The sequence below is a fragment of the Micromonospora sp. NPDC047740 genome (assembly GCF_043204735.1).
In the GTDB taxonomy this organism is placed as follows: domain Bacteria; phylum Actinomycetota; class Actinomycetes; order Mycobacteriales; family Micromonosporaceae; genus Micromonospora.
On sequence record NZ_JBIDCT010000025.1, the window covers coordinates 1 to 106,928 of the forward strand.

The 106,928-nt window shown below is 73.4% G+C and carries 102 protein-coding genes, 1 rRNA gene, 2 pseudogenes and 1 riboswitch; of the genes and pseudogenes, 35 read left to right on the forward strand and 70 right to left on the reverse strand.

Going from position 1 to position 106,928, the window contains the following annotated elements:
• A partial coding sequence (locus ACGF4F_RS32610) for a C39 family peptidase (RefSeq protein WP_393083630.1) occupies positions 1-214 on the forward strand: 214 nt, incomplete at its 5' end.
• A gap of 191 nt (positions 215-405) precedes the next feature.
• On the opposite strand, the gene dusB is transcribed toward ACGF4F_RS32610, so the two are convergent.
• The 4 genes from dusB to ACGF4F_RS32630 all read right to left on the reverse strand — a co-directional run bounded on the left by dusB (position 406) and on the right by ACGF4F_RS32630 (position 4,042).
• Positions 406-1,578, reverse strand: a complete 1,173-nt coding sequence (gene dusB, locus ACGF4F_RS32615) for a tRNA dihydrouridine synthase DusB (protein WP_393083633.1) — start codon at positions 1,576-1,578, stop codon at positions 406-408.
• Positions 1,579-1,629: 51 nt separating this feature from the next.
• A complete protein-coding gene (locus tag ACGF4F_RS32620) occupies positions 1,630-3,009 on the reverse strand; it encodes a glycine--tRNA ligase (RefSeq protein ID WP_357443855.1) in 1,380 nt (459 codons plus the stop codon).
• Between the two features lie 105 nt (positions 3,010-3,114).
• Positions 3,115-3,675, reverse strand: coding sequence for a hypothetical protein (locus ACGF4F_RS32625; protein ID WP_393083636.1), 561 nt, complete (start codon positions 3,673-3,675; stop codon positions 3,115-3,117).
• A gap of 25 nt (positions 3,676-3,700) precedes the next feature.
• Positions 3,701-4,042, reverse strand: a complete 342-nt coding sequence (locus tag ACGF4F_RS32630; RefSeq protein ID WP_393083639.1) for an antibiotic biosynthesis monooxygenase family protein — start codon at positions 4,040-4,042, stop codon at positions 3,701-3,703.
• A gap of 27 nt (positions 4,043-4,069) precedes the next feature.
• Between ACGF4F_RS32630 and ACGF4F_RS32635 the strand changes: the two genes are divergently transcribed.
• From ACGF4F_RS32635 to ACGF4F_RS32670, 8 genes are all read left to right on the forward strand, one after another.
• The gene (locus ACGF4F_RS32635; protein ID WP_393083642.1) at positions 4,070-4,318 is read left to right on the forward strand and encodes a DUF6703 family protein; all 249 of its coding nucleotides are present in this window, start codon (positions 4,070-4,072) and stop codon (positions 4,316-4,318) included.
• A gap of 54 nt (positions 4,319-4,372) precedes the next feature.
• Positions 4,373-5,311 carry a metal ABC transporter substrate-binding protein gene (locus ACGF4F_RS32640; protein WP_393083645.1) on the forward strand — a complete coding sequence of 313 codons (939 nt, stop codon included), beginning with the start codon at positions 4,373-4,375 and terminating at the stop codon, positions 5,309-5,311.
• A 66-nt stretch (positions 5,312-5,377) separates the two neighbouring features.
• Positions 5,378-6,133, forward strand: a complete 756-nt coding sequence (locus tag ACGF4F_RS32645) for a metal ABC transporter ATP-binding protein (protein WP_357443863.1) — start codon at positions 5,378-5,380, stop codon at positions 6,131-6,133.
• Between the two features lies 1 nt (position 6,134).
• Positions 6,135-7,007, forward strand: a complete 873-nt coding sequence (locus ACGF4F_RS32650; RefSeq protein WP_387272632.1) for a metal ABC transporter permease — start codon at positions 6,135-6,137, stop codon at positions 7,005-7,007.
• A gap of 43 nt (positions 7,008-7,050) precedes the next feature.
• Positions 7,051-7,353, forward strand: a complete 303-nt coding sequence (locus ACGF4F_RS32655) for a metalloregulator ArsR/SmtB family transcription factor (protein WP_073839383.1) — start codon at positions 7,051-7,053, stop codon at positions 7,351-7,353.
• Positions 7,354-7,396: 43 nt separating this feature from the next.
• Positions 7,397-7,789, forward strand: a complete 393-nt coding sequence (locus ACGF4F_RS32660) for a Fur family transcriptional regulator (protein WP_393083650.1) — start codon at positions 7,397-7,399, stop codon at positions 7,787-7,789.
• A 64-nt stretch (positions 7,790-7,853) separates the two neighbouring features.
• Positions 7,854-8,549 (forward strand): hypothetical protein, encoded by a 696-nt coding sequence (locus ACGF4F_RS32665; protein ID WP_393083653.1) that lies wholly within the window; start codon positions 7,854-7,856, stop codon positions 8,547-8,549.
• A 9-nt stretch (positions 8,550-8,558) separates the two neighbouring features.
• Complete coding sequence (locus tag ACGF4F_RS32670; protein ID WP_357443870.1) at positions 8,559-8,729, forward strand: hypothetical protein; 171 nt, start codon at positions 8,559-8,561, stop codon at positions 8,727-8,729.
• Between the two features lie 199 nt (positions 8,730-8,928).
• On the opposite strand, the gene ACGF4F_RS32675 is transcribed toward ACGF4F_RS32670, so the two are convergent.
• The 5 genes from ACGF4F_RS32675 to ACGF4F_RS32695 form a co-directional block, all read right to left on the reverse strand.
• Positions 8,929-10,917: an acyl-CoA dehydrogenase family protein gene (locus ACGF4F_RS32675; RefSeq protein WP_393083833.1), complete on the reverse strand. Its 1,989-nt coding sequence runs from the start codon at positions 10,915-10,917 to the stop codon at positions 8,929-8,931.
• A gap of 180 nt (positions 10,918-11,097) precedes the next feature.
• Complete coding sequence (locus tag ACGF4F_RS32680; RefSeq protein WP_357443872.1) at positions 11,098-11,601, reverse strand: DUF6328 family protein; 504 nt, start codon at positions 11,599-11,601, stop codon at positions 11,098-11,100.
• 121 nt (positions 11,602-11,722) lie between these two features.
• Positions 11,723-12,472 (reverse strand): SIS domain-containing protein, encoded by a 750-nt coding sequence (locus ACGF4F_RS32685; RefSeq protein ID WP_357443874.1) that lies wholly within the window; start codon positions 12,470-12,472, stop codon positions 11,723-11,725.
• Positions 12,469-13,281, reverse strand: a complete 813-nt coding sequence (locus ACGF4F_RS32690) for an aminoglycoside N(3)-acetyltransferase (protein WP_393083658.1) — start codon at positions 13,279-13,281, stop codon at positions 12,469-12,471. The genes ACGF4F_RS32685 and ACGF4F_RS32690 overlap by 4 nt, the downstream gene beginning before the upstream one ends.
• The gene (locus tag ACGF4F_RS32695; protein ID WP_357443878.1) at positions 13,278-14,102 is read right to left on the reverse strand and encodes an alpha/beta hydrolase; all 825 of its coding nucleotides are present in this window, start codon (positions 14,100-14,102) and stop codon (positions 13,278-13,280) included. Before ACGF4F_RS32695 ends, ACGF4F_RS32690 begins: the two co-directional genes overlap by 4 nt.
• An 88-nt stretch (positions 14,103-14,190) precedes the next feature.
• Positions 14,191-14,297: riboswitch (TPP riboswitch) on the forward strand.
• Positions 14,298-14,370: 73 nt separating this feature from the next.
• On the opposite strand from ACGF4F_RS32695, the gene ACGF4F_RS32700 reads away from it, so the two are divergent.
• The 3 genes from ACGF4F_RS32700 to ACGF4F_RS32710 all read left to right on the forward strand — a co-directional run bounded on the left by ACGF4F_RS32700 (position 14,371) and on the right by ACGF4F_RS32710 (position 17,335).
• Complete coding sequence (locus tag ACGF4F_RS32700; RefSeq protein WP_357443880.1) at positions 14,371-14,955, forward strand: ECF transporter S component; 585 nt, start codon at positions 14,371-14,373, stop codon at positions 14,953-14,955.
• Positions 14,956-15,083: 128 nt separating this feature from the next.
• Positions 15,084-16,538: an ABC transporter ATP-binding protein gene (locus ACGF4F_RS32705; protein WP_393083662.1), complete on the forward strand. Its 1,455-nt coding sequence runs from the start codon at positions 15,084-15,086 to the stop codon at positions 16,536-16,538.
• Entirely contained in the window at positions 16,535-17,335 is an 801-nt protein-coding gene (locus ACGF4F_RS32710) for an energy-coupling factor transporter transmembrane component T family protein (RefSeq protein ID WP_393083665.1), read from the forward strand. The genes ACGF4F_RS32705 and ACGF4F_RS32710 overlap by 4 nt, the downstream gene beginning before the upstream one ends.
• Positions 17,336-17,344: 9 nt before the next feature.
• Here the strand turns inward: ACGF4F_RS32710 and ACGF4F_RS32715 are convergent, their stop codons facing one another.
• Positions 17,345-17,995 (reverse strand): response regulator transcription factor, encoded by a 651-nt coding sequence (locus ACGF4F_RS32715; protein ID WP_357443886.1) that lies wholly within the window; start codon positions 17,993-17,995, stop codon positions 17,345-17,347.
• Positions 17,992-19,191: a sensor histidine kinase gene (locus tag ACGF4F_RS32720; protein WP_393083669.1), complete on the reverse strand. Its 1,200-nt coding sequence runs from the start codon at positions 19,189-19,191 to the stop codon at positions 17,992-17,994. The genes ACGF4F_RS32715 and ACGF4F_RS32720 overlap by 4 nt, the downstream gene beginning before the upstream one ends.
• 154 nt (positions 19,192-19,345) lie before the next feature.
• On the opposite strand from ACGF4F_RS32720, the gene ACGF4F_RS32725 reads away from it, so the two are divergent.
• Positions 19,346-20,041, forward strand: coding sequence for a hypothetical protein (locus ACGF4F_RS32725; protein WP_393083672.1), 696 nt, complete (start codon positions 19,346-19,348; stop codon positions 20,039-20,041).
• A 155-nt stretch (positions 20,042-20,196) separates the two neighbouring features.
• Here ACGF4F_RS32725 and ACGF4F_RS32730 read toward each other — a convergent pair whose 3' ends face one another.
• Positions 20,197-20,439: a hypothetical protein gene (locus ACGF4F_RS32730; protein WP_393083675.1), complete on the reverse strand. Its 243-nt coding sequence runs from the start codon at positions 20,437-20,439 to the stop codon at positions 20,197-20,199.
• A gap of 440 nt (positions 20,440-20,879) precedes the next feature.
• Here ACGF4F_RS32730 and gndA point away from each other — a divergent pair, with 440 nt between their 5' ends.
• Entirely contained in the window at positions 20,880-22,322 is a 1,443-nt protein-coding gene (gndA, locus tag ACGF4F_RS32735; RefSeq protein ID WP_393083678.1) for an NADP-dependent phosphogluconate dehydrogenase, read from the forward strand.
• Between the two features lie 81 nt (positions 22,323-22,403).
• On the opposite strand, the gene ACGF4F_RS32740 is transcribed toward gndA, so the two are convergent.
• From ACGF4F_RS32740 to recO, 4 genes are all read right to left on the reverse strand, one after another.
• On the reverse strand, positions 22,404-22,634 hold the full coding sequence (locus ACGF4F_RS32740) for a thioredoxin reductase (protein ID WP_073839394.1): 231 nt from the start codon (positions 22,632-22,634) through the stop codon (positions 22,404-22,406).
• Positions 22,635-22,943: 309 nt separating this feature from the next.
• Positions 22,944-23,129 (reverse strand): hypothetical protein, encoded by a 186-nt coding sequence (locus ACGF4F_RS32745; protein ID WP_393083683.1) that lies wholly within the window; start codon positions 23,127-23,129, stop codon positions 22,944-22,946.
• 68 nt (positions 23,130-23,197) lie between these two features.
• Entirely contained in the window at positions 23,198-23,998 is an 801-nt protein-coding gene (locus tag ACGF4F_RS32750) for an isoprenyl transferase (RefSeq protein WP_393083686.1), read from the reverse strand.
• Between the two features lie 8 nt (positions 23,999-24,006).
• Positions 24,007-24,882 (reverse strand): DNA repair protein RecO, encoded by an 876-nt coding sequence (gene recO / locus ACGF4F_RS32755; RefSeq protein ID WP_393083689.1) that lies wholly within the window; start codon positions 24,880-24,882, stop codon positions 24,007-24,009.
• 102 nt (positions 24,883-24,984) lie between these two features.
• Between recO and ACGF4F_RS32760 the strand changes: the two genes are divergently transcribed.
• Positions 24,985-25,758 (forward strand): DUF4097 family beta strand repeat-containing protein, encoded by a 774-nt coding sequence (locus ACGF4F_RS32760; RefSeq protein ID WP_357443904.1) that lies wholly within the window; start codon positions 24,985-24,987, stop codon positions 25,756-25,758.
• 112 nt (positions 25,759-25,870) lie between these two features.
• On the opposite strand, the gene ACGF4F_RS32765 is transcribed toward ACGF4F_RS32760, so the two are convergent.
• The 8 genes from ACGF4F_RS32765 to ACGF4F_RS32800 all read right to left on the reverse strand — a co-directional run bounded on the left by ACGF4F_RS32765 (position 25,871) and on the right by ACGF4F_RS32800 (position 33,428).
• On the reverse strand, positions 25,871-27,037 hold the full coding sequence (locus ACGF4F_RS32765) for an acyltransferase (RefSeq protein ID WP_393083693.1): 1,167 nt from the start codon (positions 27,035-27,037) through the stop codon (positions 25,871-25,873).
• A gap of 207 nt (positions 27,038-27,244) precedes the next feature.
• A complete protein-coding gene (gene era / locus ACGF4F_RS32770; protein WP_357444028.1) occupies positions 27,245-28,144 on the reverse strand; it encodes a GTPase Era in 900 nt (299 codons plus the stop codon).
• A gap of 91 nt (positions 28,145-28,235) precedes the next feature.
• Complete coding sequence (locus ACGF4F_RS32775; RefSeq protein WP_357443908.1) at positions 28,236-28,622, reverse strand: cytidine deaminase; 387 nt, start codon at positions 28,620-28,622, stop codon at positions 28,236-28,238.
• Positions 28,615-30,021, reverse strand: a complete 1,407-nt coding sequence (locus ACGF4F_RS32780) for a hemolysin family protein (RefSeq protein WP_357444030.1) — start codon at positions 30,019-30,021, stop codon at positions 28,615-28,617. Before ACGF4F_RS32780 ends, ACGF4F_RS32775 begins: the two co-directional genes overlap by 8 nt.
• On the reverse strand, positions 29,997-30,470 hold the full coding sequence (ybeY, locus tag ACGF4F_RS32785) for an rRNA maturation RNase YbeY (protein WP_357443910.1): 474 nt from the start codon (positions 30,468-30,470) through the stop codon (positions 29,997-29,999). Before ybeY ends, ACGF4F_RS32780 begins: the two co-directional genes overlap by 25 nt.
• Before the next feature lie 18 nt (positions 30,471-30,488).
• Entirely contained in the window at positions 30,489-31,547 is a 1,059-nt protein-coding gene (locus ACGF4F_RS32790; protein ID WP_357443913.1) for a PhoH family protein, read from the reverse strand.
• A gap of 138 nt (positions 31,548-31,685) precedes the next feature.
• Positions 31,686-33,056: a serine hydrolase domain-containing protein gene (locus tag ACGF4F_RS32795; RefSeq protein ID WP_393083698.1), complete on the reverse strand. Its 1,371-nt coding sequence runs from the start codon at positions 33,054-33,056 to the stop codon at positions 31,686-31,688.
• 21 nt (positions 33,057-33,077) lie between these two features.
• Entirely contained in the window at positions 33,078-33,428 is a 351-nt protein-coding gene (locus ACGF4F_RS32800; RefSeq protein WP_073839362.1) for a histidine triad nucleotide-binding protein, read from the reverse strand.
• A gap of 93 nt (positions 33,429-33,521) precedes the next feature.
• On the opposite strand from ACGF4F_RS32800, the gene ACGF4F_RS32805 reads away from it, so the two are divergent.
• Positions 33,522-34,283 carry an SDR family oxidoreductase gene (locus ACGF4F_RS32805; RefSeq protein ID WP_357443917.1) on the forward strand — a complete coding sequence of 254 codons (762 nt, stop codon included), beginning with the start codon at positions 33,522-33,524 and terminating at the stop codon, positions 34,281-34,283.
• 24 nt (positions 34,284-34,307) lie between these two features.
• Here ACGF4F_RS32805 and ACGF4F_RS32810 read toward each other — a convergent pair whose 3' ends face one another.
• The 3 genes from ACGF4F_RS32810 to hrcA form a co-directional block, all read right to left on the reverse strand.
• Positions 34,308-35,042, reverse strand: coding sequence for a 16S rRNA (uracil(1498)-N(3))-methyltransferase (locus ACGF4F_RS32810; protein ID WP_393083702.1), 735 nt, complete (start codon positions 35,040-35,042; stop codon positions 34,308-34,310).
• A gap of 1 nt (position 35,043) precedes the next feature.
• Positions 35,044-36,186, reverse strand: a complete 1,143-nt coding sequence (gene dnaJ, locus ACGF4F_RS32815) for a molecular chaperone DnaJ (protein ID WP_198940665.1) — start codon at positions 36,184-36,186, stop codon at positions 35,044-35,046.
• Positions 36,187-36,259: 73 nt separating this feature from the next.
• On the reverse strand, positions 36,260-37,282 hold the full coding sequence (hrcA, locus tag ACGF4F_RS32820; protein ID WP_393083705.1) for a heat-inducible transcriptional repressor HrcA: 1,023 nt from the start codon (positions 37,280-37,282) through the stop codon (positions 36,260-36,262).
• 259 nt (positions 37,283-37,541) lie between these two features.
• Between hrcA and ACGF4F_RS32825 the strand changes: the two genes are divergently transcribed.
• The gene (locus tag ACGF4F_RS32825; protein ID WP_393083708.1) at positions 37,542-38,198 is read left to right on the forward strand and encodes a DUF4870 domain-containing protein; all 657 of its coding nucleotides are present in this window, start codon (positions 37,542-37,544) and stop codon (positions 38,196-38,198) included.
• Between the two features lie 43 nt (positions 38,199-38,241).
• On the opposite strand, the gene hemW is transcribed toward ACGF4F_RS32825, so the two are convergent.
• Positions 38,242-39,465, reverse strand: a complete 1,224-nt coding sequence (hemW, locus tag ACGF4F_RS32830; protein ID WP_393083711.1) for a radical SAM family heme chaperone HemW — start codon at positions 39,463-39,465, stop codon at positions 38,242-38,244.
• Between the two features lie 19 nt (positions 39,466-39,484).
• Between hemW and ACGF4F_RS32835 the strand changes: the two genes are divergently transcribed.
• Entirely contained in the window at positions 39,485-40,270 is a 786-nt protein-coding gene (locus ACGF4F_RS32835) for an enoyl-CoA hydratase-related protein (RefSeq protein WP_393083714.1), read from the forward strand.
• 131 nt (positions 40,271-40,401) lie between these two features.
• Complete coding sequence (locus tag ACGF4F_RS32840; RefSeq protein WP_393083717.1) at positions 40,402-41,268, forward strand: hypothetical protein; 867 nt, start codon at positions 40,402-40,404, stop codon at positions 41,266-41,268.
• 99 nt (positions 41,269-41,367) lie between these two features.
• Here the strand turns inward: ACGF4F_RS32840 and ACGF4F_RS32845 are convergent, their stop codons facing one another.
• From ACGF4F_RS32845 to ACGF4F_RS32880, 8 genes are all read right to left on the reverse strand, one after another.
• Complete coding sequence (locus ACGF4F_RS32845; RefSeq protein WP_393083720.1) at positions 41,368-42,012, reverse strand: MOSC domain-containing protein; 645 nt, start codon at positions 42,010-42,012, stop codon at positions 41,368-41,370.
• A gap of 95 nt (positions 42,013-42,107) precedes the next feature.
• Positions 42,108-42,938, reverse strand: coding sequence for a carbohydrate ABC transporter permease (locus tag ACGF4F_RS32850; protein ID WP_393083723.1), 831 nt, complete (start codon positions 42,936-42,938; stop codon positions 42,108-42,110).
• Positions 42,938-43,921 (reverse strand): sugar ABC transporter permease, encoded by a 984-nt coding sequence (locus ACGF4F_RS32855; protein ID WP_357443931.1) that lies wholly within the window; start codon positions 43,919-43,921, stop codon positions 42,938-42,940. Before ACGF4F_RS32855 ends, ACGF4F_RS32850 begins: the two co-directional genes overlap by 1 nt.
• Positions 43,918-45,210, reverse strand: a complete 1,293-nt coding sequence (locus ACGF4F_RS32860; RefSeq protein ID WP_393083726.1) for a sugar ABC transporter substrate-binding protein — start codon at positions 45,208-45,210, stop codon at positions 43,918-43,920. Before ACGF4F_RS32860 ends, ACGF4F_RS32855 begins: the two co-directional genes overlap by 4 nt.
• A 228-nt stretch (positions 45,211-45,438) precedes the next feature.
• A complete protein-coding gene (locus ACGF4F_RS32865; protein ID WP_073839853.1) occupies positions 45,439-45,720 on the reverse strand; it encodes a GlsB/YeaQ/YmgE family stress response membrane protein in 282 nt (93 codons plus the stop codon).
• Positions 45,721-46,032: 312 nt separating this feature from the next.
• A complete protein-coding gene (lepA, locus tag ACGF4F_RS32870; protein WP_357443935.1) occupies positions 46,033-47,910 on the reverse strand; it encodes a translation elongation factor 4 in 1,878 nt (625 codons plus the stop codon).
• 93 nt (positions 47,911-48,003) lie between these two features.
• Positions 48,004-48,540, reverse strand: coding sequence for a DUF4240 domain-containing protein (locus ACGF4F_RS32875; protein WP_357443936.1), 537 nt, complete (start codon positions 48,538-48,540; stop codon positions 48,004-48,006).
• Positions 48,537-49,142 (reverse strand): DUF4240 domain-containing protein, encoded by a 606-nt coding sequence (locus ACGF4F_RS32880; RefSeq protein ID WP_393083837.1) that lies wholly within the window; start codon positions 49,140-49,142, stop codon positions 48,537-48,539. Before ACGF4F_RS32880 ends, ACGF4F_RS32875 begins: the two co-directional genes overlap by 4 nt.
• A 57-nt stretch (positions 49,143-49,199) precedes the next feature.
• Between ACGF4F_RS32880 and ACGF4F_RS32885 the strand changes: the two genes are divergently transcribed.
• Positions 49,200-50,177 carry a phosphotransferase gene (locus ACGF4F_RS32885; RefSeq protein WP_393083731.1) on the forward strand — a complete coding sequence of 326 codons (978 nt, stop codon included), beginning with the start codon at positions 49,200-49,202 and terminating at the stop codon, positions 50,175-50,177.
• 113 nt (positions 50,178-50,290) lie between these two features.
• A complete protein-coding gene (gene rpsT, locus ACGF4F_RS32890) occupies positions 50,291-50,557 on the forward strand; it encodes a 30S ribosomal protein S20 (RefSeq protein WP_357443940.1) in 267 nt (88 codons plus the stop codon).
• A gap of 94 nt (positions 50,558-50,651) precedes the next feature.
• Here the strand turns inward: rpsT and ACGF4F_RS32895 are convergent, their stop codons facing one another.
• From ACGF4F_RS32895 to nadD, 9 genes and pseudogenes are all read right to left on the reverse strand, one after another.
• A complete protein-coding gene (locus tag ACGF4F_RS32895; RefSeq protein WP_393083734.1) occupies positions 50,652-51,101 on the reverse strand; it encodes a hypothetical protein in 450 nt (149 codons plus the stop codon).
• On the reverse strand, positions 51,098-52,078 hold the full coding sequence (gene holA, locus ACGF4F_RS32900; RefSeq protein ID WP_357443944.1) for a DNA polymerase III subunit delta: 981 nt from the start codon (positions 52,076-52,078) through the stop codon (positions 51,098-51,100). Before holA ends, ACGF4F_RS32895 begins: the two co-directional genes overlap by 4 nt.
• A gap of 131 nt (positions 52,079-52,209) precedes the next feature.
• Positions 52,210-54,596, reverse strand: a pseudogene (locus ACGF4F_RS32905) (ComEC/Rec2 family competence protein).
• Positions 54,593-55,304 (reverse strand): annotated as a pseudogene (locus ACGF4F_RS32910) (helix-hairpin-helix domain-containing protein). Before ACGF4F_RS32910 ends, ACGF4F_RS32905 begins: the two co-directional pseudogenes overlap by 4 nt.
• 283 nt (positions 55,305-55,587) lie before the next feature.
• Complete coding sequence (locus ACGF4F_RS32915) at positions 55,588-56,355, reverse strand: SDR family NAD(P)-dependent oxidoreductase (protein ID WP_393083738.1); 768 nt, start codon at positions 56,353-56,355, stop codon at positions 55,588-55,590.
• A 148-nt stretch (positions 56,356-56,503) separates the two neighbouring features.
• Positions 56,504-57,355, reverse strand: a complete 852-nt coding sequence (locus tag ACGF4F_RS32920; RefSeq protein ID WP_393083741.1) for a DegV family protein — start codon at positions 57,353-57,355, stop codon at positions 56,504-56,506.
• 48 nt (positions 57,356-57,403) lie between these two features.
• Positions 57,404-58,033 (reverse strand): histidine phosphatase family protein, encoded by a 630-nt coding sequence (locus tag ACGF4F_RS32925; RefSeq protein ID WP_393083744.1) that lies wholly within the window; start codon positions 58,031-58,033, stop codon positions 57,404-57,406.
• Positions 58,030-58,434 (reverse strand): ribosome silencing factor, encoded by a 405-nt coding sequence (gene rsfS / locus ACGF4F_RS32930; RefSeq protein ID WP_073838283.1) that lies wholly within the window; start codon positions 58,432-58,434, stop codon positions 58,030-58,032. Before rsfS ends, ACGF4F_RS32925 begins: the two co-directional genes overlap by 4 nt.
• Before the next feature lie 110 nt (positions 58,435-58,544).
• Positions 58,545-59,141: a nicotinate-nucleotide adenylyltransferase gene (nadD, locus tag ACGF4F_RS32935; protein ID WP_357443957.1), complete on the reverse strand. Its 597-nt coding sequence runs from the start codon at positions 59,139-59,141 to the stop codon at positions 58,545-58,547.
• Between the two features lie 150 nt (positions 59,142-59,291).
• Here nadD and ACGF4F_RS32940 point away from each other — a divergent pair, with 150 nt between their 5' ends.
• Positions 59,292-59,939 (forward strand): PadR family transcriptional regulator, encoded by a 648-nt coding sequence (locus ACGF4F_RS32940; protein ID WP_393083748.1) that lies wholly within the window; start codon positions 59,292-59,294, stop codon positions 59,937-59,939.
• A gap of 157 nt (positions 59,940-60,096) precedes the next feature.
• Positions 60,097-61,296, forward strand: a complete 1,200-nt coding sequence (locus tag ACGF4F_RS32945) for an FAD-dependent monooxygenase (protein WP_393083751.1) — start codon at positions 60,097-60,099, stop codon at positions 61,294-61,296.
• Positions 61,297-61,346: 50 nt separating this feature from the next.
• Here the strand turns inward: ACGF4F_RS32945 and pepN are convergent, their stop codons facing one another.
• Positions 61,347-63,863, reverse strand: a complete 2,517-nt coding sequence (gene pepN, locus ACGF4F_RS32950) for an aminopeptidase N (RefSeq protein WP_393083754.1) — start codon at positions 63,861-63,863, stop codon at positions 61,347-61,349.
• A 66-nt stretch (positions 63,864-63,929) separates the two neighbouring features.
• Here pepN and ACGF4F_RS32955 point away from each other — a divergent pair, with 66 nt between their 5' ends.
• Complete coding sequence (locus ACGF4F_RS32955) at positions 63,930-64,148, forward strand: DUF397 domain-containing protein (RefSeq protein ID WP_073838287.1); 219 nt, start codon at positions 63,930-63,932, stop codon at positions 64,146-64,148.
• Positions 64,149-64,157: 9 nt separating this feature from the next.
• Here ACGF4F_RS32955 and ACGF4F_RS32960 read toward each other — a convergent pair whose 3' ends face one another.
• Complete coding sequence (locus tag ACGF4F_RS32960; RefSeq protein ID WP_393083757.1) at positions 64,158-64,553, reverse strand: hypothetical protein; 396 nt, start codon at positions 64,551-64,553, stop codon at positions 64,158-64,160.
• A 245-nt stretch (positions 64,554-64,798) separates the two neighbouring features.
• On the opposite strand from ACGF4F_RS32960, the gene ACGF4F_RS32965 reads away from it, so the two are divergent.
• Positions 64,799-66,046, forward strand: a complete 1,248-nt coding sequence (locus ACGF4F_RS32965) for a cytochrome P450 (RefSeq protein WP_393083760.1) — start codon at positions 64,799-64,801, stop codon at positions 66,044-66,046.
• On the opposite strand, the gene ACGF4F_RS32970 is transcribed toward ACGF4F_RS32965, so the two are convergent.
• The gene (locus ACGF4F_RS32970) at positions 66,018-68,531 is read right to left on the reverse strand and encodes an FtsX-like permease family protein (protein WP_393083763.1); all 2,514 of its coding nucleotides are present in this window, start codon (positions 68,529-68,531) and stop codon (positions 66,018-66,020) included. The two genes, ACGF4F_RS32965 and ACGF4F_RS32970, sit on opposite strands and share 29 nt — an antisense overlap.
• Positions 68,525-69,259 (reverse strand): ABC transporter ATP-binding protein, encoded by a 735-nt coding sequence (locus ACGF4F_RS32975; RefSeq protein ID WP_393083766.1) that lies wholly within the window; start codon positions 69,257-69,259, stop codon positions 68,525-68,527. The genes ACGF4F_RS32970 and ACGF4F_RS32975 overlap by 7 nt, the downstream gene beginning before the upstream one ends.
• 133 nt (positions 69,260-69,392) lie before the next feature.
• Between ACGF4F_RS32975 and ACGF4F_RS32980 the strand changes: the two genes are divergently transcribed.
• Positions 69,393-70,700: a sensor histidine kinase gene (locus ACGF4F_RS32980; protein ID WP_393083769.1), complete on the forward strand. Its 1,308-nt coding sequence runs from the start codon at positions 69,393-69,395 to the stop codon at positions 70,698-70,700.
• Positions 70,649-71,353, forward strand: coding sequence for a response regulator (locus tag ACGF4F_RS32985; RefSeq protein ID WP_393083772.1), 705 nt, complete (start codon positions 70,649-70,651; stop codon positions 71,351-71,353). The genes ACGF4F_RS32980 and ACGF4F_RS32985 overlap by 52 nt, the downstream gene beginning before the upstream one ends.
• Here the strand turns inward: ACGF4F_RS32985 and ACGF4F_RS32990 are convergent.
• The 4 genes from ACGF4F_RS32990 to ACGF4F_RS33005 all read right to left on the reverse strand — a co-directional run bounded on the left by ACGF4F_RS32990 (position 71,350) and on the right by ACGF4F_RS33005 (position 76,176).
• Positions 71,350-71,808: a hypothetical protein gene (locus ACGF4F_RS32990; protein WP_357443975.1), complete on the reverse strand. Its 459-nt coding sequence runs from the start codon at positions 71,806-71,808 to the stop codon at positions 71,350-71,352. The two genes, ACGF4F_RS32985 and ACGF4F_RS32990, sit on opposite strands and share 4 nt — an antisense overlap.
• Before the next feature lie 2 nt (positions 71,809-71,810).
• Positions 71,811-74,240 (reverse strand): molybdopterin oxidoreductase family protein, encoded by a 2,430-nt coding sequence (locus ACGF4F_RS32995; protein WP_393083775.1) that lies wholly within the window; start codon positions 74,238-74,240, stop codon positions 71,811-71,813.
• A 122-nt stretch (positions 74,241-74,362) separates the two neighbouring features.
• Entirely contained in the window at positions 74,363-75,541 is a 1,179-nt protein-coding gene (locus tag ACGF4F_RS33000) for a zinc-dependent alcohol dehydrogenase (RefSeq protein ID WP_393083777.1), read from the reverse strand.
• The gene (locus ACGF4F_RS33005; protein ID WP_357443981.1) at positions 75,538-76,176 is read right to left on the reverse strand and encodes a cyclase; all 639 of its coding nucleotides are present in this window, start codon (positions 76,174-76,176) and stop codon (positions 75,538-75,540) included. Before ACGF4F_RS33005 ends, ACGF4F_RS33000 begins: the two co-directional genes overlap by 4 nt.
• A 211-nt stretch (positions 76,177-76,387) precedes the next feature.
• On the opposite strand from ACGF4F_RS33005, the gene ACGF4F_RS33010 reads away from it, so the two are divergent.
• Positions 76,388-76,870 (forward strand): DUF4383 domain-containing protein, encoded by a 483-nt coding sequence (locus ACGF4F_RS33010; protein ID WP_357443983.1) that lies wholly within the window; start codon positions 76,388-76,390, stop codon positions 76,868-76,870.
• A 119-nt stretch (positions 76,871-76,989) separates the two neighbouring features.
• Positions 76,990-77,649 (forward strand): DUF6766 family protein, encoded by a 660-nt coding sequence (locus ACGF4F_RS33015; RefSeq protein WP_357443985.1) that lies wholly within the window; start codon positions 76,990-76,992, stop codon positions 77,647-77,649.
• A 50-nt stretch (positions 77,650-77,699) separates the two neighbouring features.
• Here ACGF4F_RS33015 and ACGF4F_RS33020 read toward each other — a convergent pair whose 3' ends face one another.
• The 10 genes from ACGF4F_RS33020 to ACGF4F_RS33065 all read right to left on the reverse strand — a co-directional run bounded on the left by ACGF4F_RS33020 (position 77,700) and on the right by ACGF4F_RS33065 (position 90,292).
• On the reverse strand, positions 77,700-78,149 hold the full coding sequence (locus tag ACGF4F_RS33020; protein WP_393083782.1) for a GNAT family N-acetyltransferase: 450 nt from the start codon (positions 78,147-78,149) through the stop codon (positions 77,700-77,702).
• Between the two features lie 70 nt (positions 78,150-78,219).
• A complete protein-coding gene (gene obgE, locus ACGF4F_RS33025; RefSeq protein WP_393083785.1) occupies positions 78,220-79,680 on the reverse strand; it encodes a GTPase ObgE in 1,461 nt (486 codons plus the stop codon).
• Positions 79,681-79,767: 87 nt separating this feature from the next.
• Positions 79,768-80,022 (reverse strand): 50S ribosomal protein L27, encoded by a 255-nt coding sequence (gene rpmA, locus ACGF4F_RS33030; protein ID WP_073838295.1) that lies wholly within the window; start codon positions 80,020-80,022, stop codon positions 79,768-79,770.
• Between the two features lie 11 nt (positions 80,023-80,033).
• Entirely contained in the window at positions 80,034-80,348 is a 315-nt protein-coding gene (gene rplU / locus ACGF4F_RS33035) for a 50S ribosomal protein L21 (protein ID WP_073838296.1), read from the reverse strand.
• 316 nt (positions 80,349-80,664) lie between these two features.
• Positions 80,665-83,691, reverse strand: coding sequence for an Rne/Rng family ribonuclease (locus ACGF4F_RS33040; protein WP_393083789.1), 3,027 nt, complete (start codon positions 83,689-83,691; stop codon positions 80,665-80,667).
• Between the two features lie 129 nt (positions 83,692-83,820).
• Positions 83,821-84,540 carry a TIGR03936 family radical SAM-associated protein gene (locus ACGF4F_RS33045; RefSeq protein WP_393083840.1) on the reverse strand — a complete coding sequence of 240 codons (720 nt, stop codon included), beginning with the start codon at positions 84,538-84,540 and terminating at the stop codon, positions 83,821-83,823.
• 260 nt (positions 84,541-84,800) lie between these two features.
• Entirely contained in the window at positions 84,801-86,210 is a 1,410-nt protein-coding gene (gene mycP / locus ACGF4F_RS33050) for a type VII secretion-associated serine protease mycosin (protein WP_393083792.1), read from the reverse strand.
• Positions 86,211-86,220: 10 nt separating this feature from the next.
• Entirely contained in the window at positions 86,221-87,654 is a 1,434-nt protein-coding gene (locus tag ACGF4F_RS33055; RefSeq protein WP_393083795.1) for a hypothetical protein, read from the reverse strand.
• Between the two features lie 11 nt (positions 87,655-87,665).
• Positions 87,666-88,109 carry a hypothetical protein gene (locus ACGF4F_RS33060; protein WP_357443998.1) on the reverse strand — a complete coding sequence of 148 codons (444 nt, stop codon included), beginning with the start codon at positions 88,107-88,109 and terminating at the stop codon, positions 87,666-87,668.
• 197 nt (positions 88,110-88,306) lie between these two features.
• Positions 88,307-90,292 (reverse strand): TIGR03960 family B12-binding radical SAM protein, encoded by a 1,986-nt coding sequence (locus tag ACGF4F_RS33065; RefSeq protein ID WP_357444000.1) that lies wholly within the window; start codon positions 90,290-90,292, stop codon positions 88,307-88,309.
• 206 nt (positions 90,293-90,498) lie between these two features.
• Here ACGF4F_RS33065 and ACGF4F_RS33070 point away from each other — a divergent pair, with 206 nt between their 5' ends.
• Both ACGF4F_RS33070 and ACGF4F_RS33075 read left to right on the forward strand, forming a co-directional pair.
• Complete coding sequence (locus tag ACGF4F_RS33070; protein ID WP_393083800.1) at positions 90,499-92,283, forward strand: hypothetical protein; 1,785 nt, start codon at positions 90,499-90,501, stop codon at positions 92,281-92,283.
• 83 nt (positions 92,284-92,366) lie between these two features.
• On the forward strand, positions 92,367-93,836 hold the full coding sequence (locus ACGF4F_RS33075) for a cryptochrome/photolyase family protein (protein WP_393083803.1): 1,470 nt from the start codon (positions 92,367-92,369) through the stop codon (positions 93,834-93,836).
• A gap of 4 nt (positions 93,837-93,840) precedes the next feature.
• On the opposite strand, the gene ACGF4F_RS33080 is transcribed toward ACGF4F_RS33075, so the two are convergent.
• Both ACGF4F_RS33080 and ileS read right to left on the reverse strand, forming a co-directional pair.
• Positions 93,841-94,539 (reverse strand): lysophospholipid acyltransferase family protein, encoded by a 699-nt coding sequence (locus tag ACGF4F_RS33080; RefSeq protein WP_357444006.1) that lies wholly within the window; start codon positions 94,537-94,539, stop codon positions 93,841-93,843.
• A 133-nt stretch (positions 94,540-94,672) separates the two neighbouring features.
• Positions 94,673-97,861 (reverse strand): isoleucine--tRNA ligase, encoded by a 3,189-nt coding sequence (gene ileS / locus ACGF4F_RS33085; RefSeq protein ID WP_393083806.1) that lies wholly within the window; start codon positions 97,859-97,861, stop codon positions 94,673-94,675.
• A 517-nt stretch (positions 97,862-98,378) separates the two neighbouring features.
• Here ileS and ACGF4F_RS33090 point away from each other — a divergent pair.
• Positions 98,379-98,819 (forward strand): carboxymuconolactone decarboxylase family protein, encoded by a 441-nt coding sequence (locus ACGF4F_RS33090; RefSeq protein ID WP_393083809.1) that lies wholly within the window; start codon positions 98,379-98,381, stop codon positions 98,817-98,819.
• Positions 98,816-99,703, forward strand: a complete 888-nt coding sequence (sigJ, locus tag ACGF4F_RS33095) for an RNA polymerase sigma factor SigJ (RefSeq protein WP_393083812.1) — start codon at positions 98,816-98,818, stop codon at positions 99,701-99,703. Before ACGF4F_RS33090 ends, sigJ begins: the two co-directional genes overlap by 4 nt.
• Before the next feature lie 53 nt (positions 99,704-99,756).
• Here sigJ and ndk read toward each other — a convergent pair whose 3' ends face one another.
• Positions 99,757-100,182, reverse strand: coding sequence for a nucleoside-diphosphate kinase (gene ndk, locus ACGF4F_RS33100; protein ID WP_393083815.1), 426 nt, complete (start codon positions 100,180-100,182; stop codon positions 99,757-99,759).
• Between the two features lie 142 nt (positions 100,183-100,324).
• Between ndk and ACGF4F_RS33105 the strand changes: the two genes are divergently transcribed.
• Positions 100,325-101,560: a VOC family protein gene (locus ACGF4F_RS33105; RefSeq protein ID WP_393083818.1), complete on the forward strand. Its 1,236-nt coding sequence runs from the start codon at positions 100,325-100,327 to the stop codon at positions 101,558-101,560.
• Positions 101,561-101,590: 30 nt separating this feature from the next.
• On the opposite strand, the gene ACGF4F_RS33110 is transcribed toward ACGF4F_RS33105, so the two are convergent.
• From ACGF4F_RS33110 to ACGF4F_RS33120, 3 genes are read right to left on the reverse strand one after another with little or no spacing between them, the layout of a single operon-like run.
• Positions 101,591-102,034, reverse strand: a complete 444-nt coding sequence (locus ACGF4F_RS33110; RefSeq protein ID WP_393083821.1) for a DUF4233 domain-containing protein — start codon at positions 102,032-102,034, stop codon at positions 101,591-101,593.
• The gene (locus tag ACGF4F_RS33115; protein ID WP_393083824.1) at positions 102,031-103,365 is read right to left on the reverse strand and encodes a bifunctional folylpolyglutamate synthase/dihydrofolate synthase; all 1,335 of its coding nucleotides are present in this window, start codon (positions 103,363-103,365) and stop codon (positions 102,031-102,033) included. The genes ACGF4F_RS33110 and ACGF4F_RS33115 overlap by 4 nt, the downstream gene beginning before the upstream one ends.
• On the reverse strand, positions 103,362-105,980 hold the full coding sequence (locus ACGF4F_RS33120) for a valine--tRNA ligase (protein WP_393083827.1): 2,619 nt from the start codon (positions 105,978-105,980) through the stop codon (positions 103,362-103,364). Before ACGF4F_RS33120 ends, ACGF4F_RS33115 begins: the two co-directional genes overlap by 4 nt.
• Positions 105,981-106,049: 69 nt before the next feature.
• Between ACGF4F_RS33120 and ACGF4F_RS33125 the strand changes: the two genes are divergently transcribed.
• On the forward strand, positions 106,050-106,727 hold the full coding sequence (locus ACGF4F_RS33125; protein ID WP_393083830.1) for a hypothetical protein: 678 nt from the start codon (positions 106,050-106,052) through the stop codon (positions 106,725-106,727).
• Between the two features lie 108 nt (positions 106,728-106,835).
• Here ACGF4F_RS33125 and rrf read toward each other — a convergent pair.
• Positions 106,836-106,928, reverse strand: a 5S ribosomal RNA gene (rrf, locus tag ACGF4F_RS33130); the annotation flags it as partial.

The window sequence follows — 106,928 nt, forward strand, 5'->3', positions numbered from 1 at the left end:
CGCCGTGGTCGCCAACATCGCCGGCACCACCACCGACACCGACGGCAACACCCACTCCTTCGAAGGCGGCCACTACATCAGCGTCGTCGGCTACCGCGACAACGGCAAGACCGTCACCATCGCCGACTCCGCCAACCCGAACACCGCCTCCTACCGGATCAGCGTCGACAACCTCGCCGACTGGATCGCCACCCGCGGCTACTCGGCCTCCTGACACACCAGGTGACAGCAGGAACCACGGAGGGCCGGCCCCCACACGGGGCCGGCCTTCGCCGTACCCGCAACCGACCACAGAACGGCCGGCCTCCATCCAGGGGCCGGCCGTTCTTCGTCGGCACACCGCTGCCGCGCTGGGATCTGAAGCTCGCCCGCGAGGGGCGCCAGGCCCCGGACGGACCGATTCGGTCAGCCGCCTGAGTCGTCCAGCTCGGCGCCGTCTGGCGGGGTGTCGTCGTCCCGGCTGGCCAGCCAACCGTCCGGCAGGAAGACCTTGCCCGGGGAGTTGGTCCGGCCACGCGGCTGACCGAGGGCCTCCACCGGGAACGGCACGGCCGGGTCGAGCTTGCCGAGCAGGTCGTCGAGCTGGGCCAGGCTGTCGATCATCGCGAGGGACCGGCGCAGCTCACTGCCGATCGGGAAGCCCTTGAGGTACCAGGCGACGTGCTTGCGGAAGTCGGTGCAGCCGTCCCGCTCACCCCGGGCGGGGTTGCGGGCGCCGGCCACGAACTGGTCGACCAGCAGCTCGGCGTGCCGTCGCATGGTCACCGCCACCTCGCCGAGGGTCGGCAGCCGCCGGTCGGACCGGCCGTTGAAGGCGGCCTCCAGGTCGGCGAAGAGCCACGGCCGGCCCAGGCAGCCGCGCCCGATCACCACGCCGTCCACCCCGGTGTGGGCGACCATCCGCAGCGCGTCGTCGGCCTCCCAGATGTCGCCGTTGCCGAGCACCGGCACGTCGAGCGCCTGTTTCAGGGTGGCGATGGCATCCCAGTCGGCGGTGCCCGAGTAGCGTTGCGCGGCCGTACGCCCGTGCAGGGCGACTGCGGCGACGCCGGCGTCCTGCGCGGCGAGCCCCGCCTCGACGTACGTCAGGTGGTCGTCGTCGATGCCCTTGCGCATCTTGACGGTGACCGGCACCCCGGCGGGTGCCGCGGCATCCACCGCGGCCTTGACCAGCCGGGCGAAGAGCCGGCGCCGCCACGGTAGGGCGGACCCGCCGCCCCGCCGGGTCACCTTGGGGACCGGGCAGCCGAAGTTGAGGTCGATGTGGTCGGCGAGGCCCTGCTCGACCACGATCCGCACGGCGGCGGCGGTGATCTCCGGGTCGGTGCCGTAGAGCTGGAGGCTGCGCGGCTGTTCCTCGGCGCCGAAGGCGATCATCCGCAGCGTCTTCGGGTTGCGCTCCACCAACGCCCGGGTGGTGATCATCTCGCAGACGTAGATGCCGCCGCCCTGCTCCCGGCACAGCCGGCGGAAGCCGACGTTGGTGATCCCGGCCATCGGCGCGAGCACCACCGGCGGCCACACCTGGTGCGGCCCGAGGGTCAACGGGCGCAGCGCGGGCAGGGTCGGGGCGGTCACCGGACAAGTGTACGGGGCCCCGACCGGCGCGGCCGGGGCCCCGTGACCAGCTCAGCAGCCGGGCAGGCGCTCGATCAGGTAGCGCTCGACCTGGTCCAGCGAGATGCGCTCCTGGGCCATGGTGTCCCGGTTCCGGACGGTCACCGCGTTGTCCTCAAGGGTGTCGAAGTCGACCGTGACGCAGAACGGCGTGCCGATCTCGTCCTGGCGGCGGTACCGGCGGCCGATCGCCTGCGAGTCGTCGAACTCGACCACCCAGCGCTTGCGCAGGTCCGCGGCGAGGCCCCGGGCCTTCGGCGAGAGCGCCTCGTTGCGGGACAGCGGGAGCACCGCCACCTTGACCGGGGACAGCCGCGGGTCGAAGCGCATCACGGTGCGCTTGTCCACGCCGCCCTTGGTGTTCGGGGCCTCGTCCTCGTCGTACGCCTCGAGCAGGAAGGCGAGCACGGCACGGGTCAGGCCGGCGGCCGGCTCGATCACGTACGGGATCCAGCGCTCACCCTTGCTCTGGTCGAAGTACGACAGGTCGACGCCGGAGTGCTTGCTGTGCGTCGACAGGTCGAAGTCGGTGCGGTTGGCGATGCCCTCCAACTCGGCGAACTCGCTGCCGCCGAACTGGAACCGGTACTCGATGTCGACGGTGCGCTTCGAGTAGTGGGAGAGCTTCTCCTTGGGGTGCTCGTAGAAGCGCAGGTTCTGCTCCGACAGGCCGAGGTCGAGGTACCAGTTCCAGCGCTCCTGGAGCCAGTACTCGTGCCACTGCTCGTCGGTGCCCGGCTCGACGAAGAACTCCATCTCCATCTGCTCGAACTCGCGGGTCCGGAAGATGAAGTTGCCGGGGGTGATCTCGTTGCGGAACGACTTGCCGGTCTGCGCGATGCCGAACGGCGGCTTCTTGCGGGCGACCGTTTCCACGTTCTTGTAGTTGACGAAGATGCCCTGGGCGGTCTCCGGGCGCAGGTAGTGCAGGCCCTCCTCGCTCTCCACCGGGCCCAGGTAGGTCTTCATCAGGCCGTTGAACATCTTCGGCTCGGTGAAGGTGCCCTTGTTGCCGCAGTTCGGGCAGTTGATCTCCGACAGCGACGTCGGCGGCCGGCCGTGCTTGGCCTCGAACGCCTCTTCCAGGTGGTCGGCGCGGAACCGCTTGTGGCAGGACTGGCACTCGGTCAGCGGGTCGACGAACTCGGCGATGTGGCCGGATGCCTCCCAGACCTGGCGGGCCAGGATGACCGCCGAGTCCAGGCCCACGACGTCGTCGCGCTGCTGGACCATGGTCCGCCACCACTGCCGGCGGACGTTCTCCTTGAGCTCCACGCCGAGCGGCCCGTAGTCCCACGCCGATCGGGTGCCTCCATAGATCTCACTGGAGGGGAAGACGAAGCCCCGGCGCTTGGCGAGGCTGACGACGGCGTCGATACGGTCGGCTGGCATGTTTCCTCCTACGCCGGCTGGCGGTCGGCGGGGGTGAGTGGATTGAACCGGACGGTCCCGGACAACGGTACGACCACCGGAGCCGCCGAGCCCAGCCGGGGCCGGTCAGCTCACCCCGCACACCTCCACGGCACCCGTCTGCTGGTCCGTCGCCAGCGTCACCGTCTGGGCCTCCCGCTTGCCGCCGGCCAGGGTCACATCCACCGGCACGGTCAGCGTCTGGGCGTCGACCTGGCCCACCCGGTAGCCGGAGATCTGCGGCTCGGTGGCCGCCCGCTGCTCGAACTCCGACCGGGACTCCCGCCGGTGGGCGTCGTCGCAGAGCTGGTCGTACGCCTTGGACCAGTCCTTCCGCACCAGCGCCCGGTAGTAGTTGTCGGTCACCGCGCGGCCCTGCTCCTGGACGGCCTGCAGGTTACTGACCGCGAGCCCGACGATGGCGGCGCCGCCCCCACCGCAGCAGAGCAGCACGGCGAGCGCGCCGACGCCGAGACCGAGCCAGAGCCGGGCCCGGCCCCCCTCGGTGGGCGGGGCGGCGAACGGCGGGGCGACCCCGGGGCCGGCCGGCGGCGCGGGGACGCCGGGCTCGGCTGGCGGGCCCGATACCGGCGGCGCGCCGGACGGCACGGGATGCGGGGGTGGGGCGGCCGGTCCGGGAGCGGTCATACGCCAGAGGGTAGTGCCCCCGGCCTCAGCGGTAAGGACCTGCGGCCCGATCACTGGCGACGACGACGATCTCGCCCGCGGGCGCGGCGCTGGCCAGCGTCTCGTACGCCGAGGGCTCGTCGACGGACTGGGCCAGCAGCGGCACGGCGGTGACCTTGACGTCGAAGCCGCCCAGCGCCCGCCGGTACGCCCCGACCGACTCCCACTCGGTGACCAGGCACCAGTACGTCGGGTCGTCCAGCGCCCGCAACAGTTCCCCCCGCAGGTAGCCGGGGCGGGCGGCGAGCGCGGCGAGCGCGGCGTGCGCCCGCTCGGTGAACTCGGCCGCGACATCGGCGTCGACCACGAACCGGTTGGTGACCAGCACCCGGGTCCTCCTCGTAGAGTCTGTGCCATGCAGCGTACGCAGCGTCCCCTTCCCGCCCGGCTCAACCCGACCGCCGTGTTCCTGGCCACGCTGGTCCTGGTGCTGGTCGCCCTGTTCACGCCCGGCGCGGTCGGCGGCGTCCTGCTGCTCGCCCTGGCCGCGGGGCTGGTCTGGCTGATGAGCGTCACCTGGCCGGTGCAGAACCCGGGCACCCGGGTGCTGCGGCTCCTGATGCTGACGCTGCTGCTCGCGGTCGCCCTGGCCAAGCTGCTCTGACATGCAATCATGCGTTTTTGACAATCAATTTCGTTATCGCGGACAGTTGGTCACATGACCGTCCGCTCCGCCCCACGCGCCCTCGCCGCAGCCACCGCAGCCCTGCTCACCCTTGGCGTCGCCGCCTGCTCGGAGGGCGGTGGCGGTGGGAGCGACCCGGAGCGGGTCGACGTGGTGGCCGCCTTCTACCCCCTCCAGTTCCTCGCCGAGCAGATCGGCGGGGACGCGGTCAAGGTCACCAACCTGACCAAGCCCGGCGCCGAGCCGCACGACCTGGAGCTCAACCCCCGCCAGGTCGGCCAGGTCAGCGACGCGGAGCTGGTCGTCTTCCTCGCCGGGTTCCAGCCGGCCGTCGACGAGGCGGTCCAGCAGAACGGCGGTGACCGGGCGTTCGACGTGGCCACCGTGCAGCCGCTGCGCGACGCGGCCGACGGCGGTCACCAGCACGAGGGCGAGTCCGGTCACGCCGAGGAGAGCGGCGGCAAGGACCCGCACGTGTGGCTCGACCCGACCCGGCTGGCCACCATCGGCGACCGGCTGGCCGAGCGGCTCGGCAAGGCCGACCCGGGTCGGGCCGCCGAGTTCACCGCCCGGGCGAAGACCCTGCGCGCCACGCTGGAGAAGCTCGACGCCGACTACGCCGCGGGCCTGCGGACCTGCCCGCGCCGGGAGATCGTGACCAGCCACACCGCGTTCGGCTACCTGACCGCCCGCTACGACCTGGAGCAGGTCGGCATCACCGGCCTCACCCCGGACGCCGAGCCCGCCCCGCAGCGGCTCGCCGAGGTGGCGCGGGAGGCCCGGGAGCACGGGGCCACCACCATCTTCTTCGAGACGCTGGTCAGCCCGAAGGTGGCCGAGACGGTCGCCCGCGAGGTCGGCGCGAAGACCGCCGTGCTCGACCCGATCGAGGGCCCGCCGGCCGAGGGCGACTACCTCTCCGCCATGCGGGCCAACCTCCAGACCCTGCGCACCGCCTTGGACTGTTCATGAGCGAGCGAATCATCAGCACAGCGCCGGTAAGCCTCATGACGGCGCCGAGCGAAGCGAGGTGACGGCATGAGCGTCGTCCAGGTCGAGCATGCCGCTGTCGGCTACGACGGCCGCCCCGTGCTGCGGGACGTCTCGCTGGCCCTGGCCGCCGGTGAGGTGGTCGCCGTGCTCGGCGCCAACGGCTCCGGCAAGTCGACCCTGATCCGCGCCGTGCTCGGCCTCGTCCCGCTGAGCGCCGGGTCGGTCACCCTCTTCGGCACTCCGCAGCGCCGCTTCCGGCAGTGGCACCGCATCGGGTACGTCCCGCAGCGGCTCGGCGCGGGCAGCGGCGTACCGGCCACGGTGGCCGAGGTGGTCGCGTCGGGCCGACTCGCCCGCCGGGGCCTGCTGCGCCCACCGGGACGGGCCGACCGGGAGGCGGTCGCCGCGGCGCTGCGCGCGGTCGGGCTCGCCGACCGGGCGGGTGACCCGGTCGCCACCCTCTCCGGCGGCCAGCAGCAGCGCACCCTGATCGCCCGAGCGCTCGCCGGCCGGCCGGAGCTGCTGGTGCTCGACGAGCCGACCGCCGGGGTGGACGCGACCAGCCAGGAGGCGTTCGCCGGGGCGCTGCGCGGTTTCGTCGACGGCGGCGGCACGGTGCTCCTGGTCGCCCACGAGCTGGGGCCGCTGCGCCCGCTGATCAGCCGGGCGGTCGTGGTCCACGAGGGCGGGATCGCCCACGACGGCGCGGTGCCGGAACCGGCCGGCCACCACGCGGACCCCGACCACGAGCACGTGCACCCGCACTGCGACGAGGAGCCCGCCGGGCTGTGGAGCATGTGACATGGACCTCTTCCAGTACGACTTCATGCTGCGCGCCCTGGTCGGCGCGCTGGTCATCGGGCTGGCCGCCCCGGCGCTCGGGATCTACCTGGTGCAGCGGCGGCTGGCGCTGATCGGCGACGGCATCGGCCACGTCGCGCTCACCGGCGTGGGTGCCGGGCTGCTGCTCAACCGCTCCCCCGTGCTGGTGGCGGTGATCACGGCGACGTTGGGCGCGATCGCCATCGAGCTGGTCCGCGCACGCGGCCGTACCTCCGGGGACCTGGCCCTGGCACTGCTCTTCTACGGCGGCATCGCCGGCGGCGTGCTGCTGGTCGGGCTCTCCGACGCCAGCAGCGCGTCGCTGAACTCGTACCTCTTCGGGTCGCTGACCACGACGTCGCCGGGCGACCTGATCACCATCCTGGTGCTCGGCGTGGCGATCCTGGTGGCCATGCTGGCGCTGCGCCCGGTGCTCTTCGCGGTCTGCCACGACGAGGAGTACGCCCGGGTCTCCGGCCTACCGGTCCGGGCGCTCAACCTGCTGCTCGCGGTGACCACCGCGGTGACCGTGACCATCGCCATGCGGGCCGTCGGGGTGCTGCTGATCAGCGCCCTGATGGTGGTGCCGGTGGCCACCGCCCAGCAGGTGACGCGGGGGTTCCGGAGCACCATGACGGCGGCGATGGCGCTGGGGCTCTTCGCGGCCGGGGCCGGGGTCTGGGTGGCCGCCACCGCCGACACCGCGCCCGGCGCCTCGGTGGTGCTGCTGGCCATCGGCTCGTTCCTGGTGGTCGCGCTCGTCGCGGCCGGCTGGCGAGCGCTGCGCCGGCGGGCCCGGCCGGCCGGCGCGCCGGCCGTCGAGCCGCACGAGCACGAGGTGGTGCTGCGGTGAGCCCCTCCGGGCCGTTCCAGCTGGGATTGGTTACCGTTACGGGGTGACCACCACGCACGGATACGACGCCTTCGAGGGCGCGGGTGACCTGCTGCGCGCGCTGTCGGCACCCATCCGGCTGGCGATCGTGAGCGAGCTGGCCCAGGGTGAGCGCTGCGTGCACGAGCTGGTGGAGAAGCTCGGCGCCCCGCAGCCGCTGGTCTCCCAGCATCTGCGGGTGCTGCGCGGTGCCGGGGTGGTCCGCGGCTCCCGGCGCGGCCGGGAGATCGCGTACGCCCTGGTGGACGAGCACGTCGCGCACATCGTGGCGGACGCGGTCAGCCACGCCGGGGAGGGGCCGGCATGACCGCGCGGACCACCAGCGCCCACGCCGACCACCGGGTGGCGGCATGACCGAAGGGGCGCTGAGAAACACCCGCCAGCGGACCGCGGTGAGCGCGCTGCTGGCCGAGGTGGCGGGCTTCCACAGCGCGCAGGACCTGTACGCGATGCTGCGCGAGCGGGGCGAGCGGGTCGGCCTCACCACGGTCTACCGGACGTTGCAGGGGCTCGCCGACGCCGGGGAGATCGACGTGATGCGCCCGCCCGGCGGCGAGCACCTCTATCGCCGGTGCAGCGAGGGCCATCACCACCACCTGGTCTGCCGGGCCTGCGGCCGGACCGTGGAGGTGGCCGGGCCGGCGGTGGAGCGCTGGGCGGAGCGGGTCGCCGCCGAGCACGGGTACGCCGAGGTCAGCCACACCCTGGAGATCTTCGGCACCTGCCCGGCCTGCGCCGGCTGAGAATTCTCGCCTGCGACAACTCCAGCTCGGCGCGTCTGTAGCCGCGCCGCGACCTGGAGCCGTCGTGCGACAACTCCGCCTCGGCCTGTCTGTCGCCGCGCTGCGACCTGGAGCCGTCGTGCCGGCGGCGCCGGGCCGTGGCACGCTGTCCGGCGTGAAGATCTACGCCGACCGTTTTCCGACCCTCCTCCGCCAGCTCCTCACCGATCTGCTCGTGGTCGTCTGGGTGTACGCGGCGATCCGCTTCGCGCTGTGGCTGCACGACCTGATCGAGAAGCTGGCCGTACCCGGACAGAAGCTGGAGGGGGCCGGCGGAGGCCTCGCCGACAACCTGGCCGACGCCGGCGGCAAGGTGGGTCGGGTCCCGCTGGTCGGCGACGAGCTGACCGCACCGTTCACCAAGGCCGCCGAGGCCGCCCGCGCGGTCGCCGAGGCCGGCCGCGACCAGCAGGAACTGGTCGGCCAGCTGGCCCTCGGACTGAGCATCGCGGTGCTGGTCTTCCCGCTCGGGCTCGTGCTCTTCGGCTGGCTGCCGCTGCGGGTGCGCTGGATGCGCCGGGCCGGCGTGGCGCAGGCGCTCGCCACCGCCCCCGCCGGCCGCGACCTGCTGGCACTGCGCGCGCTCGCCGGCCAGCCGCTCGGTCGGCTGGCCCGGATCGCGCCGGACGCGGCCGAGGCGTGGCGCCGCGGCGACGACGCTACCGTCGACGCGCTCGCCGCACTGGAGCTGCGCAGACTCGGCCTGCGGGCCGGCCGGTAGGGTGTTGCGGTGCTGTACTTCCTGATCGCCGTCGCCGTGCTGCTGCTGGCGTACGCGGGCGTCCTGGTGAGCTACGTCCGCAAGGGCCGCAAGATCCCGCCGGCCGCGTACCTGGTGCTGGCCGCGTTGAACGGGCTCATCCTGGCCGGCGTGCTGGCCTGGGCGATCGCCGCCAGCTGAGCCGGCTACCTCCCGCTGACCCGGGTCCAGCTGTCGGCCGGCGGCCGCCGGCTGGCCCCAGCCACAGATATCCAGAAAGCGGTATGCCTCTGAGTCATATCTGTGCCCCAGAGGCATATCGCTCGACCCGGTTAGCGCCATGTGCGGAGGTGCTCGGCACGAACATCCGTCTGCCGAATTCACCGCCCCGCGACCGAACTCACCCCATCGGCGGGATGCGGCGGCGGACGTCCTCGGCGGTGGAGGGGCCGGGCTGCCAGCGGGCCACCCAGGGCCGGTCGGCCGGCGGGGTCACGACGCCCTCCTCCAAGGCGGCGTACCGGCCGGCGAGGATCCGCTTCGCGGCCGCCACGTCAACCGAGTCGGTGTTGGACCACAGCCCGGTGAACAGCTCGTCGACGCGCAGCCGGGCCTGCCGGCAGAACAGGTCGGCCAGCTCGACGTGCTCCGGGTGCTCCGCCCGCTCGGCGGTGGCCCGTACGCAGACCGCGGCCATCGCGAACAGCTCCGCGCCGATGTCCACCACCCGGCCGAGGAACGCCTGCTTGCGCTCCATCTTCCCCTGCCAGCGGGACATCGCGTAGAAGGTGGCGCGGGCCAGCTTGCGGGAGGCGCGCTCGACGTGTCGCAGGTGGCCGGCGAGCGGGCCGAACTCGGCGTACGCCCGGGGTGCCTGGCCCCGGCCGACGGCGAGGGTGGGCAGCCACTTCGCGTAGAAGACGCCGGCCCGGGCACCCGCCTTCGCCTTGCGGCCCAGCCCGGCGTCGGGGTCGATGATGTCGCCGGCCACCGAGAGGTGCGCGTCGACCGCCTCGCGGGCGATCAGCAGGTGCATGATCTCGGTGGAGCCCTCGAAGATCCGGTTGATCCGCAGGTCGCGCAGCATCTGCTCGACCGCGGCCGGCCGTTCACCCCGGGCGGCCAGGGACTCGGCCGTCTCGTAGCCGCGACCACCCCGGATCTGGATCAGCTCGTCGGCGATCTTCCAGGCCATCTCGCTGGCGTAGAGCTTCACCAGCGCCGCCTCGATCCGGATGTCGTTGCGGTCGTCGTCGGCGAGCAGGCAGCAGAGGTTGAGCATGCTCTCCATGCCGTACGTGGTGGCGGCGATGAAGGCCAGCTTCTTGGCCACCGCCTCGTGCTCGCCGACCGGCCGGCCCCACTGGACCCGGTCGGCGGCCCACTCCCGGGCCACGTTCAGCGACCACTTGCCGGCGCCGACGCACATGGCCGGCAGCGACAGCCGCCCGGTGTTCAGCGTGGTCAGGGCGATCTTCAGGCCCTTGCCCTCGCCGCCGATCACGTTCTCCTTCGGCACGAACACGTCGTGGAACCGGGTGAGGCTGTTCTCCAAGCCGCGCAGGCCCACGAAGGCGTTGCGCCGCTCGACCGTGATGCCCTCGCTGTCGCCCTCCACCACGAAGGCGGTGATGCCGCCGCGCCGACCCTCGGCCGCCGGCACCCGGGCCATCACCACCAGCAGGGTGGCGACCGTGCCGTTGGTGGCCCACAGCTTGACCCCGTTGAGCCGGTAACCCGTGCCGTCCTCGGTCGGCTCGGCGGTGGTCGCCAGCCGCGCCGGGTCGGAGCCGACGTCCGGCTCGGTGAGCAGGAACGCGGACACCTCACCGGCGGCCAGCCGGGGCAGGAAGCGCTGCTTCTGCTCGGGGGTGCCGAACATCTTCAGCGGCTGCGGCACGCCGATCGACTGGTGCGCGGAGAGCAGCGCGCTGATCGCCGGGTTGACCGAGCCGGCCCGCATCAGCGCCCGGCAGTAGTGCAGATTGCTCAGCCCGAGGCCGCCGTACTTCCGGTCGATCTTCATGCCGAAGGCGCCCAGCCGGGCCAGCCCGTGGAACACCTCGTCCGGGATGCGCGCGTCCCGCTCGATCGCCGCACCGTCCACCTCGGCGTCCAGGTACGCCCCGAACGCGCCGAGGAACTCCTCGGCCCGCGCCACGTCCTCCGGCTTCGCGCGCGGCCACGGACTGATCAGGTCGAGGCGGAACCGGCCGAGGAAGAGTTCCTTGCCGAAGCTGGGCCGGTCCCAGGCCGCTTCGCGGGCCGCCTCCGCCACCTGGCGGGCCTCCTTCTCGGAGACCTGGCCGGCCTCGGTGGGCAGCGGCCCCACCCCGTCCACCCGGTCGCCCGCGGCGGCCGGCGGATCGGCGTCGTCGATCGGGGCCACCCGGCCGGTCGGGCCGCCGTGCCCGGCGGGATCGGGTCGGCTGTTCTGTGTCGTGGTCACGGCTGCCTCCTGGAGACCTCGGTCCGGCTGCGTCGACGTGCGCGACGAAAACGACGCTACCCCCGGTTGTTACCCAGGGGTAGCCTTCGGTGCACGTCCGATTTGGCGGAATCGGCGCGGTCAGTCGCCGGGCAGCACCCGCGGGTTGTCGTCCTCGTCGTCGATGTCGTCGCCCCAGTTGCGCCGGGCGGCGAGCGGCAGGACCAACCAGAAGGTCAGGAACCACGCCCCGGTGATCCCGGTCAGCACCAGGGCCGCCAACCGGCCCAGCACGAAGTCGGTGATCAGCAGGACCGCACTGACCATCGAGATCAGCATGAAGGCCAGGCCGCCGATGGCCACCCGGTGGGCAAACCGAACCAGCTCCGGCTTGCGGCCCTGCCGGAACAATGCCCGGTGGAAGGCGACCGGCGAGATGATCATCGCGGTAGCTGCGGCGGCGGCCAGCAGAGCGACGATGTAGGTGTCCTTCTGGAAATTGGTGGTCCGGGTGAAACCGCTGCTGAACGGCAGGGTGAGCAGGAAGGCGAAGAGGATCTGCACGCCGGTCTGCGCCACCCGCAGCTCCTGGAGCAGGTCGGCGAAGTTGCGCTGCCACCGCTGCTTCTCGGTTTCCTTGGACACGCGCTACCTCCAGGGATGACGGTACTGCCGGCGGAAGCGTCCGTCGGCAGTACCGCCGGTGCCCGGTCCGCACCGTCGCGAAACCGGTTCACCTTGCCGCCATCGTTCACGACTTCGGGACTCACGCCCCCCGGCGGATGCGGCCCGCGTACCGGGCCTCCAGCTCGGCGTTGTGCTCGTCGCCGCCGGTGATGTTCGCCGACAGGTAGACCGGGGGCCGCTCCCCCGCCGCCAGCAGCCGGGCCACCACCTCCGCCACGAGCTGCTGCGCCAGCAGCGCGGCCGTGATGGAGGAGACCGCACCGACCGCACCGCCGCCGGGCAGCGGCAGGGTGGCGTCGCCGTACGGGGCGCCGTTGTCGAGCACCACGTCGGCGAAGTCGGCGAGCTTGCGCCCGGACGGGTGGCGCGAGGTCATCCGGGCGGAGTGCGCCGCCGAGGTGATCGCGATCAGGGCGTGCCCGCGTTCCTTGACGATGGACGCGAACTCCACCATCGCGCCGTTCACGCCGGAGTTGGAGGCGAGCACGAAGACGTCCTGCGGGCGGATCGGGGCCAGCTCGTAGAGGCGGTGCGCCACCTCGGGCTCGCGTTCCAGCTTCGGGCCGAGCACGTCGGCCGGCTCGCCCCCGTACAGGACCAGGTCGCGCAGGGCGATCCGGTTGGTGGGGACCAGCCCACCGGCCCGGCCGGCGATCTCCATCGCCAGCGCCTCCGAGTGGCCGGTGCCGAACGCGTGGACCACCCCGTCGGCGCGCAGCGACTCGGCGATCAGGTCGGCGCCGCGCGCCACCCCGTCCCGCTGGCCGGCGGCCACCCGGCCGATCGTCTCGGTCACCACCGCCAGGTACGCCTCGGCGCTCACCGTCATGATTCCTCCGTCCCTCGGTTCCGGGCCAGCCAGTCCACCGCGAAGTCGACCGCCACCCGCTGCCTCATCAACCGGCCCGTCCCGTCGCCGACCGGCCCGAGCCGTACCGCTCCGGTGGCCGCCAGCTCGGTGCCGAGCCGGGCGAAGCCGTCGTCGTCCAGGCGGATGTCGTCCCACCACACCCACGCCCGGCCGCCGTCGCCGGTCAGCACGGCCGCGCCGCAGCGCTGCCGGGGCGGCGCCGGCTGCCGGTACTCGGCCAGGTGCAGCGAGGTGTTGCTGTCGTGCTCCACCCCGAGCAGCAGCACGTCGGCGTCCAGCTCGTAGAGGCGGGCCAGCGGGGAGCCCTCGCCGAGCATGTCGGCGAGGGCGTGGTCGGCGACGACCCGGTCGGCCGCCGGCCCCAGCGCGGCGAACGAGACATGCGGGTGGTCGCTGCGCCGCGCGCCGGGCCAGGTGCGGACCAGCTCGGCGAGGGCGCCCATGAACCGGCTCGGCGTGACCGCCGGGTCGAAGCCGGGCAGCTCGTCCCGAATCACCGGCCACCAGTCGGCCGGCACCGGCGGGTTGGTCCAGCCCGCGGGGTCGCTGTTGTCCGGCGTGTGGGTGGGCACCACGAGGGTCCCGGCCGGGCCGAGCACGTCGCGCAGGGCGAGCACCACCGCTTCCGGGCCGCCGCAGAGGAAGCCCAGCGGGCGCAGGGACGCGTGCACCAGGACGGTCCCGCCGGGGCGTACGCCGAGGGCGCGGAACTGGGCGGCGAGCGACGCGCGGGTGTGCGGCCGGGCCGGTGCGGCACCGGCGATCATCGGCCCACCCGGGCGAGGATCGCGGCGGCCAGCGGGGCGGGCGCCTCGTCCGGGATCCAGTGCGTGACGCCGGGCAGCTCGACGAAGCGGTAGTCGCCGGTCACATGGGGTGCGCAGGCCGCGGCGGCGGTGCGGCCGATCGCGATGTCCCGGTCGCTCCAGACGAAGGTGGTCGGCACGCTGACCGGTCCGACGGCCTTCAGGTCCGCCCCGGTCATCGCCCGGTACCAGTTCAGCGCGGCGGTCAGCGCGCCCGGCTCGCACATCGGGTCGGCGTAGCGGGCCACCTGCGCGGGGTCGCCCACCCCGCCGAGCATCCGCCGCAGCGCGACGGCGTTGAGGGCGAGCAGCACCCGCTCCGCCTTGCCGGGCTTGCGGAACAGCGTGATGTAGGCGGAGCGGGCCTTCTGCCCCGGGTCGGTGGCGAGCGCGTGGGCCAGCGCCGCCGGATGCGGCACCGAGACCGCGGTGAGGCTGCGGACCCGCTCCGGGTGCACCGCCGCCAGGCTCCAGGCCACGATCGCGCCCCAGTCGTGCCCGACCACGTGCGCGGCCTCGACGCCGAGCGCGTCGAGCACCTCCGCCGCGTCCGCCACCAACTCCGGGATCCGGTACGCCTCGACCGCCGCCGGCCGGGCACCCGGCGAGTAGCCCCGCTGGTCGAGCGCGTACGTGCGCAGCCCGGCCGCGTGCAGCAGGGGCACCACCTCGTCCCACTCGCCGCCGTGCTGCGGGAAGCCGTGCAGCAGCAGGATCGGATCGCCGTCCTCGGGACCGCCGGTGCGTACCTCGAACGTCAGACCTCGCGCCTCGACCCGCATGATCGGCAGCCTACCCAGCCGGACCGGCACCGCTCGCCCTGCTGTGCCGGCGGCGGGCACCGGTGCTAGCGTCTGCCGCAGACAACTTCACATCCGACAGGGGAGCGCACAGCGCTGAGAGTGCGGGCCGGTGCCCGCAGACCCTCGAACCTGATCTGGGTAATGCCAGCGCAGGGAGTTCGGTCGACCTCCAGCCGCGCCGCCGTCCGGGCATCCGGACGCGGCGTGCGTCTTCTCCTGGTTCACCCTCGACGAACTGGGAGCAACCATGACTCAACCCACCACCAACCGGTGGCGCACCATCGACATCGTCATCGCCTCGGTGCTCGGGGTGGCGTTCGGCGTCATCTTCTGGGCGTGGGGCCTGCTCTGGAACGGGCCGGCGGACGCCATCCCGCTGCCCGGCCGGGCGGCGCTGTACGGCGTGTGGCTGGTGCCGGCCGTGCTCGGCGCGCTGATCGTCCGCAAGCCCGGCGCCGCGTTCTTCACGCTGACCTTCGCCGCGCTGGTGTCGGTCGCGCTCGGCAGCAGTTGGGGCTGGACCCTGGTGGTGCAGGGCCCGCTGGAGGCGGCGGCGGGCGAACTGGCCTTCGCGCTCTTCGGTTACCGCACCTACCGGCTCCCGGTCTCGCTGCTGGCCGCCACCCTGGCCGGCCTCGCCGCCGCGATCTACGACGTCTTCGTCTGGTACCCGGACACCGCGTGGGGCAGCTTCCGGCTGCCGTACATCCTCATCACCGCCGTCAGCGCACTGGTCGTGGCCGGCCTCGGCGGCGTCGCGCTGACCCGCGCCCTGGCGAACACCGGCGTCCTCGACCGCTTCCCCGCCGGCCGCGAACGCGCCGCCGTCTGACCGCCCGATCCGATGATGTTGATCATGAGGTTGACGGCGATGTGGATCTCTGAAACCGCCGCCAACCTCATGATCGACGGGGCGGGCCGGGTTGGGGCGGGGCGGGGACGGGTGGGAGGGGTGTGGGTGTGAGTGGGGTGGTGCTGCGGGGGTTCGGGTGGCGGCACGCCGGGCGGAAGGGGTGGGCCGTCCGTGGGGTGGACCTGCGCGTCGAGCGCGGGGAGCGGGTGCTGCTGCTGGGGGCGTCCGGAGCGGGCAAGAGCACCCTGCTGGCGGCGCTCGCCGGGCTGCTGCCCGAGGACTCCGGCGAGCAGGAAGGCACCGTCGAGATCGACGGGCTCGACCCGCGCAAAGCCCGGGAACGGGTCGGCATCGTCTTCCAGGACCCGGAGACCCAGCTGGTGATGGCCCGCTGCGGCGACGACGTCGCGTTCGGGCTGGAGAACCGGGGCGTACCCGCCGAGGAGATCTGGCCCCGGGTGGACGCGGCACTGCGCCGGGTCGGCTTCCCCTACCACCGGGACCGGCCCACCGCGGCGCTCTCCGGCGGCGAGCAGCAGCGGCTCGCCCTCGCCGGGGTGCTCGCCCTGCGGCCCGGGCTGCTGCTGCTCGACGAGCCCACCGCCAACCTCGACCCGGCCGGCGCCGCGCTGGTCCGGCAGGCCGTCGCGGACGCGCTCGACGCGGACACCACGCTGATCCTGGTCGAGCACCGGGTCGCCGAGGCGCTGCCGCTGGTCGACCGGGTGGTGGTGCTGGAGGCCGGCGGCGGGGTGCGGGCCGACGGGCCGCCCGACACGATCTTCGCCGCGCACGGCGATACGCTCGCCGCCGCCGGAGTCTGGGTGCCGGGTCGCACCGTGCCGCCCCGGCACGCCACCGCGCCGCCGGGCGACCGGTTGCTCACCGCCGACCGGCTCGGCCTGCCGCCCCGGCTGGCCCCCGTCGACCTCGAGGTACGCGCCGGCGAGGCGCTCGCCGTCCTCGGCCCGAACGGCGCCGGCAAGTCCACCCTGGCCCTGCTCCTCGGCGGCCTGCTCCGCCCCGGCACCGGTACGGCCACCGCCACCACCGCCCTGGCCGGGCGGGACGCCGGCACTCCCCCGCACCGCTGGCGGGCGCCCCTGCTGGCCCGGCGGATCGGCTCGGTCTTCCAGGACCCGGAACACCAGTTCGTCACCGGCACCGTCTACGACGAACTGGCGCTCGGCCCGCGCCGGACCGGCGAGCCCGAGGCGGCGGTACGGGCCACCGTGGACGGGCTGCTGGACCGGCTGCGGCTCGCCCGGCTCGCCGGGGCCAACCCGTACACCCTGTCCGGTGGGGAGGCGCGGCGGCTGAGCGTGGCGACCGCCCTGGCCACCGCGCCGCGCCTGCTGATCTGCGACGAGCCCACCTTCGGCCAGGACCGGCGGACCTGGTCGGAACTGGTCGACCTCTTCGCCGAGCTGCGCGACGCCGGGCACGGCATCGTCGCGGTCACCCACGACCCGGACTTCGTCGCCGCGCTCGCCGACCGCACCGTCGCCCTGGACCGCCTAGTGACCGCCACCGTCCCGACCCGCACCGGGGAGCGCGCATGATCAGCGTGGAGCCCGTGGCCCGGCCCGGCGCGCCGCTGGCCCGCCGCAACCCGGTGGCGAAGCTGGCCGCCGCGCTGGTCTTCTCGTTGGTCCTCATCGCCACCCTGGACCCGGTGGCCCCGGCGATCGCCATCGCGATCGAGCTGGTGGTGCTGCCGCTGTTCGGCATCCGCTACCGGATGCTGGCCCGGCGGGGCTGGCCGCTGCTGGCCAGCGCCGGCGGCATCCTGGTCACCCTGGTGCTCTTCGCCGCCGACCGGTCCGGCCGGGTGCTGGTCGGGGCCGGTCCGATCCTGGTGACCGAAGGGGTGCTGCTCACCGCGCTCGGCCTGGTCCTGCGGATGCTCGCGGTGGCGCTGCCCGGGATCCTCGTCTTCGCCACCACCGACCCCACCGACCTGGCCGACGCGTTGATCCAGAACGCGAAGGCCCCGGCCCGGTTCGCCATCGGCGCGCTGGCCGCGTTCCGGCTGGTACCGCTGCTCGAACAGGAGTGGCGGATGATCAGCATGGCCCGGCGGGCCCGCGGCGTGGACGCCGGCCGCAACCCGGTCGCCAAGGTGCGGCTCTTCGTGTCGACGGCGTTCGCCCTGCTGGTCGGGGCGATCCGCCGGGGCACCCGACTGGCGGTCGCGATGGACGCCCGCGGCTTCGACGCCGGCATCCCGCGTACGGTCGCCCGGCGGCAGCGCTTCACCCGGGCGGACGGGCTGCTCGTCGCCGGCGCGGCGGTGCTGGCCGGCGCGGCGCTGGCGGTCAGCGTCGCGCTCGGCACGTTCCGCCCCCTGATCGGCTGACCACGTCCGCTACCGCCGGAGCTGCGCCACGCCGCTCTGGTACGCCAGCACGACCGCCTGCACCCGGTCCCGCACTCCGAGCTTGGCGAAGATGCGGTTCACATGCGTCTTCACGGTCGCCTCGCCGACGAAGAGCTGGCCGGCGATCTCCTGGTTGGACAGGCCGAGAGCCATCATCCGCAACACCTCGGTCTCCCGGGCGGTCAGCTCCGCCAGGCCCGGGTGGCCGGCCACCGACGCCGTCGCGGTGTAGTGGTCGATCAGGCGCCGGGTGATCGACGGGGAGAGCAGGGCGTCGCCGCGGGCCGCGGTCCGCACCGCCTCGGCCAGTTCCCGGGGCGGAGTGGTCTTGAGCATGAAGCCGGAGGCGCCGGCGCGCAGCGCCCGGTACACGTACTCGTCAAGATCGAAGGTGGTCAGCATGATAATCCGGGTCTCGCCACGCGCGGCCAGGATCCGCTCGGTCGCGGCGATCCCGTCCATGGGCGCCATGTGGATGTCCATCAGCACCACGTCGGGTGCGAACCGGTTCGCGAGCTGCACGGCTTCCTCACCGTCGGCCGCATCGGCGACGACCTCGAGATCGGGCTGCGCGGTGAGGATCAGCCGGAGGCCGCCCCGCACCAACGCCTCATCGTCGGCGATGAGAACCCGGGTCATACGGTGACTCCCGTCGGGGCGAGCGTGCCGACCGACGCCTCGGCGTCGAAGGGCAGCTCGACGCGTACGTCGAAGCCGCCCTGCGGGCGCGGGCCGGCGGTCACCGTGCCGCCGAACAGCTCCACCCGCTCGCGGATGCCGGTCAGGCCGTGCCCGGTGCCGGCGCTCCGCCGGGCCCCGCCGGTGCCGTCGTCGGTCACCTGCAGCCGGAGGGCGTCGCCGGTCACCTCGATCGAGACGCGGACCGCCGCGCCCGCCGCGTGCCGGGCGGCGTTGGTCAGCGCCTCCTGGAGGATCCGGTACCCGCTGACATCGGCGGCGGCCGGGATCATCTCGAGGTCGCCCGTGACATCCACGTCGACCTGCCCGCCGGCGAGGCTTACCCCGGCGGTCAACGGTTCGAGCCGGCGTAGCGAGGGCAGCGCCTCCGGGGCCGGCTCGGCGCCGCGGAGGATGATGAGCAGCCGGCGCAGCTCGGTGACCACCTCACGCCCGACGTCCTGCACGGCGTCAAGGGACGTGCGGGCCTGCGCCGCGTCCGAGTCGAGCACGGCCTGCGCCGCGGCGGCCTGCAGCACCATCACCGAGACCCCGTGCGAGACGATGTCGTGCAGTTCCCGGGCCACCCGCAGCCGCTCGTCCGTCCGGGCGGCGGCCTCCCGCTCGGCGGCCAGCGCCACCAGCCGGGCCGCCTGCGCCCGCCGCATCCGCACGGCGTAACCGGGGCCGAGCACGGCGAGCCCGACGAACAGGATGAACACCCAGTCGGAGTCGCCAGCCACCGCGTTCTCGATCCCGAGCGGGAGAAAATAGCTGACCGCGGCGACCGTGAAGGCAGCCTGGCCGCCTACGGCGACACAGCCGAAGGCCGCGGCGAGCAGCGCCAGCAGTGGCACCACCGGCCACTCCGGCAGGACCGGCGTGAAGCTCTGCGCGGTGAAGCAGGCGCCGGCGAGGACGGCCGCCGCCCGGGGATACGCCGTGCAGCCGGCCACCGCGAGGCAGTAGCCAACCAGCAGCACGGTCAGGACGGCGAGCCAACCGGCGGAGAGCGCGGCGAGGTCCGGACCCTCCCCCTCCACGTAGCCCGCCAGCGGGACGTAGAGCTCGGCCAGGCCGAACGCGAGCAACGCGGCACCGGCGAGCGAGGTGGCCACCTCGCGCCACCGGGCCCGGACGACGGGGGTGGCTGACATGCCGGAAGGGTAGCGACGGCGGCCGCCCTTCCGCGTCCACCCACGGGTGTAGCGAGGGCGGCCGGAGCTCCACCCGCGGATCAACTTCCGCGCCGACGACCCGGCCCCGGTGCTGCTCCTAACGTCCCTGCCACGACTTCGGAAGGAGACACTGATGGACGACAGCACCGGGCGGCGGCGGAGCCGGCGGCTCACGGCGGGCGCTCTGCTCACCGGCGGCGTAATGTACGGCGCCGCGAACGCCTTCTACTGGGTGATGTTCCCTGACGACGTGGCCGACACCGCCGACAACGTCACGGTGGCCGCCGGGCACCTGGGCGCCTGGCGGGTGGAGACCGTCCTCTTCGCCCTGGCCCACCTGCTGCTGCTGCCGGCGATGCTCGGGCTGGCCGCTACGCTGGGCCGACGCAAGCCGGTGGTGGCCACCGTCGGCGGCGCGGCGAGCCTTCTCGGGCTCTACTTCTCCACCGTCCACCTGTGGCAGTACAACGCCTTCTTCGGGGCTCTGGCCGGCGGCGGCGTCGACGCCGACGCCGCTCGGCCGGTGACCACCGCCATCGACGGGGACCCGTTCGTGATGGCGTCGTTCGCGGTGTGGCTGCTCGGCTGGCTGATCGGCCTCCTGGTGCTCGCCTTCGGCGCCTGGCGCGCCCGGCTGGTGGCGCTCTGGGTGCCGCTGGTCCTCACCGCCGGACAGGTGCTGGACCTGGTCGGCACCGGGGTCCCGGTCAAGGTGGCGGTGAGCGTGCTGATGGTGGCCGGCTTCGTCGGCCTGGCCCTCGGCGTCGAGCGGTCACGTGCCGCGGAGGTGCCGACCGGGACGGCGACCCCGGCGACCGCTGCTGCCTGAGCCGCGGGAGCGGGGCGGGGCGGCTCGTGCCGCCCCGCCCCGGACCGGCCGGTGCGGGCCGTTTGTCACCGCCGTTTCGGCGAACTCGCGGCATCCGGGCAGCCGGGACACCGCAACATCGGCGAGGTGGCGGTGACATGTGGCCCGCCCGGGCCTCAGCTCCGCCGGAAGGCGTAGAACCGGGTCTGGCCGGCGCGTTGGCTGCGCCCGGCGACGCGGGGCTCCCGGCCGACCGGCGGGCCGGCCTTCGGTGCCGGCGGGGTGTCGGCCCGGCCCGACAGGGTCACCGGCGCCGGGGACGCCACCGTCAGCGCGTCGAGGTCCGGCGGGGTGACGTCCACCAGGGACGGCGTCGACGCGGGCTTACGGGATTTCTTCGGACTGCGCTTGGCGGGCATACGCTGCCTCCTGACTGTCGGGGCGCCCGGTGGGCGCGGCGAGCGGGCAAGCCCCGGCAGGTCCGACAGGAAAGCCACCACGACGACGGCGGTGCGGATGCGGACGCCCGGAGCGGGACGGATCCGCGGCGCGAACGGCGGCGGACCAGGGCTCGGAAGAAGGGCGTCAGTTACGCATGACGGCAGGCTAACCGACCGCCGCCGCCCCGCGCACCCGATTTACTGGCACGCTCGGCGGCACCGACCGTCCTGCCCGCCCTCGGCAGAGTCGGGCGACCGACGCGATGGCCGCGAAGGTCGCCCACGTGGAGGCCCGCCTCGCGGAGGGCTGAGGCCGGACCGCGACCGGGCCCTCACCCGCCGTCGGCGTCCCCGCCCGCGCTCGCATCGACCGCGATACCGTCGCAGGACGGGCAGCCCGACGAGAGGTGGCGGTACGCATGGCAGAGCAGGCGACGGCGCAGATCGGCGTGACCGGCCTGGCGGTGATGGGCCGCAACCTGGCCCGGAACCTGGCCCGCAACGGCTTCACCGTGGCGCTGCACAACCGCTCGCCGCAGCGCACCCGCAGCCTGGTCGCCGAGCACGGCGACGAGGGCCGGTTCGTGCCGGCGGAGTCGCTGGCCGACTTCGTCGCCTCGCTGGAACGCCCCCGCGCGGTGATCGTCATGGTGAAGGCGGGCGCGCCGACCGACGCGGTGATCGACGAGCTGGTGCCCCTGCTCGAGGCGGGGGACATCGTCGTCGACTGCGGCAACGCCCACTTCGCCGACACCCGCCGGCGGGAGGAGGCGTTGCGCGGGCACGGGCTGCACTTCGTCGGCACCGGCGTCTCCGGCGGCGAGGAGGGCGCGCTGCACGGCCCGAGCATCATGCCGGGCGGCTCGGCCGAGTCCTACCGGAAGCTCGGCCCGATCTTCGAGAAGATCTCCGCGCACGTGGACGGCACCCCGTGCTGCCGGCACATCGGCCCGGACGGCGCCGGCCACTTCGTCAAGATGGTCCACAACGGCATCGAGTACGCCGACATGCAGCTCATCGCCGAGGCGTACGACCTGCTGCGGGCGGGCCTGTCGGCGAGCCCGGCGGAGATCGCGGAGATCTTCCGCGAGTGGAACACGGGCGAGCTGGAGTCGTTCCTCATCGAGATCACCGCCGACGTGCTGGCGCACACCGACGCGGCGACCGGCCGAGCCTTCGTCGACGTGGTGCTCGACCAGGCCGAGCAGAAGGGCACCGGGCGGTGGACCGTGCAGAGCGCGCTCGACCTCGGCGTCCCGATCACCGGCATCGCCGAGGCCACCTTCGCCCGGTCGCTGTCCGGCCACGCCGACCAGCGGACCGCCGCCCGCCGGGCGTTCCCCGACGCGGGCGCGAAATGGTCGGTCGACGACGGGGAGACCTTCGTCGAGGACGTCCGGCGCGCGCTGCTGGCCAGCAAGATCGTCGCGTACGCGCAGGGCTTCGACCACATCCGGGCCGGCAGCCGGGAGTACGACTGGGCCATCGACCTGGGCGGCACCGCGACCATCTGGCGGGGCGGCTGCATCATCCGGGCCCGCTTCCTGGACCGGATCCGGGAGGCGTACGACGGGCAGCCGGAGCTGCCGACGCTGCTGGTGGCGCCGTGGTTCGCCGACCGGGTCAGCGCCGGGATCCCGGCCTGGCGGCGGGTGGTGGCCGACGCGGCCCGGGCGGGCGTGCCGACCCCGGCCTTCTCGTCGTCGCTGGCCTGGTTCGACGCCCTGCGCGCGGAACGGCTGCCGGCGGCGCTGATCCAGGGGCTACGGGACAACTTCGGCGCGCACACCTACCACCGGGTGGACCGGGACGGCACGTTCCACACCCTGTGGGCCGGGAACCGCTCCGAAGTGGAGGCCTGAGCGCAACCTGATCCACTCGATGTGCCGCAGGTCGCGTTCGTCGCCCGAGACGCCGCGGCATGCCGCCTCCCGTGGCGGCGCTCACCAGGCCCGTTCGGCGGCGTCGGCAGGGGTGGGCGCCCAGTCCGCGGCCGGTTCGCCCTGCGCCAGCTCGGCGATCTCGCCGGAGCGGACAGCCGGCGTGTGCCCGAGCTCGGCGCAGTACCGCTCGGCGACGCCGGCGCAGAGGTCCGCGACCCGTTCCCGGTGCGCGGCGTCAACCAGGCCCGCGCCGGCCAGCGCGGCCGTCATCTCGTACCGGAGATCCCGCATGCCCACCCCCGTGGCCGGACGCGACCCGGCGGCGCGCCCTCGCGCCGATGGTATGCGCCGAGGCCGCGCCGCTCACCGGAAACGCGTCGACGCCGCCCCGGAAGGGGACGGCGCCGACACCAGTCGTCACCAGAACCGACGACGCCGCACCCGCTGCGACCGCAGGGGGACGGCGCCGACGTTGGTCGTCACCAGAACGGACGACACCGCGCCCGCTGCGATCGCAGGGGGACGGCGCCGACGCCGGTCGTCACCAGAACGGACGACACCGCGCCCGCTGCGACCGCAGGGGGACGACGCCGACGGTCGTCACCAGAACCGGCGGCGCCGCGCCTTCTGCGGCCGCAGCAGGTCGGCGCCCCTGGTGAGGAGTCGACTCACTCCGCTCGGGCCGCGACGGGCCTCCAGGGAGTGGCTCAGCCGGCGTGCACCGGCCGCCGCCAGCGGCACGGCGACCGCCATGAGTGCCCACTGGGCGATCCGCTTCTGCAGCATGTTGGTTCACCTCCGCGATCGGCTGCTGTCCGGTTGGTACCCCGTCGGCCGCGGCGGTAAGCGTGAGCTCAGACTGCGGGAGCGACCGGGTTGGGCAAGGCGCCGCCGAACCGGCGGTCCCGCTGGGCGTAGAGCTCGCAGGCGTACCAGAGGTGGCGCCGGTCGAAGTCCGGCCAGAGGGTGTCGAGGAACACCAGCTCGGCATACGCGCTCTGCCAGAGCAGGAAGTTGGAGGTGCGCTGCTCCCCGGAGGGGCGCAGGAAGAGGTCCACCTCGGGGACTTCGGGGTGGTAGAGGTACTTCGCGACGGTCTTCTCGTTGACCTTGCCCGGGTCGAGCCGGCCGGCGGCCACGTCACGGGCGATCGCGGCGGCGGCGTCGGCGATCTCCGCCTGGCCGCCGTAGTTGACGCAGAACTGCAGGGTCAGCGTCGAGTTGCCCCGGGACATCTCCTCGGCGGTCTGCAGCTCGGAGATCACGCTCTTCCAGAGCCGCCCGGTCCGGCCCGACCAGACCACCCGGACGCCCAGGTCGACGAGCTGGTCCCGGCGGCGGCGGATGACGTCCCGGTTGAAGCCCATCAGGAAGCGGACCTCGTCCGGCGAGCGCCGCCAGTTCTCGGTGGAGAACGCGTACGCCGACAGGTAGGGGATGCCCAGCTCGATCGCGCCCTCGATGGTGTCGAAGAGGCTGTATTCCCCCTGCTCGTGACCCTTGGTCCGGGGCAGCCCGCGCTCCTTGGCCCAGCGGCCGTTGCCGTCCATGACGATGGCGACGTGCTTCGGCAGGGCCTCCGTCGGCAGCGCCGGCGGCCGGGCCCCGGACGGGTGCGGAGTCGGTGGCACCGGCTCGCGCCGGACGGCCCTCATCGATCGGATCACTCGGTCTTCTCCCTGTTCACACCAGCGGCGGCGGGCCCGACGCCGCTGCCCGGCGGGACCGCGCCCGGCCCCGTGCCGCTCGGCGGTGGGACCGTGCCGGACGCCGGGGTACCCCGGTCGACCAGCGGCAGCGAGCGTAGCGCGCGCTCCAGGTGCCACTGGAGGTGCGCCGCGACCAGGCCACTGCACTCCCGGCGTACGCCGGTCTCGGTGGCGTCGGCGTAGGCCCAGTCGCCGGTGGTCAGCGCGGACATCAGCGCGATGGTGGCCGGGGCGGGGTGGGCGGCGCCGGGCGGCCGGCAGTCCGGGCAGACCGCTCCCCCGGCCGGTACGGAGAACGCCCGGTGCCGCCCCGGGGTGCCGCAGACGGCGCAGGCGGCCAGCGCCGGCGCCCAGCCGGCGAACGCCATCCCGCGCAGCAGGTAGGCATCCAGCACCAGGGTGGTGGCGTGCTCGCCACCGGCCAGTGAGCGCAGCGCGCCGAGGGTGAGCTGGAACAACCGCAGCGACGGCTCCCGCTCGACCGGGGTGAGCCGCTCCGCGGTCTCGGCGATCGCGCTGGCCGCCGTGTAGCGGGGGTAGTCGCCGAGGAACCGTTTGCCGTAGAGGTCGATCCCCTCGACCTGGCTGACGGTGTGCAGCGAGCTGCCCAGGTTGCCCGTGGGATCGCCGGCGAGCTGGAGGTCCACGTGCCCGAACGGCTCCAGCCGGGCGCCGAACCGGCTGCTGGTGCGCCGGACGCCCCGGGCCACCGCGCGCAGCCGGCCGTGCCGGCGGGTGAGCAGGGTGATGATCCGGTCGGACTCGCCCAGCTTCTGCACGCGCAGCACCACCGCGTCGTCGCGGTAGAGCTGTCGGCGGTACCCGGCCATCGGGTCATTCTCCCTCGGGGTGCGATCTCAGGGTCGGTTCGGGGTGGATCGGCGGTCGAACCCGGATGTGCCGCCCCTGGGGTCGCCCGTAGCGTGCTGACCATGGCTGTGCACCGGACCGTCGCCGCCGCCGCGGCGGCCTCCCTGATCCTCCTCTGCGGGTGTGACACCATCTCGTTCCGCCGGCTCGACTACGACAACACCGAGGCGGTGAAGATCACCCGGATCACCGTGGAGCCGGGCTCAGGCGACGTCACCGTCCGCGCCGCCGGCTCCGCCCCCCAGGTACGCATCAAGCGGGTGGTCCGCTACCAGGGCGGGCAGCCGGACACCCGATACGAGATCAACGGCGACGAACTGGTGCTGCGCACCGAATGCGGCCCCCGGTGCAGCGTCTCCTGGGAGATCTCCGCCCCCGAGGGCGTGGCGGTACGCGGCGAGACCGGCTCCGGGGACGTCGAGCTGAGCCGGGTCGGCGCGGTGGAGTTCAAGCTCGGCTCGGGCAACGTCTCGGTCAGCGGGGCAACCGGCGACGTCCGCGCCGAGACCGGCTCCGGGAACATCGACGTGATCGACGCGGCCGGTGCGGTGCGGCTGCGCGCCGCCTCCGGCGACATCACCGCGCAACGGCTCGCCGCCGGGGTGGACGCCGAGACGTCCTCCGGCAACGTGACCGTCGAGCTGGCCCAGCCGGCATCGGCCCGGGTGCACGCCGCCAGCGGCGACGTCGAGCTGGCCGTGCCGGACGGCCGGTACCGGGTGCGGACCAGCACCGGCTCGGGCGATCGGGACCTCGGCGTGGTCGACGACCCGGGCGCCGCCCTGCTGCTGGACGTCAGCACCGGCAGCGGCAACGTGACGATCACCCGACGCTGACTGCGCGTCCACGCCGAACCAACCCGAAAATCCGCCCAAATTCGCGGAAAGAGTGGCCATTTTTCGCGTGATGGCCACTCTTTCCGCGAATGAGGCCCTTCGGGCGGCGGGGTCAGCCGGCGCCGAGTTCGGTGCCGGACCGGTCGCCGGCGCGCCGGGGCTCGGGAACCCGGCGCGGGGCGGTCGGGCGGGCCGCGCCGGCCGCCGCCAGCTCGCTCTCCGCCCCGGCCGGGGCGGGGCTGGCCGGTGCGGTGGCCGCCCGCTCGGCCAGGGCCGGCCGAGGCCGGCCGGGGACCAGCTCCGGCGTACGCCGGGCCGCCACGTCCTCGACCCAGCCGACCAGCAGGGTGACCACGCCGACCAGCGCGAACACCAGCACCACCCGGATCGCCAGGCCGAGCGGGTCGCGCGGGGTCCAGCCGACCAGACCGACCAGCGGAGTGAGCGCCACCACGAACGGCATGTGCCACAGGTAGATGGTCAGCGCCCGACGGTTCAGCACGGTGACCGCCCGGCTCAGCAGGGGGATGCGGTCGACCCAGGCCGCCTCGGCCGGGGCCCGGCCGATCGCCACCAGGATGAACGCCGCCGACCAGAGCGCGTTGCCGAGGTGGATGTCGTTCAGGTCGTAGCCGCGCGGGCCGGGGTGGGTGAAGATCCAGCCCAGGCCGGCGGCGCCGAGGGCGAGCGCCACGGGTACCAGGACCCGGTTGCTCATCCGGCGCAGCATGCCGTCGTGGTGGGCGAAGCCCAGCAGCCAGGCGCCGAAGTACAGGCCGAACTCGCGCAGCACGCTCGGCGCGTCCGGGTAGACGCCCATCTCGATCAGCACGAGCAGCGCGTACGGGGCGAGGAGGGTGGGCAGCGGCGCCCGGCGGAACAGCCACAACGCAAGCGGCGAGGCCAGCACGAACCACAGGTAGTCCCGGAGATACCAGATGGGGCTCAGGGCCAGGCCGCCCCAGTAGTTGGCCGGCGGGTCGCTGACCGGGAAGAGCCAGAGCAGCACCTTCGGGCTGAACGGCAACCCGCTGAGCAGCATGGCCGGCACGAAGACCAGGGCGAGCACCCAGAGCGACGGCAGCAGGCGACGCAGCCGGCGTGCCACGGCCGGCACGCCGGTCCGGTCCAGCGAGGCCGCCATCAGCGAGCCGGCGAGCGCGAACATCACCGACATCGCCGGGAAGATCAGCGTCAAGGTCGCCGATCCGATCACGTGGTAGACGACGACTCGCACGATGGCCAGGAAGCGGAGCAGGTCCAGGTATCGGTTTCGCATAAGCCTGCATCTATGTCCGGGGGCTGGGGATCAACCTCTCCCTACCCTCCGACCCGAGGCGGCGAAACGGCGAGGCGCCGGGGCCAAAAGTGAAACATCCCATAAAGGCGACCGATCCGGACCAGCCGTCGAGGACCGGTCACCAGGCCCCAAAAAGCCGCACCGGCGGCGCCGGAAAGATCCGGGCCGCCGGTCGGACGTCCGTTTTCAGAAGCCGAGCTTGCGCAGCTGCTTCGGGTCGCGCTGCCAGTCCTTGGCGACCCGGACGTGCAGGTCCAGATAGACCCGGGCGCCGAGCAGCTCCTCGATCTGCCGGCGTGCGGTGGTGCCGACCTCCTTGAGCCGGCTGCCCCGGTGACCGATCATGATCGCCTTCTGGCTCGGTCGCTCGACGTACACGTCGGCGTAGATCTTGGTGAGCCGGCCCTCCGCGATCATCTCCTCCACCACGACGGCGATGGAGTGCGGCAGCTCGTCCCGTACGCCCTCCAGCGCCGCCTCACGGATCAGCTCGGCGACGAGCACCTGCTCGGGGTCGTCGGTGAGCATGTCGTCCGGGTAGAGCTGCGGCGACTCGGGCAGGTAGCCGGTCATCACGTCGACCAGGGTGTCCACCTGGTGGCCGGAGACCGCGCTCACCGGCACCACGTCGGCGAAGTCGGCCAGCTCGCTGACCGCGAGGAGCTGCTCGGCGAGCCGCCCGCGGTCCACCAGGTCGGTCTTGGTGACCACGGCCAGCACGGTCGCCTTGAGGCTGGCCAGCTCACCGGTGATGAACCGGTCGCCCCGGCCGATCGGCTCGTTGGCCGGGATGCACAGGCCGATCACGTCGACCTCGCTCCAGGTCTCCCGGACCAGGTCGTTCAGCCGCTCGCCGAGCAGCGTACGGGGGCGGTGCAGGCCAGGGGTGTCGACCAGCACGAGCTGCGACTCCGGGCGGTGCAGGACGGCCCGGATGACGTGCCGGGTGGTCTGCGGCTTGTTCGAGGTGATCGCGATCTTGGTGCCGACGATCGCGTTGGTCAGCGTCGACTTGCCGGCGTTCGGCCGCCCGACGAAACAGGCGAAACCTGCCCGGTACGGACGCGGCTCCTCCGGGTCCGGCACCCCGGTCGCACTCACGCCACCGCTCCGCTTCGCTCCGCGCCGGCGTGCGGCTCCCAGGTGCTGTGCCGGATGGTTCGCTCGCTACGCTCGCTCACTCGACCACCGTGCCGAGGACGGTGCCGTCCGGCGCGGCCACGTGGATCGGCGCGTCGGCGGAGAGGTCCCGGACGGCGGCGTGCCCCGCGCCGTCCAGCGTCGAGGCCTCGGTCACCACCACGGCGGCCTCCAACCGGCTGGCGCCGGCGGCCACCGCCGAGGCGACCGCGAGCTGCAGCGCGGTCAGGGCCAGCGACGGCAGTGCCACGCTGGCCGCCGCGTACGTCCGGCCGTCCTGGTCGCGGACCGCCGCGCCCTCCACGGCGCCCACCCGGCCGCGCGCGCCCCGGGCCAGGACGACCAGCTTGCCGTCCTCGGCGCTCAGCTCGGCCAGGTCGGACGGGGTGGGCCGGGCAGCCGGCACGGCGGGTGACTCAGGCATCGGCGGGTTGCCTTTCCTCGGAACGGTTGTGGTTGCCACGGGGCTCGGCGTGCTCGCCACGGCCCCCGCTGTCGGACGCGTCGCTCGGCGCGACCCGGCGCACCAGCACGGTGTCGATCCGGTTGCGCCGCCCGGTGGTGCCCTCGGCGATCAGCCGAAGCCCGGCGACCTCGGCCTCGGCGCCCGGGATCGGCACCCGGCCGAGCGACTGGGCGAGCAGGCCGCCGACCGTCTCCACCTCGTCGGTGGGCAGTTCGGTGTCGAACAGCTCGCCCAGATTCTCCACCGGCAGCCGGGCGGCCACCCGCACGGCCCCGTCCGCCAGGTGCTCGACCGGCGGGCGTTCGACATCGTACTCGTCGGTGATCTCACCGACGATCTCCTCCAGGATGTCCTCGATGGTGACCAGGCCGCCGGTGCCGCCGTACTCGTCGACCACGATGACCAGGTGGTTGCGGGCCGCCTGCATCTCCGACAGCAGGTCGTCGACCGGCTTCGACTCGGGCACGAAGGTCGCCGGGCGCATCAGCTCGGCCACCGGCATCTGTCGGGCCTCCGGGGCACCCTGGATCCGCCGGATCAGGTCCTTGAGATAGAGCACCCCGAGCACGTCGTCCACGCTCTCCCCGATCACCGGGATCCGGGAGAAGCCGGAGCGCAGGAAGAGCGCCAGCGCCTGGGCCAGGGTCTTCCGCTCCTCGATCCACACCATCTCGGTACGCGGCACCATCACCTCGCGGGCGATGGTGTCGCCGAGCGCGAAGACCGAGTGGATCATCTGGCGTTCGCCGTGCTCCACCACTCCGCGCTGCTCGGCCAGGTCGACCAGCTCGCGCAGTTCCACCTGGGTGGCGAAGGGCCCCTCGCGGAAGCCGCGGCCCGGGGTGACCGCGTTGCCGATCAGGATCAGCAGCGAGGCGAGCGGGTTGAGGGCGCGGCCCAGCCAGCGCACCAGCGGCGCCACCGTGCGGCCCACCGCGTACGCGTGCTGCCGGCCGAGGGTGCGCGGTGCCACACCGACCACCACGAAGCTGACCACGGTCATCGCCCCGGCGGTGACCAGGGCGGCCCGCCAGCCCGCACCGAAGCTGTCCACGGCCACCAGCGCGACCAGCGTGGTGGCGGTCAGCTCGGCCAGCAGCCGGAGCAGGAGCAGCAGGTTGAGATGGCGGACGACGTCACCCGCGACCGCCTGGAGGGTACGCGCGCCGCGCGCCCCGTCCCGGGCCAGCTCGGCGGCCCGGGCCGGGGAGACGGCGGCCAGCGCCGCCTCGGTCATCGCGATGAGGCCGGCGAGCACCACCAGCCCCGCCGCGACGAAGATGAGCTGGAGATCGGGCAGTCCCGCCGGAGTGCCGGCCGCCAGGGTGGTCATCATTTGGACCGGGTCGACCGCCAGCTCGCCAACAGCCGGGCCTGGAGACCGAACATCTCCCGCTCCTCCTCCGGCTCGGCGTGGTCGTACCCGAGCAGGTGCAGCACGCCGTGCACGGTGAGCAGGTGCAGCTCGTCGGCGGCGGAGTGGCCGGCGGTGGCCGCCTGCTTGGCCGCCACCTCGGGGCAGAGCACGATGTCGCCGAGCAGGGCCGGCTCGCCGCCGGCCGGGCTGCTCTCCCCCGGACCGTGGTCGACGCTGCCCTCGTCCATGGGGAAGGCGAGCACGTCGGTCGGGCCGTCGCCGCCCATCCAGCGATGGTTCAGCTCGGCCATGTAGTCGATGTCGACCAGCAGGATGGAGAGCTCGGCGAGCGGGTTGACCCCCATCTCGTCGAGGGCGTGCCGGGCGACGGCGAGCACGGCGTCGGTGTCGACCTCGACACCCGACTCATTGGCGATCTCGATGGACAACTGTCTTCCTCTGGTGGATTAGCGGCGCCGGCCGGCCCGGCCGCCCTGGGCGGTCCGCCCGGGCACGGCGTGCACGCCCTGTGCCTGCTGGTTCTCCCGCTCGGCGTCCCAGCGGGCGTACGCGTCGACGATCTCGCCCACCAGCTTGTGGCGGACCACGTCGGCGCTGGAGAGCTGGGCGAAGTGCACGTCCTCGACGTTGCTCAGGATCTCCCGGACCACCCGCAGGCCGCTGGTCGTCCCGCCGGGCAGGTCCACCTGGGTGACGTCACCGGTGACCACGATCTTGGAACCGAAGCCGAGCCGGGTGAGGAACATCTTCATCTGCTCGGGCGTGGTGTTCTGCGCCTCGTCCAGGATGATGAACGCGTCGTTGAGCGTCCGGCCCCGCATGTACGCCAGCGGCGCCACCTCGATCGTGCCGGCCGCCATCAGCTTCGGGATGGACTCCGGGTCGAGCATGTCGTGCAGCGCGTCGTACAGCGGCCGCAGATACGGGTCGATCTTTTCGTTCAGCGTGCCGGGCAGGAAGCCCAGCCGCTCGCCCGCCTCGACCGCCGGCCGGGTCAGGATGATCCGGTTGACCTGCTTGGCCTGGAGCGCCTGGACCGCCTTCGCCATGGCCAGGTAGGTCTTGCCGGTACCGGCGGGCCCGATGCCGAAGACGATCGTGTTGGCGTCGATCGCGTCGACGTACCGCTTCTGCCCGAGCGTCTTGGGACGGATGGTGCGGCCGCGCCGGGAGAGGATGTTGAGCGTCAGGACCTCGGCGGGCCGCTCGGCGCTGCCCTGCTCGAGCATGCCGACGGTACGCCGGACGGCGTCAGTGGTCAGGGTCTCGCCTTTCTCGATCAGTTCGAGCAGCTCGCTGAAGAGGCGCTCGGCGAGGGCGTTGTCCGCGGGCGCGCCGGTGATGGTGATCTCGTTGCCCCGCACGTGGACGTCACTGTTGACCGAGCGTTCGACGAGTCGCAGGATCTCGTCGCCCGCGCCGAGCAGGTTCACCATGATCTTCTGGTCGGGGACCGTGATCCTGGTCTGCACCCGGGGCGGGCCGGGAGGTGGGGTGCCGGTCATAGGTCGGGCCGTCGGGCCCTGCGCCACCTGCTCTCGATCTCGGTGCCGGGCCCTGCTGGCACGGCGGTCGGACGTTACGCCCATCGTATCGGGTCAACACCGGCCGCACCGCGTGCATTTCCGCCGGTAGGAGATCAACTACCGGCGGAAATCGTACCGGTCGAAGGTCTCCTGGTGGCGGGTGAAGCGGTAGGTGGCCCAGTGCATCCGGACCACCGCGCCCCGCTCGTCGCGGGTCAGCCGGAGCAGCTCGCCCACCTCCCGGCCGGCCACGGTCCGGAACACGTCCGGCCGGTCCGGGAGCGGGGCGAAGACCGCCGGCGGCTTGCCGGCCGGGTCGTCCGCGCCCCGGGCCCGCAGCGTCCCGTCGTGCCAGGAGAAGACGTACTCGAAGCCCTCGCCCCACCAGCGGCCCAGCACCCCACGCAGGTGCGCCGGGGCGGGCGGGCCCGGGCGCCACGGCTCGATCTCCGCCGGGTCGTGCTCGGCGGCGGCGGCGAGCAGCTGGTGGGGCAGCTCGAACACCGGCACGCCCGTGCCGGACGAGCCGAGCACGGCGCAGCCCATCGCGCCGGCCGTGCCGTCCCCGCCACGCCGGCCGTAGACGGCGGCCAGGAAACCGGGCATCGCCCCGTCGTGCCCCACGTGCACCACCCGTTGCGGCTGCGGCACCAGGATCAGGCCGAGCCCGAAGCCGGCGGCCCACACCGTCTCGTCGGTCGTGGTGAGCGGCCAGCGCATCTCGTCGAGGGTCGCCGGGGCGAGCACCGCGCCGGCCGGGTCCATCGCCGCCGGGTCGGCCAGGAAGGCGGCCCAGCGCGCCATGTCCGGCGCGGTGCTCCAGAGCTGCGCCGCCGGGGCCACCGCGCCGAAGTCGGTCGGCGGTTCCGGGTGCGCCTCGTCGGAGTACGCGTCGACCAGGAACCCGGTCGCCGCCCGCTCGCCCGGGGTGAGGCCGGTCCCGGTCAGCCCGAGCGGGACGAGCACCCGCTCGGCGAGCGCCTCGGCCCAGGTGCCGCCCCGCAGCCGGGCGACCAGCTCGCCGAGGAGGGCCATGCCGAGGTTGGAGTAGTGGTAACGGCGGCCGGTCGGCAGCACCCGCTCCACCCGGGCCAGGTCGGCGAGCAGCTCGTCGATGCCGGGCGCTCGCAGGCTGTCCCACACGTCGCCATGCGGCTCGCGTTGCAGGCCGGCGGTGTGCGACAGCAGCCGGCGTACGGTCAGCTCGCCGTGCGCCGGCAGGTCGAGGTGACGCCCGATCGGGTCGTCCAGGTCGAGCAGCCCGTCGTCGCGGCACTGCATGACCAGCACGGCGGTGAAGGTCTTGGTGACCGAGCCGATCCGGAACACCGTCTCCGGGCCGAGCGGGTTGTCGTTGCCGGTCCCGCCGACCGTGCAGGTCCAGAGCGGCCGGTCCGCGCGGTGCAGGGCGGCCGAGACCGCCGGGATCCGTCCCTGGACCTGCGCCTGCCGCACCATCCGGTCGAGCCGGTCATGCACCGTGATCATGCGTGCAGTCTAGGGACGGCCTCAGCGGCAGAGCATCGGGCCGAGCGGCGCACCGCCGAACACGTGCGCGTGCACGTGGAAGACCTCCTGGCCGGCGTACGCCCCGGTGTTGAACATCAGCCGGAAGCCGTCCGCGAGCAGCCCCTCCTCCTCGGCCACCGTGGCGGCCGTGGCGAGCACCTCGCCGGCCAGCCCCGGGTCGCCCTGGGCCAGGGTGGCCACGTCCGCGTAGTGCTCCTTGGGGATGACCAGCACGTGCGTCGGCGCCTGGGGGTTGATGTCCCGGAAGGCGAGGGTGGTGGCGGTCTCCCGCACGATGGTGGCCGGGATCTCCCCGGCGACGATCCGGCAGAACAGGCAGTCGGTTCCCATTCGGGCAGTGTAAGGAAGCGGCCCGGTGGACGGGTTCCGCCTGGGGCGGGCCCGTTGTCGGCCGGCGCGGCCCGGTGCGGCACGATGGCGCGCATGACGGGACGGGCGGTACTGGTAACGGGGGCCTCGCGCGGCATCGGACGTGCGGTGGCGCGGGCGTTCGCGGCGAGCGGGGACCGGGTGGCGATCCACCACCGGGACTCGGCGGAGCTGGCCGAGCGGGTACGCGCCGAACTGCCCGGCGAGGGCCACGTGGTGGTCCGCGCCGACCTGACCGACCCGGACGCCGTCCGGGCGATGGTCGACGCGGCGGCGGAACGCCTGGGCGGGCTGGACGTGCTGGTCAACAATGCCGGCGTGTACGGCCCCCGGGACCTGCCGCACCCGGTCTTCGGCAACACCTACGAGCAGTGGCGCGAGCAGTGGCGGCTGGTGCTGGAGACCAACCTGACCGGGGCCGCCAACGTCACCTGGTGCGCCGCCCAGCACATGCGCGCGGGGGGTGGCCGGATCGTCAACGTCTCCTCGCGGGGCGCCTTCCGGGGAGAGCCGGAGCAGCCCGCGTACGGGGCGAGCAAGGCCGGGTTGAACGCGCTCGGTCAGTCGCTGGCGCTGGCCCTGGCCCCGTACGGCATCGCGGTGGCCACGGTGGCGCCCGGCTTCGTCGAGACGGACATGACCACCACCCACCTCAGCGGCGAGCGCGGCGACGCGATCCGCGCGCAGAGCCCGTTCCGGCGGGTGGCGCGCCCCGAGGAGATCGCCGCCGCGGTGCACTGGCTGGCCAGCCCCGAGGCCGAGTGGGCCTCCGGCACCATCGTCGACCTCAACGGCGCCTCCTACCTGCGCAGCTGACCGCGGCAGAGCCCGATTCCCGAACTACCAGCGGCCGAGGCGGGCGGAGAGGACGCTCAGCGCGGCCACGCCGGCCGTCGACGTGCGCAGCACCGCAGGGCCGAGCCGGACGGTTAGCGCGCCGGCCGCACGGAAGGCGGACAGCTCGGCCGGGGCGATGCCGCCCTCCGGGCCGACCACCAGCACGATCTCGCCGGTCTCCGGCAGCTCGGCGGTGGCCAGCCGCTCCTCGGCCTCCTCGTGCAGCACGAACGCGGCGGCCGCCCCGGCGATCCGCCGAGCCACCGTCGGGGTCGACTCGTCGGGCGTACCGGCCACGATCGGCAGCCAGGCGCGGCGGGCCTGCTTGGCCGCCTCCCGGGCCGTGGCCACCCACTTCTCCCGGGCCCGTACGCCCCGGTCGCCGCGCCACTGCACGACCGAGCGGGACGCCGCCCAGGGCACGATCTCGTCCACCCCGACCTCGGTCATCGCCTGCACGGCCAGCTCGCCCCGGTCGCCCTTGGCGATGCCCTGCACCACCACGAGCCGGGGGACGGACGCGTCGACGTACCCCCGGGAGGTGACCGCCAGGTCGAGGGTGCCCCGGCCGACGGCGGTGACCACCGCGGCGGCGGTGCCGCCCCGGCCGTCGGCGAGCAGCAACTCCTCGCCGACCCGCAGCCGCTGGACGGTGGCGGCGTGGTGCCCCTCCGGGCCGTCGAGCGTCAGCGTGTCACCGGTGGGCAGCGCCTCGACCAGGAACAGCGGCGCCGACACCTCAGGCGTGCCCGTTGAAGGCGTCACGCATCCGGGAGAAGAAGCCGCCCTGCTTGGTCAGCTCGGCGACCTCCTCGCCGCGGGTCTTGGCGAACTCGCGCAGCATCCGCTCCTGCTCGGCGTCGAGCTTCGTCGGGGTACGCACGTCGAGGTGGACGTAGAGGTCGCCCCGGCCGGTGCCGCGCAGGTGCGGTACGCCCCGGGCGCGCAGCCGCAGCGTGCTGCCCGGCTGGGTGCCGGACTTGACGTCCACCGTCTCCTCGCTGTCCAGCGTCTTGATGGTCAGCCGGGTGCCGAGCGCGGCGGCGGTCATCGGCACGGTGACCCGGCAGTGCAGGTCGTCGCCCTTGCGGGAGTAGACGTCGTGCGGCCGCTCGTGGATCTCCACGTAGAGGTCGCCGGCGGTGCCGCCGCCGGGGCCGACCTCGCCCTGCTGGGCCAGCCGGATCCGCATGCCGTCCTCGACCCCGGCCGGGATCTTGACGGTGAGCGAGCGGCGGGTCCGCACCCGGCCGTCGCCGGCGCAGGTCGGGCAGGGGTGCGGGATGGTGGTGCCGTAGCCCTGGCAGACCGTGCACGGCCGGGCGGAGACCACCTGGCCGAGGAAGGTCCGCTGTACCGACTGCACCTCACCCCGGCCGCCGCACGCCTCGCAGGTGGCCAGGTGGGTGCCGGCCGCGGTGCCCGCGCCGGAACAGGTGGTGCAGAGCACCGCGGTGTCGACGGTGATCGGGGCCTCGACACCGAACGCGGTCTCGTGCAGGTCCAGCTCCAGCCGCAGGATCGCGTCGGCGCCCGGCCGGGTACGCGGGCGCGGCCCCCGGCTGCCGCCGGCCGCCCCACCGAAGAAGGCGTCCATGATGTCCTGGAACCCGACGAACGGCCCGGCGCCGCCCGGGCCGCCCGGACCCGCGCCCCCACCGCCGGGCGCGAGCGGGTCGCCGCCCAGGTCGACGATCTGCCGTTTCCGGTCGTCCGAGAGGACCTCGTACGCGGCGTTGATGTCCTTGAACTTCTCCTGTGCCTCCGGATCCGGATTGACGTCCGGATGGAACTGCCGCGCCAGCTTGCGGTAGGCGCGCTTGATCTCGTCGTCGGAGGCGTCCCGGCTCACGCCGAGAATGCCGTAGTAGTCCCTGGCCACTGCGTTCCGTGTCCTCATGTTCGTCTCGCGTTGCGCGGTCGTCGGCCACTTTCCGGCCGGCGGCCCTGACTGGTCAGTTCTGGGCCAGCAGATCGCCCACGTAGCGTGCCACGGCCCGCACTGTGGCGATGGTGCCGGGGTAGTCCATCCGGGTCGGTCCGAGCACGCCGAGTCCACCGACGATGGTGCTGCCGGGGCCGTAGCCGGTGCTGACCACGGAGGCGGCGCGCAGGTTGTCGATCTCGTTCTCGTCGCCGATCAGCACCCGGGTGGTGCTCGGCTCGGCCTCGCCGATGAGCTTGAGCAGCACGACCTCCTCCTCGAGCGCCTCGAGGATGGGGCGCAGCGAACCCTGGAAGTCCAGCAGACCACCGCGGGTGAGGTTGGCGGTGCCGGCCAGCGCGATGCGCTCCTCGTGCCGCTCGACCAGCGTCTCCAGCAGCACGCTGGAGAGCGTGGCCATGGCCGGGCGCAGCTGCGGCGAGGACTCGTCCACCAGCGCCTGGACCAGCGGCGGGGTGTCCGCCAGCAGGGTGCCGACCAGCTTCTCGTTGACCAGCCGGCGCAGGTCGGTGACGTCGTCGGCGGGGATCGGCCCGGGCAGCTCGACCAGCCGTTGCTCGACCCGCCCGGTGTCGGCGATCATGACCACCATCAGCCGGGTGGTGGAGATCGGCACCAGTTCCAGGTGGCGCACCTTGGAGCGGGCCAGGCTCGGGTACTGCACCACGGCGACCTGCCGGGTGAGCTGGGCCAGCAGCCGGACCGTGCGGTGCACCACGTCGTCCAGGTCGACCGCGCCGACCAGGAAGCGCTCGATGGCCCGGCGCTCGGCCGGGCTGAGCGGCTTGACCCGGGAGAGCCGGTCGACGAAGAGCCGGTAGCCGCGGTCGGTGGGCACCCGGCCGGCGCTGGTGTGCGGCTGCCGGATGTAGCCCTCCTCCTCCAGCACCGCCATGTCGTTGCGGACCGTGGCCGGGGAGACGCCCAACTGGTGCCGCTCGACCAGGGACTTGCTGCCCACAGGCTCCTGCGTGGCGACGTAGTCCTCGACGATCGCGCGCAGCACGGCGAGCTTGCGGTCGTCGAGACCCATCTCCCCACCTCCTGACGCGCCTCGGCCCGCCGGCGCGCGTCGCCACCCGATTGGATCAGCGGCACGCGGTGCCGACTGAGCGTCTGGCACTCGACTGTAGCGAGTGCCAGTCTACGTCGGCGTGCCCGCCGACGCGATGATCAGCGACGGACCCCCGGTGCGGACCGCCACGCAGTCACGCCCCCTGGGCCGAACAGCCGGACATCCCGGGCGATCTCCCCCTGGCGCGCCCTTGCCCACGGGACCTACCGTGACGTCCATGACTGAACCTCCTCGCCCTCCGGGAGCGGGGGACTCCGGCGCCCAGCCGCCGGAGGCGACCCCGCCGTCGGCACCGTTCGGCTCGTCGGCGGACGAGCCCCCCACCGCACCACTGTCCGGCGCACCGGCGGGGGGCGACTATCCCCCGCCCGGTGGCTATCCGCCGCCCTCCGGCGGCCAGCCGCCGTCGGGTGGCTACCCACCGCCGGGCGGATATCCTCCGCCGGGCGGATATCCTCCGCCGGGCGGCCACGCCGCGCCCGGCGCCGGCTACCCGACCGGCGGCGGCTACGGGCCGCCCGCCGGCTACGCCAACAACGAAGACAAGACCTGGGCCCTGGTCGCGCACTTCGGCGGCGCGGCGGCGATGTTCATCAGCGCCGGGGTGCTGGGTTGGCTCCCACCGCTGGTCTCGATGCTGGCCCGGGGCAACCAGTCCCCGACCGTGCGCCAGCACGCGGTCGCGGCGCTCAACTTCCAGCTGCTCTGGTCGATCGTGGGCCTGGTCGGCTGGATCCTGAGCTGCATCCTGATCGGCTTCCTCGGCGTCGGCGCGGCCGTCATCCTCGGGGTGGTGTTCGGCATCCTCGCCGGGGTCAAGGCCAACGAGGGCCAGCTCTACCAGTATCCGATGAGCCTCAGCCTGATCAAGTGACCCTGACCCGGCCGGCCTCCGGGTCGGCCGGGTCCGGCATCGCTCAGGGCAGCAGGTCGCGGACCACCGCGTCGGCCAGCAACCGGCCGCGCAGGGTCAGCACGGCCCGGCCGGCCGTGTACGCGTCGGGGGCCAGCAGGCCGTCGGCCAGCGCCCGCTCGGCGCCGGCCCGGCCGGCCGGGTCCAGCACGTCCAGCGGCAGGCCGGCGGCGAGCCGCAGCCGCAGCATCACGTCCTCCATGTGCGCCTCGTCCCGGGTGAGCACCTCCCGGGCCAGGCCGGGTGACTCCCCGGCGGCCAGGCGCTGCGCGTACGCGGTGGGGTGCTTGACGTTCCACCAGCGCACGCCGCCGACGTGGCTGTGCGCCCCCGGGCCGAGGCCCCACCAGTCGGCACCGGTCCAGTAGAGCAGGTTGTGCCGGCACCGGGCCGCCGCGGAGCGCGCCCAGTTGGAGACCTCGTACCAGGTGAAGCCGGCCGCGTGGAGGGCGGCCTCGGCGGCCAGGTAGCGGTCCGCCGCCACGTCGTCGCTCGGGTACGGCAGCTCGCCGCGGCGCATCCGCGCGGCCAGCCGGGTGCCGTCCTCCACGATCAGGGCGTACGCGCTGACGTGGTCCACACCTGCGGCCACCACCTGCTCCAGCGAGGCGGCGAAGTCCTCGGCGGTCTCCCCCGGCGTGCCGTAGATCAGGTCCAGGTTCACGTGGTCGAATCCGGCGTCCCGCGCCTCCAGGGCGGCTGCGGTGGCCCGGCCGGCGCTGTGCCGCCGGTCGAGGACGGCCAGCACCCCGGGCGCGGCGGACTGCATGCCGAGCGAGATCCGGGTGTAGCCGGCCGCCCGCAGCGTCTTGAGCGACTCCGGGGTGACCGACTCGGGGTTGGCCTCGGTGGTCACCTCGACGTCGGCGGCCAGCCCCCAGGTGCGGTCGATGCCGTCGAGGATCCGGGCCAGGTCGTCGGCGGGGAGCAGGGTGGGCGTGCCGCCGCCCACGAAGACGGTGTCCACCCGGGGCGGCGGGCTGTCGCCCAGCACCCGGCCGGCGAGGGCCAGCTCGGCCAGGACCGTGTCGGCGTAGCTCTCCCGGCTGGCCCCGCCGCCCAGTTCGGCCGCCGTGTACGTGTTGAAGTCGCAGTAACCGCACCGGCTGGCGCAGAACGGGACGTGCACGTACACCCCGAAGCCGCGGGCGCCGACGGCGCGGCGGGCGGCAGCGGGCAGCGATCCGTCACGCGGGACGGATTCGCCTTCTGGAAGGACGCCGGGCATGGCCACTAGTGTGCCCGGCATGACCTCTCCGGACGATCTCGTGCGGGTCGCCACGGCCCGTGGGGTGACCACCCTCACCCTGGACAGCCCGCACAACCGCAACGCGCTCTCCACCCCGCTGATGACCGAGCTGCTGGCCGGGCTCGCCGCGGCGGTCGCCGACGACGCGGTCCGGGTGATCGTGCTGGACCACACCGGGCCGGTCTTCTGCTCCGGGGCGGACCTCAAGGAGACCGCCGCCGCGTACGCCAGCGGGACGGTGCCGGCCGGGATGCTGGGCGACGTGCTGGTGGCGGTCCGGGAGTGCCCGAAGCCGGTGCTGGCGAAGGTGGGCGGGCCGGCGCGGGCCGGTGGGCTGGGGCTGATCGCCGCGGCCGACCTGGCGGTCTGCGCCGAGGAGGCGACGTTCGCCTTCACCGAGGTCCGGATCGGGGTGATCCCGGCGGTGATCTCGGCGACCGTGCTGCCGCGGCTGCACCCCCGGGCCGCCACCGAGCTGTACCTGACCGGCGACACCTTCGACGGTCGGCGGGCCGCGGAGATCGGCCTGGTCACCGCCGCGGTGCCGGCGGACGACCTGGACGCCGCGGTGGCACGCTACTGCGCCTCGTTGGTGAAGGGGGCGCCGAACGCCCTCGCCGGCACCAAGGAGCTGCTGCGCCGGCCGGCCGCGACCGACCTGCGCGCGGAGATCGCCGAGTTGGCCACGCGGTCCACCGGGTACTTCCTCTCGGCCGAGGGCCGGGAGGGCGTGGCCGCGTTCCGGGAGAAGCGGCCCGCCGCCTGGGTGCCCACCCGAGACTGAGGCCGACGGGTCTCCGCACGTGGGGCCGGACGCGGTCGGTGGCGGGGCGGTGACGGAACGGGAGACAACCGGTCGGACGACCCGGTTGGTGCGACGCGGGACGTACGCTTGTCGGACTGTCGGGACAGGGGGTGCGGGTGCGAACTCGGGTTGCAGTCGTGGCAGGCGGTGTGGTGGTGGCGGTCGTCGCCCTGCTCGGCGTCTGGTTCGTCACGAAGCAGTTCGGGCAGCACCTCCGCCTGCCGATGGCCAGCCGGACCTGCACCGTGCAGGCTGACGGGCGGGTGGTGCTCAGCGCCGAGCAGATGGCCAACGCGGCCACGATCGCCGCGATCGGGGTGCAGCGGCGGATGCCCGAACGCGCGGTGGTGGTGGCGCTGGCGACCGCGTACCAGGAGTCGCACCTGCGCAACATCGCACACGGCGACCGGGACTCGCTGGGCCTGTTCCAGCAGCGCCCGAGCCAGGGCTGGGGCACCCCCGAGCAGGTCCAGGACCCGCGTTACGCGGCGAGGAAGTTCTATGCCGCGCTGAAGAAGGTCCGGGGCTGGGAGGAGATGCGGGTCACCGAGGCCGCGCAGCGGGTGCAGCGGTCGGCCTACCCCGAGGCGTACCAGAAGTGGGCCGACGAGTCGGAGGTCCTCACCCGCGCGCTGCTCGGCGACGCGACCGCCGCGGTGGCCTGCACCGTCGGGCTGACGCCGACGATGCGCGGGCCGGCCGCGGCGACGGCCCTGGTGGAGAGCCTGACCCTGGACTGGGGGCTGTCCGACCTCACCCCACCGACCGACCTGACCGGGTTCGCCGTCCCGGCGGCGGACAGCCGCAACGGCTGGCGGTACGCCCACTGGCTGGTCTCCCACGCCGACGACCACGGGGTGAAGCGGGTCCGCTTCGGCGACCTGGAGTGGACCGCCGAGCACGGCACCTGGGACAAGGTGAAGGGCAGCCGGGCCGCGTCGACCCAGGTGCTGGCGGAGGTCTTCGCCGCCACGTGACCCGGGCCCGGGCAGCGCGGCCGCCAGCCGGGGCCGACGCCGCCGGCGAGCGCCAGGTGGCGGTCGGTGAGCGGTTGCAGGCCGGCGAGGGCGCGCCGGTCAGCGGCCGGCGGCGCCCAGGCGGCGAAGGACCTTCGCCCGGATCGGCTCGGGCAGCTCCGGCACGTCGGCCAGCCGGGGCAGCAGCTCGGGCTCCAGCGTGGTCGCCCGGAACACCTCGCCGATGGTCACCTCGTGCGCCGGGCGCTCCACCACCTCCACCGGGTCGCCCGCGCCGATCTCCCCCTCGCGCAGCACCCGCAGGTACGCCCCGGGCGCGGCCCGGACGGTGAACCGCTTGATCAGGTCAGGTACGCCCCAGAAACCGGCGAAGGTGGTGCACGGGGTGCGCGGCTTGGTCACCTCCAGCAGGGCGGAGCCGACCGCCCACCGCTCGCCGATGACCGCCCCGGTGACGTCCACCGCGTAGGTGGTGAGGTTCTCGCCGAAGGCACCCGGACGCAGCGGCCGGCCCAGCTCGGTGGCCCACCAGTCGGCGTCCTCCGCGGCGTACGCGTACACCGCCTGGTCGGGGCCGCCGTGGTGGGCCCGCTCGCCGATGAAGTCGCCGGCGACCCCGTCGAACCGGACCAGCACCGGGCCGTCGGCCGGCCGCTTGTCGATCCCGCTGCGGCCGCTCGGGTCGCCCGCCCACTCCGCCTCGGTCACCACGCCGAGGTTCACCGCCGCCAGCCTGCCCGTCATGGCGGTCAGCCTACGGGCACCACTCGGGGCGCCGGAACCGCGCCGAGCGGGCCCCTGCTCGACGGGACGCGTCAAGCAGGGCTCTTCCGGGCACCTCAGCCCTTGACCGCCCCGGCGACCAGGCCGGAGACCATCCGGCGCTGCACCAGCAGGAAGAAGACGATCACCGGCAGGGTGAACAGTGTGGAGGCGGCCATCACCGAACCCCAGGCGGTGTCGTCCCGGCCGAAGAAGAACGTCATCGCCACCGGCAGGGTGTACTTGTGCTGGTCGTTGACGAAGGTCAGCGCGAAGATCAGCTCATTCCACGCGGTGATGAAGGAGAAGATGCTGGTCGCCACCAGCCCGGGCGCGACCAGCGGGAAGAGGATCCGGCGGAAGGTCTGGGCCCGGCTGGCGCCGTCGATCGCCGCCGCCTCCTCCAGTTCCTTCGGCACCGCGGCCACGAAGCCGCGCAGCATCCACACCGCGAACGGCAGCGAGAAGCCCAGGTACGTGAGGATCAGGCTGGGCAGGGTGTTGTAGAGCCCGAGCCGCTGGATCATCAGGAAGAGCGGGATGACCAGCGCCTCCAGCGGGATCATCTGGACCACGAGCAGCAGGATCAGGAAGGTGGTCCGCAGCCGGAACCGGAACCGGGCCACCGCGGTCGCCGCGAGCAGCGCGACCAGCCCGCTGAGCAGCACGGTCGCCACCGCGACCAGCGCGCTGTTGAGGAAGAAGTCGGTGAACGTCACGCCCGGGATCAGGTTCCCGGTGAGGATCTCCCGGTAGTGCTGCAGGGTGGGTTCGGCCGGCACCGCACGCGGGGTCGCCGAGAAGATCTCCCGGTTGGGCTTCAGCGAGGTGGCGACCATCCAGTAGACCGGGAACGCCGCGAAGAGCGCGACCAGCAGGCCGGCACCGTTGAGGGCGATCTTCTTCACTACTCGTCCTCCTGCCGGAGCACCATGCGGACGTACAGGGCGGTCACCGCGAGCAGGATCAGGGTGAGGATGACCGCGATTGCCGACCCGAGGCCGTACTTGGGCGGCGGCGAGAAGGCCTCCGCGTACGAGTAGATCGAGAGCATGAACGTCGACCGGTCCTGGGTGCCGCCGGCCAGCACGAACTGCTGGGTGAAGACCTTGAAGTCCCAGATGGTGGAGAGCACCACCAGGATGCCGAAGACCGGGCGCAGCATCGGGAAGGTGACGGACCAGAAGACCCGCCACGGCCCGGCCCCGTCCACCCGGGCCGCCTCCTGCAGTTCGCTCGGCACGCTCTTCAGCCCGGCCAGCACGCTCACCGCGATGAACGGGAACGAGTGCCAGACGACCACCAGGGTCAGGATCGCGAAGAACAGCAGCGGGTCGTTGAACCAGCCGTAGCCGGTCCAGTCACTGCGCCCGAAGAGCGTGGTGGAGAGCCCGTCCGGCAGCTTGTTGAACAGCCAGGTGACCAGGCCACTGGTGTCGTCGAAAATCCACTTCCAGACGATGGTGCCGGTCAGCGCCGGGGTGGCCCAGGCGAGCATCACGCAACTGGCGACGAAGGTCGCCATCTTCTTGCCGAGGCGGTTGAGCAGCAGCCCGACCAGGGTGCCGATGATCATCGTGAGCACCACGGTCACCACGGCGAAGAGCACGGTGTTGCGCAGCACCGTACGGAAGAACGGATCGCCGAGGATCTGCGCGTAGTTGGCCAGGCCCACCCACGGCCACTCGCGGTCCCCCCGCAACTGTCGGACACTGTCCAACTTGTAGAAGGACATCATCACGACCTGACCGAGCGGCCAGAGCAGCAGGACCGCGATGACCGCCAGACAGGGCAGGAGCAACAGGTACGGGAGATGGTCCACCCGGCGGCGGCGCCGCGCGGGGGTCTCCCGCGCGGCGCCCGTCCCGGTGGCCTCGGTCAGCGTCGTCACTTGGCGTTGAGGATGCTTTCCATCTCGGTGGCCGCGTCGGCGGTGGCCTTCTCGACCGTCTTCTGGCCCTTGATGACCGAGCTGTTCATGGCCTGGGTCACCGTCTTGGTCCGGCTGACCTCGACCCACTTCGGGGTGAGCGGGGTCAGCTTGGTGTTCTGCATGGCGGTGGCGAACGCCCCCATCACCTTGTCGTTGGCGTAGTTGCCGCCGCCGACGAGGTCCTTGTAGACCGGGAAGAAGCCGAGGCTGCTGGCGAACTCCTGGTCCTTCTGCTTGCTCAGCAGCACGGTCAGGTAGTCCCAGGCCAGGGCCTGCCGCTTGCTGTCCTTCCACAGGGCGATGTCGGAACCGCCGGCGAAGGCCGGGGCCGGCTTGCCGTCCGGACCCGGGATGGGGAACGCGCCCCACACCTTCTCGATGTCCGGGTTGTCCTTCTTCATCGCGCCGCCCTGCCAGCTACCGGCGAACGCCATGGCGGCGTTGCCCGTCGCGAACTGGGTCCGGGCGTCGACCTCGTTCCAGCCGGCGGCGGCCGGCGGGGCGACCTTGTGCACGGTCACCAGGTCGGTCCAGAACTTGACCGCCCGCTGCGCCTCCGGGGTGTTGTAGCCGGACTTCCAGGTGTCGCCCTGCTTGGTGGCGATCTCCCCGCCAGCGGCCCAGAGGAAGGAGTAGAACGGCAGCTCCGAGTTGCCCGGCAGCGCGATGCCGTACTTGCCCGGCTTCTTGGCCTGCACCGTCTTGGCGGCGGCGACCAGTTCCTCCCAGGTCGTCGGCGGCTGCACGCCGGCCTCGGCGAACCAGTCGGTGCGGTAGTAGATGGCGCGTACGCCGGCGTACCACGGCACGCCGTACTGCTTGCCGTCGAGCTGGGCGTTCTTCACCAGGTCGGGCAGGATGTCCTTGCCCTCGGTCCAGCCGTTGAACTTGTCGGTCACGTCGGCGAGCGCCTCCTGGGCCGCCCAGCCCTGGGTCTCGGTGTTGCCCAGCTCGGTGACGTCCGGTCCCTCACCGCCGGCCAGGGCGGCCTGGAACTTCTTCGGCGCCTCCAGCCAGGGGATGTACTGCACCACCACGTCGGTCTCGGGGTGCTTCTTCTTGAACTCGGCCTCGACGCTGTCGAGGAACTTGGTCTGGGCGTCGCCGCCCTCGCCCATCATCCAGACCGTCAGCTTGCTGTTGTCCGCGGCCTTCTCGTCGTCCCCGGAGCCACCGCAACCGGCGAGCACCATCGCGGCCGAGGCCACGATGGCGGTGACCGGCGCCAGCCGCTTCCACCTGTTCACGCCTATATCTCCCTCGCGCCGTTTGGCACTAACCTTCTCCGCCGCACCTTAGTAGGAAAAATTCCTTTACGACAGGGGGCAGTGTGCGGGCGGGGGCCTGGCGACGGTATCGCAGCCTGCGGCTCCGGCGGCAGGGGTGACGTCCGGGCAGGTCAGGCCGGACACGCCAGCGGGCGCCCGACCAGGTCGGGCGCCCGCTTCAGCGTTTTTCGGGGGTTGGGGTGTGGGTCAGTAGCGCGAGACGCTGCGCCGGCCACCGATCCCGGCCACCAGGGCCACGGCGATCGCGGCCAGCACCACCTGGACCAGCAACTCCATCCAGTCGACGCCGGCGGTCTCGGTCGCGATGCCCAGGGCCCGGGCCAGCACCGTGCCGAGCAGCGCCGCGCCCACGCCGATCAGCATGTGCAGCCAGATCGGCATGTTCTGGCGGCCCGGCACGACCAGGCGACCCAGCGCGCCGACGATCAGACCGACGATGAGCGCGGTGATGATTCCGGTGACGGTCATGGTCGCTCTCCTCCTAAGATCTGTCACACGTTGTCGCGTGTTGTCTGTCGTGACCGCTAAATTCCCGACCGGCCGAAAACCCAAACCGACTCGCCGCCGGACGGCTGCCACCCGATCGATGCCCGACCCCGGTCCGCTTCCTCAACAGGGGCGATCGCGCAGGTGGCGCGGGGTGCCGACCGGATCGGACGGCAGGCGTCCGCAGCGCGAAATTCACCTCCGGGTACGCGAAAGGCCGGCGCCCCGCCCGCGGGACCCGGATCCGGGTCACCGTGGCGGGGCGCCGGCCATGCGTCGGCGTACGGCGAGGGCCTACTTCTTGCCGGCGGGCTTGCCGTCCCCGGAGTCGGAGGAGAGGGCGGCGATGAAGGCCTCCTGCGGCACCTCCACCCGGCCGACCATCTTCATCCGCTTCTTGCCTTCCTTCTGCTTCTCCAGCAGCTTGCGCTTACGGCTGATGTCACCGCCGTAGCACTTCGCGAGCACGTCCTTACGGATGGCGCGAATCGTCTCCCGGGCGATCACCCGACTGCCGATGGCGGCCTGGATGGGCACCTCGAACTGCTGGCGCGGGATCAGGGTGCGCAACTTGGCCGCGATCGTCGTGCCGTAGTTGTAGGCCTTGTCCTTGTGCACGATGGCGCTGAACGCGTCCACCGGCTCGCCGTGCAGCAGGATGTCCACCTTGACCAGATCGGACGCCTGCTCGCCCGAGGGCTCGTAGTCCAGCGAGGCGTACCCCTTGGTGCGGCTCTTGAGCTGGTCGAAGAAGTCGAAGATGATCTCGGCCAGCGGAAGGGTGTAGCGCAGCTCCACGCGGTCCGCGGAGAGGTAGTCCATGCCGAGCAGGCTGCCCCGGCGGCCCTGGCACAGCTCCATCACCGCGCCGACGTAGTCGTTCGGGGTGAGCACGGTGGCCCGGACCGTCGGCTCGTACACCTCGGCGATCTTGCCGGTCGGGTACTCGCTGGGGTTGGTGACCACGATCTCCTCGCCGTCCTCCTGGATGGCCCGGTAGACCACGTTCGGCGCGGTGGAGATGAGGTCGAGGTTGAACTCCCGCTCCAGCCGCTCCCGGATGATCTCCAGGTGCAGCAGGCCGAGGAAGCCGCAGCGGAAGCCGAAGCCGAGCGCGCCCGAGGTCTCCGGCTCGTACGTCAGCGCCGCGTCGTTGAGCTTGAGCTTGTCCAGCGCCTCACGGAGGTTGGGGTAGTCGGATCCGTCGATCGGGTAGAGGCCGGAGTAGACCATCGGCTTCGGGTCCTTGTAGCCACCCAGCGCCTCGGTCGCCGGCCGGGTGTTGATGGTGACCGTGTCACCCACCCGGGACTGGCGCACGTCCTTCACACCGGTGATCAGGTAGCCCACCTCGCCGACGCCGAGCGCGCCGGCCTTCACCATCTCCGGCGAGATGACGCCGATCTCCAGCAGCTCGTGCACGGCGCCGGTGGACATCATCTTGATCCGGTCGCGGGCCTCGATCCGGCCGTCGATCACCCGGACGTAGGTGACCACGCCCCGGTAGACGTCGTACACCGAGTCGAAGATCATCGCGCGGGCCGGGGCCTCGGCTTCGCCGACCGGCGGCACGAACTGCCGGACGATCTCGTCCAGCAGGTGCGGCACGCCCTCGCCGGTCTTGCCGGAGACCTTGATGCAGTCCGCCGGGTCGCCGCCGATCAGGTGGGCCAGCTCCTCGGCGTACTTCTCGGGCTGGGCGGCCGGCAGGTCGATCTTGTTGAGCACCGGGATGATGTGCAGGTCGTTCTCGAGGGCCAGATAGAGGTTGGCCAGGGTCTGCGCCTCGATCCCCTGCGCGGCGTCGACCAGCAGGATCGCGCCCTCGCACGCGGCGAGGGACCGGGACACCTCGTACGTGAAGTCCACGTGGCCCGGGGTGTCGATCATGTTGAGCACGGCGGTCTCGCCGGCCCGGTCGCCCTCCCGGATGGTCCACGGCATGCGGACGGCCTGGCTCTTGATGGTGATGCCGCGCTCGCGCTCGATGTCCATCCGGTCGAGGTACTGGGCACGCATCTGCCGCGGATCGACCACGCCGGTGAGCTGCAGCATCCGGTCGGCCAGGGTCGACTTCCCATGGTCGATGTGGGCGATGATGCAGAAATTCCTGATGCGCGCCGGGTCGGTGGCACCAGGAGCGTTCGCGCCGGGATCGAGCGTCGGTGGCACAGCGGTCCGTTCTGGTCGGCTGACGTGAGCGGGCCGGCGCGGCGCCGGCCCCCTCTATGCTCCCACGTCGCCGGGAAAGCCGGTCCTCCCCCGTCACTCCTCCGGCGGCTCCACGAAGAGGGCGGCGAGCCGGGGCAGCCGCCGCCGCGCCTCCTCCTCGTCGTCGAAGTCCCAGAAGTCGTTCAGGTCGGGCACGGGCACCGGGTCACGGTCCGTCGGCAGCTCGGTCGCGGTCGCCTTCCGGTACGCCTCCCAGGGCACCGCCAGCATGTCCTCGCACGTGAACTCCTCGCCGCTGAGCGCGGCGGCCCGGACCTGCGGCAGCTCGGCCAGGGAGTCCGGGTCGGCGACGGCCTTGGCGAAGACCGCCCGGCCCTGGGCCATCAGCCAGCCCCGGAAGTATTCGAAGCCGTCGTCGGAGGCGCCCCCGTTGATCAGGTACGCCGCGCCCCAGAGGTCGACCCGGTAGGAGGCGGCGAGCACCCGCCGCTGGTGGTGGGCGTACCCGACGATCTCCGCCGGGTCTCGCTCGGCGAGCAGGGCGACCGCGCGGGCGGCGACCGCTGCGGGCTCGCCCCCACCGCCGGTGCGGGCGCGGTCGATCAGCTGCCAGAAGTCGTCGGTCCTCATGGCGTGGCAGTCTCCCAGACCGACCCCCGGCCCCGGCCGGACAGCGGAAACAGCGCGGCGAGTCGCGGGTACCGGCGGCTCAGCTCGGCCAGGTCCGACACGGCCCACGCCTCGTCCCCCGGCTGCGGCGAACTGCGCAGCTCACGGCCCCGGGCCGACACCGCGTCGTCCAGGCTCTCCGGCACGCCGGTGATCCGCTCGTACGCCTCGTCGGCCACGTAGTCGAGGCACTCCCAGTCCGGCCACTCGTCGTCGGCCCAGTCTTCCCGGGGACGGCCGGCCAGCCGACGGACCTGCGGCAGGTCGGCGAGCGCGTCCGGATCGGCCACCACCCGGTGGTACGCCTCCCGGCCGAGGCCGATCAGCCACGGCTGGAAGTAGTGGAAGCTGTCGTCGGAGCAGAACCCGTCGAAGAGCAGCGTCGCGGCACCCCACAGGCGCCAGGTGTCGACCGGACCCCGCAGCTCGTCCAGCCGCAGCGCGAAGTCGACCACCTCGGCGGCGGGCCGGGCGGCCAGCCGGTCGGTGAGCCAGGCCAGCCGCTCGTCGGGCGTCCGAGCGCCGTCGGCGGACGCCTCGACCAGCGCCCAGAACTCGTCCATCTCCACGGTCCGGATGCTGCCAGCGCGGTACGACACTCCGTCCGGCAGCATGGGAACGTGCCACCGATCTCGCTGCCCCCGGTGCCGTACGAGGCGACCGCCGTCCGCCCCGACTGGGCCGGGCTGCCGGCCGGGCTGCGGGCGGCGGTGGCCGCCCGGCTCGGCGGGCCCCCGGTGGCGGTCCGGGTGGCCGGCGCCGGCTTCACCCGAGGCTTCGCCGCGGTGCTCACCGGTCCCGACGGCGGCCGGACCTTCGTCAAGGCGGCGGCGCTGGACACCCAGCGGCAGCTGGCCGACTGGTACTTCCACGAGGCCGCGATCCTGGCCCGGCTCCCCGCCGGGCTGCCGGTCCCCCGCCCGCGCTGGGCGCTGACCGAGGCCGGCTGGTACGCGCTCGCCCTGGACGCCGTCGACGGGCGGACCCCCCGGCTGCCCTGGGACCCGGCCGAGCTGGACGCCGCCCTCGCCGCGTACGCCGAGGTGGCCGCCGCGCTCGCCGAGCCGCCGGCGGAACTGGTGGCGCTCGGGCTGCCCCGCCTCGCCGCCCTGGCCCGGGACGACATCCTCTGGTGGGGCGAGGTGGCCGCCGGCCGCGAGCCCGCGCCGGAGCTGCCGGCCTGGGCCCCGCTCCCGGAGCTGGTCGCGCTGGAGTCCCGCCTTCCCGGGTACGCCGCCACCGGCGGGCTGGTCCACGGCGACCTGCGGGTGGACAACCTCCTGATCGACCCCGCCGGCCGGGCGTGGCTCTGCGACTGGACCTGGCTGTGTCACGGGCCGGCCTGGTTCGATCTGGTCAGCCTGCTGATCACCGGGTACGCCAGCGGCCTGGCCGTGGACGTCGCCTTCGCCACCCACCCGGCGGCCGCCGACGCCCCCGCCGACGCGCTGGACGTGACCCTCGCGGCGCTGTCCGGATACTTCCTGACCAGCGCCGCCACCGGGCCGTCGACCGCCTCCCCACACATCCGCGCCCACCAGCGGTGGAGCGGCGAGCAGGCACTCGGTTGGCTGGCCGCACGGCGGGGCTGGACCTGAGCCGTTTTGGCTCGTCCCGGCCGACCTGGTAACCTGGCTTTTCGCGCGGCGATGACGCATGCTCGTCGTGCGCGAAAGCAGACCAACCCGAGCTATCAAGACGAGGCTGTCGCGTGGCGAACATCAAGTCCCAGATCAAGCGCAACCGGCAGAACGAGAAGCGCCGGCTGCGTAACAAGTCGGTCAAGTCGTCGCTGAAGACCGCCATCCGGAAGTTCCACGAGGCTGCCGAGGCTGGCGACACCGAGCTGGCCACCACCCTGATGCGGGATGCCACCCGCAAGCTGGACAAGGCTGCCAGCAAGGGCGTCATCCACGCCAACCAGGCGGCCAACCGGAAGTCGGCGATCGCCCAGCGCGTCGCCTCGTTCTCGGCCTGACGAGCGCCTTCAGACCTGACCGGAAGCCCCGGGGCACCCGCCCCGGGGCTTCCGGCTGTCTACGTTCCGGGTCCTCGGCGGCCTTCCGCCCATCTCACCGCGGGTCGCCGGGGTGGGCGGCTCGCAGCGCAGAGTCGCCGGGGTGGGCGGCTCGCAGCGCCGGGTCGCCCGGGTGGGCCGCGCCGGGCAGCGCCCGGGCCGTCGACGGCACGCGGGCCCGCCCGACCACCGGTTCGATCTGCCGGCGGAAGCGGTCCCGTTCCTGCTCCGGCACCTGGGCGGCGGTGCGGATCACCATCTCGGCGACCATGTCGTTGAGCTTCACCATCACCGCCACCGCCGCCGGCAGCACCAGCACGGCCCACCAGGTGACCAGTTCGGCGAGGGCGAGCAGCACGGCGAGCGCCACCGCCCCCTCGAAGAAGAGGAAGCAGAGCACCCCGCCCGGGTTGACGAAGCGCAGTCCGAGGACCCGGGCGTAGAGCGGGCGGTACCGCTCCGCGTCGGTCGGGACCATCGCCCAGGACCGGGCGGGTCGGGTCACCGGGCGCCACCCTGGCGGGCCGCGACGACCGAGAAGACCGCCCGCTCCAGCGCGTACGCCCGGTCGTCGGAGCCGCCCTTGACGGCCGCGTTGCACTCGGCGGCCGCCCGCATGGCCGCCACCAGGCCCTCCGGGGTCCAGCCCCGGCCCTGCCGCTGGGCCCGCTCGATCTTCCACGCCGGCATGCCCAGGCTGCTGGCCAGCTGATAGGGGCTGCCCCGCCCGGCGGAGGCGACCCGGGCCACCGTCCGGACCCCGTCGGCGAGCGCGTCGGCGATCGGCACCGGGTCGACACCGACGTGCAGCGCCCAGCGCAACGCCTCCAGGGCGGCCGGGACGTCACCGACCATGGTCGCGTCGGCGACGGTGAAGCCGGTCACCTCCACCCGGCCCCGGTAGTAGCGGGCCACCGTGTCCGCCCCGATCCGGCCGTCGGTGTCGGCGACGAGCTGGGCGCAGGCGGCCGCCAGCTCCCGCAGGTCGGTGCCGACGGCGGCGATCAGCGCCTCGGCCGCGTCCTCGGTGCACCTGCCCCCGCTGCGGCGGATCTCGTCCCGCACGAAGGCCACCCGCTCGCGGTGCCCCTTGAGCTTCGCCGCGGGCACCACGGTCGCGCCCGCCGCACGCAACCCGTCGGCGAACGCCTTCCCCTTCGCGCCACCGAGGTGCAACACCACGAGCTGCACGTCCGGGTCCGGGTTCTTCGCGTATGCCAGCAGCGCGGTGACCAGGTCCTTGCGGGCGTCCTGGCCGGAGCGGAGCACGAGCACCCGGCGGCCGCCGAACAGCGACGGGCTGAGCATCTCGGCGATCTCGCCCACCGTCAGGGAGCCGGCCTGGTACTCGCGGACGTCCACGTCCGGGTCGACGCTGCGGGCCCGGGCGACGGCTTCGGAGACCGCTCGCGTGGCGAGCAGTTCCTCGTCGCCGAGAACGAGCAGAATAGGAGGCAGGCTGGCGGGGGTCACGTCGCCCATATTCGCACGGCCCCCGACCGGATCGTGCCTGCTCATCGGTGACTGTGACGGCACAGCCTGCACTCAGCGCGAATCCAGACATTTGAGTCGATCCTCCTGCTATCCGAACAATCCGCTTCGATCCGCCGAGGTCACCGGCCACCCCGGCGTCCCGGCCCCACGCCCCGGGCCACCACCGCGAGGCCGGAGCCGTCCCGGACCGCGGCGACGTCCCCGTCCGTGTCGGTCCGCAGCACCCGCGCGCCGGCCCGGGTGAGCCGGTCCAGCAGGCCCGGGTTGGGGTGCCCGTAGTCGTTGTCCGCGCCCACGCACACCAGGGCGACGGCGGGCCGGACCGCCGCCAGGAACTCCGGATCCTGGTAGGCCGACCCGTGGTGGGCCACCTTCAGCACATCGGCCCGGACACCACCGGGCGGCAGGCTCTCCAGCAGGGCCCGCTGCTCCTCCGTCTCGGCGTCGCCCGGGAGCAGGATCCGCACCCCGGCCACCGTGGCCGCCAGCACCAGGGAGTTGTTGTTCGGATCCGACCGGCTGCCCCGCAGCGGGTACGGCGGACCGAGCACGGCCAGCTCCGCTCCCCCGGCCCGCCACCGCCAGCCCGCCGGCACGGCACGCAGCGCGGCGCCGCCATCGCGCGCGGCGGCGCGTACCTGGGACACGCCGTAGGGCGGCTCCGCCCACTGCGGAGTCACCACGTCCGCCACCCGCCGGCCCCGGAACACCCCGGCGATGCCACCCACGTGATCGGCGTGAAAGTGGCTGACCACCAGCAGCGGGACCTCCCGTACGCCGAGCCGGCGCAGGCACCCGTCCACCCCGGCCGGGTCCGGGCCGGCATCGACCACCACCGCCCGGCCGGCGGCGACCGGCAGCACGACGGCGTCACCCTGCCCCACCGCGCAGGCCACCACCACCCAGCCGGCCGGTGGCCAGCCGGCGGCCAGCAGCCGGACGGGCAGCGCGCCGAGCACCGCCGCGACGGCGCCAACCGCGACGAACCGCCGGAGCAACGGCCGGCGGGTGGCGAGCAGCAGGGCCACGCTCAGGGCGGCCAGCAGCAGGGCGCCGGTCACCCCGCCCGGCCAGGGCAGCGCCCCGGCGGGCAACCGAGCCCCCTGCCGGGCCACTGTCACCAGCCACCAGGCCGGCCAGCTCGCCAGCCAGGCGGCGAACTCGGCACGCGCCGGCCAGACCGGCGACACCACGGCGGCGAGCACGCCGAGCACGGTGGCGGGCGCGACGGCCGGCACCACCAGGAGGTTCGCCGGCACCGCGACCAGGCTCACCGTGCCGGACAGGCCGGCGATCACCGGACCGCAGGCGAGCTGGGCGGCGGCCGGCACGGCGAGCGCCTCGGCCAGCCCTGCCGGTACGCCCCGCCGGCGCAGGCCGTCCCGCCACCCGGGAGCGAGCAGCAGCAGCCCGGCGGTGGCGCACACGGAGAGCGTGAAACCGGGGTCCCCGGCCAGCTCCGGGTCGACCAGCACCAGCACGGTGACCGCGGCGGCGAGGGCGGGCAGCGCGGCCCGGGATCGCCCGGCGGCGAGCGCGGCCAGGCCGATGGCTCCCATCGCCGCCGCGCGGACCACGCTCGGCGACGGCCGAACCAGGATCACGAACCCGATCAGGGCGAACAGGCAGAGCGCGGCGGCGGTCCGGGGACCGGCCCGGGCCCAGCGGGCGAGCAGCAGCACCGCCCCGACGACGATGGCCACGTTCGAGCCGGACACCGCGTTCAGATGGGTCATCCCGGTGGTCTGGAAGTCCTCCTCCACCGCCGGCGGCAGGCGGCTGGTGTCGCCCACGACCAGGCCGGGCAGCAACCCGCCCGGCTCGTCGGCGAGCGGCTCGCACGCGCGTTGCAGCCCGGCCCGGAGGGCGCCGGCGGCCCGCTGCACCCAGGGCGGTGGGCCGTGCAGGGTGGGCGACCCGGTGGCCGAGAGCACCGCCGCGGTCAGATCCCCGCCGCGCGGGGCCATCAGCCGTCCCCGTGCGGTCGCCCGCTGCCCCGGCAGCAGGGTCCGCCAGGCCGGATCGCTCGCCAGCACCAGGCCCCGCACCGATCCGGCCACCTGCCGGCCGGTGGAGTCAGTCAGACGGAGCAGGTCGGCGCGGAGGAGCACGGTGGCCGGCCGGCGACGCCCCGGATCGGGCTCGGGTCGTCCCGGACCACCAGCTCGACGGTGACCAGGGGCCGCTCCTGCACGAGCGCCCGCACCGGGGTGGCGTCGCGGACCGCGACCCGGGCCGCGGTGGCGGTCGCGCCGCAGACCACCCCGAGCAGCACGGCCACCGCGATCCAGCCGAGCCGGCGGACCGGGGCGGCCGGCCGGCCCAGCCGGCCGCACAGGTGGAGACCGAGGAGGGTGGCCACGCCGCCGGCGACCGCGGCCACGGTGGCCGTCGCCGCCGCGGTGAGGTGCAGGCCGGCCAGGGCGGCCAGCCAGGCGGCCACCGCCAGCCCGGCCAGCCGCAGATCGGGTACCTCGCGAGCCCCGGTGTCGGTCGCGGGGTTCACACCGTCACCAGTTCTTTGAGCTGCTCGTACCGGGCGTCGCCGATGCCCTCGACCTGGCGCAGGTCGGAGACCGACCGGAAGCCGCCGTGCCGCTCCCGGTGGTCGAGGATCCGCTGGGCGAGCACCGGGCCGACGCCGGGCAGCGCGTCGAGCTGGGCCAGCGTGGCCGTGTTCAGGTTGACCGGACCGGCGGGCGCCCCACCGAGGGCCGCCGGCCCCGCCGCCTGGCCGGGCTGGGCCGGCTGGCCGGGCGGTGCGGCCACGCCGACCAGGATCAGCTCGCCGTCGGTGACCTTGCGGGCCGGGTTGAGCAGGGCCACGTCCACGCCGGGCAGCGCGCCACCGGCCGCCTCGAGGGCGTCGCCGACCCGCGAGCCGGCGGGCAGCCGGACCAGGCCCGGACGGCGTACCTTGCCGGCGACCGCGAACCACCTCGCCGCTCGCCCCGGACGAGGCGACCGGGGACGGCAGTGGCTCGTCCGCGGCGGCCACCGCCGACACCGGCCGGACCGGCTCGGCGTGCGGGCGGGCCCGCCAGGCCCAGATCCCGGCCACCAGCACCACGACGACGGCGACGACGGCCAGCGCCCGGACGCCCCGCCGACCGGGATCGAACGCGCCCGGCCCGGGCAGCCGAGAGAGCCGCGACGGCGGGTCCGGGCTGGGCTCCGGCTCGTCCGCCTCGGCGGAGCCGGTGACGGGCGGCACGACCGCATCGGAGCGCCGGCCCGGCTCCCCGGGTACGCGCGGCCGGGGCGTGGCGGGTGCCGCCGGGAGCAGGTCGAAGGTCGGCCAGTCCGGCTCGCGGCGGGCGTCCCGGGTGAACAGCCGGGACAGCCGCCGGCGCACCGCGCTCTCGTCGTCGTCTGACACGGCGCGAGGCTAGGTCGCCCGACGGGTGGTGTTCAGGAAGGACCAGGCAGGCTGTGGACAGGCGGATCCCCTGTGGACGACGACCTGATCATGCCCGAACCGTGCTATCGGTCCATGCTCACCCCGCCTCGGGGTCGACGCCGAACACCGCCCGGCCGCCGTCCACCGGCACCGTCGCCCCGTTGACGAAGCTGGCCCGCTCCGACAGCAGGAACGCCACCACCTCGGCCACCTCCCCGGTACGCCCGATCCGGCCCAGCGGGTGCAGCCGAGCCAGCTCCGCGGTGATCCACTCCGCTTCGGCCGGCTCCCGTGAGGCGAGGAAGGCGGCGTGCCGCTCGGTGTGGATCGAGCCGAGCGCAACGGCGTTGGTCCGTACGCCCCGGACGCCGTACTCGACGGCGAGCGAGCGGGTGAGCCCTTCGAGAGCGGCCTTCGCCGTGGCGTACGGCAGGGCGCCCGGCACCGCCCGGCGGGCCTGGTGGGAGGAGACGTTGACGATCGCGCCACCGGTGCCGGCGGCCAGGAACCGGCGTACCGCGGTGCCGGCGCCGACCACGGCGGGGCGCAGGTTCCGCGCGATCAACTCGAACACCTCGGCCGCAGGCGCGGTGTGCAGGGCGGCGTCCCGGAACACGGCGGCGTTGTTGACCCAGCCGGCCAGCGGGTCGGCCGCCTCGGCCAGGTCGGCGGCCCGCCCGGCGACCTCCTCGTCGGCGGCGTCGCCGAGCACCGGCCGCAGCCGGTCGGCGGCGGGATGCTCGGCCAGCCAGCGCAGCGCGTCCGGGTCCTGCTCGACGACCACCACGGTGCCGCCGTCGGTGGCGAGCCGCTCCACGATGGCCCGTCCGACGCCCCGGCCCCCGCCGGTCACCACGTACGACACGACGTCATTCTCCCGGGCCCGGAGGGCCGCGCGCTATCCGGAGCCGCATCGGCGAAACTGCGGTGTCCGCGTGCACTGGATGCCGCCACCTCGCCGAAGCCGCGCACTCGCCGGGGTGGCGCCGGCACCCGGGTGGAGGCGGCGTCGGTCAGGAGGGGCGGCGGTGGACGACCACGCAGGCCAGTCCCGGTCCGGCGTGCGCCGCCACGACCGCCCCGGCCTCGGTGACGTACGTGTCGTGCAGGCGGGCGCCGAGGCGGTCGGTCAGCGCCGCGACCAGTTGCTCGGCGCGCTGCGGGGCGGCGAGGTGGTGCACCGCCAGGTCCACCTCGGCGTCGCCGGCCGCCTCGACGGCCAGGTCGACCAGGCGGGCCACGCCCCGGCTGGCGGTACGGACCTTGTCCCGGAGCGCGATCGTGCCGTCCGGCATGTGCATGATCGGCTTCACCGACAGGGCGGTGCCGAGCAGGGCCTCGGCCGCGTTGATCCGGCCGCCCCGACGCAGGAACTCCAGGGTGTCCACGTAGAAGAAGATGGTGGTCCGGGCGATGGCGTCGACCGCCGCCTGGCGTACCCCGGACAGGTCCGCGCCCTCGGCGGCGGCCGCGGCGGCGGCGAGCGCCGGGAAGCCCAGGCCCATCCCCGTCGAGCGACTGTCGACCACGGCGACCCGGTCGCCGAACTCGGCGGCGGCCAGCCGGGCGGCCTCCACCGTGCCGGACAGCTCGGCCGACAGGTGCACCGAGAGCACGCCGGCGGCGCCGGCGGCGAGCCGTTCGCGGTAGACCTGCGCGAACTGCTCCGGAGCCGGGCGGGAGGTGCTGGCCGAGACCCGTCGGCCGCTCAGTGCCCGGGCGGCGTCGTCCGGGAACGTCTCGACCCCCTCCCGCCCTTCGGCGCCGTTGAGCACGACGGTCAACGGGACGACGGTGAGCCGGTGCGCGCGCACCAGCTCGGGCGGGAGGTAGGCGGTGGAGTCGGTGACGACCGCGACGGGCATGACCGGCACGCTAGCCGATACCGGCCCGGCACGCCCGGGCCGGATGACTCAGACCGCGTCGGTCAGCGCCGGCTGCGTGATGAGCCCGACGTTGTGCGCGCGCAGGTGCCAGCCCCGGACGTCGTTGTGGCGCAGCTCGGTCCAGTGGCAGTTGGCCAGCGAACCGACGCTGCGCAGCACGGCGTGGTCCCAGCCGAGCAGGTGGCCGACGCCCTGCCGGGCGCCGCCGCCGTGCGTGGTCACCACGACGGTGCCGCCGACGGCCAGGTCGGCCGCGTCCTGCATGGCGGCGCCGAGGCGCTTGCCCAGGTCGTCGAGGTGCTCGATGCCGGCGCCCGGGTCGGGGTCGCCGGCGCGCCAGCGGGCGTACTCGTCGGGGAAGCGCTCGGCGACCTCGGTGAGCGCGAGGCCCTGCCACTGGCCGAAGTGGCGCTCCCGCAGCCGGGCGTCGGTGCGTACCGGCAGCCCGGTCAGCGCGGCGAGGGCGGCGGCGGTGTCGGCGGCCCGGCGCAGGTCGCTGGCGACGATGGCGTCGGGGCGCAGCGCGGCCAGCACGGGCGCGGCGGCGCGGGCCTGCTCGCGACCGAGGTCGTTGAGCGGGACGTCGGTCTGCCCCTGGACCCGGTCGGCGGCGTTCCAGTCGGTGTTGCCGTGCCGCCAGATGATCAGGCGGGTCATTCCGCGCTGGCGGTGCCTGCGGTGGAGTCGGCCAGGTCCCGGTCCACGAACGGGATCTGCGGGCAGTCCTTCCAGAGCCGGTCGAGGGCGTAGAACTCGCGCTCCTCGGTGTGCTGCACGTGCACCACGATGTCGACGTAGTCGAGCAGCACCCAGCGGCCACCCCGCTCGCCCTCGCGCCGGACCGGCTTGGCCTTCTCCGGCAGCTCCAGCAGCCGCTCCTCGATGGCGTCGACGATGGCGAGCACCTGGCGCTCGTTCGGAGCGGCGGCCAGCAGGAACGCGTCGGTGATGGCGAGCTGGTCGCCCACATCGATGATGACGATGTCCTGCGCCTTCTTGTCGGCCGCGGCCTGGGCGGCGGCCATCGCCAGCTCGTGAGCGCGTTCGGAAACTGTCACCGTTCTCCTTCGATCAACCGTGCGATCCTCCAAGCCTCTCACACCGGGCCGCGCGACGACTTGTCAGTTCTGGCCGATTACCCGGACAAACGCTCGCGTTGGGGAATATTTCACCGCTGATAGAGGCGCCGCTTGGCGATGTACTGCACCACACCGTCCGGCACCAGGTACCAGACCGGCTCACCGCGGGCCACCCGGGCGCGGCAGTCGGTCGAGGAGATGGCCATGGCCGGGACCTGTACCAGGCTGACCGTGTCCGCGGGGAGGTGCTTGTCGGTGAGTTCGAACCCGGGGCGGGTCACCCCGATGAAGTGGGCCAGCTCGAACATCTTGTCCACTTCCTTCCAGGACAGGATGCGTTCCAGCGCGTCCGCACCGGTGATGAAGAAGAGCTGGACCTTCGGGCCGTACTCGGCGTGCAGGTCGCGCAGGGTGTCGACGGTGTACGTCGGGCCGCCGCGGTCGATGTCGACGCGGCTCACCTGGAAGCGGGGGTTGGAGGCGGTGGCGATCACCGTCATGAGGTAGCGGTCCTCGGCGGAGCTGACCACCTCGTCCGCCTTCTGCCAGGGCTGGCCGGTGGGGACGAAGACCACCTCGTCCAGGCCGAACCGGTCCGCCACCTCGCTGGCCGCCACCAGGTGACCGTGGTGGATCGGGTCGAAGGTGCCGCCCATGATCCCGATCCGCCTGATGTCTTCCTCCACCCCGCGATCGTAGGCCGGTGCGGGGCGTCGGCAGTCTCGCCCCTTGCCGGCGCCCGCGCTTCGGGCGGTTCCGGCCGGGGCTTCCCCGATCGTCCGGTTGGCCATATACTCGTCTGCGAGTAATCGGCAGCGAGCATCATGGGAGGCGGCATGTCGGGGCGACGGAAGGTCGGCAACCTGCTGGCCCTGGCCGTGCTGTCCGCCCTCGTCCAGCGGCCCATGCACCCGTACGAGATCGCCACCACGCTCCGCGGCTGGGGCAAGGACCACGACATGGGCATCAAGTGGGGGTCCTTCTACACGGTGGTCCGCAATCTGGAGCGGCACGGCCTGATCGCGGCCGTGGAGAGCGTCCGTGCGGGTCGGCGCCCTGAGCGCACCGTCTACCGCATCACCGACGCCGGCCGGGCGGAGCTGGTCGACTGGACCCGCGAGCTGGTCTCGACCCCGGTCGCCGAGCAGTCCCGCTTCCGCGCCGGCCTGTCGGTGCTCGCCGTGCTGCATCCCGAGGAGGCGACGGCCCTGCTGCGCCGGCGGCTGGCGCTGCTGGAGGAGGAGGTCGGGGCCGAACGTGCCGTCCTCGCGGAGCACCTGCGCACCCTGCCACGCCTGTTCCTGGTCGAGTCGGAATACGACCTGGCCATCCGGGAGGCGGAGGTGGCCTGGGTCCGCGCCCTGCTGGCCGAGCTCGGCTCGGGCAGCTACCCGGGCCTGGCCGAGTGGCGGGCCTTCCACGAGACCGGCGTGCTGCCGGCCGAGCCGGACGGGCCCGGGGAGAGGAGCGGCTCCGCACCGTGATGGACGGCCCCGGCACGGTGCGCCAACACCAGGCCGGGGCCCTTACCTCGAACCGACACCCGAAGGTGCCCGGCCCGAAGCGGCAACCATGAGGATAGCTGGGCTCCCTCCAGGGCGGTTCGTACGCATCGCAACCGACGATCCCTGGGAGGGAAGCATGACCACAGTGCGAACAGCAATCGTGATCGGCGGCGGCATCGCCGGCCCGGTGACCGCGTTGGCGCTGCACCGGGCGGGCATCACCGCGACCGTGTACGAGGCGTACCCGAGCACCACCGACGGCGCCGGCGGCACGCTCGGGCTCGCGCCCAACGGCGTCGCCGCGCTGCGCGCCGTCGACGCGGACCGGGCCGTGACCGCGATCGGAAATCCGATGGTTCGAATGGTGATGGCGGTAGGGCGCAAGCGCATCGCCCTGCCGGGTCTGGCGGGTGTGCCGCCGTTGCAGGTGGTGCACCGCAACGAACTGCACCGCGTGTTGCACGACCGCGCCCACGCCGACGGGGTGGTCATCGAGCACGGGAAGCGCCTGGTCGACGTGCGGGAGACGGGCAGCGGCATCACCGCCCGGTTCGCCGACGGCAGCACGGCGACGGCGGATGTCCTCATCGGCGCCGACGGCATCCGGTCGGCGGTGCGCGCCCTGATCGACCCGGACGCCGTCGGGCCGAAGTTCACCGGGCTGCTCGGCTTCGAGGCGGTGGCCCGGCACGAGGTCGAGGTGGAACCAGGCACCATGACCTTCGCCTTCGGCCGGGGCGGCTACTACCTCTACTGGCCGGAGCCGGGCGGCGGCACCCGGTGGGGCGTCAACCTGCCGCAGCAACGGCCGATGAGCCTCACCGAGGCCCGCGCCGTGCCGCCGGCCGACTGGATGCGGACGCTGCGGGCCGCGTACGCCGGCGACGACCCGGGTCGCGAGCTCATGCTCACCAGCCGCGAGGACGAACTGCAGGTGGTGGGCTCGCTGCACATCATGCCGCCGGTGCGGCACTGGCACCGTGGGCGGATGGTGCTGGTCGGCGACGCGGCGCACGCGCCGTCGAACAGCTCCGGCCAGGGTGCCTCGCTGGCCATCGAGAGCGCCGTGCAGCTGGCCCGCTGCCTGCGGGACCTGCCCGACATCCCGTCCGCGTTCGCCGCCTACGAGCAGCTGCGCCGCGGCCGGGTGGAAGCGGTCGCCGCGCGAGCGGCGAAGATCAACCGCACGAAGGCACCGGGCCCGGTGGCCCGGGCGCTGATGCCGGTGCTCATGCCGATGCTGATGCGGATCGCGATGAACCCGGAGAAGACGCTCGGCCCCGAGCAGCGGTACGTCATCGACTGGGACGCCCCCGTGACGACGGCCGCACGCTGAACCCGCGCCGTGGGTGGCGCGCCCGTTTCGGCGCGCCACCCACGAACCGGTCAGGCCGAGGCGGCGGCCACCGCCGTGCGCGCCACCAGCGCGCGGCGCAGATCGTCGTCCCGGTCGACGACCTGCCGGCGCAGGCCCGGCGTCAGGTCGTCGCGGGCCAGCAGCGCCGCGGCCAGGTCCCGGGTGGACCGCGCCACGGCGTAGCGGGGGAAGGCCAGGGTGGCGACCCGGTCGGCCATCCAGGGGGTACGCAGCCGCGCCGCCGCCGGCATGTCGGCGAAGTACCGCTCGACGTATCCGGCGGTCAGCTCGGCCTGCTCCGGCTGCCAGAAGCCCTCCGCGGTCGCCTCGACGAGCCGGTTGGAGAGCTCGGTGTTGCTGGTGATGATCTCCCAGGCGGCCCGCTTGGCGTCGGCGTCGGGCAGCGCGGCCCGGCAGCTCGCGGCCCGCTCGGCGCCGGTGGCGCTGCGGTCGGCGGCCGCCTCGGCGGCGATCTCCGGCTCGCCGGCCGCACCGAGCACGACCAGCCGGTGCAGCAGCGCCCAGCGCAGGTCGGCGTCCACGGCCAGCCCCTCCGGCACGCCGTCGCCGGCCAGCCAACCGGCGAGCAGCCCGGCGCCGGCGGTGGCGCCGATCAGGCCCCGGGCCGCGGCGAGCTGCAGCGAGCCCCCGGACGGCGCGCCGGCCAACAACGCGGCGCACGCCTCCGCGATCCGAAGCAGGGCCGCGTCCCGGGCCAGCGGCTCCAGGTAGCGGTCGACCAGGCCACGGCTGAGGGTGAGCACGTCCTCGGCGATGATCACCTCGGTCTCGGCCGGCAGCGCCGACGCGATGAGCGAAACCACCGAGGCCACCGGACGTTCACCGTCGGTGGCGGCGTCCAGTGCCTCGCCCCAGAGCAGCGCCCGGGCCAGCGGGTCGTCCAGCCCGGCGAGCAGCATCGGCACCGCGTCCGCGGAGGCGGGGTCGAGCCGGATCTTGGCGAAGGTGAGGTCACCGGCGTTGGGCAGCAGCAGGCCGGCGGCCGGCTGCCCGATCAGCTCGGTCAGCTCGGTGCGACCGCCGTCGGCGTCCGGGTCCAGGTCCACCTCGAAGCGGTGCAACGGGGCGTCCGGGGCGTAGCGCGCCACGCCGATGCGGTGCGGGCGCAGCACCGGGTACGCCTCCGGCGCGGTCTGCACCACCGCCGCCTCGCTCCACCGGCCGTCGGCGTCCACCGCGGTCACCATCCGCAGCGTGTTCACCTGCGGGCGGCGCAGCCAGCGGGCGGCCCAGTCGGCCAGGTCCCGCCCGCTCGCCGTGCTCAGGCTCTCCAGCAGATCGGTGAGGGTGGCGTTGCCGAACCGGTGCTTGGCGAAGTGCGCGTTCAAGCCGGTGAGGAAGGCGTCGTCGCCGACCCAGGCGACGAGCTGGCGCAGCACGCTGGCGCCCTTGGCGTAGGAGATGCCGTCGAAGTTGAGCAGGGCCTGGGCGGCGTCGGCCACCTCCGCCGGGGCCACCGGGTGGGTGGAGGGGCGCTGGTCGGCCGCGTACCCCCACGCCTTGCGGCGCATCGCGAAAGTGGTCCACGCCCGGTCGAACCGGGTGGCCTCGGCGGTGACCCGGGTGCCCAGGTACTCGGCGAAGGACTCGTTCAGCCAGAGGTCGTCCCACCAGCGCATGGTGACCAGGTCGCCGAACCACATGTGCGCCATCTCGTGCGCGATCGTGGTGGCCCGCAGCTCCCGCTGCGTGTCGGTGACCGCGGAGCGGAAGATGTAGTCGTCTCGCAGGGTGACCAGACCCGGGTTCTCCATCGCTCCGGCGTTGAACTCCGGCATGAACGCCTGGTCGTACTTGCCGAACGGGTAGCGCTCGGCGAAGAGCTGGTGGAACCGGTCGAGGCACTGCCGGGTGACCGTGAAGATCTCGTCGGCGTCGGCGTCCAGGTGGGCGGCCAGCGACCGCCGGCAGTAGAGGCCGAGCGGGATGCCGTCGTGCTCGTCCTGGCGGACGTGCCAGGGGCCCGCGATCAGCGTGAAGAAGTAGGTGGCCAGGGGTTCGGTGGGGGCGAACTCCCAGCGCCCGGGCGCCGGCCGCTCGGCGAGCCGCCCGTTGGCGGCCACGGTCCACTCCGGCGGGGCGGTGACCGAGAGGGTCACCGGCGCCTTCAGGTCGGGCTGGTCGAACGCGGCGAAGATGCGCTGCACGTCGTCGAGGAAGGACATGGCGTAGAGGTACGTCTCGCCGTCGGCCGGGTCGACGAACCGGTGCAGGCCCTCGCCGGTGTTCGAGTACGCCATCTCGGCGCTGACCGTCAGGGTGTTCTCCGCGGCCAGCCCGGTCAGCGGCAACCGGTTGTCGTCGAGGACGGCCGGGTCGAGGTCCCGGCCGTTGAGGCGTACGCCGAGGAGGTTAACGGGTTTCACCTCGGCGAAGGTGTCGGCGCCGGGGGTCGCCCGGAACCGGATCGTGACGGTCGAGCGGAACCGCTCGCCGGCACCGGTCAGGTCGAGGTCCACCTGGTAGGACTCGACGGTAATCAACGCGCCACGCGCGGTCGCCTCTACACGGGTCAGGCTCGGCATCCGCTTATCCTGCCCGATGGGGATCCGGACGGGCTCCCCGGTGACGCGTGGCGATGGAGGAACGACATGGGTCAGCACCCCAAGGGCGACTTCGACCTCTCCCGGGCGATCTGGCAGCGGGCCGAGGGTGACGCTTCCGAAGGCGCGGTCGAGGTGGCCTTCGTCGACGACCTGATCGGGATGCGCAACTCGGCCGAGCCGGACGGGCCGGTGCTGGTCTTCACCCAGGGCGAGTGGGACGCCTTCGTCGCGGGTGCCCAGGACGGCGAGTTCGACCTGGAGTGAGCCCGGCGCTCAGTCACCGTCGCCCCAACCCAGACCGCCGGGGCCGGGCGCGTGGTGGAAGCCCGGGTGGCCGGCCACGTCCGCGCACCGCTCGCCGTCGGGCCCGAGCGCCCCGCAGAACAGCCGCTCCGCGCGGTGCCAGGCGTCGGCCGGGGAGAGCGCCGCGGCGCCGAGCGCCAGCTCCGGGCGGAGCAGCCCCAGCGCCTCGGCGTACGCGACGGCCAGCTCCCGGGCGACAGCCGGATCGACGGCCTCGAAGCCGAGGTGCACGGTGAAGAACCGGGACGGTCGGGCCCCGGACCGCCGGGGCGGTGCGATCAGTGACTCCTCGCGGTCGCCGGGGCGCACGCTCAGCCCGGTCACCGCCCGCCGCTGCCGCCAGTGCGCCGCCCTGTTGTCCCGCATCCGTCCTCCCCCGTCGCCGGTGACCGCCGCCGGTCGCGCCCGGCGGATCCGCGACCGGCCCGCCGCCGGTCTCCGGGCTGAGCCAACCAGCTTTTCCGCGCCCTGGGAGGGGCCAGCTCCGGTGCTCTCGGCTGGCCCCTCCCAGGGCCCGCCGCAGCTCCTACACCAACGCCCCAACGGGCGGGATTCGCCCGCCCCGGCACGGGTAGACGGGCACCGTCGCCGAGCCGCGTCAGGAGCAGCAGATGAGCACCGTCCCCACCGACCGCAGTCCGGACAGCACGCTGGCCTTTCTCCGCGAGGGTTACCGGTTCGTCGGCGACCGCTGCGACCGGTACGGCAGCGACCTCTTCCAGACCCGGCTGCTGCTGGAGCCCACCATCTGCCTGCGCGGCCGCCCGGCCGCCGAGCTGTTCTACGACAACGACCGGTTCATCCGCCGGGGGGCCATGCCGATGCGGGGGCAGCTCACCCTCACCGGCGTCGGCGGCGTCCAGGGGCTCGACGGTGCGGCGCACCAGGCACGCAAGGCGATGCTCATGTCGATGATGACGTCCGCCGCCATCCGGCAACTCGGGCAGCTCTTCGACGACGAGTGGCGGGCCCGGATCCCGGTCTGGGCGGAAGCCGGCCCGGTGGCGCTCTGCGAGGAGGTCGGCCGGATGCTGACCCGGGCGGTCTGCGCCTGGACAGGCGTGCCGCTGGCCGGCGCCGACGTGGTGCGCCGCAGCGCCGACCTGCACGCGATGATCGAGGCGCCGGCCGCGGTCGGTCCGCGGCACTGGCGGGGCCTGCTGGGCCGCCGCCGCGCCGAACGCTGGATCGGCGACCTGATCGAGCGGACCCGGTCGGGGGCCCTGCCCGCGCCGGAGGGCAGCGCGCTGCGGATGGTCGCCGGGCACCGCGACGAGCAGGGGCAGCCGCTGCCCCGCCGGATCGCCGCGGTGGAGCTGCTGAACGTCGTCCGCCCGACCGTCGCGGTCGGGCGTTTCGTGATGTTCGCCGCGCTGGCCCTGCACGACCATCCGCAATGGCGGGAACGGGTCCGCGGCGACGACACAGCCACCGAGAACTTCGTGCAGGAGGTACGGCGCTACTACCCCTTCTTCCCGGTGGTGATCGCCCGGGTCCGGCGCTCCTTCGAATGGCAGGGGCACCACTTCCCGCAGGGCCGCCGGGTGGTGCTCGACCTGTATGCCACCAACCACCACCCGCAGCTGTGGCCGGAGCCGGAACAGTTCCGGCCGGAGCGGTTCACCGGCTGGCGGGGCGACCCGTTCAGCTTCATCCCGCAGGGCGGTGGCGACCATTTCACCGGCCACCGCTGCCCCGGCGAGTGGCTCACCATCGAGCTGATGAAGCGGGCGGTCACCAACCTGACCTGCGCGATGAGCTACCGGGTCCCGCCGCAGGACCTGGCGCTCGACCTGACCCGGATGCCCGCCCAGCCGCCCAGCGGGTTCCTCATCGACGGGGTACGCCGGGCGGAGTGAACCTCCGGCCGCGCGCGGGAGCCGGCCGCCGTGGCCCGGGCCGCCGCCGACCGAGAGCGCTCAGTCCGAGCGCGGCCGGCAGCACCGAGCTGAGCAGCGCGACCAGCGCCGAGGCCGCCACCACCCCCGCGACCGGCTGCCAGGGCACTACGACCGCGGCCGGGCCGACCAGTTGCAGTAGTGCCACCCACAGGCCGCCGAGGGTGAGTCCGGCGACGCCGCCGGCGAGCGCCACGCCCAACGCCACCACGAGGAGGGCCTCCGCGGCGACGATCCAGAGGATCTGGCGCGCCGTCGCGCCCGCCAGCCGCAGCAGGGCCAGATCACGTGCGCGGTCCCGGGCCGCCATGAGCATGGTGCCGGTGATGGCGAGAATCGCGTAGAGCAGCGCGATTCCGAGCACGACCCGCAGCCCGACCGCGCTGGCCCGGTTGCGGTGCGCGGCGGTCGCGGTCGACCACTGGTCCGGCGTGGTCATGGTCGCCCCCAGCCCGGCGATCGCCGCTCGCAGGGCCCGCTCCGCCGCCGCCCGGTCAACGTCCGTCGGCAGCTGCACCTGTACGCGCTCGGCGAGCGCGGCGCCGGCGTAGCGGCCGGTCAGGTAGGCGCCGTTGCCGCCCGCACCGTCCCGGATCACCGCCGCGACCCGGAGCGACACGGGCGTGCCGTCGCCGAGCCAGATCCGTACCGGCTCGCCGACCCGGCGGCCCCATTCCTGGTCGACCACGATGGTGTCGTCGCGCAGATCGTCGAGGGATCCGTCGAGCGCCGGGAGGGCCAGCAGGTCGAGCGGGGCGTCCCCGGTTGTCGCGTGGGCGGCGTGTCGGATGAGCGCCTCGCCGTCCTCCACGTCGTACACCGAGGTCGGGTAGACCACCCGGGTTCGCAGGCCCGGGATCTGGCGCACCCGGTCGACCACCTCGCGGTTGAGGCCCGGCGTACCGGCGGGCAGGATCAGGTAGTCACCAGCGAGCTGCGCCCGCCGCTCGACGGCCCGGGCCCGGTCCACGGTCGCGGTGACCGACAGCAGTCCGGCGGCCAGGCCCACGGTGAGCAGCACGGGTGCCGCTGTCGCGGCCGTGCGCCGGGCCGCGGTCAGCACGGTCTGGCCCACCACTGTCCCGGTGACGCCGCCACGGTTCGCCAGCGGGCCGGCCAACAGCCGCGCCACGCACGGTACGAGCACCGGAGCGAGCAGCGCGAAGGCCACCACCAACAGCATGATCATGGGGGTGTACTGCTTGCGTTTCAGCGCATCGGCCGGCGCGTCGAGCAGCGGCCATAGCAGCATGGCCAGGGCCCCAACGAGCACGCCGAGTCCGCCGATCCAGCGCCCCACGCTCATCGCCCCCGATTCGACCACGGCCTGGCGGATCGCCTCCACCGGCCGGATCCGCCCGGCCCGCCAGGCGGCGGAGCAGACTCCGATCCCCGCGGCGGCCATCCCCAGCGCGAACGCGATGACCAGCGGTATCAGCGACCGGGACGCGGTGAACCAGGGCGGTGCGAGGCCGAGCTCGACCAGCCAGCCGGCCAGCCGAGGGCCGCTGAGCCGGGCCAGTTGCCAGCCTGCGGCGGACGCCAGGATCGCCACGACCGCCGCCTCGGCGAAGATCAGCCGGCGTACCTGTCCGGGGGTGGCACCGGCCATCCGGAGCAGGGCGAGTTCCCGCCGGCGCTGGGCCAACGCGTACGCGAACGCGCCGGCGACCACGAAGATCGAAACGAAGACCGCGATCCCGCCGGCCGTACCGGCGAGCGCGTTCGCCGCGGTCAGCGCCTCGGCGTCGCGGCGCAGGTCGGGATCGAGCCGGCGCAGCCCCGACCCGGTGTGTAGCACCGCGTCGGCGGCACCGAGCGCCTGCCGGACGCGCTGCGCGGGCGCGGACACCACCAGCGCGTCGATCCGGGGCGAGATCCGCGCGGCTTCGGCGTCGGTGAAGAAGACGGCGCGTTCGAAGGGCACCGCGGCGGTGACCCCGACCACCGTGTACGCGCGGGCACCCGCGCCGGTCAGCACGGTCACCCGGGCTCCGACCGGGGCGGCCCGTTCGGCGACCACGATCTCGCCGGCCGCCGCCGGTGGGCGTCCGGCAATCATCCGGTACGGCGTGCAGCTTGCTGCCGACCACGGATGCCCGACCTGGTCGGCACCACCGTCGCGGAGCTGGGCGTAGAACGTGCGGTCGACGACGACCGGCCCGAGCGCGCCGAGGCGGGCGACCAGCTCCGCCGGCAATCCGCGCGGCTCGGCCAGGGGCCTGGCGGCGGCGCCGTTGACGGTGGTCACCCGCAACTCGTCGACCGGGCTGACCACCACGGGCGCGGCGGCGTACCGCTGGGCGGGGCGCGGCAGCGCGGCGCGCGTACCCCCGATGACCTGGCCTGTCGCGCCCACCAGGCCGACCCCGACGGCGAGCGCGATGAAGGTGCTGACCAGGGTGACCCACCGGGTGACGAGGGTGGGCACGGCGAGGCTCAGCACGCGGCCAGCTCCAACCGGGTCATCCGGGCGGCGACGGTCTCGGCCGTCGGTGCGGTCAGCTCGCCGACGAGCCTGCCGTCGGCGAGGAACACGACCCGGTCGGCGTGCGCGGCGGCGACCGGATCGTGGGTCACCATGATGATCGTCTGTCGCTGGGTGTCGACGAGGTCGCGCAGCTTGGCCAGTACGTCCCGGCTGGCGCCGCTGTCCAGGGCGCCGGTCGGCTCGTCGGCGAACACCACCGCGGGGCGGGTGACCAGCGCGCGGGCGATGGCGACCCCCTGCTGCTGACCCCCGGACAGCTCACTGGGCCGGTGACGTTCCCGCCCCGCCAGCCCCATCTCGGCGAGCGCCCGGGCGATCGCGGCACGGTCGGGTCGCCGCCCGGCCAACCGCGCCGGCAGTGCCACGTTCTGCGCGGCGGTGAGCATCGGCAGGAGGTTGAACGTCTGGAACACGAACCCGATCGACTCCCGCCGGAGCAGGGTCAGCCGCTTCTCGCTGAGCCCGGTCAGCTCTACGCCGGCTACCACGACGCTGCCGCTGTCCGGCCGGTCGAGGCCGGCCGCACACTGCAGCAGGCTCGACTTGCCGGAGCCGGACGGACCCATGATCGCGGTGAAGGTCCCGGCGGCGAAGCCGATCGTCACGTCGTCGAGCGCGGTGACCGCGCCGGCCCCGGTGCCGTACGTCCGGCGCACGCACCGCAGCCGCACTGTTTCATCCATGTCGGCAAGCACACCGGTTCGCCGGGGCCGGGGCAGTAGGTCGCGGTCGACTCTCGGGGTAGAACTTCTGCTACCCCCACCCTCGGGCTGGCCGGCTTCCGGGCCGGCGTCGACCGGCCGTACCGTCACCCGCATGCCCGTTCGGAGCGCCGGAAAGGCGATGCACCGCCGCGACCTGGTGGCGTCGACCTGGCCGTGGCGGGCGACAGCGTACCTGCTGAGCGGGCTGCCGGTCGGCGTCGTCGTGCTCGCGGTCCTGGCCACCCTCATCGTGTTGGGTGTGGTGTCGGCCGTCGCGCTGGTCGGCGTGCCGCTGCTGGTCGCCGCCACGCTGGTCGGGCTTCCCGTAGGAGCGGTGGAGCGCCGCCGGCTGTGGCTGGTCGAGGCCGAGCCGCTCGCCGACCCGCACCAGGTGCCCGAACGCCCTGGGCTGCGCGCCTGGCTGCGCCAGCGGTACCGCGAGCCGGCCACCTGGCGCGAACTGGGCTACACAGTCCTGCTGGCCACCCTGCTCTGGCCGCTCGATCTGCTGGTGGTCGGTTGCGCGCTCGGCGTACCCGGTTCACTGCTCACCGCGCCCGCCGCGCAGGCCCTCGGCGGAGACGGTGAGGTGAAGCTGCTCAAGGCCGTACTGTTGGCCTCGCCCGCCGCCGCGTGGGCGGCGGTGCCGATCGGCGTGGTTCTGCTGGTGCCCGCGGCGTATCTGGTCACCGGGTACGGTGCGGCACGCGCCGCGCTCGCCCGGGCGCTGCTGGCACCCCGCGACAACGAACTCGTCCGGCGGGTACAGGACCTGACCCGGTCACGCGCGCGGCTCGTTGACGCGTTCGACGCCGAGCGGCGCCGCATCGAGCGCGACCTGCACGACGGCGCGCAACAGCGGCTGGTTGCCCTCGGCATCACCCTCGGACTGGCCCGGCTGGCCACGCCCGCCGAGGTGCCAGCGCTGGTCCAGCGGGCGCACGACCAGGCGAACCTGGCACTGGAGGAGTTGCGTGACCTGATCCGGGACATCCATCCGCGGATCCTCACCGACCGGGGCCTGCCCGCCGCCGTCGCCGAACTGGCCGACCGCTCGCCGATCCCCGTCGAGGTGGACGTCGCGCTGCCGACCCGCCCACCATCTGCCGTCGAGACGGCCGCCTACTTCGTGGTCTGCGAGGCATTGGCGAACGCCGCCAAGCACAGCGGCGCGACCCGGATCCAGGTCAGCGGTCGCATGCAGGCGGACCGGCTGGTCGTCGAGGTGGCCGACGACGGCTGCGGCGGTGCCGACGCGGCCCGGGGCAGCGGGCTGACCGGCCTCGCCGACCGGATCGCGGTGGTGGCCGGCAGACTGACGCTGACCAGCCCGCTCGGCGGGCCGACCCTGCTACGCGTGGAGCTGCCATGCCATCGGACCAGCCGATCCGAGTCGTCCTCGCCGAGGACGGTGTCCTGATCCGGGAGGGCATCGCCGGCCTGCTCAGCCGATTCGGGTACGACGTGGTCAGGACTGTGGGGGACGCCGCCGCGCTCGCCTCCGCCGTCTCGGCCTACCGGCCGGACCTGGTGCTGACCGACGTACGGATGCCACCCGACTTCACGGACGAAGGGCTGCGCGCGGCGATCGCCCTGCGCACGGCGTACCCGGATCTCGCGGTGCTCGTGCTGAGCCAGTACATCGAACTGACCTATGCCGGGGAGCTGCTGGACATCGGCAGCGACGCCGGGGTCGGCTACCTGCTCAAGGACCGGATCGCCGATGTCACCACGTTCGCCGAGGCGGTGCGCCGCGTCGCCGCCGGTGACACGATCATCGACCCGAAGGTGGTCCAGCAGTTGCTCCGTCGGCGCCGGGATCCGTTGCAGCGGCTCAGCGAACGGGAGCGTGAGGTGCTGGCGCTCATGGCGGAGGGCCGGTCGAACGCGGCGATCGCGCGGACGCTGGTGGTCAGCGAGGCCGCGATCGGCAAACACATCACCAGCATCTTCACCAAGCTCGACCTGCCACCGACCGGGGAGGACAACCGGAGAGTCCTCGCCGTCCTCGCCTACCTGCGCGGCCAACCACCCGCCCGCCGCGTCCCCAACCGCACTGGGCAGCACAGCTAGTCGGCCACCACCAGCGCCTGCGGGGCCGCCTGCTTCATCCGGGTACGCAGCCACTTGAGCTGGGTCGCGGTCTCCTGCTCGCCGGACTTCACCACCCCCAGCAGCTCCTCGTCCCGGGCCCCGTACGCGGCCTGCCCCACCACCGTCCAGCTGATGTCGCACTCCGCCGCCATCAGGTAGAGGTCCTGCAGGTCCCGCAGCAGCCCGAGCCCGCCGGTACGGGTGCCGGAGAAGAGCTGCGAGTGCAGCCGGTCCGGCTCAGCCGGGGCGTCCTCGGCGTACCGGCGGGCGAACGGCTCCAGCTGGTCCGCGTGCCGGCGGCACTCGGCGGCCAGTCGCTGGCAGAGGTGGAAGACGTCCGGCTCCTCGCGATGCGCCTCGCCGACCTCGCCGAACGCGTCGCCGAGGCGGGCCTGGGCCTTGTGCAGCAGCCCGAGATAGTGCGCGAGATGCATGGTCACTCCTCCCTCGCGGACGCTTCGGCGGCCGGCCCGCCGACCGTGGCCGGGACGTCCGACCCGTCCACCGGGGCTGGACCGCCGACCGTGGGCGCGGGCGAGGGGCGGCCACCCGAGTCCGCCTCCCTCACCACCCGGACCGCCGCCACCTTGAAGATCGGCTGCTTGGAGACCGGATCCCAGGCGGTGATCGTCAGCTCGTTCGCCGCCCGGGTGTGCCCGTCGCCGTCCGCGTCCCAGTAGCCGTAGTGGAAGGGGACGAACACCACGCCGGGGCGTACCCCGCAGATGCGGGCCCGGGCCCGGACCAGGCCGCGCGGCGACTCGATCCGGACCAGATCCCCCTCCCCCACGCCGAGCTTCCCGGCGTCGTCCGGGTTGAGCTCCACCCAGACCTCGGGCGCGGCGTGCACCAGCTGGGTGGCCCGACCCGTCTTCGTGCGGGTGTGGAAGTGGTAGACGGTGCGGCCGGTGGTGAGCAGCAGCGGGTACGCGTCGCTGGGCACCTCGGGGGACGGCTGGTACGGCGCCGCGTGCAGGAACGCCCGCCCACGGGGCTCCTTGGCGCGGTACTCGTCGGGCAGCAGTTCCGCCCCGGTCAGCAGGTCCTGGCCGTACGTCTCGCAGTAGTCCGGGTCGGTGTTGAAGACGCCGTCGGGGTAGAGCCGTTCCGTGCCGTCCGGCTGCGCGTCGTTGCACGGCCACTGGATGCCGCCGGCGCGCAGCCGCTCGTAGGTGATCCCGCTGTAGTCGCAGGGTCGGCCGCGCGAGCACTCCTGCCACGCCTCGAACGCCGACTCCGGGTCGGTCCACCTGATCAGTGGGTTCCCGTCGGCGTCCCGGAAGTCCATCCGGCGCGCGTAGTCGAGGAAGATGTCCAGGTCGGCGCGGGCCTCCCCGGGCGGGTCGTCCGCTTGGTCGGAGATGTGCACGGTCCGGTCGACGCTGGTGAAGGTGCCGGTCTTCTCGCCCCAGGTGGCCGCCGGCAGCACCACGTCGGCCAGCTCGGCGGTCTCGGTGCGGAAGAGGTCCTGCACCACCACGAACAGTTCCGGCTGCGCCAGGATCCGGCGGATCCGGGCCAGGTCGGGCAGGGAGACGGCCGGGTTGGTCGCCGAGATCCAGAGCAGCTTGATCGAGCCCTGCTCGGCGTACCGGAAGATCTGCATGGCGTGGGTCGGCGGCGACCAGTGCGGGATGGTGTCGACCTGGACGTTCCAGAGCCGGGCCAGCTGGGCCACGTGCTCGGGGTTCTCCCAGTTGCGCAGGCCGGGCAGGTCGCCGTCGGCCCCGCACTCGCGGTTGTTCTGCGCGGTCGGTTGGCCGTTCATCTGGAAGATCCCGGCTCCGGGTCGGCCGATCATGCCGCGGATGAGGTGCAGGTTGTTCACCTGGCAGGATGCCGCGGTGGCCTGGTTGGACTGGTAGAAGCCCTGCAGCACGGTGGAGAGCAGCCGCTCCGAGTGCCCGAGCAGCTCGGCGGCCCGCTCGATGTCGCGGGCGGGCAGGTCACAGATCTCGGCGACCTTGGCGATCGGATAGTCCTCGACCACCTGGCTCAGCTCGTCGAAGCCGACGGTGTGCGCCCGGACGTACTCCTCGTCGTACCAGCCGCGCTGGATCAGCTCGCGAAGCAGGCCGTTGAGCAGCGCGACGTTGGTGCCGTTGCGCAGCGCGAGGTGCACGTCGGCCTCCCGGGCCACCGGGGTGGCGCGGGGGTCGACCGCCAGCATGGTGGGCGGGTTCGGCCCGCGCCGCCGGTCCAGCATCCGCATCCAGAGCACCGTCTGGGTCTCCGCGACGTTGTGCCCCCAGAGCGCGATCGCGTCGCAGTGGTCCACGTCGGTGTACGACCCGGGCTGCCCGTCGGTGCCGAACGACGCCTTGAGTGCCGAGGCGGCGGTGGCGGTGCAGAGCCGGGTGTTGCCGTCCATGTGCGGGGTGCCGATCCCGGCCTTCCCGATCACCGAGAGCGTGTAGTACTCCTCCAGGAAGAGCTGACCGCTCGTGTAGAAGCCGAAGTGGCCCCAGCCGCCCGGCCCCTTCAGCAGCTCCTTCGAGCGGGCCACGATCCGGCCCATCGCGGTGTCCCAGTCGGTCTCCACCAGGCGGTCGCCCTCGCGGACCAGCGGCCGGCGCAGCCGGTCCGGGTCGTGGTTGGCCTGCCAGCCGTACAGGTCCTTCGGGTCGACCCGGCCGTGGTTGATCCGGTCCCCGGCCCGGCCCCGGACGCCGGCGATCCGGTCGTCGACCACCGCGATGTCCATCGCGTCGCCGTTGGAGTGCAGGACAGACGCGCTCGGCACCCAGCGCTGCACGTCCGCCTCGGTGTGCCCGTCGGCGAGGAACGTGTCCACCCGCACCGGCCAGCGCTCTCCGGGCCCGTACGGAGTGCGCGGCCCCCACGGGTCGGCGATCCGATCCACCATCGGTCAGCCCTCCTTCGGCAGGGCTCTGCTGGCGCTACCGGAACGGGACGGAGTCTCTTCGGTCTGGGCAGGCATGCCGCCTGCTGTACCCCGCCGCGTGGGGGCCGAATCGAAAGAAGTGCTCAGGCCGCCCGCGGGTGCAGGACGGTACGCAGGCAGCCGTCCTCCTTCTTCTCGAAGATCTCGTAGCCCCGGGCCCCCTGCTCCAGGGACATCGGATGGGTGGCCAGATACCCCGGATCGACCTCGCCGACCGCGATCCGGTCCAGCAGCATCGGGATGTAGCGCTGGGCGTGCATCTGCCCCATCCGCAGCACCAGCGCCTTGTTCATGGCCGCGCCGAGCGGGAACTTGTCGACCAGACCGCCGTACACCCCGACGATGCTCACCGTGCCGCCCTTGCGGCAGGCCATGATCGCCTGCCGGACCGCGGTCGGCCGGTCGCTGGTCAGCCGGGTCGCCTGCTTCCCCTTGTCGTAGGCGTAGCTCGGCCCCACGTCGTGCGACTCCATGCCGACCGCCTCGATGCAGGCGTCCGGCCCGCGCCCGGCGGTCAGCTCGCGCAGCGCCTCCAGCACGTCGGTTTCCGCGTAGTTGATCGTCTCGACGCCCCACCGTTGCGCTGCGGCGGCGAGCCGATCCGGCAGCCGGTCGATGACGATCACGCGCTCGGCGCCGAGGATCTGCGCGGACCGGGCGGCCATCTGGCCCACCCCGCCGGCGCCCCAGACCGCGACCACCTCGCCGCCCTTCAGGCCACAGAAATCGGCTCCCATCCAGCCGGTCGGCATGGCGTCGGAGGCGAACACCACCGAGTCGTCCGGCACCCCCTCGGGGACGGTGAACGCCCCGACGTCGCCGAACGGCACCCGGATGTACTCGGCATGGCTGCCCGAGTAGCCGCCGGCCGCGTGCGAGTAGCCGAGGATGCCGGCCGGCGCGTGGCCCCACAACTTCTCGCTGAAGACCGGCTGCGGGTTGGAGTTGTCACAGAGCGAGTACTGCTCGATACGGCAGTACCAGCAGCCGCCACAGGCCACCACCGAGCCGACCACGACCCGGTCACCGACCTTGATCCGGCGGACATCCGGGCCGGTCTCCACCACCTCGCCCATGAACTCGTGGCCGAGGATGTCACCCTCCCGCATCGCCGGCAGGTAGCCGTTGATCAGGTGCAGGTCCGAGCCGCAGACGCTGCTCGCCCGGACGCTGACGATGATGTCGCCAGCCGAGCGGATCGTCGGTTCCGGCACGTCGCGTACGGCCAGCTTGCGGACGCCCTCCCAGCACAGCGCCTTCACGGTCGACCCCCCACCATCAGCGTCTCCCGGATCCGGTCCGTCGCCTGCTCCTGCTTCGGGCTGCGTCCCGACGGGTCGTGCCGGGTGTCGAGCACCTGGCCGGTCTCGATCAGCGACTTGATCCGGCGTAGTGCGCTGCGCAGGGCCAGGTCGGGGTCGTGCCGACTGGCCAGGCCGAGCACTCTGCGTATCCGGCCGGACCGCCAGCGCAGCTCGGCGCGGATCTCGGTGCCCCGGTCCAGCGGCGCCGGGACCAGCTCGACCCGGCCCCGCTGGGCGACCGGCCCCTCCGTCACCCGCCAGGTCAGCCGGCCCGGACCGTCGACGGTGAGCTCGGCGCGCCACTCGGTGCCGCCGCCGGCCGGGTCGCTGGCCACGCAGCGCCACCGGTTGTCGTCGAGCCGCTCCAGGGTCGCCCACTCGGCCAGCCCGCGGTCCAGCCGTTCCTGATCCGTCCAGAAGCCGATCACCGCATCCCTCGGCCGGTGCACGGTGATCCCCCGGTGGACGACGTACCAGCCCCCCTCCCGGTCGGGTTGGTGCCGGCGCCGCCGCCGGGCCACCATCCGGCCGACCCCGAACCCGGTCACGGTGGCGGCGCCGCCGAGCACCCACCTCATCCCACTGCTGGTCATCACGCCTCCTCCACCCGGGCGCCGGAGCGCGCCCGCGTCCCGCAGCGCTACCCGGCGAGAAGGCGTCGAAACGGCGGCCGATGTGCCATCGACCCACCCGGCGTCCGGCCCATGCCTGATTCGTCATTTCTCTGCGGAGCCGCCCCGCCCCGATCTCACAATGGTGGGTCTGCCCCGCGCGGGCGGCGGCTGAGCAACGGAGGTGACAGCGATGGCACGTGACGTGCGCGGACCCGCCCCGGCCGGGCAGCGGCCGGCGATCCAGAAGGTCGCCCTCCTGGTGGCCGCCGTCTTCGTGCTGGTCGGCGTGCTCGGCTTCATCCCCGGTGTCACCGAGCACTCCGGCGACCTGGCGTTCGCCGGCCACCACTCCCAGGCGAAGCTGTTCTACCTGTTCCAGGTGTCGATCCTGCACAACCTCATTCATCTGGTCTTCGGCCTGGTCGGGCTGGTGCTGGCCCGCCGGGTCGGCGGGGCGCGGCTGTTCCTCGCCGGTGGCGGCGCCGTCTATCTGGTGGTCTGGCTGTACGGCTTCGGCGTCGACCGGGAGAGCCCGGCGAACTTCGTGCCGTTCAACGACGCCGACAACTGGCTGCACCTGTTCCTCGGCTTCGGCATGCTGCTCCTGGGGCTGCTGCTGTCCCCTCGCGCGGGCACCGGCGGCCGGCTGGACACCCCGTTCGACCGGCCCTGACCTGTGCGTTCACCCGATCGGGGGCGGCTGGCGCGGCACCCTCCGCGGGGTTTGCGCGGTCACTGGCCGGGGCAGGAGGACCGCCACGGGGAGTGCCCCCGGGACGAGGAGGTCCAGCGATGCCGCGGTGGTTGCGGGAGAACTCGCTCACGGTCGCCATGCTCGGCGCGTTCCTGATCTTCCTGCTGTTGCAGAGCGTGTTCGGCTGGCAGACGCACAATGAGGAGCTGACCCAGTACGGGGCGGCGCCGCTGAGCTGGTGGGCGTACCTGGGCACCGGGCACTTCGCCGAGGCGGTGTTCGAGAACTGGGAGTCGGAGTTCCTCCAGATGGGCGGCTACGTGCTGCTCACCGCGTACCTGGTGCAGAAGGGGTCGGCCGAGTCGAAGCCGGAGGACCAGGGCGATCGCCCGGAGGACGACGAGCGCCGGGCCACGCCCGACTCGCCCTGGCCGGTCCGCGCCGGGGGCCTCCCACTCGTGGTCTACCGCAACAGCCTGTCCCTCGCCCTGCTGCTGATCTTCGTCGGCTCGTTCCTCGGCCACCTGTTCGGCGGCGTGGCCCAGTACAACGAGGAGCAGGCGTTGCAGAGCGGGGCCGCCCCGATCAGCGCCTGGCAGTTCCTCGGCACCAGCGACTTCTGGTTCCAGTCCATGCAGAACTGGCAGAGCGAGTTCCTCGCCGTGGGCGTGCTGATCCTGCTGAGCGTCTTCCTGCGCCAGCACGCCAGCCCCGAGTCGAAGCCGGTCACCGCCGCGCACGCCGAGACGGGCGCCTGACCCGGCCACCGCAGGTTCGCCAGCCGCACGGTGGCCACCGCCGCCAGCCGTCAGGCGGCCACCGGCAGTTGCTTGGCCAAGCACACGCGGTACGGGTTGTGGACGTACTCCCCGTACCCCGGGATGGGCTGGTAGCCGCAGGACCGGTAGAGGCCGATGGCGGCCGGGAGGTAGGTGCCGGCCTGCAGGCACAGCGTGGTGTGTCCCTGCCGGAAGGCCAGCTCCTCCAGGGCGGCCAGCAACTGCCGCCCGATGCCCCGCCCCCGGTACGCCGGCCGGACGTACATCCGCTTCAGCTCGCCGGTCTCGGCATCCAGCGACCGGATCCCGCCGCAGGCGACTGCCCGCCCGCCGACCACCACCGCCAGGTGACGAATGTCGTCGTGAGTGACCGTCACCCGGCCGGCCGGCACCCCGTCGACGTCCCGCAGTTCACGCTGCTGGGCGGCGACCAAGGCGGCAAGCTCGGGATCGTTGGCGGGACGGGCTTCGATCAGCATTCCGTCACGGTAGGTCGGCCGGCTTTCGCGGAGGTTTCCGGCCAACGACCCGATCACGGACGGAAAGGGACTACTCCCAGTCCTCGTCGTCGTCCGCGTCCTGCGCCGCCGCCTCGATCTCGTCGGCCGGGCGCTGCCGGCGGGCCTTGCGAGCCTCCAGCCGCTCGGCCGCCGACGCGCGGGTCGACTTCTCCTCCAGCCGGATGTCGGTGCCCCGGTTGCCCGGGACGAAGTCGACGCCGGCGTAGAGGGTCGGCTGCCAGTCGAACTCCCGGTCGCCGATGCGGACCAGGTCGCCCGGGTTGGCGCCGGCCTTGGCCAGCTTCTCCTCGACGCCCAGCCGGGCCAGCCGGTCGGCCAGGTAGCCCACCGCCTCGTCATTGTCGAAGTTGGTCTGCCGGACCCACCGCTCGGGGCGGGTGCCGCGGACGGTGAACGAGCCGTCCTCCTCCGCCTCGATGGTGAAGCCGGCGTCGTCGACCGCCTTGGGGCGGATCACGATCCGGGTGGGCTCGGCCGGCGGCGCCGCGCTGCGGGCCTGCTCAACCACTTCGGCCACCGCGTACGTCAGCTCCTTGAGCCCCTCGCGGGTGGCCGAGGAGACCTCGAAGACCGGCAGGCCGCGCGCCTCCAGGTCGGGCCGGACGATCTCGGCGAGGTCCCGGCCGTCCGGTACGTCGATCTTGTTGAGCGCGACGAGGCGGGGCCGGTCGGCGAGGCCGCCGTACTCGGCCAGCTCGGCCTCGATGGCGTCGATGTCCGCGAGGGGATCCCGGCCCGGCTCCAGCGTCGCGGTGTCGATCACGTGCACCAGCACGGCGCAGCGCTCGACGTGGCGGAGGAACTCCAGGCCCAGCCCCTTGCCGGTGGCCGCGCCGGGGATCAGGCCGGGCACGTCGGCGACGGTGAAGGTGTGGTTGTCCACCCGGACCACGCCCAGGTTCGGCACCAGGGTGGTGAACGGATAGTCGGCGATCTTCGGCTTGGCGGCGGAGATCACCGAGATCAGCGACGACTTGCCGGCCGACGGAAAGCCGACCAGGCCGACGTCGGCCACGCTCTTCAACTCCAGCACCACGTCCAGCCGGTCGCCGGGCTCGCCCAGCTCGGCGAAGCCGGGTGCCTTGCGCCGGGCGTTGGCCAGCGAGGCGTTGCCCCGGCCGCCCCGGCCACCCCGGGCCGCCTCGAAGGTGGTCCCCGCGCCGACCAGATCGGCCAGCACCTCACCGTCGGGGGTCTGCACGACGGTGCCGTTCGGCACCTTGATGATCAGGTCCTGGCCGTTGGCGCCGTCCCGGTTCGAGCCGGCGCCGCCCCTGCCGTTCTCGGCCTTCACGTGCGGCCGGAAGTGGAAGTCGAGCAGCGTGTGCACCTGCGGGTCGACGACCAGCGAGATGCTGCCGCCGTGGCCGCCGTTGCCGCCGTCCGGGCCACCGAAGGGCTTGAACTTCTCCCGGTGGATCGAGACACAGCCGTGCCCGCCGTCGCCGGCCTGCAGGTGCAGGACGACCCGGTCAACGAACATCGCCACGATCTCAATCCTTCCAGCGGGGCCACCCCGCGTGAGAAAAGCGAAGCGGGCCGGGACCCGAGGTCCACGGCCCGCGACGCCTGCGAACTACTGCTGCGGCACGATGCTGACGGTCTTGCGACCGCGCTTGGTGCCGAACTGGACCGCACCGGCGGCCAGCGCGAAGAGCGTGTCGTCGCCGCCGCGCCCGACCAGGTCACCGGGGTGGAACTTGGTGCCACGCTGACGGATGATGATCTCGCCGGCGTTGACGACCTGACCACCGAAGCGCTTCACGCCGAGCCGCTGGGCCGCGGAGTCACGACCGTTACGCGAGCTGGACGCACCCTTTTTGTGAGCCATTGGAGGACGACCTACTTCCCGCTGGAGATGCCGGTCACCTTGACCTGGGTCAGCGGCTGGCGGTGACCCTGGCGCTTGTGGTAGCCGGTCTTGTTCTTGAACTTGTGGATCCGGATCTTCGGGCCCTTGGTGTGCGCGGCGATCTCGCCGGACACCGCAACCTTGGCAAGCTGCGCCGCGTCGGTCACCAGGTCGTCACCGTCGACGAGGAGCACCGCGGTGAGCTTCACCGCGTCGCCGGGGACACCGGCGAGCTTCTCGACCTCGATCACGTCGCCCTCGGCGACCTTGTACTGCTTGCCGCCGGTCTTGACGATCGCGTACATCGGAGGCGGACTCCCTGTCGTTGAGGCTGCTGGCGGTCGTTCCCACGGCGACTCGCCGGGTAGCTGTGACACCGGCGGCGCGGGCACGCGGGAACTCGGCACACCAAAGTGCGCCGCAGGCCAGCGTACGCCATACCAGGCCCGGCACCCAAACCGGGCCGCCCGTCAGCCCGCACACAGCTGATCGCGGCGCTGCCGGAGCCGGTCGAACGCCGTCTCGGCGCCGTCCCGACCGGGGCGACGGAACGGCAGGGCCCCACTCCCGGACTCTGTTGCCGGGAAAGGGGCCCTGCCGTACGCCGCGCTGGTCAGCGCCTCACGGGCGGGTACGCCGCCGGGCACCGCCCCGCCGGGAGCGCCGCCGGCCGAGGCCGGTCTCGGCGCCCTCCTCGTCGGTCTCGCCCTCGCCGAGCGCGTCCGGGTCGTCCGGCGCGGCCAGCCGGGCCGAGTCGCCCTCCTGGCTGTCCGCCACGGCCGGGGCGGCCGGCATCTCGGTCTCGTACCGGGACAGGTCGTAGCCCATCGTGTCGTGGTAGTCGGCGTCCGCCTGGGCGTCGGTCACCTCGGCGACGGTCTTCTCCGGCGCGGCCTTGCGGCCCCGGCGCCGGGAGGGCCCGCCCTTCTCCTCGGTGGCCGGGGTGGTGACGGCCGAGGCCACCGCCTTGACCTTCTCCCCCGCACCGCCGCCGCGCGGCTTCTCCGGCACCGGCTCGGTGTGGATGATCACGCCGCGGCCCTTGCAGCACTCGCAGGTCTCGCTGAACGCCTCGAGCAGGCCGGCGCCGATCCGCTTCCGGGTCATTTGCACCAGGCCCAGCGAGGTGATCTCGGTGACCTGGTGCTTGGTCCGGTCCCGGCCGAGGCACTCGGTGAGCCGGCGCAGCACCAGCTCCCGGTTCGACTCCAGCACCATGTCGATGAAGTCGATGACCACGATGCCGCCGAGGTCGCGCAGCCGCAGCTGGCGCACGATCTCCTCGGCCGCCTCCAGGTTGTTGCGGGTGACCGTCTCCTCCAGGTTGCCGCCGGAGCCGGTGTACTTGCCGGTGTTGACGTCGATGACGGTCATCGCCTCGGTCCGGTCGATCACCAGCGACCCGCCCGAGGGGAGGAAGACCTTGCGGTCCAGCCCCTTGAGGATCTGCTCGTCGATCCGGTACTCGGCGAAGACGTCGGTGGTGCCGGCGTGCCGGCGCAGCCGGGCGACCAGGTCCGGCGAGACGTGCGACAGGTACGACTCGACCATGCCGTACGCCTGCTCACCCTCGATGACCAGATCGCGGAAGTCCTCGTTGAACAGGTCCCGGACCACCCGGATGACCAGGTCCGGCTCCTCGTAGAGCAGCACCGGGGCACCGCCCTCGGCCGACTTGGCCTGGATGTCCTCCCACTGCGCCTGGAGCCGCTTGACGTCCCGGGCCAGCTCGTCCTCGCTGGCGCCCTCGGCGGCGGTCCGCACGATCACCCCGGCACCGTCCGGCACCAGCTTCTTGAGGATGTCCCGCAGCCGCTTGCGCTCGGTGTCCGGCAGCTTCCGGCTGATGCCGGAGGCGTTGCCGTTGGGCACGTACACGAGGTGCCGGCCGGAGAGCGCGATGTGGCTGGTCAGCCGCGCGCCCTTGTGCCCGATCGGGTCCTTGGTGACCTGCACCAGCACCGAGTCGCCGGACTTGAGCGCCTGCTCGATCGAGCGGGCCCGGCCCTCCAGGCCCGTGGTGTCCCAGTTGACCTCGCCGGCGTACAGCACGGCGTTGCGGCCGCGGCCGATGTCGACGAACGCCGCCTCCATGCTGGGCAGGACGTTCTGCACCTTGCCCAGGTAGACGTTGCCGGCCATGGTGCCGGCGGAGTTCCGGGTGACGTAGTGCTCGACCAGCACGCCGTCCTCGAGGACGGCGATCTGGGTCCGGTCGCCGCGCTGGCGGACCGCCATCACCCGGTCGACCGCCTCCCGGCGGGCCAGGAACTCCGACTCGCTGAGGATCGGCGGCCGGGTACGCCGCTGCTCCCGGCCGTCCCGGCGGCGCTGCCGCTTGGCCTCCAGCCGGGTCGAGCCGGAGACGCCCTGCACCTCGTCCACGGGGCGACGCGGCTCGCGGATCTTGACGACCGTGGGGACGCCGTCCTCGGCGGCGACCTCGACGTCGCCCGCGCCACGGCGGCGACGGCGACGCCGGCGCCGGGTCATCCCGTCGCCCTCGGTCTCATCCTCCTCGGCCTCGTCCGCCTCGGCCTCGGCGCTCTCGGCCTGGACGGCCTCCTCGGCCTCTTCCTCCTCGAGGTCCTCCACGCCGCCCTTGCCCCGGCCCCGGCCGCGGCGGCCCCGACGGCGGCGGCGACGGCCCGCGGCCGTCTCCTCCTCGTCCTCCTCCGCCTCGGCGGCCTCCTCGGCCTCGACGGTCGGCTCCTCCTCGGCCTCGACCTCGACCTCGACCGGCTCCGCCTCGCGGCGGCCGCGCCGGCGCCGCCGGCCGGTCTCCACCGGCTCCTCCGCCGGCTCCTCAACGGCCGGGGCGGTGGTCCGGACGATCGGCGCCTCCTCGGGCTGCGGCGCCATGAACAGGACGGTCGGCGCGGACAGCGCGGCCCGGCGGCGACGCGTGGTCGGCGCCGGCTCCTCCGCGGCCGGCTGCCCGGCCCCCGGCACGGCGGCGCCCGGCGCGATCTCACCGGTCCGGTCCTCCGGCCCACCGGCGCGGGCCAGCGTCGCCTCGGCGGCCGGCGGCACCTCGGCCACGCCCTCCGCGGTCGGGGTGGGCGCGCCGGCCAACTCGCGGGCCGGCGCCGGCTCGCCCTCGACCTCCTCGTCCTCCTCGACCGGCGTGGCGACGGCCGAGGGCTCGGCGGGCTCGCCACCCTCCTCGTCCCGCTGCGGCTCGGGTTCGGCGGCCGCGGCGGCCTCGGCCGGCGCCTCGGTGGGCGACTCCTCGAGGGTCTCAGCGGGCGGCGGGGTGGCCTTCCGTCGACGGCTGCGGGTCACCTTGACCGGCGGGACGACCTCGTCGGAGGTCGCCTCCACGCCGGTGGCGACCATCGGCTCCTCGACCGCCTTCGCGCTGGTCGCCTTGCGGCGCCGCCGGGTGGTCTTGGGCGCGGCGTCCAGTTCGCCGGCGACCGGGGCGAAGACCTCGGCCTGCGGGGCCTCCCCGCTGGTGGTGCCGGCGCCGGTCGGGGCCTCGGCCGGCGCGTCGATCTGCTCCGGCTGGTTGAGCGGGGCGGCCTTGCGCCGGCTGGTCCGCTTGCGCGCCGGCTTGGCCTCGGGAGTGCTGTCGGTGCTGTTGGCGGTTGCCTCGGCCGGTTCCGAACCGGTCCGCTCGCCGCCCTCGGGCTCGTTCTCGAGCATGGACGTTCTCCAGTTCTGGCTACCCCGGGCGCGGGTGAGCGCTGCCACGCAGGGTCGCCGCAAAAGGTGTTTCCGCCGGGCGCAGGTGCGCGACCGCCGAAGTCTGCCTGCCAGAGCGCCGACCGTCGGTCAGCGCTCTCCGATGGCTGCCCCGTCGCGATCCGCATCCAACGGATCGACGATCTCGCCCTGCGCGGTCAGCGTGCCCTGTGCCAGCCGAATCACCCTCGGTGAGACCGGCGGCTCCAGGTCGGCCACCACGCGGAGGCCGGAAAGGACGTCATCGGGCCGTACGGACGGGGTGACCTGCCGTACGACCACTTCGAGTATCGCACACGGTACGGCCGTCGCCCCGGAAGGCGTCTCGGACGAGGCCAGCACATCGATGCCGATGACGGCGGCCCGCGCGTCGAAGGTCCGCCGACCCTGCTTGGTCATCCGCTCGACCTGGATCTCCTCGGCGGCGGTGAAGAGTGCCGCCGCCCGCTCCAGCTCGGCCGGGTCGACCTCGGGCAGCTCGATCCGCCAGCGCGACGCCTCGATCCGGTCGGGCAGGCTACCGCCGGTGGCCGCCACCGCGTCGAGCACGTCGAGCCCGGGCGAGAGCGCGGCGTCCAGGGCGATCCGCAGCTGCTCCGGGTCGACCGGCTCGCGCAGGCCGATCTCCAGGTACTCGGCCTCGCTGGCGACGCCGGTCGGCGCGGCCGAGGCGTACGAGATCTTCGGGTGCGGGGTGAAGCCCTGGGAGAAGGCGATCGGTACGCCGGCCCGGCGCAGCGCGCGCTCGAAGGCTCGGGCGAAGTCCCGGTGCGAGGTGAACCGCAGCGGCCCGCGCTTGGCGTACCGGATCCGGACCCGCTGGACGACCGGCGCCTGGCCGCCCTCGGGTTGAGGCTTTCTGGCGATCGTGAACTCCTCGGGTGCTGCCTGCGTGTCCGTCCCATCCTGGCGCAGCCCCCCGGGCGGCACGCAGCCGGGGCGGCCGGAGGAGTCCGGAAAGCCGGTGCGAACCGGGCAGCCGGGTCCCTACCGCCCACCCCGGACACGCCGGTGGCCGGCCGGTGACGCGCAGGTCACCCGGCCGGCCACGACGGTGAACGGTGCGCCGATCAGGAGCGGTTGCCGCCCCCGGGCGGCGGGTACGTCCCGGGCGGCCCCGGTGGCGGGATGCTGCCGGGGGGCGGGGCGTAGCCGCCCGGGGCGGGCGCGCCACCCGGCTGTGGGTAGCCGGGGGCGGCCGTGGCGCCCGGCGGGTGGTAGCCGGCCGGAACCGGCGGGGCGCCGGGCGGGCCGTAGCCACCGGGCGGGATCCCGTCGTGCAGTTCGTCCGCCGCGCCGGCCGCGCGGGCCGCGTCGCGCCGGTACCGGCGCCGGTTCCAGATCAGGAAGATCGACAGCGCCAGCAGGACCACCAGCACCACGGCGATGCCGATGCCGATCACCATCACCTGCTGGTCGGTGGGGCCACCCCGGTCGCCGTACTTGGTCACGTCGAAGTTGTCGTCCTCGGCCGCCTGGCCGGGGGCCTGGCTGGCCGGGGCGGCCGCCTCGAGCAGCGGGTTCGCGGAGACGGTCGGCACGTTCGCGGTCAGCGCGGCGACCGGGTCGATCCGCCCGAAGCCGTACTCCGGGTCGCGACCGGGCGGGCCAGCGTCCCGGGCGGTTGCGATGATCCGGTTGATCACGTTGGGGGCGTCGAGGTTCGGGTACTTCGACCGGATCAGCGCCGCGATGCCGGAGACGATCGCGCTGGCGTCCGAGGTGCCGTCACCCCAGCCGTAGCCGTGCTCGGGACCGATGTTGTAGATGCCGTCGCCGGGCGCGGCGATCACCGCCTCCGGCCCCCGGACCGAGCCGTCCCAGAAGGCGCCACCCCGGGTCGTGCCGGTCACCGCGATCACACCGGGGACGTTGGCGGGCTGGTCGACGGCGACGCTCCCCTTGGCCGTGTTGCCCGCGGCGGCCACCACGACCACGTCCCGGTCCAGCGCGTACTTGATCGCGCTCTCCACTTCCGGGTCGGCGTAGCCCGGCCCACCGTAGGAGAGGTTGACCACCTTGGCGCCGCCGTCGACGGCCATCCGGATGCCACGGGCCGACGCCCCGCTGGGGTTGGCGCCCTTGCCCGCCTTGAGCTTGATGGGCAGGATCTTCGCGCCCGGGGCGACGCCGTCCACGCCGTCGCGGCTGGCGTTCGTGGCCGCGATGATGCCGGCCATGTGGGTGCCGTGACCCTGCTCGTCGGCGCGCCCGTCGCCGGAGGCGCCGTAGCTGCGGCCACCGGGCAGCACCTGACCCCGGATGTCCGGGTGGGTGGCGTCCACGCCGCTGTCCACCACCCCGACGATCACGCCCCGCCCGGTGGCGAGCTTGTGCACCTGCTCGATCCGCAGCTCGTCCAGGTACCACTGCTCGGCCCGGCGCGGCGCGGCGGCCGCCGGTTGGGCGGCCCCCAGCACCATCAGCCCGGCCAGCAGGCCGGCCACGGCCGGCCGGAGCGCGCCGACGTGCAACCTCATCCGTCCGTCCTCATCGCAGGATGCCCGGGGACCCGGCGTCGCCGGTGCCCCACGGATCGTCGTCCTCAGTCAACCACGACGAGTGCTCCGCAGCCCCGCTACCATGCCCGCCGGCACCATGGCCGCCCATGCCACCGCCCATCATGCCGCCGCCCATCATCCCCGCGCCCCGCGGGCCACCCGCGCCGCCGGCGCCGGCCGCGTTGCGCAGCGCGCTGGCCGCGCTGGTCATCGGCGGCACCTTGCCGTTGCCGCCGCCGACCATGCCCGGGATGCCGCCCATGCCGATCCCGCCGGCCGCGCCGACGCCGCCACCACCGAACCCGCCGGCCGAGCCCACGCCCGGTCCGCCCCCGCTGAAGCCGCTGCCACCGCCGAGCGCCGGGCTGCCCAGGCCGCTCGGGCCGCCGTACCCGCTGCCGGCGGTGGTGGTCGGGCCACCGGCGCCGGCCAGGCCGCTGCCGTAGTCGGGGCTGCCGGTGCCCGGGTAGCCGGAGCCGGTCGACGGCGGCGTCAGGGAGCCGGCGCCTCCGCCGCCATGGCCGCCCCCGAAGCCGCCACCGGTGGGCGCGATGGACGACGGGCCGCCACCGTACGAACCGCCGCCACCGCCGCCGATGCCCGTGCTGCCGATGGAGGGGCCGCCGCCACCGATGCCGCCGCCACCTCCACCGGGGTATCCGGACGGGGGCTTCCGGTCGTCGGGCGTGTAGCCGTCCGAGGCAGCCTCGTCGGGCGCCGACACGACCAGCCTGGGCCGCTCGGTCTCCACGGCGGTGGGCAGCGGCGACATCGCGGTGGTGGCCGCCTGCTGGTTGTCCCGGTACCAGTTGTCCAGGTGGGACTTGGTGTCCCACCAGCCGCCCCGCTTGTGGTCCTCGGCGTTGCCGTCGACCTTCATGGTCGCCTCAAGGTCGTCGGCCTTGTCGCGGAACGCGCCGTCGGCGTACGAGGCGGGGTTGTTCTGGTAGTCCTTGCGCAGTGCGGCGAGGAAGCCGGACGAGCTCTCGCCGTCCCGGGCGTCGTCGAGCTCGGTGCCGTTCGGCAGGCTCCACTCGTTCCAGCCGAAGTCGTCCATCAGCGGGATCGGGATGCTGGCCACCGCCTTGCGGATGTCGCCCTCGATCCGCGACAGCGCGCCGCTGACGTTGCTCGCGTCGGTGATCAGCTTCTCGATGTCCTTGCCGATGTCACCGAGGTGCTCCCGGTAGGCGTCGCCACCGCTGCCCTTCCAGCCGGCCAGCAGGCCGGGCAGACCGCCGCTGTGCGGGCGCTCCTGGCCGGCCGCGACCGGGCCGACGAACGACCGCCCGACCAGCGAGTCCCGCAGGTAGCCCAGCGCCGTGGAGAGGTTGTTCCACCCCACGCTCACCGAGCCGACCGTCTCCGGGTCCGCCGACAGCGTCACCTCGCGGACGCAGCTCTCCCAGGTTCCTCCTGCCATGACCGTTCCCCTCAGGCCGTGTACGGGTAGGTGGTGGGCGTGCCGCCGGGCGCGGGCGGCGGGGTGGCGGACTCCAGCATCCGCTCGATCTCCTTGCCGTTGGCCGCGTTGCGCGCCTCGGCGTCCCGGAACGCCTTGGCGATGTCCTCGGTGCCCTTCTTGAGCCCGGCGAGCTTGTTGGAGATCGCCTTGAGGTGGAGTTCCATGTTGGCCGTCGACCTGGTCAGGGCCTGCCACTGCATGCGGGCGTCCTCGTACGCGCCGAAGGGGGTGCCGTTCGGGACGGTCTGGGCGTTGTTGCTGTCGCCCTTCATCCGCTCCTTGATGCGCTCCATCTCGTAGCCGATGGTGTCGTCGACGTACTGCTTCAAGCGCTCGACGTACTCCGCCGCGGCGTCCAGGTCCTCGACACTGACGTGGAGGTCGCCGGTGGCCGGCGGCCTGATGTCACCCATGTTGCTGTCCTCCCCGTTGCCGACCCGCCGATCGGTCCATGTCGGACGCAGCGTATCGAGTCGCCGCCAATCCAGGCACCCCCACCCCGGGGTCACGGCACCAGATGGGATCACCGGCGACGGTCCTGCTGACCGGCGCCGGGAACGGCGGAGCGCCGGGACCTCGGTGAGGTCCCGGCGCTCCGGACTCGGCGGCGCTACTGCGGGGCGCCGGTGGGCAGGTTCAGGCCGTTGACCGGGGTCAGCGGCAGCAGCTTACGGCCGGTCGGGCCGATCTGGATCTCGGTGTCCATGGCCGGACAGACCCCGCAGTCGAAGCACGGGGTCCACCGGCAGTCGTCCTGCTCGTACTCGGACAGGGCGTCCTGCCAGTCCTGCCAGAGCCAGTCCTTGTCCAGGCCCGAGTCCAGGTGGTCCCAGGGCAGGACCTCCAGTTCGTCGCGCTCCCGGGTGGTGTACCAGTCGAGGTCCACCCCGAAGGCCGGCAGCACCGCGGCGGCGGCGTCCACCCAGCGTTGGTAGGAGAAGTGCTCGCTCCAGCCGTCGAACCGGCCGCCATCCTCCCAGACCTTGCGGATCACCGCGCCGACCCGGCGGTCACCTCGGGACAGCAGGCCCTCGATCAGCGACGGCTCGCCGTCGTGGTAGCGGAAGCCGATCGCCCGGCCCAGCGAACGGTCGGCGTTGATCGCCTGCTTGAGCAGCTTGAGCCGGGCGTCGATGACCTCCGGCCGCTCCATCGCCGCCCACTGGAACGGGGTGTGCGGCTTCGGCACGAACCCGCCGATGGAGACCGTGCACCGGATGTCCTTGGACCCGGTCGCCGCCCGGCCGGCCTTGATGACCTCGTGGGCCATCCGGGCGATCTGGAGCACGTCCTCGTCGGTCTCCGTCGGCAGGCCGCACATGAAGTAGAGCTTCACCTGCCGCCAGCCGTTGGTGTACGCGGTGACCACGGTGCGGATGAGGTCGTCCTCCGACACCATCTTGTTGATCACCTTGCGGATCCGCTCCGACCCGCCCTCGGGGGCGAAGGTCAGCCCGGTACGCCGGCCGTTGCGGGACAGCTCCTGCGCCAGGTCGATGTTGAACGCGTCCACCCGCGTCGACGGCAGCGACAGCGAGACGTTGGTGCCCTCGTACTGCTGGGCGAGGCCGGAGCACATGTCGCCGATCTCGGAGTGGTCGGCCGACGACAGCGACAGCAGGCCCACCTCGTGGAAGCCGGAGAACTCCAGCCCCTGCTGCACCATCTGGCCGACCGTGGTGATCGAGCGCTCCCGCACCGGGCGGGTGATCATGCCGGCCTGGCAGAACCGGCAGCCGCGGGTGCAACCCCGGAAGATCTCCACCGCGTACCGCTCGTGGACCGTCTCGGCGAGCGGGACCAGCGGCTTCTTCGGGTACGGCCAGGCGTCCAGGTCCATGGTCGTGCGCTTGTGCACCCGGAACGGCACGTCGGGGCGGTTCGGCACGACCCGCTGGATCCGGCCGTCCGGCAGGTAGTCCACGTCGTAGAAACGCGGCACGTAGACGCTCTCGGTGCGGGCCAGCCGCAGCAGCAGCTCGTCCCGCCCACCCGGGCAGCCCTCGGCCTTCCACTCCCGGACGATGCCGGTGATCTCCAGCACCGCCTCCTCACCGTCGCCGAGCACCGCGGCGTCGACGAAGTCGGCGATCGGCTCCGGGTTGAACGCGGCGTGCCCGCCGGCCACGATCACCGGGTCGGCGTCGGTGCGGTCGGCGGCGAGCAGCGGGATGCCGGCCAGGTCGATCGCGTTGAGCAGGTTGGTGTAGCCCAGCTCGGTGGCGAAGGAGACGCCGAACACGTCGAAGTCGCGCACCGAGCGGTGCGCGTCGACGGTGAACTGCGGCACGCCGTGGGCGCGCATCAGCTTCTCCAGGTCCGGCCAGACCGCGTACGTCCGCTCGGCGAGCACGTCGGGCAGCTCGTTGAGCACCTCGTAGAGGATCTGCACGCCCTGGTTGGGCAGGCCCACCTCGTACGCGTCCGGATACATCAGCGCCCACCGGACGACCGCGGCGTCCCAGTCCTTGACCACCGCACCCAGTTCGCCACCGACGTACTGGATGGGCTTGGTCACCTGCGGCAGCAGCGGCTCCAGCCGGGGCCAAACGGAATGAGCCGCGACGGGACGCGGCGTCGTGGACGGGGCACTCATGATGCCCAAGGGTACGCGGTGCGCCACCGGCCACCACGGCGCACCGCAGCAGCCCACCGCCCGGCCCTTCTGGATCTTGGACACGTCCCGTCCGCGGGCGCACGGCAGCCGTCCGAGATCGGCGACGGGACGGGCTGACGAGCGGATTCGTCGGCGGTGGCACGCCGGTACTAGCCTCGCAACCGGCGCGAGAGGAGACAGCCGCGATGCCGGAGCCGCAGCCGGGCACCGACCGGCCGGCCGACGGGAGCACCCCGGCCACGGACGGGGATCCGGGCACCGACGGGCCGACCCGCGCCCCCGTACCGGCGGCCACCCCGGCCACCGATCCGGTCGCGCCGCCGGCGCCGGCACCGGACGGCGGCACGCCCGCCGACGAGCCACCCCCGGCCACCGACGAACCGGCCCCGACCGACCCGGCCACGACCACCGGCAAACCGGCACCGACCGGCCCGGCCGGCGACCCTGCCGAGCCGGGACCCGGCGAGCCGCCCGCGGCCCCCCGCGAACCGGCACCGACCGCCACCCCGGCGGCCACCGACGAACCGGCCCCGACCGGCCTGGTCGGCGACCGGTCCGAGCCGGGGCCAGGAGTGCCGCCGGCAGCCTCCGACGAACCGGCGTCGCCCGACCCGCACGAGCCCGCCTCGAGCGACCTGGACACCGACGACCGGGCCGCCGGGGCGCCGACGCCGCCAACGAGCAGCGACGACGCGTCGGCGGGCACCGAGGTGCCGGCGCCGCCGGCCGACCCGCCGGTCTCCCCGGCGCGTGGCTCGGCCGCCGTACCGCCCCGCCCGGCCGCTGCGAACCGCCCGGCCGGCTCGGCCGCGGTCCCCGGCCGCCTCGACCCCACGCGGGAGGCGGACCGCCCCGACCCGGCGCGGGAGGCGGACCGACCGGACCCGACCCGGGTGGAGACCCGCGCCGCGCCCGCGCCCCGGTGGAGCGGGTCCGCGCCGGTGCCGGCCCCACCGCCACGCAAGCGGTCCTGGGGCGAGTCCGCCGAGCCCACCCCGCCGCCGCCGGTGGACTCGCCCGAACATCTGGTCCCGGTCGACCCCTGGGAGGGTGTCGACACCACCGGCTGGGACCTGCACTCGGCCGACTTCCCGGCGCTGCCGCCGACCCTGTCCTACCCGCCGCCGGCCCACACCCTGCCCTATCCGGCCGCACCGCCGGCCAGTCCGGCGCCGCCGGTCGCCCACCCGCACGCCCCGTACCCACCGGTCGCGCACCCGCACGCCCCGTACCCGCAGGCACGCCCGCCGGTCACCCCGCCGCCGCCTGTCGCCGCCCGCCCGGTGTCGCCGTCGCCGGCCCCGGTGTCGCCGCCCCGGCCCGCGCCACCCGCGCCGCCGCCGCAGCAGCGCCGCCGCCCGGCCGCACCGCCGCCCGGATTCCAACCACCCAAGGGGTACGTGGCCGTCCCGGTCCGCCGCCGGCGCCGCTGGCCCTGGGTGCTGCTGCTGACCGTCGCCTGCTGCTGCGGCCTGCCCCTCTGGTGGGCCCAGCCGCTCCGCGCCCAGTACCCGGCCAGCGCGGCCCTGCCGGACCAGATCAGGGACCTGCGGCTGCGGCAGGACCAGCGCAGCCAGGCCGACGCGGCCGAGCTGGAGACCCAGGTACGCCAGGCGCACCTGCTCGCCGAGGACACCTTCGCCGGGATCTACACCAACAAGGACGGCAAGCGGGTGACCCTCTTCGGCGGCACCGGGTTCCGGCTGAGCCCCGAGGCGGACGCCGACGCCGAGATCGACCGCCTCCGGGACCGGTACGCGCTGGGCGACGCCGTAGCGGTGGAGACCGGTGTCCGGGGCCGGTACGAGCGCTGCGCGGTCGGCCGGTCGGACGGCGACGCGGTGGTGGTGTGCACCTCGGTCGACCACGGCAGCCTGACCACCGGCGTCTTCACCCGGCTCTCGGTGGACGACAGCGGCCGCCTGCTGAACGACCTACGACAGCAGGTGGTGACCCCGAAGCAGTCGTGAATCTCACGCTGCGCAAGGTATCGATCACATAAAGCCCCTCGCGTCGCGCCGCCCATAACGGGTGATTGACTCACAATCGCGACATGCCGCGCCGTTGGCTCTTCGCCGATCAGCTGGGGCCGCACTTCCTCGACGACCGCAAGCAACCGGTCCTGCTGATCGAGTCGAAGGCGGTCTTCCGACGTCGCGTATACCACCGGCAGAAGGCCCATCTGATCCTCTCCGCGCTGCGGCACCGGGCCGCCGAACTGGGTGACCAGGCGATCTTCCTGCGGGCCGAGACATACGGGCAGGCGCTCAGCAAGGTCCGCGAGCCGCTGGAGGTGTGCCACCCGACCTCCCGTCGGGCGCTGGAGTTCGTCCGCAGCCTGGACCGGGTCACGGTGCTGCCGGCCCGGGGGTACGCGACCAGCCTGGCGGACTTCGCCGACTGGGCCGACGGCCGCCGGGGCGCGCTGCGGATGGAGGCGTTCTACCGCTTCGCCCGCGAGCGGCACGGGGTGCTCATGGCCGGCAGCGACCCGGTGGGCGGCCGGTGGAGCCTGGACCCGGAGCACCGCGAGCCGCCGCCGAAGGACGGCGCGCCGGGCGTGCCGGCCCCGCCGAGGCCGAGGGAGGACGACATCGACGCGGAGGTCCGGGCCGACCTGGACCGCTGGGAGCGGGAGGGCATCCGGTTCGTCGGCCGGGACGGTCCCCGCCACTTCCCGGCCACCGCAAAGGAGGCGAAGGCCCGGCTGCGGCACTTCCTCCGGCATCGGCTCGCCGCGTTCGGCCGGTACGAGGACGCGATGCTCGCCGGCGACCCCTGGCTGGCACACAGCGTGCTGTCCGCCGCGTTCAACCTCGGCCTGCTGGACCCGATGGAGGCGGTCCGGGGTGCCGAGCAGGCGTACCGCACGGAGGGCGCGCCGCTGGCCGGCGTGGAGGGCTTCGTCCGGCAGATCATGGGCTGGCGGGACTACGTCTGGCACATGTACTGGTATTTCGAGCCGGCCCGGCGCAACCGCAACGAGCTGGCCACGCGGCGGTCGCTGCCGGCCTGGTGGAACGAGCTGGACGCCGACGTGGTCGATGCGAACTGCCTGTCCAACGTGCTCACCGGCGTCCGCGACCGCGGCTGGGCGGATCACCTCCCCCGGCTGATGGTACTCGGCAACTACGCCCTGCAGCGCGGCTGGCGCCCGGCGGAGCTGGCCGAGTGGTTCCACACCCGGTTCGTGGACGGCTACGAGTGGGTGATGACCGGCAACGTGATCGGCCTGAGCCAGTACGCCGACCTGGGCCGGATGACCACCAAGCCGTACGTCGCCGGGGGCGCGTACCTCAACCGGATGAGCGACTACTGCGGCGGCTGCCGCTACGACCCGAGAGAGCGGCTCGGCGAGAACGCGTGCCCGTTCACCGCCGGCTACTGGGCGTTCCTGTCCACCAACCGCCCGCGGATCCCGGCCAACGCCCGGCTGGCCCGGACCATCAAGCAGTTGGAAGGCCTCAGCGACCTGCCCGCGGTGGTCGTTCAGGAGAAGCGCCGCGGCAACGATCCGCCGTGACGGCTCAGGCGGTCGGCGGCTCGCCGCTGACCGCCGGCTGGGCGCGGGGCGGGGCGTAGCGGGGCACGTACTCCTGGCCGGTGAGCTTCTGGATCTCGCTCATCAGCTCGTCGGTGATCGCGCGCAGCGAGGTCCGGTCGTCCGACCGGCCGGTGACGTCCAGCGGCTTGCCGAACCGGATGGCGATCTCGGCCCGGCCGGGCCGGGGCACCCGCGTGCCGATGGGCTGCGCCTTGTCGGTGCCGGTCACGCCGACCGGGATGATCGGCACGCCGGCCGCCACCGCCAGCCGGGCGGCGCCGGTGCGGCCCCGGTAGAGCCGCCCGTCCGGAGAGCGGGTCCCCTCCGGGTAGACGGCGACCAGGTCACCGGCCTTGAGCACCGGGATGGCGGCGTCGAACGCCGACAGCGCCGCTCGGCCGCCGGCCCGCTCCACCGGGATGGCGCCCAGCCCGGTGAGCACGAACTTGGAGAACGCACCCTTCACGCCGGTGCCCTTGAAGTACTCCGACTTCGCCCAGAAGGCCAGGTGCCGCGGCACCACCGTGCCGAGGAGCAGCTCGTCGGCGACCGACAGGTGGTTGCCCGCGAAGATGGCGCCACCGGTCGCCGGGATGTGCTCCAGCCCTTCGACGGTTGGACGGAAGGCCAACCGGATCGTGGGCGCCACGGCGAGCTTGCCGATGGTGTAGAGCAGGGGCACGGGTCCTCCGGCGGTCGTACGGGACAGGCGGTGTCACGGTAGCGGACGGCCCCATGCCGGCCCTCTCGGGTGGCCGGCCGCCCGGGTGGTGGCCCGCCGGATCTCAGCCCGCCGGACCACCACCCTCAGCAGGTCATACCCGCCGCACGGCGACCGTCACCCGCTCACCCTCGCCGACCTCGCCGGCGAAGCCCTCGATCCCCTCGGCGAAGTCGACCGTGTCGGCCAGCACCTCCCGGGCCACGAAGTCGGTGAACGCGGACACCGCCGCGCGCACCTCCTCGGACGCCGACAGCGCCACCACGATCCGGTCCGAGACGTCCAGGTCGGCGTCCCGGCGAGCCTGCTGGACGACCCGGACCACGTCCCGGGCCAGCCCCTCGGCGGCCAACTCCGGGGTGACCTCGGTGTCCAGCACGACCACGCCCTCGCCGCCGGGCAGCGGCGCGGAGTGCTCGGCGTCGGCGGCGACCAGGCGCAGCTCGTACTCGCCCTCGGCGAGGGTTACCCCGGCGGCGACCGGGGCGCCGTCGACCAGTTCCCACTCCCCCGCCTTGACCGCCTTGATCACCTGCTGGACCGCCTTGCCGACCCGCGGGCCGAGCGCCCGGGGCACCACCGTCAGCACCTGCTGGCAGTACGCGGACACCTCGTCGGTGAACTGCACCTGCTTGACGTTCACCTCGTCGGCGACCAGGTCGGCGAAGGGGCGCAACTGGTCCGCCCGCGACGAGGCCACGGTCAGCTTCGACAGCGGCAGCCGCACCCGCAGCCCCTTGGCCTTGCGCAGCGACAGCGTCGCCGAGGCGACCGCCCGGGTGGCGTCCATCGCGGTCACCAGCTCGTGGTCGGCCGGGAACTCGGCCGCCGCCGGCCAGTCGGTCAGGTGCACCGACCGCTCGCCGGTGAGGCCGCGCCAGATCTCCTCCGCGGTCAGCGGCGCCAGCGGCGCCACCACCCGGCAGAGCGTCTCCAGCACCGTCCACAGCGTGTCGAACGCCTCCGCGTCACCCGACCAGAACCGGTCCCGAGAGCGACGCACGTACCAGTTGGTCAGCGCGTCCAGGTAGGACCGGACGGTGGCGCAGGCGCCGGAGATGTCGTACGTGTCCATCTGCGTCTGGACCGTCGACACCAGCTCGTTCGTCTTCGCCAGCACGTACCGGTCGAGCAGGTGGGTGGAATCCACCCGCCGCTTCGCCTGGTAGCCCTCCGCGTTCGCGTAGAGCGAGAAGAAGTACCAGACGTTCCACAACGGCAGCAGCACCTGGCGTACCGCGTCCCGGATGCCCGCCTCGGTGACCGACATGTCGCCGCCGCGCAGCACCGGCGAGGACATCAGCATCCAGCGCATCGCGTCCGACCCGTACGAGTCGAAGACGTGGTACACGTCCGGGTAGTTGCGCAGGCTCTTGGACATCTTGCGCCCGTCCGAGCCGAGCAGGATGCCGTGGCTGAGGCAGTTGCGGAACGCCGGCCGGTCGAACAGCGCGGTGGCCAGCACGTGCATGGTGTAGAACCAGCCGCGGGTCTGCCCGATGTATTCCACGATGAAGTCGCCCGGGTAGTGGTGCTCGAACCACTCGCGGTTCTCGAACGGGTAGTGCACCTGGGCGAACGGCATCGAGCCGGACTCGAACCAGCAGTCCAGCACCTCCGGCACCCGGCGCATCATCGACGCACCCGTAGGGTCGTCCGGGTTGGGGCGGACCAGGTCGTCCACCGCCGGCCGGTGCAGGTCGGTCAGGCGTACGCCGAAGTCCCGCTCGAGGTCGGCCAGCGAGCCGTACACGTCCACCCGCGGGTAGTTCGGGTCGTCGGACTTCCACACCGGGATCGGCGAGCCCCAGAACCGGTTCCGGCTGATCGACCAGTCGCGGGCGTTGGCCAGCCACTTGCCGAACGAGCCGTCCTTGATGTGCCCCGGCGTCCAGTTGATCTGCTGGTTGAGCTCGACCATCCGGTCCTTGAACTGGGTCACCGCCACGAACCAGGACGACACCGCCTTGTAGACCAGCGGGGTGTCGCAGCGCCAGCAGTGCGGGTACGAGTGGGTGTACGTGTCCTGCCGGAGCAGCACCCCCCGTTCCTTCAGCTCCCGGATCACCGACTTGTTCACGTCGAAGACCTGCTCGCCCTGGTACGGCGGGACCAGCGCGGTGAACCGGGTGTGGTCGTCCACGGTGACGATGGTCGGGATGCCGGCCGCATTGCAGACGTTCTGGTCGTCCTCACCGAAGGCCGGGGCCAGGTGGACGATACCGGTACCGTCCTCGGTCGTGACGAACTCCGCGCCGAGCACCTGGTACGCGTTCGGCCCGGCCTGCTCGACCAGGAAGTCGTAGAGCGGCACGTAGCGGCGCCCGACCAGATCGCGGCCGGACACCGTGCCGACCTGCGCGTACCCCTCCAGCTCCTTGGCGTACGCGCCGAGCCGGGCGGCGCCGACGAGGTACCGGGCGCCGTCGCGCTCCAGCACCGCGTACTCGATGTCGGGGCCGACGGCGAGCGCCAGGTTCGACGGGAGGGTCCACGGCGTGGTGGTCCAGACGCCCACCCGGACCGGGCCGCGCAGCAGCTCCGGCGCGCCCTCGTCCGGGGTCAGCTCGAACCACACCGACACGGTCGGGTCGTGCCGGTCCTTGTAGACGTCGTCCATCCGGGTCTCGGTGTTCGACAGCGGCGTCTCGCACCGCCAGCAGTACGCCAGCACCCGGAAGCCCTCGTAGACCAGACCCTTGTCGTGCAGGGTCTTGAAGGCCCACATGACGCTCTCCATGTAGTCCAGGTCGAGCGTCTTGTAGTCGTTGGCGAAGTCCACCCAGCGGGCCTGCCGGGTGACGTACCGCTCCCAGTCCTGGGTGAACTCCAGCACCGAGGTGCGGCACGCCTCGTTGAACCGGGCCACGCCCAGGTCGAGGATCTCGGCCTTGCTGGTGATGCCGAGCTGCTTCTCGGCCACCACCTCGGCCGGGAGGCCGTGGCAGTCCCAGCCGAAGCGCCGCTCCACCCGGCGGCCGCGCATGGTCTGGTAGCGCGGCACCACGTCCTTGACGTAGCCGGTGAAGAGGTGGCCGTAGTGCGGCAGGCCGTTGGCGAACGGCGGGCCGTCGTAGAAGACGTACTCGTTGTCGGCGGCTCCGCCGCCGCCAGCGGAGCCCGCCGCCGTTTCCGATTGCCGGCCGGAGGCCGGCCTTGCCTCGACGGAGGCCTCGAAGGTCTTGTCGGCCGTCCAGTGCTCCAGGACCCGGCGCTCCACCGCGGGCAGGTCCGGGCTCGCCGGGACACCGGCGGCGGTCGGGTCGTGCAACGGATAGGCCATCGGGGGTCGCTCTCCTCAGCAGCTCACTCGTCGTGTGGTCTGCGAGGACGAACCCTTCCGGTACGCCGTCACCGGCGTGCCGGGCAAGGCCCGCGGTACCACCCCGCTTGGCGGTCAAGGTGCGACCGCCCGCTCGTTGGCCGGCTGTGACGGGCCGGTCCCGTCCGGTTCTACTGGGCCGGTCACCCGGCCGTTCTTCCGGAGGCTCGCCGGTGATGGCCGGGTCGTCGCCTGTGTCCCGACAAGCGTACTCGACCCCACGGCCGCTCCGCCCCCGAGTATCACCCCACCCCCCTTGATCATGAGGTTGGCGGCGGATCCCGAGACCGTCACCGCCGGAGGCCAGCCGGGATGCCGGCGAGGTGGAGCGGGAGGCCGCCGAGGCCGCCAACCTCATGATCGACGAGGGTCAGCGGGCCCGGCGCAGCTCGCATGAGCAGCGTCACAGGGCCGCATCGTCACGCCGGCCGGGGCCGGATCCGTCGGGTAGGCGTACCGACGACACGAGGAGGCCGGGATGAGTCGGATCAACATGGCAGCGGTGGCGCCGGGGGCGTACCAGGCGGTGCTCGGACTGGAGAAGTACGTCCGGGAGAACCTGGACCACACCGTGCTGGAGCTGGTGAAGCTGCGGGCGTCGATGCTCAACGGCTGCGCGTACTGCGTCGACATGCACAGCCGGGACGCGCTCGCCGCCGGCGAGTCCAGCCGGCGGCTGTTCGCGGTCGCCGCGTGGCGGGACGCGCCGTTCTTCGACGAGCGGGAGCGGACCGCGCTGGCGCTGACCGACGCGGTCACCCGGCTCGGCGAGCACGGCGTGCCGGACGACGTGTGGGACGCCGCCGCGAAGGTCTGGTCGGAGAAGGAACTGGCCGACCTGCTCGTCGCGATCGCCACAATCAACGTGTGGAACCGAATCTCGGTGAGCACCCGGAACGAACCCCCGCTCGAGGTGTGACCACGACCGGGGCGGCGGAGGCGGCCGGTGCGCTCACCGCGCACCGGCCGATGCTGCTCGGGTTGGCGTACCGGCTGCTCGGCAGCCTGCACGACGCCGAGGACGTGCTCCAGGAGACGTACCTGCGCTGGCTGGACGTCGACCGGGAGTCGGTCGCCGAGCCGCGCCGCTACCTGTCCCGGGTGGTGACCCGGCTGGCGCTGGACCGGCTACGCGCCCGGCAGGCGGCCCGGGAGACGTACGTCGGTCCGTGGCTGCCCGAGCCGGTGCCGACCGCACCGTCGCCGTTCGGGCCGCTGGACACCGTCGAACTGCGGGACACCCTCTCCACCGCGCTGCTGCACCTGCTGGAGCGGCTCACCCCGCCGGAGCGGGCGGTGTACGTGCTGCACACCGCGTTCGCCCTGCCGTACGCCGAGATCGCCGACCTGCTCGGCCGGTCGGCGGCGGACTGCCGGCAACTGCACCACCGGGCCGTGGCGCGGATCGCCGACGACCGGCGCCGGTTCACCGCGGGCCCGGCCGAGCAGCGGCGGCTGCTGGAGGCGTTCCTCGCCGCGGCGCGCGACGGCCACCTGGCCCGGCTGACCGACCTCGTCGCCGCCGACGCCACCGCCTGGTCCGACGGTGGCGGCCGGGTCCGCGCGGCGCGCAACCCGGTCCACGGCGCAAACCGGATCGCCCGCTTCTTCGCCGGCATCTACGCCCACGATCGCCGCCCCGGCATCCGGACGACGCCGGCCGAGCTGAACGGCGCGCCGGCGCTGCTGCTGCGCTGGCCGGCCGGGACCCGCTACACCCTCGCGGTGGCCGCCGCCGACGGCCGGATCACCGGCGTCTACCTGGTCGGCAACCCCGACAAGCTGACCCGCGTCCCCGGCTGAACACGCGCGACGGCCCCCGTCCCAGCGGGGGACGAGGGCCGTCGGCGAGGACGTCAGCCCAGCTCGGGGAACCAGAGGGCGATCTCCCGCTTGGCACTGTCGACCGAGTCGGAGGCGTGCACCAGGTTCTCCCGGTTGGAGAGGGAGAAGTCGCCGCGGATGGTGCCGGCGGCGGCCTTGCGGCCGTCCGTACTACCGATCATCCCGCGCACCACATCGATCACCTGGTCACCGGAGAGCACCAGGGCCACCAGCGGACCACCGGTCATGAACGTCTTCAGCGGCGGGTAGAACGGCTTGTCCACGTGCTCGGCGTAGTGCTGGTCGGCGAAGTCGCCGTCCATCGTCCGGGAGACCAACGCGTCGATCCGCAGGCCCTTGCGCTCGAAACGGCCGAGGATCTCGCCCACCAGGCCGCGGCGCACCGCGTCCGGCTTGATCAGTACGAGCGTGCGCTCGTCCGGGCTGCTGCTGGACACGCTGGGTTCCTCCTGTGCGCGGAAGCGGGTCGGGCTGGGTACGGTCAGCGTAGCGACCCGGTCCCGGCGCCGACGCGGCGGCCGCTCTTTCCCCCGGTCGCCGACACGGCCTAGCCTGGCCCTAGACCCCGGGAGGTCCACTGTGGCGAATGGCGGGAACCGACCCATCGCGCCGGTGCGCAAGCTGATCGGCGCGGTGCTGGGCACCGTGGCGACCTTCATCGTGCTGTTCGGGCTGGGCATGACGAGCTGGGCGATCGTGGCGCTCGGCATCGCGCTGCTCGTGCTGGCGATCGCCCTGGCCACCGTACGTGGTGGCGGGCGCACCTGGGTGGTCGGCCTGGGCCACGTGCACAGCGCCTCCGAGCCGCCCACCCAGTACGCGTTCGGCCGCTGCGAGCTCCAGCTGGTGATCGACGCGCCCGGGCTGCCGCCCCGGTCCAAGAAGATCATCGAGCCGCGGGTCCCGGTCGCCAAGTGGCCCTCCCTGGGCCAGGCCCTGCCGGTCCGGGTCGCCCTCGACGACCAGCGACACGTCCGCGTGCTGTGGGACGAGGTGCCCACCCACGCCGAGACGGCCGCCGCGGTCGCCGACCTCCCGCCCGAGTACGCCGGTCCCGACCCGGTCGACGAGGTGCTGATCGCGCAGGAGGCCCCGCCGTGGGCGGACCGCCCGGAGGAGGACTTCCGGGACGACTTCCCGCCCGCGCCGGACCCGGTCGACGACGTCACGGCGCCGGAGCCGCGCGAGCCGGTGGTGGTGCACCAGCGCCCGGGCGGCCCGGTGGTGCTGGAGGGCCAGCTGGTCGAGCCGGCGGCCGGCCCGCTGCCCCGCCGGGCCACCCCGGCCCCGCGCACGCCCGCCGATGAGCGGTTCGACACCGGGCCGGTCGACCCGATCGACGTCCCGCTGGACGAACCGGCCGCCGAGGCGCCGCCCACCCCGGAGGAGCTGGACGAGGCCATCTTCGGCCCGGCCGGGGACGAGCCGGCGGAGCTGGCCACCCCGATCAGCGGGGTCGGGATCACCCTGCTCGTCACCGACCTGGACCGGTCGCTGGACTTCTACCGACGCCTCGGCTTCGAGGAGTTCGACCGCGGCACCGGCAACGCCATCCTCTCCTCCGGGGCGACCCGCCTGGTGCTGCGCCAGGTGAGCGGGGCCGCGCCGATCAGCCGCCGGCTGGTCCACGTCAATCTGGAGGTCGACGACATCCAGGCCGCGTACGAGCGGCTGCGCGGGTCCGGCGTGCGCTTCACGTACGCCCCGCGGGTGGTCAACCGGGGCACGAAGCTGGAGGTGTGGGCGGCGGCCTTCCGTGACCCGGACGGCCACGGCGTCGCCCTCACCCAGTGGCGCACCCTCGCCGACGCCTGAGCCGCGCCGAACGGGGCCCGGCCGGGGCGCTCAGCCGAGGACGACCCGCCGCACGTGCAGGGCGTACGCCCAGACCAGGGCGAAGATGACCCCCAGCACGAGCAGCGACCAGTGCAGCAGCCCGGACAGCATCAGCAACCCCTGGAGCACGGTCCCGGCGGGCCAGGCCCACGACCGTTTCATCTGTCCGGCCAGCACCACGCAGGCCACCGCCAGCGCCACGATCACCCCGACCGCGGTGCCGCTGAGGTGCCCGCCGACCACCCGGATCGGCTGGATGGCCAGCAGCAGCACCAACGCCTCCAGCGCCAGCGTCCCCGCGCCGAGCCCGCGGACAGCCTTGTCCGGGTTCCGCAACCCGGACCGCCGCTCCCCCGGGCCCGGCTCGCCGTCGCCCGGACCACCGGGCGAGGACGTGGCAGGCGTGGCCGGGTGGTCCTCGGCGCCGGGGCGCTCCTCCACCGGGCCGGTCATCGCTTGAGCAGCCGGCGGGCGTCGGCCACGGTCACCACCGATCCCGTGATCAGCACGCCGACCCCGGCCAGCTCGCCCGGTACGTCGGACTCGGCCTCGGCGACGGCCGCCTCGATGGCGTCCGGCATCTCCTCGGCGACCTGCACCCGGTCCGGTCCGAAGACCTCCCGGGCCAGCGCGGCCAACGCATCGGCGGGCATGGCCCGGGGCGAGCTGTTGCGGGTGACCACGATCGAGTCGAGCACCGGCTCCAGCAGTTCCAGCAGGCTGGCCGCGTCCTTGTCGCCGAGCACGGCGAGCACGCCGACCAGCTTGCTGAACGCGAACTCCTCCTGCAGGGCGGTGACCGTGGCGGCCATCCCGTGCGGGTTGTGCGCGCCGTCGAGCAGGATCGTCGGGGCGGTACGCACCTTCTCCAACCGTCCCGGCGAGGTGGCCGAGGCGAAGCCCTCCCGGACGGCCTCGATGTCGAGCTGCCGCTTGGCGCCCGCGCCGAGGAACGCCTCGACCGCGGCGAGCGCCACGGCCGCGTTCTGTGCCTGGTGCGCGCCGTGCAGCGGGATGAAGATCTCCTCGTACACCCCGCCGAGGCCCTGGATGGTGAGCACCTGGCCGCCGACCGCCACCGCCCGGCGGAGCACGCCGAACTCGGCGCCCTCGCGGGCGACGGTCGCGCCGACCTCGGCGCAGCGCTCCAGGATCGGCCGGGCGGCCTCCTCCTCCTGCGCCGCCGCGATCACGGTGGCCCCCTTGTGGATGATGCCCGCCTTGTGCAGCGCGATGTCCTCGACGGTGTCGCCGAGCCACTCGGTGTGGTCCAGCCCGATCGGGGTGATCACCGCGACCCCGGCCTGGATCACGTTGGTCGCGTCCTCGGCGCCGCCGAGCCCCACCTCCACCACCGCGACGTCGACCGGCGCGTCGGCGAACGTGGCGAACGCCAGCGCCGTGGTCATGTCGAAGTAGGTCAGCGGCTCGGCGGAGCGCTGGTCGACCAGCTCGGCCAGCGGCGCCACCTCCCGGTACGTGGCGACGAACCGCTCCTCGCTGACCGGCTCCCCGTCCAGGCTGATCCGCTCCCGGACGGTCTCCAGGTGCGGGCTGGTGTAGCGGCCGGTGTGCAGCCCGAACGCCCGCAGCAGCGAGTCGATCATCCGGGCCGTCGAGGTCTTGCCGTTCGTGCCCGTCAGGTGGATCGACGGGTACGCCCGCTGCGGGCTGCCGAGCAGGTCGAGCAGGCTCTCGATCTTCTCCAGCTCGAAGTGCATGCGGGTGAAGCCGCGCTCGCCGAGCGCGGCTTCCACCGCGGCGAATTCGGTACGGTCGGTCACGAGGGAAGCGCCTCCAGCGCGGCGTCGATCCGGACCAGGTCCGCCTCGGCCACCGCGAGCCGCTCACGGATCTTGGCGACCACGGGCTCGGGCGCCTTGCCGACGAACGCCGGGTTGTCCAGCTTCGCCCGCGCCTGGGCGACCTCCTTCTCGGCGGCCGCCCGGTCCTTGGTGAGCCGCGCCCGCTCGGCGGCCACGTCGATCGAGCCCCGGGTGTCCAGCGCGACACTCACCTCGCCGGGCATGGCGAGGGTGGCGCTGGCCTGGAAATCGTCGCCGGGCGCGTCCAGCCGCACCAGCGACCGGATCAGCGGCTCGTGCGCGGCGAGGCCCGCCGGCCCGAGGCCGTCGAGCCGGGCCGCCACCCGCTGCGTCGAGCGCAGCCCCTGGTCGGAGCGGAACCGCCGGATCTCGGTCACCACCCGCTGCAGGGTGCCGACCTCGCTCTCCGCGGCGTCGTCGACTCCGGTACGGTCGGCCACCGGCCAGGTCGCGATGAGCACCGTCTCCCTGCCGGTCAGCGCGCTCCACAGCTCGTCGGTGACGAACGGGATCACCGGGTGCAGCAGGCGCAGCAGCTGGTCCAGCACGTGCCCGAGCACGCGGCGGGTCGCGTCGGCCGCCGCCCCGCCCTCGGCGAGCACCGGCTTGCTGAGCTCCACGTACCAGTCGCAGACGTCGTCCCAGGCGAAGTGATAGAGCAGGTCGCACACCTTGGCGAACTCGTACGCCTCGAACTGCTCGTCCACCTCGGCGGTCACGTGCGCCAGGCGGGACAGGATCCACCGGTCGACCGTCGACAGCTCGCTCGCCGCCGGCAGCGGCCCCTCGGTGTGTGCGCCGTTCAGCAGTGCGAACCGAGTGGCGTTCCAGAGCTTGTTGCAGAAGTTGCGGGAGCCCTGGCACCACTCCTCGCTGACCGGCACGTCCTGACCCGGATTGGCGCCCCGGGCCAGGGTGAACCGGGTGGCGTCGGCGCCGAACCGGTCGATCCAGTCCAGCGGGTCGACCACGTTCCCGAACGACTTGGACATCTTCTTGCCGTGCTCGTCGCGGACCATGCCGTGCAGCGCGACGACGTCGAAGGGCTGCACGCCGTCCATCGCGTACAGGCCGAACATCATCATCCGGGCGACCCAGAAGAAGAGGATGTCGTACCCGGTGACCAGCACGCTGGTCGGATAGAACTTCGCCAGGTCGGGGGTCTGCTCCGGCCAGCCGAGGGTGGAGAACGGCCACAGGCCGCTGGAGAACCAGGTGTCCAGGACGTCCTCGTCCTGCCGCCAGCCCTCGCCGGTCGGGGGCTCCTCGTCGGGGCCGACACAGACGATCTCGCCGTCCGGGCCGTACCAGACGGGGATGCGGTGGCCCCACCAGAGCTGCCGGGAGATGCACCAGTCGTGCATGTTGTCGACCCAGGCGAAGTAACGCTTGGCCAGCTCGGCCGGCTCGATCCGCACCCGGCCGTCGCGGACCGCGTCGCCGGCGGCCTTGGCCAGCGGGGCGGTGTTGACGAACCACTGCAGCGACAGCCGCGGCTCGACCGTGGTCTTGCACCGCGAGCAGTGCCCCACCGCGTGCAGGTACGGCCGCTTCTCGGCCACGATCAGCCCCTGCTCACGCAGCGCGGCGACGATTGCCGGGCGGGCCTCGTACCGGTCGAGCCCCTGGAACGGGCCCGGCGCGGTGATGATGCCCCGCTCGTCCATGATCGTCAGCGCCGGCAGGTCGTGCCGCTGCCCGATCTCGAAGTCGTTCGGGTCGTGCGCCGGGGTCACCTTGACCATGCCGGTGCCGAAGCTGGGGTCGACGTGCTCGTCGGCGACGATCGGGATCCGCCGGTCGGTGAGCGGCAGCGCCACCGTGGTGCCGATCAGGTGCCGGTAGCGCTCGTCCTCCGGGTGCACCGCGACCGCGGTGTCGCCGAGCATGGTCTCCGCCCGGGTGGTGGCCACCACGACCTCGTCGCTGTAGCGGATCGAGATCAGCTCACCCTCGTCGTCGGTGTGCTCCACCTCGATGTCGGACAGCGCGGTGAGGCAGCGCGGGCACCAGTTGATGATCCGGTTCGCCCGGTAGATCAGCCCGGCGTCGAAGAGCTTCTTGAACATGGTCTGCACGGCCCGGGACAGGCCCGCGTCCATGGTGAAGCGCTCGCGGTCCCAGTCGACCGCGTCGCCGAGCCGGCGCATCTGGCCCAGGATGGCGCCGCCGGACTCCGCCTTCCACTGCCAGACCCGCTCGACGAACTTCTCCCGGCCCAGGTCGTGGCGGGACAGGCCCTGCGTGGCGAGCTGCCGCTCGACCAGGTTCTGGGTGGCGATGCCGGCGTGGTCCATGCCGGGCAGCCAGAGCGCCTCGAAGCCCTGCATCTTCTTGCGGCGGGTGAGGGCGTCCATCAGCGTGTGCTCGAACGCGTGGCCCATGTGCAGCGAGCCGGTGACGTTCGGCGGCGGGATGACGATGGTGAAGGGAGGCTTGTCGCTCTCCGCCGACGCCCGGAAGTGGCCGGCGGCTACCCACTGCTCGTACCGTCGCTGCTCTACCTCGCCGGGCTGGTACTGGCCGGCAAGGGTGGGGGCGTCGGGGCGTCGGGCATCCAGTCTCTCGGTCACCCTGAAAGTCTACGGAGCGCTTCTGGAGACCTGACGTGCGCCACCTCTTGTTCGCGTACGGTGGCGGACATGTCCGACGCACATCTCACCGAGCGCCCGGTGGACGACGGGTCCGAGCCGGTCGACCTGACCGACGAGCCGATCCAGCTGAGCCGCCGGGATCCGGCGATGGAGCCCGAACGGCATCCCGCCTCGCGTCGGCGCCGGATCGTGCTGGGCGCGGCGCTGGCCGTCGGGTTGGCCGGCCTGGGGGCGCTCGGCGTCGGCGGCTGGCGGGTGCTGGCCCAGAAGGACACCACGCTGGATACGCCGGCGAAGGTCGCCGGGCTGACCCGAGACGACAGCGAGGGCGCCCGCACCACCGCGGACTACCTCCGCAACGGCTTCGCCGCCGACATCGACCTGGACCGGAGCTTCGGCACCGTCTACAGCGACCCGGCCGACGCCAAGCGGGCGGTGCTCATGTTCGGCGGCACCACGTTGCTCTGGCAGCCGGAGCGGGACCTGGACACCCTCTTCGGGCTGATGGCCGACGAGACCGGCAAGGTGAGCGGGCTGCACGAGGTGGACGCCGGCCGCCTGGGCGGGGTGATGAAGTGCGGTTCGACCAGCGGCGACGGCGGCGACTTCGCGGTCTGCGGCTGGGCCGACCACGGCAGCGTGGTGATGGCGATGTTCGCGGGCCGTCCGGTCGACGATTCGGCCGTGCTGTTCCGGCAGCTGCGCGAGGGTATTCAGAGCCGCTGACCAGAGGCTGCGGGACACCGTTCACGGCGGGTCCGGCGGCCGGCGATTCCCGCGCCGGAAACGCAGTCAGGGTCACCCGAAAATCGGGTGACCCTGACTGGAAAGATTGTCCGGCGGTGTCCTACTCTCCCACACCCTCCCGAGTGCAGTACCATCGGCGCTGGAGGGCTTAGCTTCCGGGTTCGGAATGTTACCGGGCGT

Excerpts from the sequence above, each read along its gene's own strand:
- ACGF4F_RS32620 (WP_357443855.1), bottom strand. The coding sequence starts at position 3,009 with ATGCCAGCCGACCGTATCGACGCCGTCGTCAGCCTCGCCAAGCGCCGG.
- ACGF4F_RS32625 (WP_393083636.1), bottom strand. The coding sequence starts at position 3,675 with ATGACCGCTCCCGGACCGGCCGCCCCACCCCCGCATCCCGTGCCGTCC.
- ACGF4F_RS32635 (WP_393083642.1), top strand. The coding sequence starts at position 4,070 with ATGCAGCGTACGCAGCGTCCCCTTCCCGCCCGGCTCAACCCGACCGCC.
- ACGF4F_RS32640 (WP_393083645.1), top strand. The coding sequence starts at position 4,373 with ATGACCGTCCGCTCCGCCCCACGCGCCCTCGCCGCAGCCACCGCAGCC.
- ACGF4F_RS32645 (WP_357443863.1), top strand. The coding sequence starts at position 5,378 with ATGAGCGTCGTCCAGGTCGAGCATGCCGCTGTCGGCTACGACGGCCGC.
- ACGF4F_RS32650 (WP_387272632.1), top strand. The coding sequence starts at position 6,135 with ATGGACCTCTTCCAGTACGACTTCATGCTGCGCGCCCTGGTCGGCGCG.
- ACGF4F_RS32660 (WP_393083650.1), top strand. The coding sequence starts at position 7,397 with ATGACCGAAGGGGCGCTGAGAAACACCCGCCAGCGGACCGCGGTGAGC.
- ACGF4F_RS32685 (WP_357443874.1), bottom strand. The coding sequence starts at position 12,472 with ATGACGGTGAGCGCCGAGGCGTACCTGGCGGTGGTGACCGAGACGATC.
- ACGF4F_RS32690 (WP_393083658.1), bottom strand. The coding sequence starts at position 13,281 with ATGATCGCCGGTGCCGCACCGGCCCGGCCGCACACCCGCGCGTCGCTC.
- ACGF4F_RS32695 (WP_357443878.1), bottom strand. The coding sequence starts at position 14,102 with ATGCGGGTCGAGGCGCGAGGTCTGACGTTCGAGGTACGCACCGGCGGT.
- ACGF4F_RS32700 (WP_357443880.1), top strand. The coding sequence starts at position 14,371 with ATGACTCAACCCACCACCAACCGGTGGCGCACCATCGACATCGTCATC.
- ACGF4F_RS32710 (WP_393083665.1), top strand. The coding sequence starts at position 16,535 with ATGATCAGCGTGGAGCCCGTGGCCCGGCCCGGCGCGCCGCTGGCCCGC.
- ACGF4F_RS32715 (WP_357443886.1), bottom strand. The coding sequence starts at position 17,995 with ATGACCCGGGTTCTCATCGCCGACGATGAGGCGTTGGTGCGGGGCGGC.
- ACGF4F_RS32720 (WP_393083669.1), bottom strand. The coding sequence starts at position 19,191 with ATGTCAGCCACCCCCGTCGTCCGGGCCCGGTGGCGCGAGGTGGCCACC.
- ACGF4F_RS32725 (WP_393083672.1), top strand. The coding sequence starts at position 19,346 with ATGGACGACAGCACCGGGCGGCGGCGGAGCCGGCGGCTCACGGCGGGC.
- ACGF4F_RS32730 (WP_393083675.1), bottom strand. The coding sequence starts at position 20,439 with ATGCCCGCCAAGCGCAGTCCGAAGAAATCCCGTAAGCCCGCGTCGACG.
- gndA (WP_393083678.1), top strand. The coding sequence starts at position 20,880 with ATGGCAGAGCAGGCGACGGCGCAGATCGGCGTGACCGGCCTGGCGGTG.
- ACGF4F_RS32740 (WP_073839394.1), bottom strand. The coding sequence starts at position 22,634 with ATGCGGGATCTCCGGTACGAGATGACGGCCGCGCTGGCCGGCGCGGGC.
- ACGF4F_RS32745 (WP_393083683.1), bottom strand. The coding sequence starts at position 23,129 with ATGCTGCAGAAGCGGATCGCCCAGTGGGCACTCATGGCGGTCGCCGTG.
- ACGF4F_RS32750 (WP_393083686.1), bottom strand. The coding sequence starts at position 23,998 with ATGAGGGCCGTCCGGCGCGAGCCGGTGCCACCGACTCCGCACCCGTCC.
- recO (WP_393083689.1), bottom strand. The coding sequence starts at position 24,882 with ATGGCCGGGTACCGCCGACAGCTCTACCGCGACGACGCGGTGGTGCTG.
- ACGF4F_RS32760 (WP_357443904.1), top strand. The coding sequence starts at position 24,985 with ATGGCTGTGCACCGGACCGTCGCCGCCGCCGCGGCGGCCTCCCTGATC.
- ACGF4F_RS32765 (WP_393083693.1), bottom strand. The coding sequence starts at position 27,037 with ATGCGAAACCGATACCTGGACCTGCTCCGCTTCCTGGCCATCGTGCGA.
- ACGF4F_RS32775 (WP_357443908.1), bottom strand. The coding sequence starts at position 28,622 with ATGCCTGAGTCACCCGCCGTGCCGGCTGCCCGGCCCACCCCGTCCGAC.
- ACGF4F_RS32790 (WP_357443913.1), bottom strand. The coding sequence starts at position 31,547 with ATGACCGGCACCCCACCTCCCGGCCCGCCCCGGGTGCAGACCAGGATC.
- ACGF4F_RS32795 (WP_393083698.1), bottom strand. The coding sequence starts at position 33,056 with ATGATCACGGTGCATGACCGGCTCGACCGGATGGTGCGGCAGGCGCAG.
- ACGF4F_RS32800 (WP_073839362.1), bottom strand. The coding sequence starts at position 33,428 with ATGGGAACCGACTGCCTGTTCTGCCGGATCGTCGCCGGGGAGATCCCG.
- ACGF4F_RS32805 (WP_357443917.1), top strand. The coding sequence starts at position 33,522 with ATGACGGGACGGGCGGTACTGGTAACGGGGGCCTCGCGCGGCATCGGA.
- hrcA (WP_393083705.1), bottom strand. The coding sequence starts at position 37,282 with ATGGGTCTCGACGACCGCAAGCTCGCCGTGCTGCGCGCGATCGTCGAG.
- ACGF4F_RS32825 (WP_393083708.1), top strand. The coding sequence starts at position 37,542 with ATGACTGAACCTCCTCGCCCTCCGGGAGCGGGGGACTCCGGCGCCCAG.
- hemW (WP_393083711.1), bottom strand. The coding sequence starts at position 39,465 with ATGCCCGGCGTCCTTCCAGAAGGCGAATCCGTCCCGCGTGACGGATCG.
- ACGF4F_RS32835 (WP_393083714.1), top strand. The coding sequence starts at position 39,485 with ATGACCTCTCCGGACGATCTCGTGCGGGTCGCCACGGCCCGTGGGGTG.
- ACGF4F_RS32845 (WP_393083720.1), bottom strand. The coding sequence starts at position 42,012 with ATGACGGGCAGGCTGGCGGCGGTGAACCTCGGCGTGGTGACCGAGGCG.
- ACGF4F_RS32865 (WP_073839853.1), bottom strand. The coding sequence starts at position 45,720 with ATGACCGTCACCGGAATCATCACCGCGCTCATCGTCGGTCTGATCGTC.
- ACGF4F_RS32875 (WP_357443936.1), bottom strand. The coding sequence starts at position 48,540 with ATGAGGACCGACGACTTCTGGCAGCTGATCGACCGCGCCCGCACCGGC.
- ACGF4F_RS32880 (WP_393083837.1), bottom strand. The coding sequence starts at position 49,142 with ATGGACGAGTTCTGGGCGCTGGTCGAGGCGTCCGCCGACGGCGCTCGG.
- holA (WP_357443944.1), bottom strand. The coding sequence starts at position 52,078 with ATGGGCGACGTGACCCCCGCCAGCCTGCCTCCTATTCTGCTCGTTCTC.
- ACGF4F_RS32920 (WP_393083741.1), bottom strand. The coding sequence starts at position 57,355 with ATGCCCGTCGCGGTCGTCACCGACTCCACCGCCTACCTCCCGCCCGAG.
- ACGF4F_RS32925 (WP_393083744.1), bottom strand. The coding sequence starts at position 58,033 with ATGACCCGCCTGATCATCTGGCGGCACGGCAACACCGACTGGAACGCC.
- ACGF4F_RS32940 (WP_393083748.1), top strand. The coding sequence starts at position 59,292 with ATGTCGGGGCGACGGAAGGTCGGCAACCTGCTGGCCCTGGCCGTGCTG.
- ACGF4F_RS32945 (WP_393083751.1), top strand. The coding sequence starts at position 60,097 with ATGACCACAGTGCGAACAGCAATCGTGATCGGCGGCGGCATCGCCGGC.
- pepN (WP_393083754.1), bottom strand. The coding sequence starts at position 63,863 with ATGCCGAGCCTGACCCGTGTAGAGGCGACCGCGCGTGGCGCGTTGATT.
- ACGF4F_RS32955 (WP_073838287.1), top strand. The coding sequence starts at position 63,930 with ATGGGTCAGCACCCCAAGGGCGACTTCGACCTCTCCCGGGCGATCTGG.
- ACGF4F_RS32960 (WP_393083757.1), bottom strand. The coding sequence starts at position 64,553 with ATGCGGGACAACAGGGCGGCGCACTGGCGGCAGCGGCGGGCGGTGACC.
- ACGF4F_RS32965 (WP_393083760.1), top strand. The coding sequence starts at position 64,799 with ATGAGCACCGTCCCCACCGACCGCAGTCCGGACAGCACGCTGGCCTTT.
- ACGF4F_RS32975 (WP_393083766.1), bottom strand. The coding sequence starts at position 69,259 with ATGGATGAAACAGTGCGGCTGCGGTGCGTGCGCCGGACGTACGGCACC.
- ACGF4F_RS32980 (WP_393083769.1), top strand. The coding sequence starts at position 69,393 with ATGCCCGTTCGGAGCGCCGGAAAGGCGATGCACCGCCGCGACCTGGTG.
- ACGF4F_RS32985 (WP_393083772.1), top strand. The coding sequence starts at position 70,649 with ATGCCATCGGACCAGCCGATCCGAGTCGTCCTCGCCGAGGACGGTGTC.
- ACGF4F_RS32990 (WP_357443975.1), bottom strand. The coding sequence starts at position 71,808 with ATGCATCTCGCGCACTATCTCGGGCTGCTGCACAAGGCCCAGGCCCGC.
- ACGF4F_RS32995 (WP_393083775.1), bottom strand. The coding sequence starts at position 74,240 with ATGGTGGATCGGATCGCCGACCCGTGGGGGCCGCGCACTCCGTACGGG.
- ACGF4F_RS33005 (WP_357443981.1), bottom strand. The coding sequence starts at position 76,176 with ATGACCAGCAGTGGGATGAGGTGGGTGCTCGGCGGCGCCGCCACCGTG.
- ACGF4F_RS33010 (WP_357443983.1), top strand. The coding sequence starts at position 76,388 with ATGGCACGTGACGTGCGCGGACCCGCCCCGGCCGGGCAGCGGCCGGCG.
- ACGF4F_RS33015 (WP_357443985.1), top strand. The coding sequence starts at position 76,990 with ATGCCGCGGTGGTTGCGGGAGAACTCGCTCACGGTCGCCATGCTCGGC.
- ACGF4F_RS33020 (WP_393083782.1), bottom strand. The coding sequence starts at position 78,149 with ATGCTGATCGAAGCCCGTCCCGCCAACGATCCCGAGCTTGCCGCCTTG.
- rpmA (WP_073838295.1), bottom strand. The coding sequence starts at position 80,022 with ATGGCTCACAAAAAGGGTGCGTCCAGCTCGCGTAACGGTCGTGACTCC.
- rplU (WP_073838296.1), bottom strand. The coding sequence starts at position 80,348 with ATGTACGCGATCGTCAAGACCGGCGGCAAGCAGTACAAGGTCGCCGAG.
- ACGF4F_RS33040 (WP_393083789.1), bottom strand. The coding sequence starts at position 83,691 with ATGCTCGAGAACGAGCCCGAGGGCGGCGAGCGGACCGGTTCGGAACCG.
- mycP (WP_393083792.1), bottom strand. The coding sequence starts at position 86,210 with ATGAGGTTGCACGTCGGCGCGCTCCGGCCGGCCGTGGCCGGCCTGCTG.
- ACGF4F_RS33055 (WP_393083795.1), bottom strand. The coding sequence starts at position 87,654 with ATGGCAGGAGGAACCTGGGAGAGCTGCGTCCGCGAGGTGACGCTGTCG.
- ACGF4F_RS33060 (WP_357443998.1), bottom strand. The coding sequence starts at position 88,109 with ATGGGTGACATCAGGCCGCCGGCCACCGGCGACCTCCACGTCAGTGTC.
- ACGF4F_RS33065 (WP_357444000.1), bottom strand. The coding sequence starts at position 90,292 with ATGAGTGCCCCGTCCACGACGCCGCGTCCCGTCGCGGCTCATTCCGTT.
- ACGF4F_RS33070 (WP_393083800.1), top strand. The coding sequence starts at position 90,499 with ATGCCGGAGCCGCAGCCGGGCACCGACCGGCCGGCCGACGGGAGCACC.
- ACGF4F_RS33075 (WP_393083803.1), top strand. The coding sequence starts at position 92,367 with ATGCCGCGCCGTTGGCTCTTCGCCGATCAGCTGGGGCCGCACTTCCTC.
- ileS (WP_393083806.1), bottom strand. The coding sequence starts at position 97,861 with ATGGCCTATCCGTTGCACGACCCGACCGCCGCCGGTGTCCCGGCGAGC.
- ACGF4F_RS33090 (WP_393083809.1), top strand. The coding sequence starts at position 98,379 with ATGAGTCGGATCAACATGGCAGCGGTGGCGCCGGGGGCGTACCAGGCG.
- ACGF4F_RS33110 (WP_393083821.1), bottom strand. The coding sequence starts at position 102,034 with ATGACCGGCCCGGTGGAGGAGCGCCCCGGCGCCGAGGACCACCCGGCC.
- ACGF4F_RS33125 (WP_393083830.1), top strand. The coding sequence starts at position 106,050 with ATGTCCGACGCACATCTCACCGAGCGCCCGGTGGACGACGGGTCCGAG.